General features: G+C 38.8%; 83 protein-coding genes and 1 tRNA gene (1 of these 84 running past the window's edge). 41 read left to right on the forward strand and 43 right to left on the reverse strand.

Features of this window, described 5'->3' with window-relative positions; genetic code table 11:
- From Q0N70_RS01080 to ispE, 6 genes are all read right to left on the reverse strand, one after another.
- Nucleotides 1-1,863, reverse strand: the 5' portion of a protein-coding gene (locus Q0N70_RS01080; RefSeq protein ID WP_294012505.1) for a hypothetical protein. It extends 255 nt beyond the left edge of the window; 1,863 of the gene's 2,118 nt are visible here — the first part of the coding sequence; the start codon lies at nt 1,861-1,863; its stop codon lies beyond the left edge, outside the window.
- Nucleotides 1,860-3,224: a tRNA lysidine(34) synthetase TilS gene (gene tilS, locus Q0N70_RS01085; RefSeq protein WP_294012508.1), complete on the reverse strand. Its 1,365-nt coding sequence runs from the start codon at nt 3,222-3,224 to the stop codon at nt 1,860-1,862. Before tilS ends, Q0N70_RS01080 begins: the two co-directional genes overlap by 4 nt.
- 104 nt (nt 3,225-3,328) lie before the next feature.
- The gene (locus Q0N70_RS01090) at nt 3,329-3,883 is read right to left on the reverse strand and encodes a 50S ribosomal protein L25 (protein WP_294012512.1); all 555 of its coding nucleotides are present in this window, start codon (nt 3,881-3,883) and stop codon (nt 3,329-3,331) included.
- 38 nt (nt 3,884-3,921) lie between these two features.
- Nucleotides 3,922-3,994: transfer RNA gene (locus tag Q0N70_RS01095), tRNA-Gln, on the reverse strand.
- Nucleotides 3,995-4,015: 21 nt separating this feature from the next.
- Complete coding sequence (gene spoVG, locus Q0N70_RS01100) at nt 4,016-4,294, reverse strand: septation regulator SpoVG (RefSeq protein ID WP_013701997.1); 279 nt, start codon at nt 4,292-4,294, stop codon at nt 4,016-4,018.
- Between the two features lie 95 nt (nt 4,295-4,389).
- A complete protein-coding gene (ispE, locus tag Q0N70_RS01105; protein WP_294012519.1) occupies nt 4,390-5,277 on the reverse strand; it encodes a 4-(cytidine 5'-diphospho)-2-C-methyl-D-erythritol kinase in 888 nt (295 codons plus the stop codon).
- Nucleotides 5,278-5,444: 167 nt separating this feature from the next.
- Here ispE and Q0N70_RS01110 point away from each other — a divergent pair, with 167 nt between their 5' ends.
- Nucleotides 5,445-5,738 (forward strand): hypothetical protein, encoded by a 294-nt coding sequence (locus Q0N70_RS01110; protein ID WP_013701999.1) that lies wholly within the window; start codon nt 5,445-5,447, stop codon nt 5,736-5,738.
- Nucleotides 5,739-5,826: 88 nt separating this feature from the next.
- On the opposite strand, the gene Q0N70_RS01115 is transcribed toward Q0N70_RS01110, so the two are convergent.
- The 11 genes from Q0N70_RS01115 to Q0N70_RS01165 all read right to left on the reverse strand — a co-directional run bounded on the left by Q0N70_RS01115 (nt 5,827) and on the right by Q0N70_RS01165 (nt 23,082).
- Nucleotides 5,827-7,044: an HD domain-containing protein gene (locus Q0N70_RS01115; protein WP_294012524.1), complete on the reverse strand. Its 1,218-nt coding sequence runs from the start codon at nt 7,042-7,044 to the stop codon at nt 5,827-5,829.
- Complete coding sequence (locus Q0N70_RS01120) at nt 7,044-7,844, reverse strand: hypothetical protein (RefSeq protein WP_294012527.1); 801 nt, start codon at nt 7,842-7,844, stop codon at nt 7,044-7,046. The genes Q0N70_RS01115 and Q0N70_RS01120 overlap by 1 nt, the downstream gene beginning before the upstream one ends.
- Complete coding sequence (gene recN, locus Q0N70_RS01125; protein ID WP_294012530.1) at nt 7,844-9,541, reverse strand: DNA repair protein RecN; 1,698 nt, start codon at nt 9,539-9,541, stop codon at nt 7,844-7,846. Before recN ends, Q0N70_RS01120 begins: the two co-directional genes overlap by 1 nt.
- Entirely contained in the window at nt 9,534-10,388 is an 855-nt protein-coding gene (locus Q0N70_RS01130; protein ID WP_294012534.1) for an NAD(+)/NADH kinase, read from the reverse strand. The genes recN and Q0N70_RS01130 overlap by 8 nt, the downstream gene beginning before the upstream one ends.
- Complete coding sequence (locus Q0N70_RS01135) at nt 10,385-11,461, reverse strand: DegT/DnrJ/EryC1/StrS family aminotransferase (RefSeq protein ID WP_294012537.1); 1,077 nt, start codon at nt 11,459-11,461, stop codon at nt 10,385-10,387. The genes Q0N70_RS01130 and Q0N70_RS01135 overlap by 4 nt, the downstream gene beginning before the upstream one ends.
- A gap of 113 nt (nt 11,462-11,574) precedes the next feature.
- The gene (locus Q0N70_RS01140) at nt 11,575-12,066 is read right to left on the reverse strand and encodes a chemotaxis protein CheW (RefSeq protein ID WP_288506683.1); all 492 of its coding nucleotides are present in this window, start codon (nt 12,064-12,066) and stop codon (nt 11,575-11,577) included.
- Nucleotides 12,067-12,135: 69 nt separating this feature from the next.
- Nucleotides 12,136-12,897, reverse strand: a complete 762-nt coding sequence (locus Q0N70_RS01145) for a hypothetical protein (RefSeq protein ID WP_294012546.1) — start codon at nt 12,895-12,897, stop codon at nt 12,136-12,138.
- A gap of 51 nt (nt 12,898-12,948) precedes the next feature.
- A complete protein-coding gene (mutS, locus tag Q0N70_RS01150; protein ID WP_294012549.1) occupies nt 12,949-15,540 on the reverse strand; it encodes a DNA mismatch repair protein MutS in 2,592 nt (863 codons plus the stop codon).
- Between the two features lie 67 nt (nt 15,541-15,607).
- Nucleotides 15,608-16,141 carry an OmpH family outer membrane protein gene (locus Q0N70_RS01155; RefSeq protein ID WP_294012552.1) on the reverse strand — a complete coding sequence of 178 codons (534 nt, stop codon included), beginning with the start codon at nt 16,139-16,141 and terminating at the stop codon, nt 15,608-15,610.
- A 38-nt stretch (nt 16,142-16,179) separates the two neighbouring features.
- Nucleotides 16,180-18,657, reverse strand: a complete 2,478-nt coding sequence (gene bamA, locus Q0N70_RS01160; protein ID WP_294012555.1) for an outer membrane protein assembly factor BamA — start codon at nt 18,655-18,657, stop codon at nt 16,180-16,182.
- 21 nt (nt 18,658-18,678) lie between these two features.
- The gene (locus Q0N70_RS01165) at nt 18,679-23,082 is read right to left on the reverse strand and encodes a hypothetical protein (protein ID WP_294012558.1); all 4,404 of its coding nucleotides are present in this window, start codon (nt 23,080-23,082) and stop codon (nt 18,679-18,681) included.
- A 75-nt stretch (nt 23,083-23,157) separates the two neighbouring features.
- Here Q0N70_RS01165 and tmk point away from each other — a divergent pair, with 75 nt between their 5' ends.
- The 6 genes from tmk (at nt 23,158) to Q0N70_RS01195 (ending at nt 30,388) form a co-directional block, all read left to right on the forward strand.
- On the forward strand, nt 23,158-23,802 hold the full coding sequence (gene tmk / locus Q0N70_RS01170) for a dTMP kinase (protein ID WP_294012561.1): 645 nt from the start codon (nt 23,158-23,160) through the stop codon (nt 23,800-23,802).
- Nucleotides 23,803-23,864: 62 nt separating this feature from the next.
- Complete coding sequence (locus Q0N70_RS01175) at nt 23,865-24,464, forward strand: hypothetical protein (RefSeq protein WP_041612368.1); 600 nt, start codon at nt 23,865-23,867, stop codon at nt 24,462-24,464.
- Nucleotides 24,465-24,515: 51 nt separating this feature from the next.
- Entirely contained in the window at nt 24,516-25,964 is a 1,449-nt protein-coding gene (locus Q0N70_RS01180) for an NFACT RNA binding domain-containing protein (RefSeq protein ID WP_294012565.1), read from the forward strand.
- Nucleotides 25,965-25,985: 21 nt separating this feature from the next.
- Nucleotides 25,986-26,858, forward strand: coding sequence for a methylenetetrahydrofolate reductase [NAD(P)H] (gene metF, locus Q0N70_RS01185; RefSeq protein ID WP_294012567.1), 873 nt, complete (start codon nt 25,986-25,988; stop codon nt 26,856-26,858).
- A 15-nt stretch (nt 26,859-26,873) separates the two neighbouring features.
- Nucleotides 26,874-29,447 carry a homocysteine S-methyltransferase family protein gene (locus Q0N70_RS01190; RefSeq protein ID WP_294012570.1) on the forward strand — a complete coding sequence of 858 codons (2,574 nt, stop codon included), beginning with the start codon at nt 26,874-26,876 and terminating at the stop codon, nt 29,445-29,447.
- Nucleotides 29,444-30,388 carry a hypothetical protein gene (locus Q0N70_RS01195; protein WP_294012573.1) on the forward strand — a complete coding sequence of 315 codons (945 nt, stop codon included), beginning with the start codon at nt 29,444-29,446 and terminating at the stop codon, nt 30,386-30,388. The genes Q0N70_RS01190 and Q0N70_RS01195 overlap by 4 nt, the downstream gene beginning before the upstream one ends.
- A 5-nt stretch (nt 30,389-30,393) precedes the next feature.
- On the opposite strand, the gene Q0N70_RS01200 is transcribed toward Q0N70_RS01195, so the two are convergent.
- From Q0N70_RS01200 to Q0N70_RS01215, 4 genes are all read right to left on the reverse strand, one after another.
- On the reverse strand, nt 30,394-31,185 hold the full coding sequence (locus Q0N70_RS01200) for a type I phosphomannose isomerase catalytic subunit (RefSeq protein WP_294012576.1): 792 nt from the start codon (nt 31,183-31,185) through the stop codon (nt 30,394-30,396).
- Nucleotides 31,186-32,094, reverse strand: coding sequence for a hypothetical protein (locus tag Q0N70_RS01205; RefSeq protein WP_294012579.1), 909 nt, complete (start codon nt 32,092-32,094; stop codon nt 31,186-31,188). It lies immediately after the preceding gene.
- Nucleotides 32,095-32,162: 68 nt separating this feature from the next.
- Nucleotides 32,163-32,864 (reverse strand): purine-nucleoside phosphorylase, encoded by a 702-nt coding sequence (deoD, locus tag Q0N70_RS01210; RefSeq protein ID WP_294012581.1) that lies wholly within the window; start codon nt 32,862-32,864, stop codon nt 32,163-32,165.
- Between the two features lie 66 nt (nt 32,865-32,930).
- The gene (locus Q0N70_RS01215; protein ID WP_294012584.1) at nt 32,931-33,467 is read right to left on the reverse strand and encodes an adenine phosphoribosyltransferase; all 537 of its coding nucleotides are present in this window, start codon (nt 33,465-33,467) and stop codon (nt 32,931-32,933) included.
- 289 nt (nt 33,468-33,756) lie between these two features.
- Between Q0N70_RS01215 and Q0N70_RS01220 the strand changes: the two genes are divergently transcribed.
- From Q0N70_RS01220 to Q0N70_RS01230, 3 genes are read left to right on the forward strand one after another with little or no spacing between them, the layout of a single operon-like run.
- The gene (locus Q0N70_RS01220; protein ID WP_294012587.1) at nt 33,757-34,233 is read left to right on the forward strand and encodes an SH3 domain-containing protein; all 477 of its coding nucleotides are present in this window, start codon (nt 33,757-33,759) and stop codon (nt 34,231-34,233) included.
- Entirely contained in the window at nt 34,233-35,174 is a 942-nt protein-coding gene (locus Q0N70_RS01225; RefSeq protein WP_294012590.1) for a M48 family metalloprotease, read from the forward strand. Before Q0N70_RS01220 ends, Q0N70_RS01225 begins: the two co-directional genes overlap by 1 nt.
- The gene (locus tag Q0N70_RS01230) at nt 35,174-37,315 is read left to right on the forward strand and encodes an adenylate/guanylate cyclase domain-containing protein (protein ID WP_294012593.1); all 2,142 of its coding nucleotides are present in this window, start codon (nt 35,174-35,176) and stop codon (nt 37,313-37,315) included. The genes Q0N70_RS01225 and Q0N70_RS01230 overlap by 1 nt, the downstream gene beginning before the upstream one ends.
- A 29-nt stretch (nt 37,316-37,344) precedes the next feature.
- Here the strand turns inward: Q0N70_RS01230 and Q0N70_RS01235 are convergent, their stop codons facing one another.
- The 7 genes from Q0N70_RS01235 to Q0N70_RS01265 all read right to left on the reverse strand — a co-directional run bounded on the left by Q0N70_RS01235 (nt 37,345) and on the right by Q0N70_RS01265 (nt 45,076).
- A complete protein-coding gene (locus Q0N70_RS01235) occupies nt 37,345-38,238 on the reverse strand; it encodes a prephenate dehydrogenase (protein ID WP_013702024.1) in 894 nt (297 codons plus the stop codon).
- Nucleotides 38,239-38,301: 63 nt separating this feature from the next.
- Nucleotides 38,302-39,336, reverse strand: coding sequence for a 3-deoxy-7-phosphoheptulonate synthase (gene aroF, locus Q0N70_RS01240; protein ID WP_013702025.1), 1,035 nt, complete (start codon nt 39,334-39,336; stop codon nt 38,302-38,304).
- 267 nt (nt 39,337-39,603) lie between these two features.
- Complete coding sequence (locus tag Q0N70_RS01245; RefSeq protein WP_013702026.1) at nt 39,604-39,831, reverse strand: tautomerase family protein; 228 nt, start codon at nt 39,829-39,831, stop codon at nt 39,604-39,606.
- A gap of 1 nt (nt 39,832) precedes the next feature.
- Complete coding sequence (locus tag Q0N70_RS01250) at nt 39,833-41,119, reverse strand: O-acetylhomoserine aminocarboxypropyltransferase/cysteine synthase family protein (RefSeq protein WP_294012599.1); 1,287 nt, start codon at nt 41,117-41,119, stop codon at nt 39,833-39,835.
- A 34-nt stretch (nt 41,120-41,153) separates the two neighbouring features.
- A complete protein-coding gene (locus Q0N70_RS01255; RefSeq protein WP_294012602.1) occupies nt 41,154-43,097 on the reverse strand; it encodes an RNB domain-containing ribonuclease in 1,944 nt (647 codons plus the stop codon).
- 151 nt (nt 43,098-43,248) lie between these two features.
- Nucleotides 43,249-44,454, reverse strand: coding sequence for an ABC transporter ATP-binding protein (locus tag Q0N70_RS01260; RefSeq protein ID WP_288566939.1), 1,206 nt, complete (start codon nt 44,452-44,454; stop codon nt 43,249-43,251).
- Nucleotides 44,455-44,545: 91 nt separating this feature from the next.
- Nucleotides 44,546-45,076: a hypothetical protein gene (locus Q0N70_RS01265; RefSeq protein ID WP_294012608.1), complete on the reverse strand. Its 531-nt coding sequence runs from the start codon at nt 45,074-45,076 to the stop codon at nt 44,546-44,548.
- 185 nt (nt 45,077-45,261) lie between these two features.
- Here Q0N70_RS01265 and Q0N70_RS01270 point away from each other — a divergent pair, with 185 nt between their 5' ends.
- The 5 genes from Q0N70_RS01270 (at nt 45,262) to Q0N70_RS01290 (ending at nt 51,211) form a co-directional block, all read left to right on the forward strand.
- On the forward strand, nt 45,262-47,355 hold the full coding sequence (locus tag Q0N70_RS01270; protein ID WP_294012610.1) for a methyl-accepting chemotaxis protein: 2,094 nt from the start codon (nt 45,262-45,264) through the stop codon (nt 47,353-47,355).
- A gap of 68 nt (nt 47,356-47,423) precedes the next feature.
- Nucleotides 47,424-48,212, forward strand: a complete 789-nt coding sequence (locus tag Q0N70_RS01275) for an META domain-containing protein (RefSeq protein WP_294012613.1) — start codon at nt 47,424-47,426, stop codon at nt 48,210-48,212.
- Between the two features lie 131 nt (nt 48,213-48,343).
- Nucleotides 48,344-49,492, forward strand: a complete 1,149-nt coding sequence (locus tag Q0N70_RS01280) for a 3-dehydroquinate synthase family protein (protein WP_294012615.1) — start codon at nt 48,344-48,346, stop codon at nt 49,490-49,492.
- Nucleotides 49,489-50,667, forward strand: coding sequence for a cysteine desulfurase family protein (locus Q0N70_RS01285; RefSeq protein ID WP_294012618.1), 1,179 nt, complete (start codon nt 49,489-49,491; stop codon nt 50,665-50,667). The genes Q0N70_RS01280 and Q0N70_RS01285 overlap by 4 nt, the downstream gene beginning before the upstream one ends.
- A gap of 103 nt (nt 50,668-50,770) precedes the next feature.
- On the forward strand, nt 50,771-51,211 hold the full coding sequence (locus tag Q0N70_RS01290; protein ID WP_294012621.1) for a DUF3276 family protein: 441 nt from the start codon (nt 50,771-50,773) through the stop codon (nt 51,209-51,211).
- On the opposite strand, the gene Q0N70_RS01295 is transcribed toward Q0N70_RS01290, so the two are convergent.
- From Q0N70_RS01295 to rpe, 7 genes are all read right to left on the reverse strand, one after another.
- A complete protein-coding gene (locus tag Q0N70_RS01295) occupies nt 51,208-51,807 on the reverse strand; it encodes a ribonuclease HII (protein ID WP_294012624.1) in 600 nt (199 codons plus the stop codon). The two genes, Q0N70_RS01290 and Q0N70_RS01295, sit on opposite strands and share 4 nt — an antisense overlap.
- A 5-nt stretch (nt 51,808-51,812) precedes the next feature.
- Entirely contained in the window at nt 51,813-53,888 is a 2,076-nt protein-coding gene (locus Q0N70_RS01300; protein WP_294012627.1) for an FN3 associated domain-containing protein, read from the reverse strand.
- A gap of 5 nt (nt 53,889-53,893) precedes the next feature.
- A complete protein-coding gene (locus tag Q0N70_RS01305; protein WP_013702037.1) occupies nt 53,894-54,502 on the reverse strand; it encodes a phosphoribosyltransferase in 609 nt (202 codons plus the stop codon).
- Between the two features lie 80 nt (nt 54,503-54,582).
- On the reverse strand, nt 54,583-55,707 hold the full coding sequence (locus Q0N70_RS01310) for a hypothetical protein (protein ID WP_294012632.1): 1,125 nt from the start codon (nt 55,705-55,707) through the stop codon (nt 54,583-54,585).
- Nucleotides 55,708-56,925 (reverse strand): hypothetical protein, encoded by a 1,218-nt coding sequence (locus tag Q0N70_RS01315; RefSeq protein ID WP_294012635.1) that lies wholly within the window; start codon nt 56,923-56,925, stop codon nt 55,708-55,710.
- Entirely contained in the window at nt 56,925-57,824 is a 900-nt protein-coding gene (locus Q0N70_RS01320) for a tetratricopeptide repeat protein (RefSeq protein WP_294012638.1), read from the reverse strand. Before Q0N70_RS01320 ends, Q0N70_RS01315 begins: the two co-directional genes overlap by 1 nt.
- A complete protein-coding gene (gene rpe / locus Q0N70_RS01325) occupies nt 57,815-58,450 on the reverse strand; it encodes a ribulose-phosphate 3-epimerase (protein WP_294012641.1) in 636 nt (211 codons plus the stop codon). The genes Q0N70_RS01320 and rpe overlap by 10 nt, the downstream gene beginning before the upstream one ends.
- 203 nt (nt 58,451-58,653) lie before the next feature.
- On the opposite strand from rpe, the gene Q0N70_RS01330 reads away from it, so the two are divergent.
- Genes Q0N70_RS01330 through deoC form a run of 4 tightly spaced genes read left to right on the forward strand, consistent with a single transcriptional unit; the run spans nt 58,654 to nt 64,042 of the window.
- Nucleotides 58,654-59,592 carry a hypothetical protein gene (locus Q0N70_RS01330; protein ID WP_294012644.1) on the forward strand — a complete coding sequence of 313 codons (939 nt, stop codon included), beginning with the start codon at nt 58,654-58,656 and terminating at the stop codon, nt 59,590-59,592.
- Nucleotides 59,593-59,631: 39 nt separating this feature from the next.
- Entirely contained in the window at nt 59,632-62,376 is a 2,745-nt protein-coding gene (greA, locus tag Q0N70_RS01335) for a transcription elongation factor GreA (protein WP_294012647.1), read from the forward strand.
- Between the two features lie 23 nt (nt 62,377-62,399).
- Nucleotides 62,400-63,335, forward strand: a complete 936-nt coding sequence (locus Q0N70_RS01340) for an MBL fold metallo-hydrolase (protein ID WP_294012649.1) — start codon at nt 62,400-62,402, stop codon at nt 63,333-63,335.
- The gene (gene deoC, locus Q0N70_RS01345; RefSeq protein WP_294012652.1) at nt 63,332-64,042 is read left to right on the forward strand and encodes a deoxyribose-phosphate aldolase; all 711 of its coding nucleotides are present in this window, start codon (nt 63,332-63,334) and stop codon (nt 64,040-64,042) included. Before Q0N70_RS01340 ends, deoC begins: the two co-directional genes overlap by 4 nt.
- Nucleotides 64,043-64,044: 2 nt before the next feature.
- On the opposite strand, the gene Q0N70_RS01350 is transcribed toward deoC, so the two are convergent.
- Nucleotides 64,045-64,395, reverse strand: a complete 351-nt coding sequence (locus Q0N70_RS01350) for a metalloregulator ArsR/SmtB family transcription factor (protein WP_294012655.1) — start codon at nt 64,393-64,395, stop codon at nt 64,045-64,047.
- A gap of 189 nt (nt 64,396-64,584) precedes the next feature.
- Between Q0N70_RS01350 and Q0N70_RS01355 the strand changes: the two genes are divergently transcribed.
- The 3 genes from Q0N70_RS01355 to Q0N70_RS01365 all read left to right on the forward strand — a co-directional run bounded on the left by Q0N70_RS01355 (nt 64,585) and on the right by Q0N70_RS01365 (nt 69,877).
- The gene (locus Q0N70_RS01355) at nt 64,585-67,536 is read left to right on the forward strand and encodes an MMPL family transporter (RefSeq protein WP_294012658.1); all 2,952 of its coding nucleotides are present in this window, start codon (nt 64,585-64,587) and stop codon (nt 67,534-67,536) included.
- Nucleotides 67,537-67,614: 78 nt separating this feature from the next.
- Nucleotides 67,615-68,394: an outer membrane lipoprotein-sorting protein gene (locus Q0N70_RS01360; protein ID WP_294012661.1), complete on the forward strand. Its 780-nt coding sequence runs from the start codon at nt 67,615-67,617 to the stop codon at nt 68,392-68,394.
- 25 nt (nt 68,395-68,419) lie between these two features.
- The gene (locus Q0N70_RS01365) at nt 68,420-69,877 is read left to right on the forward strand and encodes a hypothetical protein (RefSeq protein WP_294012664.1); all 1,458 of its coding nucleotides are present in this window, start codon (nt 68,420-68,422) and stop codon (nt 69,875-69,877) included.
- A 46-nt stretch (nt 69,878-69,923) separates the two neighbouring features.
- Here Q0N70_RS01365 and mtaB read toward each other — a convergent pair whose 3' ends face one another.
- The 4 genes from mtaB to Q0N70_RS01385 form a co-directional block, all read right to left on the reverse strand.
- Nucleotides 69,924-71,372, reverse strand: a complete 1,449-nt coding sequence (gene mtaB / locus Q0N70_RS01370; protein ID WP_294012667.1) for a tRNA (N(6)-L-threonylcarbamoyladenosine(37)-C(2))-methylthiotransferase MtaB — start codon at nt 71,370-71,372, stop codon at nt 69,924-69,926.
- Nucleotides 71,373-71,382: 10 nt separating this feature from the next.
- Nucleotides 71,383-72,012: a tetratricopeptide repeat protein gene (locus tag Q0N70_RS01375; protein ID WP_294012670.1), complete on the reverse strand. Its 630-nt coding sequence runs from the start codon at nt 72,010-72,012 to the stop codon at nt 71,383-71,385.
- Between the two features lie 30 nt (nt 72,013-72,042).
- Nucleotides 72,043-72,405 carry a polymer-forming cytoskeletal protein gene (locus Q0N70_RS01380; RefSeq protein ID WP_294012673.1) on the reverse strand — a complete coding sequence of 121 codons (363 nt, stop codon included), beginning with the start codon at nt 72,403-72,405 and terminating at the stop codon, nt 72,043-72,045.
- Nucleotides 72,406-72,500: 95 nt separating this feature from the next.
- Complete coding sequence (locus tag Q0N70_RS01385; RefSeq protein WP_294012676.1) at nt 72,501-74,606, reverse strand: DEAD/DEAH box helicase; 2,106 nt, start codon at nt 74,604-74,606, stop codon at nt 72,501-72,503.
- A gap of 384 nt (nt 74,607-74,990) precedes the next feature.
- On the opposite strand from Q0N70_RS01385, the gene Q0N70_RS01390 reads away from it, so the two are divergent.
- The 3 genes from Q0N70_RS01390 (at nt 74,991) to Q0N70_RS01400 (ending at nt 79,488) form a co-directional block, all read left to right on the forward strand.
- Nucleotides 74,991-76,367: a hypothetical protein gene (locus tag Q0N70_RS01390; protein ID WP_294012679.1), complete on the forward strand. Its 1,377-nt coding sequence runs from the start codon at nt 74,991-74,993 to the stop codon at nt 76,365-76,367.
- 139 nt (nt 76,368-76,506) lie between these two features.
- Nucleotides 76,507-78,603, forward strand: a complete 2,097-nt coding sequence (fusA, locus tag Q0N70_RS01395; protein WP_288757353.1) for an elongation factor G — start codon at nt 76,507-76,509, stop codon at nt 78,601-78,603.
- 201 nt (nt 78,604-78,804) lie between these two features.
- The gene (locus Q0N70_RS01400) at nt 78,805-79,488 is read left to right on the forward strand and encodes an ATPase domain-containing protein (RefSeq protein ID WP_013702056.1); all 684 of its coding nucleotides are present in this window, start codon (nt 78,805-78,807) and stop codon (nt 79,486-79,488) included.
- Nucleotides 79,489-79,768: 280 nt separating this feature from the next.
- On the opposite strand, the gene Q0N70_RS01405 is transcribed toward Q0N70_RS01400, so the two are convergent.
- Genes Q0N70_RS01405 through Q0N70_RS01415 form a run of 3 tightly spaced genes read right to left on the reverse strand, consistent with a single transcriptional unit; the run spans nt 79,769 to nt 82,546 of the window.
- Nucleotides 79,769-81,436, reverse strand: a complete 1,668-nt coding sequence (locus Q0N70_RS01405; RefSeq protein WP_294012689.1) for a DUF2326 domain-containing protein — start codon at nt 81,434-81,436, stop codon at nt 79,769-79,771.
- Nucleotides 81,427-81,636 carry an ABC-three component system middle component 7 gene (locus Q0N70_RS01410; RefSeq protein WP_294012692.1) on the reverse strand — a complete coding sequence of 70 codons (210 nt, stop codon included), beginning with the start codon at nt 81,634-81,636 and terminating at the stop codon, nt 81,427-81,429. The genes Q0N70_RS01405 and Q0N70_RS01410 overlap by 10 nt, the downstream gene beginning before the upstream one ends.
- 1 nt (nt 81,637) lies before the next feature.
- Nucleotides 81,638-82,546 (reverse strand): ABC-three component system protein, encoded by a 909-nt coding sequence (locus Q0N70_RS01415; protein ID WP_294012696.1) that lies wholly within the window; start codon nt 82,544-82,546, stop codon nt 81,638-81,640.
- A 266-nt stretch (nt 82,547-82,812) separates the two neighbouring features.
- On the opposite strand from Q0N70_RS01415, the gene Q0N70_RS01420 reads away from it, so the two are divergent.
- The 16 genes from Q0N70_RS01420 to Q0N70_RS01495 form a co-directional block, all read left to right on the forward strand.
- Nucleotides 82,813-83,580: a DUF4469 domain-containing protein gene (locus Q0N70_RS01420; RefSeq protein ID WP_294012699.1), complete on the forward strand. Its 768-nt coding sequence runs from the start codon at nt 82,813-82,815 to the stop codon at nt 83,578-83,580.
- Between the two features lie 158 nt (nt 83,581-83,738).
- Nucleotides 83,739-84,164, forward strand: a complete 426-nt coding sequence (locus Q0N70_RS01425) for an A24 family peptidase (protein ID WP_294012702.1) — start codon at nt 83,739-83,741, stop codon at nt 84,162-84,164.
- Nucleotides 84,161-86,344: a secretin N-terminal domain-containing protein gene (locus Q0N70_RS01430; RefSeq protein WP_294012705.1), complete on the forward strand. Its 2,184-nt coding sequence runs from the start codon at nt 84,161-84,163 to the stop codon at nt 86,342-86,344. Before Q0N70_RS01425 ends, Q0N70_RS01430 begins: the two co-directional genes overlap by 4 nt.
- Nucleotides 86,341-87,765 carry a GspE/PulE family protein gene (locus Q0N70_RS01435; protein WP_294012708.1) on the forward strand — a complete coding sequence of 475 codons (1,425 nt, stop codon included), beginning with the start codon at nt 86,341-86,343 and terminating at the stop codon, nt 87,763-87,765. The genes Q0N70_RS01430 and Q0N70_RS01435 overlap by 4 nt, the downstream gene beginning before the upstream one ends.
- Nucleotides 87,762-88,784 carry a type II secretion system F family protein gene (locus Q0N70_RS01440; protein WP_294012711.1) on the forward strand — a complete coding sequence of 341 codons (1,023 nt, stop codon included), beginning with the start codon at nt 87,762-87,764 and terminating at the stop codon, nt 88,782-88,784. Before Q0N70_RS01435 ends, Q0N70_RS01440 begins: the two co-directional genes overlap by 4 nt.
- Nucleotides 88,781-89,236: a type II secretion system major pseudopilin GspG gene (gspG, locus tag Q0N70_RS01445; RefSeq protein WP_294012713.1), complete on the forward strand. Its 456-nt coding sequence runs from the start codon at nt 88,781-88,783 to the stop codon at nt 89,234-89,236. The genes Q0N70_RS01440 and gspG overlap by 4 nt, the downstream gene beginning before the upstream one ends.
- Before the next feature lie 3 nt (nt 89,237-89,239).
- Nucleotides 89,240-89,383, forward strand: a complete 144-nt coding sequence (locus Q0N70_RS01450; protein WP_276751759.1) for a hypothetical protein — start codon at nt 89,240-89,242, stop codon at nt 89,381-89,383.
- Nucleotides 89,370-89,762 carry a hypothetical protein gene (locus Q0N70_RS01455; RefSeq protein WP_294012721.1) on the forward strand — a complete coding sequence of 131 codons (393 nt, stop codon included), beginning with the start codon at nt 89,370-89,372 and terminating at the stop codon, nt 89,760-89,762. Before Q0N70_RS01450 ends, Q0N70_RS01455 begins: the two co-directional genes overlap by 14 nt.
- The gene (locus Q0N70_RS01460) at nt 89,749-90,567 is read left to right on the forward strand and encodes a hypothetical protein (RefSeq protein WP_294012724.1); all 819 of its coding nucleotides are present in this window, start codon (nt 89,749-89,751) and stop codon (nt 90,565-90,567) included. Before Q0N70_RS01455 ends, Q0N70_RS01460 begins: the two co-directional genes overlap by 14 nt.
- On the forward strand, nt 90,564-91,958 hold the full coding sequence (locus Q0N70_RS01465) for a hypothetical protein (RefSeq protein ID WP_294012727.1): 1,395 nt from the start codon (nt 90,564-90,566) through the stop codon (nt 91,956-91,958). The genes Q0N70_RS01460 and Q0N70_RS01465 overlap by 4 nt, the downstream gene beginning before the upstream one ends.
- Nucleotides 91,955-92,428: a hypothetical protein gene (locus Q0N70_RS01470; protein ID WP_294012730.1), complete on the forward strand. Its 474-nt coding sequence runs from the start codon at nt 91,955-91,957 to the stop codon at nt 92,426-92,428. The genes Q0N70_RS01465 and Q0N70_RS01470 overlap by 4 nt, the downstream gene beginning before the upstream one ends.
- Nucleotides 92,429-92,513: 85 nt before the next feature.
- Entirely contained in the window at nt 92,514-93,047 is a 534-nt protein-coding gene (locus tag Q0N70_RS01475) for a hypothetical protein (protein WP_294012733.1), read from the forward strand.
- Entirely contained in the window at nt 93,040-94,059 is a 1,020-nt protein-coding gene (locus Q0N70_RS01480) for a hypothetical protein (RefSeq protein WP_294012736.1), read from the forward strand. Before Q0N70_RS01475 ends, Q0N70_RS01480 begins: the two co-directional genes overlap by 8 nt.
- The gene (locus Q0N70_RS01485) at nt 94,056-94,844 is read left to right on the forward strand and encodes a hypothetical protein (RefSeq protein ID WP_294012739.1); all 789 of its coding nucleotides are present in this window, start codon (nt 94,056-94,058) and stop codon (nt 94,842-94,844) included. The genes Q0N70_RS01480 and Q0N70_RS01485 overlap by 4 nt, the downstream gene beginning before the upstream one ends.
- Nucleotides 94,845-95,010: 166 nt before the next feature.
- Nucleotides 95,011-95,673: a hypothetical protein gene (locus Q0N70_RS01490; protein WP_294012742.1), complete on the forward strand. Its 663-nt coding sequence runs from the start codon at nt 95,011-95,013 to the stop codon at nt 95,671-95,673.
- 514 nt (nt 95,674-96,187) lie between these two features.
- Nucleotides 96,188-102,881: toxin TcdB middle/N-terminal domain-containing protein (locus Q0N70_RS01495; RefSeq protein WP_294012745.1), on the forward strand; the 6,694-nt coding region annotated here is incomplete at its 3' end.

The raw sequence follows: 102,881 nt of genomic DNA on the forward strand, positions 1-102,881 counted from the left end.
TTGCGGAACATTATTTTCAAATCTTACAACAACAAGATTTTTTTCTGGAACTGTATAGAACATCGACTCTTCTGAAATTCCGTCTGGATAAACAACATGGCGGACATTCCATTTGCCATCTCCGTCTGTGTCCCAAGAAGAAATTTTTCCGTTGTTCTCCAAATATTCTTCAGTAAAATCAGGAACCGTGTCTTTATCTCTATCAATCTGAATCATCTTAAGATAAAATTCCGCATTTTCAGCTGGAAGCCCAAAAAGATTTTTTACAATCTGCCTCTCATCTTCAAGCGAATGAAAATTCATTTTTTTATCTGAATCAACTGAATAAAATTCTGTGGCTTCAAAAATTCCGTCTTTATCAAAATCAACAGTTCTTAAAACCGGAATATTATTTTCAAAATGCGCCTGAGCATAAAGCGTGCCGTCAGCTGAATAATACAACGCCTGCTGAATATTTCCATTTAAAAGAACAAAACGAATTTTTTCATTTGAAGAAGTTGTAATTTCAAAGTCAGAAGCAGAATCAAGAAGCTTGGCAACATTTAATTTTTGCTCATCATTTTTTACAATTGGGATAAAAAAGTCAAAATTAAACTTTTCTGAAATTTCAGAATCGCGCTCAATCAAAACTGGAGACCACTTCAATGTTTCTGGAACAAAATTAAATTTTTCAACAGGAATTTTTTCTTGAAGAAACTCTGCATAATTTAAATACGGAAAATTTGCCCAGGAAAAATTCATTTTCATTTCTCTGCAATATCCAGAAATTGGCGTTCCAAAATCGCACAAAACATTCCATTCAAGCTCGCCGTCCTGATTTTTATCAAATGAAATTTCATGAGGACGTCCACGTGAAAAGTTTACAATTAAATTTTCAATTCCGTCTTTGTCAGTGTCAAAAGAAAATGAACCAGAAAAAGCTTCAAGCCGTTTCTTCACATTATCGCAAGAATCATTTTCAGAAAGCTGCAAAATAAAATCTTTAAAAATCTCGTAGTCAATTTTTTCATCTGCGAATTCAAAAATGTAATCAACTGCTTCCTGCTCGCTGATAAGATTTTCATTTAAAGCTTCCTTGGCATAAAGCGGATGTTTAAATCCTTTTGCATTGAAAGACTTTAAAATTCTATTTTTATTTTCGCCGGAAGAAAACAAAGCGGAATAAATTTCAAGTTCTGAATTTTCAGGCTCACGCTGCAAATAAAAATCCAGCTGCGAAACAAAAAACGAAGCAAGTCTTTTTACGGTCGCATCAGAATCATTTGGATTTTCATTTTTAAAAAACACAAGCGGAAACCTTGTGTCAGAAGGATAAATTCTTCTTGCGCCGTCAATTTTATTTCGAGCCTTAGAAACAGAAGCAGAATCGCTCAATCTGTAAAGACATTTTATTCTAATCAACTCTGAATCGGAAGAATACAAAAACGGCTGGCTATCCAAAATATTTAACGCCTCGGACATTTTTCCAGTATCACAAAGAATATCCGCATACAAAAGGCGCGCATTGTCGCGGTTGTAATTTGACCAGCTGTCATTTTTTATTGCATTTTCAATCAACGGAAGAACCGCGGATTTTGTTTTTCCCAAAGCATTTTCAGAAACAGCATACAAATACCACAAGTCCGAAATTGAATCATCGTATGCAATTCCAAAGCAAGCCTGGCTTTTTGCAGCTTCCCAGTTTTTTTCAAAAATATAATTTGAAGCGGTTTCCAGACAGCGCAAGGCAGTTTTCTTATTTGCAAGTTTAGAATTTTCATTTTCAGCAAAAGAAAAATTTATAAAATTCAAAAAGGCAAAAACAAATAAAATTCTTTTCAAAACATGCAGCGACTTCAATTTTTTATCCTGTTGCATTTTCATTTTACAATCCAGTCTTTAAAACCAAAAAGACTTCCCCACACACAGCAAATTTCCTGAGCGGAATTATTTTTTTCCGGGCAAACATTTTGAATCAGCGGAATCGAATCTCTCATCTTTCCAGTTTTCCAGTCATCTAAAATTTTTGAAATCTGCCTAAAAGAACCGTCCGCATTTTTCACAAAGTCATCCGGCTGCCTGCTTCTAAAAACAAACGGAAATTTTAAATTTTTCAAGCAAATCTCAGACAAGTCAGTTCTTAAAAAAATTTTATCATCATGCGAAAAAACTTCAAAAGAAATTTGTCCAGCCTGATAAATTCCATTTTTTTCTATTATAACAAAAAAACCGCTTTCTGTCGCTACTTTTCTTTTCTTTTGAATTAAAAACCTTCCACAGCAAAATGAAAATTCAAGTCCGCCGCATTCTGAACGGCCGGCATTTTCAAAACATCCAGAAGCCAAGTTGGATACAAAGGCATAAGGAATTCTTTCGGAAGCTTTTACAAAATCGATTCCTTTAAAAATTATTCTGATTTTTATTGAAAGCGGAAGTGAAGAAAATTTTTCAGCATCAAATGAGAATTTTTCATTTTCAAACTTGCAGTCAATCTTTAAAAGCTCCTGTTCAGTAAAAAAAGAAAGAGCCTCATTTTCCGCGCGGCTTTTTTCAGCCAAAGAAAAAACTGCATTTTGCCAGCCTGAAAATTCATTGTCTAAAAAAGGAACAAGCTTATTTCGGATTCTGTTTCTAAAAATTTGGTTGTCAAAATTCGTGCGATCAGTTCTAAAATTTATATTTTGCAAATGAAGATATTTTTCAATTTCACTTCTGGAAATATTCAAAAGCGGGCGAATAAATTTTTCCCGCGTCATAGGAATTCCACAAAGATTCGGAGAGCCTTGCAAAAAGCGCATAGCAAGAGTTTCGATCTGATCGTTTTTATTGTGAGCAAGGCACAAAAAAGAAATTTTTTCAGTTTCTATGAAATCTGAAAATTTTTCGTAGCGAATTTTTCTAGCGGCATCTTCAACGGAAGTCTTAAGATTTTTTGCAAGAGAAAAAATTTCGCCTGGAGCAATATTATAACGAACGCATTTTACGCCAAGAGAACGGCAGACGGATTCAACATAATCGGCATCAGCGGAACTTTCCTCGCCGCTCCTGATGTTGTGATTCACAGTAACAGCCTTCACTTGAATATTTAAAATTTTTTTCAACGCAACAAGAAGCGAAATTGAATCAGCTCCGCCAGAAACCGCAACTCCGGCGCAACTGCAAGATTCAAGATTTGTCTTTAACTCGGCAAGGCACAAGTTTAAGTTTTCCAAAACCTTAGCCTGAAAATCCAAAATAAATTCCATACTCGTCAGACTTAAAAAAAACACAACAAAAAATCCCCCTGCAGAACACAGAGGGATTTTATTCAGAAATTAAAAAATCTCATAATATGATTTTTAAAAACTGATTATTTTTTTGGAGGTGCAATCGAAACAACAAGAGCTGCAGGATCAGAAAGAACTTCGATTTTATCACCAAGGTTAAAATCAGCAATTGTAAATTTCTGTCCAATATCAAGCTTTGAAACATCAGCTGAAATAAATTCAGGCAAATCCTGTGGAAGAGCCTTTATTTTAATTTCAGGAACGTGCTTAACCATGAATCCGCCTTTAAGAACTCCAGCAGCAGTTCCAGAATAACGAATCTTGTAAACATAAGCAAATTTCTTCTGGCCGCTTACAATGTGGAAATCAGCATGAAGAGATTTGTCAGTCTTAATATCGTATTCTGTATCTTTTATAAATGCCTTGTTTTCAACACCGTCAATTTTCAAAACAACAAGTGTAGTCTTTGTAATTGATCTCCATGCTTTTGAAAATTCATTGGCATCAATTTCAAGCATAAAGGATTCACCTTTTTCATTGTATGCAACTGCCGGCATTTTTCCCTGTGCACGAAGTTTTTTTGCATATTTTTTTCCTGATTCCGTGCGTGTTGTTGCATTAATAACAAACTGTTCCATTTTTAGAACTCCTTACAAATTTTAAAATATGTATAAAACTGGGACGGCTGGACTCGAACCAGCGGAATGATGGCACCAAAAGCCATTGTCTTACCACTTGACGACGTCCCAAAATATATGTGGACTAAAAACTTATTCTTCAGAAGAACCAGTTTCTATATGTCCCGCATTATATTCTTCAAGAATTTTGGACTGAATCGCATTGCGAAAGTCCGGGCTGATTGGATGAGCAACATCCTTGTACTCACCATTTGCAGTCTTACGGCTTGGCATTGCAATAAAAAGCCCAGAAGATCCTTCGATAATTTTTACATTATGAACAACAAAGCAGTCGTCAAATGTAACAGTAACATAAGCCTTTAGCTTTCCTTCGCCTTCAACTTTGCGGATCCGAACATCTGTAATCTGCATAACAATCTTCCCTCTTTATAATAAAAATCTATAAAACCTCAAGCAAACGCCTTTGATTTTCATTTATCAAGCCATCAAGCTTGCATTTTATTATATCAGCCGCCTAAACAAAGCGCAAGATTGAATTCTTTTTCAAGAAGAACTTTCGCTTTTAAAGCCGTTTCTTTTTTTTCAAAAATGCCGAACACAGTCGAACCAGAACCGCTCATGTCAGCAAAATCTGCGCCACAAGACTTGATCTTAACCAAAGCTTCAGCAATTCCTGCGTATTTTTTTGAAACAGGAACTGTAAAATCATTTTTAAAGCTCCAGCTTTTTACAGGCAGATTGTAAATTTCTTCAAGTGAAATTTTATTCCGCTTATTTTCCAAATCAAGAGTTTCATCTACAAGAGCATAAGCATCTTTTGTAGGAACGCTGACATTTGGAAAAACCAAAAGCACAGAAAAATCACTTCTATGCTGTATCTGCCTAACTTTTTCTCCTCGGCCTTCAACAACAGCCGCAAAAGGCTCAAACTTGCTGAACCGTTTTCCGTCCTGCGCCGAAAGTGCATAAGTAAAGAAAAAAACATCGCTTCCGACTTTTCCTGCAATTGCAGAAAGTGAATCAATGCCAAGACCAGCTTTAAATAGATTGTTTACGGATTGAATAAAAGAAGAAGCATCACTTGAGCCGCCCCCCAATCCACCGCCGGCAGGAATCCTTTTCTTAATTGAAACATGGACGCCTGAATCTATGCCAGTCAGCACGCAGAAAGCTTTGTACGCCGCAGTTATTGTATTCTGTTCTGGAAGCTCCATTCCAAAAGACTCAACTATGCAAGTATTTTTTTTATCAGTTTTAGAAACACAAATTTCATCAAACAAACCGACTGTTGTAAAAATACTATGCAACTCGTGATAACCGTCTGCACGCTTCGGAAAAATTTCAAGTCCAAGATTTATTTTCGCAGGCGCTAAAACAGTTATACTGTCAGACATACGCAAATATTATAGTGTTTAATTTTATTCCTTGTCAATAAGAAGAATCGAATTATGTATGTTTCTTTGTAAAAAAATAAAATTCAATTGACAAAAACATAACAGTATTTTACTCTTTGTGTGAGGCTTTGTCAGCGGCAAACTAAATTACAAAAAGGAATATAGCAATGCTCAATGACGACGATGTTGAATTTTCATCAATGACTGGGTTTTCTTATGAAGACGATGATTTTTCAGAAGAAATGTCTGATGACAATTTTGACGATGATTTCGAAGATGACGAATATGAAGATGATTTCGAGGATGATTTCCTAGAAGAGTCTGACAATTACGATGAGCCTTATGATGATCAAGAGCCGGAAGACGGATACGACAACAGAATCCACGGATTTGACGATGGATTTTATAATGATGAAGAAGAAATAGAAGAGGATTCAGATCCTGCTGACATGAAAGGTTAAATTTACAAAAGCATTGGTTAGATTTCAATTATCTTGCCAATGCTTTTTTTATATATACAGTTTTTTTATTTCAACAACAAAATTTTTTTCAGTCTATAAATTCATGGAATAGTTTTTTTGCATCGATTCCGTTGATAATTTTTCCATCGTCATAAACTTTCAAAAGATTTGCCTTTCCATCCGTAAGCTGCTGGCTCGTTATTCCGTAGCGAATAGAAAGTCCGGCTTCAAGCAACGCAGAATAATGGTCGGCGACACGAACCAACCTGCCGTCCACTGGATTATATTTGTCTTCATTGAATGCGGAATTCAGCTCTTCAAAACTTACAGGAAGCACGCAGCCGTCAAAAACACACCTGTTCATAAATTCATCGCTAGTAAAATAAAGTATTTCATCGCAATAAAATTTTTCCATAAGCGGAACAAGTTCTTTGGAAACAATTTTATCTTCAATGTCTTTTACAATCGCAGGAAGTCCGTCGGTCGCTCTTTTTACAGGCGAAATTATATCGCGCGTAACACTTTCAGGCAAATCATGAAAAAGCCCGGAAAAAAAGTTGTTGTAAAGACGTTTTGAGCACATTTTCACACCAGAATCCCGGCACAAAAGCAAAGTCAAAATCGCAACAAAAAAGCAATGTCCAAGAACTGAAGTCCGCGGCACTCTTGGAGTTTGATTCCATCTTGTCTGAAAACGAAGCTGCTCAATGCGCATCAAAAATTCAAACGGCTTTTGCTTTGTAATTAAAAGCTGAAGTCCGCGCAAATCAAGGTATTTCTGCAAGTCGGCATTGAGTTCTTTTCGGATTGAATCAAGACGCTCAGTTTCATTCACTAGAGAAATCATTTCAAGTTCACGCAAAGTTGAATATTTATGCGCCGCCCGGAAAATTTTCACAGTAAGAGGAAGCTCTTTTTTTTCAGCGGAAAAACTGCTTAAATCCTTCAAATAGAATTCAAATTTTTTATAAAGCTCCTTATCGTCAATTAAATCTTTGTAACGTTCCAAAACCCAGTCGTTAAGGCGCGCGTATTCTTCTGGATATTCATTTTTTATAAGAGTCTGAACCGGGCTTTTTATATCGCAAAGCTGAATTTTTCTGAGCAAATCAAAAAGGCTCGCATAAATCAGCCATTCCCAGTCAATTTTTGCGCCAAGATTTTCTTCGTATTTTGCAATTATGTACGCAACGACTGTTTTTTCAGCGTGCTTGTCCATTTCGATTATTTCAAAAGGACGAACCAAATCGTTCCAGCGTTCAATAGAAAATGCTTCGAAAATTTTCAGCGTAAATTCTTTTTTCATTATTTTGAGCTTCCGGCTTTTACGTCGGCTTCCATTTTAGTTTTCCAAACAAGAGCTTTTTTTCTTATGTTTTCGGATTCTGTGTTGTCGCCAAGAGCCATTGCAATTCTTCTGTTTGCAATAAGAAGATTTATCGCCATCCGCATATCGTCAAGCCGCCGGGAAGCAAGTTCGTAACGGTCTCGGTATTCCATCGCGCATTTGTCCAAAAGGCTGCGCAAAAGTCTGATGTAAGTTACAGTTGTTTCGTAAACTGGAGAATTGTGGTCAAAATAATCTTTGCAAGCCTGCTTCATGTCTATAAAATTTTTTGCAACAACAGCATGACGGCCACGCATTTCAACAAAGGACTCTTTCCATTTTGAATTTTCACCGAAAGCCTCAACAAGAAGGTCAATTGCAAGTCCGATTTTTTTTACAATGTCAAGTTTTCTTCCGACTGGAACAAAAGCAACAGAAGCCAAACGGCTTTCCAAATCAGAAAACGGGCAGTCAACAATATTTGTAACAAGCTCTTCAAGATAAATTATAGACTTATAAATTGACTTTCTGGCATCGTTAAGAGTGTCGTTATTTTTTGTCTCAAGCATTTCAAGCGATATGCTGTTTATGCTCATCTGCAAAGTCGCCGTGTAAATCATTTCCTCGCAAAGAAAAATTTTCTTTTCTTCAATTCCTTCCTTCGCGCTTCTAAGGGCAAAAGATTCATCCTTTTCTTTTTTCAGGCAATCGTTGATTTTTTCTTTTATAGGGCGGACTCTTTCATTAAATTCTTTTCGCAACTCATCTGATATAGCCATTACCTTCCTCCGAATTTTTGCAGCATGGCAGCTGCGTGTTCAAGCGACTGTGAAGAATCTGAATCCCCAGACAACATTCTCGCAATTTCTTTTACGCGTTCTTCTCCAGAAACTGCAAAAATATTTGAAGCTGTTGTATTTCCTTCCACGCCTTTTTGAATCTTAATTTGATTATCGGCATAAACGGCAATGCTCGCAAGATGTGTTATGCAAAGAATCTGCTTTTTTTCCGCAAGCTTTTTCATGTGGCTTCCAACTGAAACCGCAACTTCTCCGCCGATTCCAGTATCAATTTCATCAAAAACAAGAGTTCCCGCCAAATCTCCATCTGAAAGAATTGTCTTTAAGGCAAGCATTACACGGCTAAGCTCACCGCCAGATGCGATTTTTGCAAGCGGATTCAAAGGAGAGCCTGGATTTGCGCTGATTAAAAATTCGATATTGTCCATTCCGTAAGGACCGCATTTTTGCTCAACCGCATTTCCTTCTTTTTCTGTAAGCCCAACACGGAATTTTGTGTCTTTCATTCCAAGGCTGCAAAGAATTTTTTCCACATCAAGCGACATTTTTTCCGCAGCGGATTTTCTTTTTTCACTAAGCGATTTTGCAAGAATATAAACTTTTTTTTCAAGCTCCGAAATTTCTTTTTCCAATGCCGATTTATCCAAAGCTGAGCCGCCAAGCTCTTCAAGCTGCCTAGAAGCATTTTCAGCATAAGAGAGAAGATCGGCGACAGATGAATTCCGTCCCGTATACTTTTGCTTCAATTTAAAAATAAGCTCAAGACGTTCCTGAACTTGCTCAAGACGCTCCGGATCAAAAACAAGCGAATTTGAATATCGTCTAAATTCGCCTGCAATGTCGTCAATTTCGTAAAACGCAGACTGAAGCCGGCTTTCAAGAGATTCAAGGGATTTGTCAGAATCCAAGGCTTTTGACGCAGTTCCGCAAATTTTTTTCAGCAGGGAAATAATTCCATTTTCACCTTCGCCTTCAAAAGCGGAATTTATTTCTTCAATATCAGCGTAAAGTTTTTCAAATGATGACAATCTGTTTTCTTCTGCTTCAAGCTCCTCGTCTTCTCCAGCTTTTAAATTCGCATCAGAAATTTCAGAAACCGCAAAATTCAGCATATCAATTTTTGCATTTCGCTCAGATTCATTGCTGTTTAGATTTTCAAGAATTTTTCTTTTTTCAACAAGCTGATTATAAATTGAAGTAAATGATGAAACTTCGCCGACAATTCCAGCGTAAATATCAAGATAACGGCGATGCTCGGAAACTTTCATAAGCGACTGCTGCTCATGCTGCCCGTGAATGTCAACAAGAAATGCAGAAAATTCAGAAAGAACTGCTCTTGTTACAGGAGTTCCGCCAATCCATGCTGAAGATTTTCCATTATCGCGGATAACCCGCCGGATTATTATGCGGTTTTCTTCGGATTCAATTCCGTGCTCGTCAAGCCAAGAAAAAGTCTCTTTGTTTTCAAGGAAAAATACGCCGGAAACTTGGGCTTCATGGCAGCCTGCGCGAATTTGTTCTGTGCCGGATTTTCCGCCGAGCAAAAAGGCAAGGCTTCCAATGAGGATTGATTTTCCAGCTCCAGTTTCACCGCTTAAAACAGTAAAGCCTTTTTCAAATTCGATATGCGCGCTTTCAATAAGAGCAAAATTTTTTATATCGAGTTCTTCAAGCACGTGGACCTCCTGACCAGTTTAATTTGCTCTGCAATGCTGAAAAAAATTTTTCCTGCGTAGAACAAATAAGCTTTGCCCGAAATTCTGGTATTTTCAAAATCAAAACATCGCCTTCTTTCAACTCGAAATCAATCTGACCATCGCAAGTCAAAGAAGCGTCTGAACGGCTGCTCATCAAAGTTATTACAATTTCGCCCTTTTCTCCAAAAACCAACGGTCTTGCAGACAAACTAAAAGAACTCACAGGCGTCAAAACCAAAGCTGAAAGTTCTGGCTCCACAATCGGTCCGCCAGCAGCAGCAGAATAAGCAGTAGAACCAGTTGGAGTTGAAACAATTATTCCGTTCGTTTTAAAAGGCCCTAAAAGAGCATGGTTGTAAGCCACATTTAAATTTACAAGATGCGAAGAAGGACAGCTTGAAATAACGCAGTCATTCATTCCGCAGCATCTGAAAACTGTTTTTCCATTTCTCAAAACTTCACATTGAACAAGAGAACGGCTGCTTACGTAGCATTTTTCTTTTAAGAAAAGTTCCAGTTCTTTTTTCCAGTTGTCTTTCGGAACTGCGGCAATAAAACCAAACTCTCCTAAATTTATTGGAAAAACAGGAATTCCCAAAGGAGCGCATCCACGGCAGGCAAATAAAACAGTTCCGTCGCCTCCCAAAGTTACAACAAAATCATAGCCTGAAAAATCAATGTCAAGAATTTTTGAGCGGACTTCTTTTCCGTCATATAGAAAAAGCGAATTTTCAATATTTTCTTTTTTCAAAAACGCTGAAATTTCATTTCCCAAAAGCCCGGCGTTTTCTTTAAAAGAATTAGCTATGATAAGACATTTTTTCATGGCAAAGAAGACAATACCTTTACAATCTGAGCCGCATCTTTTTGGCCCAGCCGAGGATACAATGGAAACAATGCGCAACGCAGCAAAAGTGAATTCGCGCAAATACATTCAGAAGAAAGCTCTTCCTGCTTAAGAGCAATTATAGAATTTTCAAAAGCCTGGCGAATTTCAATATTTTTTTTCTGAGCATAAGATTTTACATCTTTAAATCCAGAATTCAAAACTAAAGGAAATGAATAAATTGTAGAGCCGTCTTCCGCCGCACGCACAAAAGTTTTATGCCGGCCAGACATCACAGCCCTTGAAAATAAGGCAAACAGTTCTCGTCTTGTTTTTTCATTTCGTGAAAATTCCTTTAATTCAACAAGCGCCAAAGCCGCATTCATGTCAGGCAAAATATCTGTAGAAGGAGATTCATCCGCAATGTGCTTTAAAACTGTCCACTCACGGCGATTTGGAGCTATAAGCAATGCGCCTCCGCCAGAAGTTACAATGTCTCGGTCTTCCATTCCAAGAATAGCGTAAAGACCGTACATTCCGGCTTTTTTTCCTACAGAAACTTTCTGTTCTTCGCCTTCTTTTTTTTCAGGCTGTTCTTCAGCAGGATATGTTGCAAAAACCGACTGAGAAATATCTTCAACTATAGGAATTCCAAGCTCTAAAAATGATTTTATTTCAGGAAGAATTCCCATTGTTTCATTTAAAATCAAAAGCCTGCCGCCATTTTTTATGCATTTTTCAACAGACTCAACTGTTACAAGTCCTGTTTCCTCACAAACATCAGCAGCAAGAACTTTATAGCCCAATTTTTCCGCAGTAAGAAGCTGATAAGACGGAGCAAGCGCGCTTACAATAACTCCGCTTTCTTTAGGCAGATCCAAGGCTTTAAAAATGTATTCCAATGCAATTGCAGGACTTCTTAAGGCAACCGCTCCATCAAATCCAATCAGTTCTTTTGCAGTCTGGACAAGCCTTGTGTTCATTTCGCCAGGTCCGATTTTCTCATCAACCATGCAAGTAAGAACAGCTTCCATTTCTTTGCGGCGGATTGTAGAACTATAAGTATGAATCATTTTAAATTCCTTAAAATAAAATATTCACAGAAACAATAATCCTATTTCCGCACAAAAGCAAATCAAGCGGACAAAAGAGAAAGTGTTCTGAGAAAAACAAGCATGAACAGAAATCAGACTGCTTCCGGCTCAAGAATTTTCTGAAGTTCCTTTGCGCTGAACAATCTGCGTGTATCAAGAATAATAAGATAATTATTTTCCTGACGAACTACACCATGAATATATTCAGTTCCAATTCCGCTGAGCATCTGTGGCGGCGGTTTGATTTCATCGCCCTGAACAGGAACAACACGCGCAATTCTATCTATAATAATTCCGATTTTATTTCCTTCAATATCAAGAATAATAAATCCGCCTTCATCCTCACCGATTTCGTCATCTGAAGCCTTCGCCATTTTCTTGATATAAAATCTTTTATGCAAATTTATTATGGGAATGACTTCTCCGCGCAAATTTATAATACCTTCAACATAAAAAGGAGCATTCGGAATAGGACGCACATTTTGAATCTTAACGATTTCCTTGACATCCATAATGTCCACACCATAAAGCTCATCTCCAAGCTGAAAAGTTACAAGCTGCAACAATGTATCTTCATCTGCCATAGATTTCTCCCATGAATCCATAAAGATTTTAAAGCTAATGCTTCTATTATTTTAATTCATAAAACAATTCTAGTCTACTACAAATAAAGACAAAACGTCTACTTTTGAAATTCCGGCGTTTTTCAAAATTTCACAGCAGCTTTCAACTGTAACGCCAGTCGTCAAAACGTCATCAATTAAAAGTACTTGTTCAGGCAAAGAATTTTCAGAGCAAAGCCGCTTCAAAAGTTTTGACTCTGTATAAATTTTTCCTTTAGAAGACAAACGTTTTTTTCTGTCCAGTTTTTTCTGCTGAATTTTTTCAGTGCGCTCCAAAAGCTTTAGAACTTTATAGCCAAATTTCACTTTAAGAATTTCAGAAAGCTCTTCAATTTGATCCCAGCCTCTCGACTTTATTTTTCCAGGGCGAGGCGGAACAGGAACAATGAAAATATTTTCTGAAATTCTTTTTTTAATTACTGAATTGCAAATTTCAGCAAAGAAAAGCGAAAGGCTTCTTTGGTTCTGCATTTTCCATTCAAACAAAAGAGTTTTTGCCCAAAGTCTGTAAGGAAAAACAGGAACAACTTTATCTGAATTTTTCAGAATGCGCTCCTCACGGCAAGACATACAGATTTCATCTTCGCTGATTAAAGATTTTCCGCAGATACGGCATTTTTCGCAATGAGAATTTTCCGCTTCATAATAAAGTTTTTTAGAACACGAAATGCAAATTTTTCCATTGAAAGTGGAATTTCCGCAGACACAGCATTTTCCATTTCCAAACATGAAGTTTAAAACAAGCATTGCAAAACGCTTAAAATCATAAATTGTAAATTTTCTAAAAGACATCAATATATGATTACGCAGAAAATTAAAAAAATGCAGTTTTCACAAAAAAAATTATTTCTCAGCCAGACTTTTTTTCCATCGTAAAATATTTTGCAGTGCCGCCATGGGAGTCATGTTGTCAATGTCGCAAGAAAGAATTTCGTCAAGCACAAGTTCCTCTTCTGAAAACAACGAGCCTGAAAAAATTTCAACTTTAGTTTTTGAAACTTCTTCTGTTTCAGTTTCTGGAATTATAACGGACGCATCGCCTTGAATTTTTTCCAAGATTTTTCCTGCGCGCTCAATAACTGACTCTGGAATTCCTGCAAGGCGGGCAACATGAATTCCGTAGCTGTTTTCGCTTGAACCTTCAACAACTTTTCTAAGGAAAACAATATCGCTGCCGTTTTCCGCAACTGCCATGCAAAGTCTTTTTAATGATTTATGTTCCAGCCTTGTAAGCTCGTGATAATGCGTTGCAAAAAAAGTCTTGCACTTCAAAGTATTTAAAAGATATTCGCTTACGGCCCAGGCAATTGAAAGTCCGTCTTCAGTGCTGGTTCCACGTCCCACTTCATCCATTATAACAAGAGAATTTTTTGTTGCGGAACGAAGTATTCTTGCGGTTTCCGTCATTTCAACAAGAAAAGTCGATTCACCGCGCGCAAGATTATCGCTAGCTCCAACACGGCAAAAAATCCTGTCAACAATTCCAATCTTCGCTTCATCAGCCGGAACAAAACTTCCAGTCTGGGCAAGAAGCGCAATGAGAGCATTCTGACGTAAAAACGTGCTTTTTCCCGCCATGTTCGGACCGGTAATCAAAGCAAACGACGCAGAATTTTCAGGCTCAGGACCGCAAAGAGAAACATCATTCGGAACAAATTCTCCCGCAGGAAGATGACGTTCAACAACAGGATGCCTTCCGTTTTTCACAGAAAATTCCAAGCTGTCTGACAAAATTTGCGGGCGGTTCCAATTGTAAAGAATTGCTGATTCCGCAAAAGAACATACAACGTCAACGTAAGCGATTTTTTTTGCAGCCTGCTGAAGATACGGAATATATTTTTTCAGTTCATTTCTAACTTCAATAAAAAGGTCATGCTCAAGCTCAAGAATTTTTGCGCCGGATTCATTTAAAGAATTTTCAAGCTCTTGAAGTTTTTCAGTTGTATAACGCTCAGCATTTAAAAGTGTTCTGCGCATAATAAAGTGCGGCGGAATTTTATCAAGCTTGCCTTTTGTAACTTCTATAAAATATCCAAGGTTGCCGGTGCTTTTTATTTTTAAATTCTGAATTCCAGTTTTTTCTTTTTCTGATTCAATATATTCTTCAAGAATTCCATTAAAATCATTTCGCACTTTTTTCCAGTAGTCAAGTTCTTCTGACCAGCCGTCTTTTATAATCCGGCCTTCCGTAAAAACTGTGGCTGGATCTTCCGCAATTGAATTTTCTATAAGATCAATAATTTTTTGCGCGGAATCTTTTTCGGGCATGGAAAAATCATAGCGTTCCAAAACAGCCTGCGACTTCAGCCAAAATTTTAAACTTGCCTTTAACGCCTGCAAATCTTTCGCATGAGCTCTGTCCATTGCAATTCTTCCAGCCAGCCGCTCAACGTCAAGAATTCCATCAAGATTTTCCCGCACGCAATGAAGCAAGTTTCTGTCTTTTACAAAAAGCTCAACATGGTTCTGTCTTGAATTTATTTCATTTTCATTTGTAAGCGGAAAGGAAAGCCAGGAGCGCAAAAGGCGGCTTCCCATTGCAGTTTTTGTATTGCTCACAGATTCAAGCAAAGTATAACTAGAAGTTCCGTCTCGCAAATTAAAAGTGATTTCAAGATTCCGGCGTGAAGAATCATCAATTATCACAAACTGAGAATCCTGATAAACTGAAATTCCTGAAATATGCGAAACAGGAGCATTTGTAGTTTTTTCTATATAATCGAGAAGAAATCCCGCTGGAGGAACTTCCGGACTTTCTTTTGTAAGTGAAAACGAATTCAGATTTGCAACTTTAAATTGCTTTACAAGATGCTCATAATTTTTTTCAGCATTGAAATGCCAGTCAGGATACCAGGAAACGGATGCAACAGAAATTATTTCAAGGATAGTTTGAATTTCCTTGTTGCTTTTTAAACTTTCAGGAAGAATTATTTCTTTTGGATTGCATCTTCCAAGTTCCTTAGAAACATTTTCTGCAAATTTAGATTCAGGAAATTTTGTAGCCCGGAATTCTCCAGTCGTTACATCAATGTAAGCAAGACCTGCAAATCCGCCGGAAATAAAAATGGAAGCAAGAAAATTATTTGAGCCGCCATCAAGATATTCACTTTCAACAGCAGTTCCCGGGGTTACAACTTCAACAACTTTGCGCTCTGTAAGTCCGCGTTTTGCAACTTCGCCAACCTGCTCAGCAACCGCAACTTTTTTTCCCATTCGAAGCAACCGCGCGATATAACCTTTTGCAGAATGATACGGAATGCCGCACATAGGATTGTCGCCCTTATGTGTCAATGTAAGATTCAAAAGCCGCGAAACTTCAACGGCATCTTCATTGAACATTTCATAAAAATCCCCTAGCCTGAAAAACAAAACATCATTCGGATGCTGCTTTTTTATTCCAAGATACTGTGTAATAACCGGGGTTTCTTCTGCCATTTTTTGCTCCAAATTTCAGTCCATTGCCTGAATGAAAATTCAAAGGCAGGTTTTTATTTTTATAAAATTACATAAGTCCAAGCTGCGAAATAACTTGATCTGTAATATCAACAGAAGAACTGTACCACAAAATTGCGTTTGACTCCTGAAGATTTAAAATCATGCTGTAGCCGCCAGTTTCCGCAACACGAGCAAGCGTATCATAAAGCTTTTTGTAGAAACTGTTATTTTCCTGAAGCGATTTCTTCAAAGACTCAAGCTCTATGTTTTTTGCATTTGTATATTCGTTTATAAAATCTGATTTTTTTGTAATCTGCGCTTCAATTTTCATAGCTTCTGTGTCATTGCCTTTGCGCTCAAATTCTATTTTCTGATCATTTAAACGCTGAAGTTCTGCAACAAGACGATCGATTTCTCTTTTAAATTCTTCTTTTTTATTTTCGTAATTTCTTACAGGAGCTGAATTTCTAAAATACGCCTGATAAACTTTTGCAGTATCTACAACAGCGAATTTTGTAATCTGCTGCGCAAATGAAAACGCCGCTGAAAAAATTCCAAGCAAAGCAAAAACAGCAATTCTTTTTGTAAAAAAAACTTTCATAAAAACTCCAATTAATTTTAAATTTCCGGCGAAAAAAACTAGCGGTTTGTCATGCTGAAGGAAAGAACGAAATTCCAGTTTTTTCTCCAGTTGTAATCTCCGTCTCCGTCCTGATCAGTGAACACAGGAGAACCGTCTTTGATTTTAAATGTGTTTGCAAACAACAGACGCAAAGGAAACTGCTGAATAGAAAATCTAAAGCTCGGACCAAAACTAAAGTACCAGTCATCTTCTTTTAAATTAAAGAACTGATAAGGCTCATCTGTAATTGCAACTGCATCGCCCCAAAGGTCAAGCGAGAAAATTCCCGGAATCACAGGCATTCTAAGTTCAAGTGAATTGCACCACAAAGCTTTTCCGCGGCCTTTGTCTGAATTGTAAATTGTCCATCCGCGTCCATTGAACATTCCGTCTATATAAAGCTGGTTGTTCTTTTTTATTGTTGAATCCAAAGCCGAGAACTGGAACGAAAGTCCAGAATATCCCATAAGAACAAGCTTCAATGCCCAGCTGTCTGTTATAGGTTTATTTACAAGAGTGAAATATTTTTCAGCCTTTGTATCTGTGCGCAAATAAAATTCTGTTTCTCCCCAGTCAGGAGCAAAAGGTAAAAATCCTTCATGAACAAGTCCGTACCAAGAAAGACGCTGGCTTGCAAACCATCCGCTTGAAGGATCCCACGAAATGTTTCTTCCGTCCATAGAAAATGAAGTCCAGATAGAATTGCGAGGCTCCCAGTTATCCGAATACTGGCTTATTGAAGTATCATAAGGAATCCAAAGCGAATCATCGTAAAGGTTGTTAATAAGGCTACTCGTAACGCCGCCAGAAAGTGTAAGAATCGCAAAGTTCGGAGTCCAGCGATGACCTAAAGAAAGTCCAAGGCTAAACTGATTCTGCTCATACTGCATATAATAATAGTCATTGTCAATGTCGCCGCTCGGAAGAATCTTATCCCTTAAAGCGTAATTGTTTGAATGAGAATAACTAAGAGAAATATTTGTGCTTATAGGTTTGTTGAAAAGCCAGCTCTGTCCATAACTTAAAGAAACAGACTGCTCATTTGTGGAAAGTGTTGTTCCAATAGAAGCAAGTTTTCCTTCGCCAAAAATATTTGAATCCTGAATTCTTGCAGTAAGCGCAATCGGAATTTCTCCAGGATCTGAAACTCCGCTAAACGTAAATCCAAAGTCAAGAGAAGTCGTGCTCTGCTCTTCCACAGTGAAAACAATATCAACAAGATTTTCTTCTGAGCCTTGAAGAACTTCCGGGGAAACAGCAGAAAAATACTGAAGGTTGTAAAGATTTCTCATTCCGTTTGAAATTTTTGCATTTGAAAAAATATCGCCTTCTTCAATCGGAATTTCACGGCGGATAACAAAATCCTTTGTTTTTTCATTTCCTTTTATAAGAATATTTTCAATATGGCTTCTAGGATTTTCTTGGATTCTGATTGTATATGAAATAACCTTGGATTCTGCATCTTTATTTATATCAGTTGCAAACCTGTTTGATGTATAGCCGTTTTCATAGTACAAGTTCTGAATATTCATTCTTGTTTCTTGAAATTTTGTTTCGTTGTAAACCGCGCCAGTTTTCAGGGTAACGAGATTTTCAAGTTCTTCTGTTGTAAAAACATGGTTTCCGTCAAAAGTAATTCCGCCGAAGTTATACTGAATTCCTTCCTGAATTTCAAAAGTTATTTCAATTTCCTCGCGGTTCTTTTTTTCATTGTACGAAGTTTGTTGATCAATATTTACAACTTTTGCATCTGCATATCCGCGGTTCTGATAATAAGCAACAATTGCTCTGGAATCCGCAGACAAAGATGATTCTTGAAACGAGCCTTTCTTAAAAAGTCCAGCTTCTTTTAATGAGATTTTTCCTTTGAGAGTTTTTGAAGAAACAACTTGATTTCCTGCAAAGCCAATGCTCTTTACAACTGTCTGCCGGCCTTCCCTGATTTTGAAAGTAACATAAGCTCCGTCGTCTCGCATTTCAAAAGAAGATTCCACGGAGATTTTTGTATAGCCTTTTTCAATGTAATAATTTCTGATGGCTCTTTCATCTTCAAGAACTTTGCTTTCTACAAAAATGTCTTTTGCCTTTAAGGAAATTTTTGACTTTAAATCAGCGTCATGAATGTATCTGTTCCCGTCAAAATTCAGTTTCATAACGACAGGACGTTCAACAACACTCAATATAAGATTTACAGTTTTTCCATTGTCGGCATTTTTTGCAGCCTTGATTTCAACATCATCAAAATATTCAAGTGAAAAAACTCTGTCATAAAGCTCGCTGATTAAATCATCAGAAAAAGGCTTGCTTATAAAACTGCTTGTAACGCCGTCCAAGTCGCCTTGCTTTACATTTTTCAGATTGTCAAAAACTATATTTTTTATAGGCTTTCCGTAAAACCAGTCTTCCGAATCTGTCTGAGAAAAAACAGGAGCAGCAGAAAAAATCGCCGCAACACAAAAAACAGCAAACACAAAAAAAGTGTTCTTAACGCGCATAAAATAAAGTCCTCTATATCGTTAGAATGATACACGCCATGACAGTGTAATAGAAGTTGCCTGTGTCCACGATTGCTGGAGCTCGCCCAAGTCAGGAGCAAAATTCCATCTTATGTTGGCAAAAGGCGCTTCAAATTCCAAACCGATTTCCGGCTGAAAAACAAGACCGCTGCCAGAAACTCCGCCAGAATCAACTTTAGTCTTGTCATAAGTCCAATGCAGCAAAGCATCAGCATAAATGTCATTGCCGAAGTATTTACCAATATAAACAGTCGAATTGTCAAATAAGTTACCAATTATAGAATTATTATCAGAAGCTCTGTTCATATTGAGTCCCTGCATAATTGAATTCTGCAGGATAGTGGTTCTGACAGAAAATATATCAAAATTACTCAAATCACGCAATGCACTTTCAATTTTTCTAAGAAGCGTAACCTGAACTCCATAATCGCCTGCCGCAACAAGAAAGTTTCCAACAGAAGACGCATCGCCTGAAGCAATCTGCCCCAAAATTTCCATAATTTCATTTTCAGATTTTGCAGGACTAGAAGAAAGAACCGCATTGAATCTTGAAATATTCTGAGAAATTGCGGAAAGCGTGATTGTAACAGGATCACCGTTTGTATCGTGCTCACGAGTTTCCGCGCGTACAGTTATAACAGGATCAAATTTATTCTGGGTTTCATCCAAAATCAGCTGGCCTTGCTTAAGATAAAAGTTCCGGCTTAAATATGAAACTTCTCCTCCGCGCAAAACAATGTCGCCTTTTATTCCCCAAAGTCCAGTCGCGGTATCAGCATTTACAGAAATCGGAGTTGATGGAGCAACAAGGCTTCTAACCAGCGGATTTATTGCAATCTGAACTTTTCTTCCAATCATCAAATCCAAGTTTATGGAAAAGTCAATGTCATTTGACGCGGCAGGCTTTTTCTTCTGATTAAAATCAGATGCATTCATAGAAACTGAAAGTTCAGCATTTCGCAAGCCAACAGAACCGTTCAAACTTACAGAACGATCTTCCATAATAAGAGAAGCGTCTACAGAAGTGTAGCCTTTTATTCTAAAGTACGAAACTTTTGAGTCAATCGGAATATCCTCGTCTTCCAAAGTCGCAAGGTTCAGTTCAAGAGTTCCAAGCGACCATCTGTCCAAAGAAACAACCGCATTCGCCGCAAGAATTCCGTCCTTGATTTTAAAGTTTGTTTCTGGAATTGAAATTTCTTCCTGAGAAAAATCCACATTCATTTCGGCACTTGTAAAATGATCTGGAACAAACTGCGGAAGATTAAAATCAACATCAGAAACAACAAACCGTCCGTCCAGATCAGGATCTGTTATTACTCCAGACAAATTTAAATTTCCTTCAACAATTGCAGAATATATAGAAAAAAGTTTTGTATTAAAAATGCGGGCGCATCTTGAAACGTCCCAGAATATGTTTTCAAAATCAAGATCAACAATTTGTTTTTTTACGCTTCCGTTCAAATCAAAATGAAGAGGCTTGTCTTTTCCAACAGAAAAACTGATTTTTCCATCATCAAGAATTTCTCCAAACGCGCCAAGATTTTCGTCAGTAATAATATCAAATCTTCCAGGAGAGCGGATTACAGAAAATTTAAATGGAACAAAATCTGTAATAAGCTCGCTTTCAACAGAAGCAAAAGTTGTTTCAACTGAATATGCTTCCGGAAAAAAGCCTTCTGGATTTTCAGAAAGATTTGAAAGCGCAAGTTCAATTCCTGTTTCAATCTTCTTTTCTCCAACATGAGCCCTTGCTTTTAACGAAGCTGTTCCATCAAAAGTTTCAAAGTCAACATTTGAAGAAACTGAATCTATCTGAAAATTTTTCCATGAAATGTCCGCGCTTGAAATTGTAAAAATATTTTCTATTAAAGAAGCCTCTGCCGATGCCGTTAAATTTGAACCGCCAAGCAAGACAGAAGAATCTATTAATTTTGCAGACAAATATGGATTTTCAAAAGTTCCGCTTGCAGACAATTCCGCATTTAAAACATTATTTTCATTTTGCCTCAAAAGAAAACGGCTAAAAGGAAACGACTCGATTTTTGCTCCTGCTGAAAAATAAAAGTCACGTTTTAAATTGTCTGCTGAAAAAATTTCTCTCATAGGATTTGTAAGCTCAACCTGAAAAGAAATTTTTTCAGAACTTTTTGAATCTTTCAGCTGAACAGACAAAGTTGAGCTGTCAAAAATTTTTTCATTTATATTCCAAAAAGCATAGCCTTCGCCTTCCAATTGCGCAAAAGAATCTTTGTAAACAACGCTAGAAGCAAGGAAACTTTTTTCATTTACCTCGCCTTTTATGGCAAGTTCCGGCTTCAAACGGAATTTTCCAGAAAGTTCAGAAGCGGAAAAATTTTCAATAAAAAAGTTCCAGTCATCTTTTGACAAAACTGAAAAATTGGAATCCAAAGAAAATGCAACCGTAAAATCATTTACAGAAACAGGCAAGTCTTTAAAACGCAAAGAGCCGTCTATAAAGTTTTTAAAGTCAACAGCGACATCAAGACCGTAGTCTCCAGAAATATTTAGCCAGTCTCCAAAAACAAAAAGTCCATTAAATGCATAAGGAATTGAATTGAAACTAAAATCAGAAGAAAATGTCATCTGGCTTTTTGGAAATTCCACGTCAAGACCGCCAGATGCGCTCAATGAATTTTTTCCATAAATCAAATCAGCCTTGCTTACTTGAACAGAAGTTCCTGATTTTCCGCCTGCGCCATCAACAGACAAAAGCAAAACTTCTCTGTCTTTTTTTGTGTTGGCAAAAATCGCAAGCGGAGAATTGTAATTGTAGTCTTTAAAATCTGTGGCAAAATAAGCTTCAATATTTGAAATATAAGGCTCTGAAATTTCAACAACTTTGTTTAAAACATTTTTTCCATTTTTTTCCGTAAAAAAAGCGCCAGTCTTAACTCCTGTTTCAACAAAGAAATTTTTCAATTCAGCAGAAGCCTGAAGATACATATTTTTTCCAAGCTGAAGACTTCCGCTCGCATTTACTCTGCCTGGTTCGCCGTATTCAAGATGAGAATAATCGCTAGCTTCAAACACAAGCTCAATAGACATTCCAAGCGCTGAATATCCTTGAAAAGCTGTAAAGCAACTGTAATCTCCAAAATACAATTGCGGAATAAAAAAATCAAACCCCTTGTCTTTTCGCGGTTCAAAAAAAATTTCACCGGAAATTTTATTTCCATTAAAAAAAGCATAATGCTCAAGATTCAAATATCCAGAAGGCTGAAGTTTTGGAATATAAAAAGAACCCTCAAAAGTTCCCTGAACAACTCCGCCAGACGCAGAAATTTTTTTTACATTTATATCAGTATTATTTCCAGAAGCTTCAACATTTAAAGTCTGCGTGTTTTTTGAAAATCGCTTAGGCAAGGAAAAAAAAGTTTTTGACTGCCAATTATATTTTAACGATTTTAAATCAAATGAAAATTCTGAATCAGTTGAAAAAATAGTTCCTCTAAAAAAATTCGCAACAGGATGAAGTTTTTGAGTTCTAACAACTTTTAGCGGATCAAAAGAATTTGACTTTAACTTTGCTAAAATTTTTTTTGAGCTGACATCAAAAGAAATCATCGTGGAAAAAGGAAAAACTTCACGAACAGAAAATATTTCAATCTTAGGACTTTTATAAGCCGCAAGAAATTCAAGTTTCCGAAGAGAAACATCAGCCTTAGAATAATTATCAAGTTTTACAGTGCATGAACTTCCAGAAACAGAATTTAAAATCCTCCCGTTCAAAACAAAAGTCGTTCCAAAACTTCTTTTGCCAAAATGAAACAAGAAATTTCCTTCTGACTTTAACCATGCATCAATAGAATTTTCGTTTTTTCCAAAGTAAAAATTCTTTAATGACAAAGAAAAACTTTTATTTTCCGCAGTAAAATTTAATTTAAGATTTTTTATCTGAACATCAAGAGGAAGAATAAAGGCAATTTTTTTTAGCAAGGATTCAACTTTCTCAAAAGAAATTTCAGTTGAATTATTTTTTTCTTCCGAAACATTTTTTGCAGGATTTTTTTTGTTTTCAATATTTACAAAAGCATCTTTTAGCAAAAGTTTTTCAAACGCATTTTCAAAATCGCCTTTTAGAATTTTTGGCAAACTGAAATAAACATAAATTTTATTTACAAAAATAATTTGCTGCCCATTTTTTGAGTCCGAAGCCTCTATACCTTTTATGCAGATTTTTGATAGAATGGACGGTGATAAAGATTTGTATGAAATCTTCATGCCAGTATTTTTTTCAAGCTCCAGCACAATTTTTTTCTCATAGCTTCTGATTGCTCCGTCAACTTTGCTATAAACAGGTTTCATCGCAGCAACAAAAGACGCAGCTATCAAGAGAAAAATAAGAATGCCAATGCTTGTCTTTAACACTTTGGATTTCATAAAAAATCTCGCTTATATTTTAACAGAAAACATTATTTGAGGAAATGCCCGACTTTAGGCAACGGAGCTGATTATATGGTTTTAGAAAATTTTATTGTGTTCGAAGGAATTGACGGAGCAGGAACAACAACTCAGCTAGAAGTTTTAAAATCGAAAGCTCCACAATTTTTATTTACAGCAGAACCAACATCTTCAGAAACTGGAAAATTTCTTCGCAAAATGCTCAAAGGCGAAATTCAGGTTACAAACGAAACCGCCGCCTATATTTTTGCCGCAGACAGAAATGAACATATAAATGGAAACTATATAATAGAAGAAAACAAACTAATTACAGGAATAAAATCCGCCTGTGAAAAAGGAAAAATCGTTGTGAGCGACCGCTATCTATTTTCAAGCCTCGCATACCAAAGCATAGATTGCTCACCAGAAATTCCTCGGACACTGAATAAATTTTTTCCATTGCCGCGGCTTCTATTCTTTTTCGACATCGAGCCGGAAATTTCACTAAAAAGAATTTCATCAAGAGGACAAAAAGAAATTTATGAAAAAATAGATTTCTTAAAAAGAACAAAAGAAGAATACGAAAAAGTTCTTGCGGAATACAACGGAACAGAAATCAGCAAAGAAATGAAAATAGTCCGCATAGACGCAACAGCTGACAAGGAAAAAATCAGCCGGAAAATTGAAGAAGAAATAAATTCAATTTACAAAATATTCTAAAAACAACAGGCATTTTCTCCGATATTCAAAAGGTGGAAAAGTCTTTTTTTAAAGCAACCAAAATTTTATTTTTGCTTCTCATCGCGCTTCTTTTTTCAGCAGAAAAAAGCAATGCTTATATGGTTAAATATAAAGAAGATTTTTACAAGCTTTATCACGTTCATTATCAGCAGCAACCAGATGACTGCATAGAAAATATTTACTGGCTGGAAAAAGCAGTTAAAGCAGATTTTTGCAATCCTCTGTACGCATACACAAAAATTGAAAATGAACTTCAATGGGAAAAATACCGTTATCTTTTTCAAATGCACTTGAATTTAAAATTAATAGAACAGCACTTGCGGCTTGGACGAATTTACGATAAAAACGCCGCGTATTTTTACGACGCTCCCTGGAAAGATGAATATCTTCGCAATCTTGAAAAAGCAAAAACTTGTTATGAAGCAGGATACATTTACTGGCAGGAAGCTTCGCTTTGGGCTGAAAAAGCAAACATCGGGAAATTCAAATTCTTATTTTTGACAGGAATTCAAAACTGGGAAGATGAACGTGAACGGATAAATTCAGGCTCTTTAGATTACAAAAAAACTTTAGACCGGGAACTAAAAAGACTTAACAAAGTTATAGACGATTTAAAATCAATGGAAACGAAAAGATACTAACTTTTTAAATACCAATTCACTATCCATTTTAAATCTGATATACTTTGAAAAATGTCCTTAAACTGCAATGAAATAAATTTAATATTGAGCGAACTCAACATTGAAGGTTCCTTTATACAAGAAATAATCCAACCGGGCTACGATACGGTTTCATTTAAAATTGTCGGAAAAGCAGAACCTTGCAATATTGTAATTTGCACATCGCCTCAATCATGCAGAATAAACAAAACAAATTTAAAATCTCCTAAAAATGAAAAGCCGTTAAGATTCAATGAGTTTTTAAAATCACGTGTTCAGGGAATGAGAATCAACTCATGCAAGCAGCTAGGACTTGACAGAATTGTAAAATTCGATGTTTCAACATGGAAAGACAGACTTTTTATTTATGCCCGGCTTTGGTCAAATGCGGCAAATATTATTGTAACAGATGAAAATGGAAAAATTCTTGACTGCTTGTACCGCCGGCCTACAAAAGGCGAAGTTACAGGCGGATTTTTTATTCCGCAAGAGAAAATCCCAACAGAAGAAGAAAAAGAACTTTCACTTCAAAAGTTTCCTATAAGAACATTTGACAATGAAGAGTTTTTCAAAGGCAAAGAAACACTTTCCTTCAATGAAAAAATCAATTTGTATTACACAGAATGCGCCGGAAAACTTTCAAGAGAAAGCCTCCTTGTTCAAGCCGAAAAATGGTACAATGTAAAACGAAGCAAAATGGAAAATGCGCTTCAGCATCTTATAGAAAAAAAATCAGAATTTGAAAACGCAGGAAAGCTAAAACACACTGGAGACTTGATTCTTTCATTCGCAACCCAAATCAAAGGCTCTTACTTAGATTGCACGGACTACAACACAGGCGAGCAACTTCACATCAGGTTGAATGAAAAACTGACTCCGCAGGAAAACGCCGCATCTTACTATGAGCAATACAAAAAAGCCGTATCTGGAATAGAGTCTCTTGAACACGACATTGAACTTGCAAAAAAAGCAATCGCTTCTCTTGATGAAGAATACAATCGGATAATTTCAGAAAAAAACACTCTAAAGATCGAACAGCTTCTTCGGCATGACACAAAACCAAAACAGCAAATTCAAAAAAAACATCCTGGACTTCATTATGAAATTAACGGCTGGACAATAATCGTTGGAAGAAACTCTTCTGAAAATGACGAGCTTCTAAGACATACTGTAAAAGGCCATGATATGTGGCTTCACACAAGAGATTACGCCGGCGGATATGTTTTTATAAAGGCACAAAAAAACAAAACCATTCCTCTTGAGATTCTTCTTTACGCAGGAAACCTTGCAGTCTATCATTCAAAAGCAAGAAAAAATAAACAGGCAGATTTATACTATACGCAGGTAAAATTTTTGCGCCGAGCAAAAAACGGTCCAAAAGGCCTTGTGCTTCCAACTCAGGAAAAAAACTTATTTATAAAAATCGATGATGAAAAATTAAAACGCCTTGATGAAATTGAAAAGGCAAGCGCAATTCTATAGAATAGAAAACCGAGGAATCAAATGACAATATCTAAAATTCTTGAACAAAAAAAGACGCTTCTATCATTTGAAGTTTTTCCGCCAAAGCAGCAGGCAAATTTTGAAAATACAGTTAGTGCGGCAAAGGAGCTTTGCAATCTGAATCCTGACTTTATAAGCGTAACTTATGGAGCCGGAGGAACAACCAGGGAAAACACAGTTGAAATAGCCTCCAAGATTTTATCATTTGGAATACCAGCCCTCGCGCATCTTACTTGCGTTGGAAACACAATTGACGAAGCTAAAAATATAATTTCTCAAATGAAGAAAAATGGAATTGAAAATGTCCTTGCATTGAGAGGAGACATTCCACAGGGAATTTCAAACCCATTAAGCAAAGAACTTGAGCACGCGAATGTCCTTGCAAAAATCTTAAAGGATGAAGGCTTTTGCGTTGGAGGAGCCTGCTATCCAGAAGGACACCCGGAAAGCCATAACAGACAAGAAGACATAGACAATCTAAAATACAAAATAGATGCTGGCGTTGACTTTCTTACAACACAAATGTTTTTTGACAACAATATGCTCTATAGCTATCTCTACCAAATTCAGTCAAAGGGAATTCGTGTTCCGGTTTTTGCAGGAATCATGCCGATTACAAACAGCAATCAAGTTTCAAAAATGGTGAAACTTTCATCTGCATATATTCCGGCAAAACTTCTTTCTATTTGCGACCGTTTTTCTGAAAGTCCAGAGGCAATGCGCCAGGCAGGAATTGCTTATGCAACAGACCAAATTATAGATCTTATTTCAAACGGAGTAAGAGGCATTCATATTTACACAATGAACAAGCCTTCTGTTGCTCAAGAAATTTATAGAAACGTTGACAAAATTATTTCCGCAACAAACAGCTAGCAAAAGGAGATTCTCTTGAGCGAATTTAAGAATTTTCTATTTAATAAAATACAAAAACGAGAGCCTGTTTTTTTTGACGGCGGAATGGGAACAATGATTCAAAAAATTCCAGGTCTTTCCTACTCTATTCCAGAAGACCTGAATTTTTACAATCCAGAAGCAATAAAAGAAATCCATAAAAAATATATACTCGCAGGAAGCAACATTTGCACCACAAACACATTCGGAGCAAATCCTATAAAACTTGAAAACGCATCTCATTCAGCACAAGAATTTATTGAAAAAGGAATTACTCTAGTAAAAGAAGCAATTGCTGAATGCAAAAAACAAAACAAAAATATAATCTGCTTTACCGCATGGGATTCAGGGCAAATTGGAAAACTGCTTGAGCCAAACGGACCTCTTACATTTGACGAAGCATATAACTCATACAAAGCAGCCGCCATTGCCGCAGAAAAATCAGGCGCAGATCTTGCAATAATTGAAACAATGAGCGACCTTTATGAAGTAAAAGCCGCAGTCCTTGCAATCAAAGAAAATACAAATCTTCCTGTCATAACAACAATGACATTCCAGCCAAACTTTAGAACTTTAACAGGAGCAGACGTTCTTACTTGCATAACTTACCTTGAATCTCTGCACGTTGATGTTCTTGGTTTTAATTGCGGCGGAAGCCTTGAAGAAGACATAGAACTTGCCAACCAATTCTGCAAATATTCACACATTCCAATTCTTTCCCAGCCAAACGCAGGGCTTCCAGAAGTTATAAACGGAAAAGATGTGTTCAAGGTAACTCCAGAAGAATTCACAAATGCACAGAAAAAAATCCTTGAATCTGGAGTTTCAATTTTTGGAGGATGCTGCGGAACAACTCCAGATCATATAAAAACAATGACAGAAAAACTTTCTGAAAAAAAATTGAAGGAAAACAAGGGAAAGTTCAAGTCATTTGTCTGTTCCTATAACAAAACTGTTCAGGCTGGAGGAGTTGCAGGACCTGTAATCATCGGCGAGCGCATAAATCCAACTGGAAAAAAGAAATGCAAGGAAGCGCTCCAGAACAACGATATGCAGTTCGTTATTGACGAAGCAGACAGCCAGATAAATTCAGGTGCGCATATTCTTGATGTAAACGTCGGACTTCCTGGAATAAATGAAAAAGAAATGATGCTTCAAGCGGTGAAGTCAGTACAGAAAATTTTCAATACACCGCTGCAAATTGACTCAAGCGAAAGCGATGTTTTGGAATATGCGTTAAGATATTACAATGGAAAAGCTCTTGTAAACAGCGTCAATGGAAAGCAAGAAGTCATGGACAAAGTTTTTCCGCTAATAAAGCATTATGGCGGTGCTGTTGTTGCGCTATGCATAGACGAAGACGGAATTTCCCCGACTGCGGAAGGAAGAGTAAAAGTCGCTGAAAAAATAATTCAGGAAGCCGCTAAATATGGAATACCTGTAAGAGACATTTTTATTGACACACTCACGTTGACTGTAAGCTCAGAACAAAAAGCATCGCTTGAAACTGTAAAAGCAATCAGAATCTTAAAAGAAAAATTCGGAAAAGAAGGAATCCAGTTCGTTCTGGGAGTTTCAAACATTTCATTTGGTCTTCCAAGAAGAGATATTATAAACTCAAGATTTTTTATGCTTGCACTTGAAGCAGGGCTTAGCGCGGCAATTATAAACCCGGCAAGCGTTCCGATGATGGACACCTATAGAGCTTACAGAGCTCTTGGATGCTTTGATGAAAACTGCCTTGACTACATTCAAACTTACACAGGAACTCTTGATCCTACAACTGAAAAATCTCGCCAGAAGATTCTTTCGGATGCAGTCAATGATGGAACTATTTCAATTCAAATAAACGGAACGCCTATCGCATCTCCTAAAAAAGAAGCAGAAAAAAAAAACACCTTAACTGAAAGTAATTATTCAGAAAAAAATGCGGAAGAAAAGGAACTTATACAGATAATAGAAAAAGGCTTCAAGGACAAGGCATCAGATGTAACAGCCAGGCTTCTTGAAAAAAATGATCCTGTAAAAATAATTGACAACTGCATAGTTCCAGCTCTTGACAATGTAGGAAAAGATTTTGAAACCGGGAAAAAATTCCTTCCGCAGCTTTTGCTTAGCGCAGAAACAGTGGGCAATTCATTTCTTAAAATAAAAGAAACACTTGCAGCATCAGGAAAAGAGCAGGAAGAAAAAGGAACTATAGCAATTGCAACTGTCTTTGGTGATATTCATGATATTGGAAAAAACATCGTCAAGGCAATGCTTGAAAACTATGGCTACAAAGTAATCGACCTTGGAAAAAATGTTCCGGCAGAAACAGTTGTAAAAACAGTTATAGAAAATAAAATCCAACTTGTAGGCTTAAGCGCGCTAATGACTACAACGGTCGCTAATATGGAAGAAACTATAAATCAGCTTCATAAAGCGTTAAAAGAAAATAATTTGGAATGTAAAATTGTAGTAGGCGGCGCAGTTTTAACACCAGACTATGCAAAAAAAATCGGAGCTGACTTCTATGCAAAGGACGCAATGGAAACAGTATCAGTAGCAAAGGAAGTTTTTGGAAAATGAAAGAAGAGAACCTAAAATACAAGTTCAAAATTAAAAATGCAAAGAAGCCAACTCAAAAGAAAATCAAAAAGACTATAGGAAGAACATTAAAAAGCTTTAATGTTCTATATGCCTATGCAATGTTCATTTTTCACTGGACAGGTTTAAAATATTTTGCAATTTTTATTTTAAATGTAATACAAAAATTCTTTATAGTTCAGTATCTTGAAAAATTCCACATAATACACATTCCAGTAAAAAGAGTAGACCACAAGCTGGATTCAAAAATTCCATTCAAGCCGGAATTCGCGCAATGCTATCTTGACTTTGTAAACTACTGGATTCGTCCTATGTGCATGACGATGAAACGCTACGGAAGTTTTGAAGGAATCAAGCTCAGCGCGGAATACGTTCGCTACATGATTATGCTTTACAAGGAGGCTTATAAAATTTACTCGCATTGTCTTACAACAACAGCACGCCCAAAGCCAACAACAAAAGCATCAAAAGGCATTCAGTTTTGGGATCCGCATTATCTTTGCGTGCCAAGCCTGCACATTGCGATTGTTGTTCTTACAATCGGATTTTATAAAATGCTTTTTGAACGTGAAGAATTTACAGAACCAGAAAAAGAACAATGGAACAGCGAGCTTTACACTCACGGAATCGAAATTGCAGAATCAGTTTTATACATGAAGCAGCATAGCGTAAACTGCATTTCTGCGGCAATATACATGGTAACAAAAACCGCGCCTGAACTTTTAACAGAAGAAATGTCCATTGAATTTATTGACTCAATGTTTAAAGATTCCATTTATGTTGAAAAATCTGACTCAAAAGAAATTACAAGCTACATAAAGGAAATGTACAAAAATTTAATGGAGCAAAGCAAAAACTTCGATGACTGGACAGTTCCGCTTAAAGAGTGGCTAAAAAATTATCAAAGCCAAACGCAAAATTAAAAAAGCTATTTTGCTGAAATTTTCATAAGCTTCAAGCTGCCTTTTATTTCAACAGACTCTCCAGGCTCAAATGCAAAAATATCTTCCGCATTTGCAGTAAGTCCGTTTACAGTTCCGCTTCCCTCAATCACAAAGCCAAGAACTACATCACGGGGATTTTTATTGCCGAGAGCATTTTCTATTTTTGAAGAATAAAAATCTTCAACATTGATTTCTTCAAGTGAAAAGTACGGACAAGAAAACGCCCCAGGGAAAGGCATGATTTTTCTTACGCTGCTGTCTTTTATACAGGCAATTCCTTTTTCTACATGGCACTCTCTTCCGCGACCCCAGTCGTACAATCTGTAAGTAATATCACTTGACTGCTGAACTTCCAAAAGACGCAAGCCGCCGCAGATTGCATGGACAGTTCCAGCCGGAATATAAATAAAATCTCCAGCCTTGACTTTTTCATAGCGCAGGCAATCCTGCAAAGAATTCGCTTCAATAGCTTTTCTAAGCTCGCTCGCGCTATAAACTCCGTTCAATCCGTAGACAAGTTCCGTGCCTTCTTTTGCAGAAAGAACATACCAGCATTCAGTTTTTCCGCGGCAGCGCTCATAAAGAGCAGCTTTTTCATCATCAGGATGAACCTGAACGCTCAAAGTTTTGTCGGCTTGAATAACTTTTACCAAAAGAGGATAATCACCGCCGCACAACTCAAAGAAATCCTTTTGAAATCCATTTTTATGCGTGGAAGCGATCCAGTTTTCATAGCCCCAAATTTTTTCAGACTTTATAGCGTTCAGTTTTTTCATTTAATGCTCCCAAAGCTTTGCAGGATAATATCCGTCTTCAATCTTCTTTGCAATTTCTTGCTTTACAATCTCGCGGTCCTCTGGATAAGTCATTCCAAACCACTTTTCAGAAGAAGTAAAGAATTTTATGCTGCCTTCGCCGTTCTTTACAATGTCGCTAGCTGCAACTGGCAGTAATGCTTCCGCTTTTAGCTCGCCAATTGAAGAAGCTTTAAAATTGTCCCAATATTTATGGAAACGCTCAAATGCCTTCAAGCTGAATCCAAAGAAATTCATGCTTACCCATTCTTTTCCTGTAAACGGAATTTCCTTGCCGTCAAGCTCGCTTATAATTCCATCGCCTTTGTAGCTGATTTTTGTATTTTCAACAATCGACTCAAGATAGCCGTCTTTTACAGAACAAACTCCGCGGCTAACAGAACCGCTTTTGCTCATGGTGTTTCCAAGAACGTAACCGACCATTGCATGCTCAGGAGAATCAGGGCTTATAGACGAAAGGTATTTTCCCAAAGTTGCAAATGCTTCTCTGCCATAATAGTCATCGCTATTTATTACAGCAAACGGAGCGTTTATCTTTTCTTCAGCGCAAAGAACAGCGTGAATTGTTCCCCAAGGCTTTGTGCGCGCAGAAGATTTTTCTGCCTCGCCAGCAGTCAAAAGAGAATCATGTGTCTGAAAAACATATTCCGCATCAAAGTTTCGGGCAACTCTGTCAAAAAGCCGCTCCCTAAAGTCTTTTTCAATGTCAGGACGAATTACAAATACAACTTTTCCAAATCCGCTTTTTTTAGCATCGAAAGTCGCAAAGTCCAAAAGACACTCGCCATGCTGACCTACAGAATCAATCTGCTTAACTCCACCGTAACGGCTTCCCATTCCAGCTGCAAGAACCAACAATACAGGTTTCATTTCTCATTCTCCCGTTAATTTAAATTTTTATACTTAAAGATACTTTATAAATTTTTAGCTGTAAAAAACTATGCAGTAACAGCCTCAAGCGCAATTTTCATCATGTTTGTAAAAGTAACCTGACGCTCTTCTGCGGAAGTTTCGCCGCCCAAAAGAATATGGTCGCTAACAGTAAGAACTGCCAAAGCCTTTCTCTTGAATTTTGCAGCAAGCGTATAAAGCTCTGCGGCTTCCATTTCCACGCCCATAACTCCATACTCTGCCCAAAGCTTCCAGTTTTCCTTTGGATCGTAAAACATATCGCTTGAAACACAAAGCCCTACATTCGGCTTTATGCCGATTTTTTCAGCAGCAGAATAAGCCTTTGTAAGAAGCTCAAAGTCCGCAACCGGAGCAAAATGGAGTCCGTTGAACCTCATAGTATTCAGCCCGGAATCCGAACACGCGCCTTCCGCAAGAATAACATCTCTAAGCGCAATATTTTTTTGCACAGCCCCGCAAGTTCCAACACGCACAGCTTTCTGCACATTGTAAAACTGAAAAAGCTCATTTACATAAATAGAAAGCGAAGGCTGCCCCATTCCAGTTCCCTGAACAGAAACTCTTTTTCCATTATAAAGCCCTGTAAATCCATACATTCCGCGGACTTCATTATAGCACTTGGCATCCTGCAAGAAATTTTCAGCAATAAACTTAGCTCTAAGAGGATCACCAGGAAGCAAAACTGCCTCTGCAATGTCTCCTTCTTTTGCATTAATATGTGTACTCATACTTAGAATTATAACATAAATTTTTATAAAACGATACAAAAATTACATAATCGGAATAATAAAGGCTTACTCAGACTGATAATTTACAAGAGTTGTAACGTTAAGATCTTCAAGCTTTTTCTGATAATTCAAGAAAGGAAGTCCTATAACGCCAAAGACATCCGTTGCCTTAGCTCCGCCCTGCTCTATCAAATTTGCAGCCGCCTTTAAAGTTCCGCCGGTTGCAATAAGGTCATCAACCAAAAGAATATTCTGGCCTTTTGAAATGTCGGCAGTGTGGACTTCAATTTCAGCAGTGCCGTACTCAAGCTCATATTTACAAGTATATGTTTTTCCGGGAAGTTTTCCTTTTTTACGAATCAAAATAAGAGGAATTCCCATTGCCTGGGCAAAAGGAGCAGCAAATACAAATCCGCGCGACTCAATTCCAGCTACAGCATCAATCTTTTTATCCTTGTAGAGTTCAACCATGCGCTCAATTGTATAGCGGAATGCTTCCGGGTGGCGAAGAACTCCTGTTATATCATAAAACAAAACGCCTTTTTTAGGAAAATCAGGCACGCGGCCAATTACTTTATCAAGAACCTCAAAATCTTTATTCATATTTACTCCAGAGTTTTTTATTATAAACTGAATACAGGCAAAATGCAAATATGAGTTTACTGACAGACTATGCAAAAATATTAAATACAGACAATCAACAGACATAAGTACTGACAGTCGGGTAGTAGTGCCGACTGCCTATACGTAACACAGTGGACTGTCAGTACCACTATGCCGGTACTGTAAATATATGTTTCTTTCCATATTATATATAATTCTAAAATTTGCATACAATGAAATCTCATTTTTACTATTTAACACAAACTGTTACAATGCTATACTTTGAGGCATGAGTAAAATCAAAATTATTTTTTTATCAGTTATGGCGCTGAATATTTCTTCTGCATTCGCCGCAGAACCAAAGCCACAATATGTTCAAGTGGATTCAGCAATTGTCAGAGCAAAGGCGTCCCAGTTTGCATCTAGCACAGGAACTTTAAAGCTTGGCGACAAAGTCAAAGTTACTTCAAAAGGAAAATCCTGGTCTTGCATTTTATCTGAAGATGGAAAAATTGAAGGCTGGCTTCCAAATTCGTCTTTAACAGCAAAAAAGCTGATTGTAAATGTAAGCGGAAAAACTTCCGCAAACGCAAAAGAACTTGGACTTGCAGGAAAAGGAATGGACAAGGCATTTGAAAAAGTTTACAGCCAGGCAAGTGAAATTTCGTTTGCACAAGTTGATAAAATTGAAGCAAATGCTTGTTCAGAAAAAGACGCAATTGCCTTTATAAAAGAAGGTCAGCTCAAGGCAGGAGGTGAAGAATAATGAAAAAGTTATTTAAGAAAATTCTTTGCGTTTGTATTCTTTCATCAATTTCTTTAGCAGCATTTTCCGCTGATATTTTTGGCGCATTAAATAAAGTCAACTCCGCTGTTCAAAAAAGCCAAGATGTAAAGAAAACTCTTGAGCAAGCCACCACTACAGTTGAATCAATTGACAGAGCTGCAGAACCTATTACAACGCAGGACTCATATTTTATCGGAAGAGCTGTCGCATCGAATGTGCTGACTGAATACAAACTTTACACGGCATCTCCAAAAGCAACAGCTTATGTTAATAAAATTTGCAAAGCAATCACAATGAATTCCGACACTCCAAAAATCTACAAGGATTATTGCGTTGCGATTATTGATTCAGATGAAATCAATGCGCTGTCTACAAGCGGCGGGCACATTTTTATTACAACAGGAATTTTGAAATGCTGCAATTCAGAAGATGAGCTAGCTGCAATCATCGCGCATGAAATTGCCCACATTCAGCTTAAGCATGCAACCACAGCAATCAAGACTGTAAGAACAACAGAAGCAATTTCAAATTCCGCAACAATGGCAAAAAACTACACAAAGCAGTTTTCAAATCTTAATCAAGAGGAAAAACAGTCTGCAGATTTTCTTACCAGTTCCAGCATTTCCATGATGAATATCATTACAGAAACTGGATATACAAAAGGCCAGGAATTCAAAGCTGATGAGAAAGCTGTTTCGCTTATGGCAGATGCAGGCTATGATCCAAATGCCTTGACTGATGTCTTGAAAATGCTCAAGACAAAAACCAGCGGCGAAGATTCAGGCTGGGGAAAAACTCATCCAAAGCCAGAGTCCAGAATCAGCAGTGTGCAAAAAGCTCTTAAAAACTTTACTTTTACAGGCATCTCAAGAGATGTCCGCCAGTCAAGATTTGAAAACGCTTTAGCAGGAATAAAATAATGAAACAAAAACATAAGCTTTGGACAAGAGCCATAATCATTGCATCTTCAAGCATTCTGATAACTTTAGTTTTTCACTTTTTAGGATTATTCAATGCTTTTGAAAACAAATCCTATGATCTTCGCATGATAAACGCGGCAAAATACAAGCAACCTTGTGAAGAAATATGTTTAATTATTGTTGATCAGGAAAGCATTGACTGGGCAAAAGAAAAATACAACTGGTCATGGCCTTGGCCTAGAGAAGCTTATGGAAAAATGATTGATTTTATTTCAGTTGGAAATCCTAAGGCAATTGCATTTGATATTCTTTACACAGAGCCTTCTGTATATGGAGAAGAAGATGATATTGCTTTAGGTATGGCGGAAGCAAGAAGCAAAAAAGTTATCCAGACATTTTTTTATTCCGCAGACGACTACGGAAAAACTTTAATGCCTGTAAAGCCAATCAATGACAATGCCGCTCTTTTAGGAAACATTACAAGCGCAAAAGACAACGATGACATTATCCGCCGCACTCGCCTTTTTGACACATTCAATGAAACTGAATATCCCACTCTTGGACTTGCTCCTCTTTTTCTAAGTGAAGAAGTTCCAGACTTTTCTTCTATTCCTGTACTGGACAACAACACTGCGCTTTTACGATTTACAAAATCCATCGACGACTATTTTCCATACAGTGCAAAAGATATTCTTGAAAGCCATGAGCTTTGGCTGCAAGGAAAAGAAAGTGTTTTATCTCCAGAGGATTTCAATGACCTTTATATTTTCTGCGCATATTATGCTCCGGGACTTTTTGACATCTGTTCAACGCCAGTCTCTCAAGTTTATCCGGGAGTTGGAATTCATATTACAACTTTGGACAATTACCTTACAGGCAGTTTTATAAAAAAAGTTCCATTCTGCATTTCTCTTTTGTGGCTGATTGCGCTTGCATTCTTTGCATCTTTGTTTGCTGTCATAAGTGAAAAAATTTCTCCACGGTTTTCTGCGGTTTTTATTTCAGCGGGAATCTTTGCAGGAATCGCAGTTTCAATTTTTGTGCCTGTAATTTTGTTCAACAACGGAATTTGGATTTTAATGATCTCACCTTTGTTTGCTTTTCTTATCTCGGAAATGGCAAGCGTTGTTGTAAGTTTGTCTGTAGAAGGAAAGCAAAAACGATTTATCCGTTCTGCATTTAGCCAGTGTCTTTCAAAAGATGTTGTTAATCAAATTATAAATGACGCTTCTTCATTTACCTTGGGAGGAAAGGAATTTGAAATGTCGGCGATTTTTACAGACATTCAAAAGTTTTCTTCCTTTAGTGAACTGCTCACAGCAAAAGAACTTGGATGCCTTCTAAACTTTTATCTTACAAAAATGTCCGACATCATAATTGATGAAAAAGGAACTGTTGACAAATACGAGGGAGATGCGATTGTTGCTCTTGTAGGCGCGCCAGTTGCAATGCCAGATCATGCAGTTCACGCTTGTGCCGCCGCAATAAAAATGAAAAAAGCAGAGCAAGTAATGAATCAAGATATTGTTCGCTATTCCAAAAATCCTAAGCCTTCATGGATGGAAGAAGCTTTGTATTCTGCATTTAAAACTCTTGTTACAAACAATAAGACAATTTTTACTAGAATCGGAATTAATTCAGGTGAAATGATTGCAGGCTATTTTGGTTCGGAAAAGAAAAAGAATTACACAATGATGGGCAACAATGTAAACCTTGCGTCCCGTCTTGAAGGTGTAAACAAGCAGTATCACACAAATGGAATTCTTATTAGCCAAAGCACAAAAGAATTGATTGGAGACAGATTCGTTGTGCGTTCTCTTGACCGTGTTCGGGTTGTAAACATCAACACACCGATTGGACTTTATGAACTTATTGAAGAAAAATCTCTTGCATCTCCAGAACTTCTTGATTATATGCAGAACTGGGAAAGCGCAATGGCTGAATTCAGCAACAAAAATTACACAAAAGCTAAAGAACTATTGTCTTCCCTTGCGAAAAAAAACAGCAATGACAACGTTGCAAAATATTACATTCATCTTCTTGACGACTATTTTCTTAAAGGAACTTTTCCAAAAGAAGCTGACGGTGAAGGAGTTGAATTCAATCCAGACGACGGAGTTTTCAAACTGCTTCAAAAGTAAAGAAACTGAATCAACCTTGCTTTTGAACCCTACACTTTTACTTCTATGCGACTCATGGAAATGCGTTTTTCTCGGACATTTTCAAGATAAGACTTCAGGGAAGAAGCGTTGTTTTTTTCTATAAATCCTTTTAGCTCATTAAGAGATTTTTCAAAATTTTCAATGTGAAGCAGAAGCTCTTTTTTATTTGCAAGGAAAAGTTCTGTCCACAAAGGAGCATTAATCATGGCGATTCTAGTCAAGTCCTCAAAGCTTCCGCCGCCAAAAGCCGTTATCTTGGAATCTTCCGCACTATCAACAAGCGCGCTCGCAATGACATGGCAAAGCTGGGAAGTAAAAGCAATTTTATGGTCGTGAACAAAAGCATCAGTTTCTACAATCCTGGTAAATCCCATAAGCGAAACAAGCTGCTTAAAGAGTTCCAGATTTTCGATTTTATTCTGTTTTAGCGGCATTAAAATGTAGTTATGATTCTTAAAAATTGAACCACATGAATTTGCATAGCCTTCCTTTTCGCTACCAGCCATCGGATGCCCCGGAATAAAATCAAACCCACCGGAAAGAATTTCATTCAGGCGAGAAAATATTTCAGACTTGACTCCGCTTATGTCCGTTACGATTGAACCGGGCTTAAAATTATTTTTGTGCTGAATTAAAAATTCCAAAGTCGCATGAGGATAAAGGCACACAAAAACAAAGTCGCACTGGCAAAGCATAGAGTCAACTTTGCTGATAAGAAAAGTTTCATCCGCAATGTGCTGTTCTCTCGCCAAGGAAAGGGATGCTTCATTTATGTCCGCAGCAAGAATCTTTCCGCTGGCAGAAGAAACTGAAAGCACATTTTCCCTGATTGCCTTTCCAAGAGAGCCGCCCATAAGACCGAATCCAACAATTCCATAAGTCAAGTCTGATAAATTTTTCAATTTGAAATCCTTCTATTGTTGAGCTGCCGGAACTTTTTTTCTTATTAAAAATCCGGCATTTTTTTACATAGTTTTTCCTTCAACAGCCGCATATTTTCCAAGCTTAATCATGAGTTCTTCAAACTGACTAGGTGGAAGCTGCTGGCTTGCATCGCTCCAAGCCTTTTCAGGGCAGCAGTGAACTTCAATTTCAAGTCCGTCAGCACCGGCGGCAACAGCAGACTGGGCAAGAGTTCCTACCATCCATCTGATTCCGCAGGCATGGCTTGGGTCAATCACAACCGGTAAGTGTGAAACTTTATGAAGATAAGGAACTGCGCTTACATCAAGGCAGTTGCGTGTATATCCGTCATAAGTTCTAATTCCGCGCTCGCAAAGAATGACATTTTCGTTTCCGTTGGCCATTATATATTCCGCGCTCATCAAAAGCTCGTTGATTGTTCCAGAAAGACCGCGCTTAAGCAGAACCGGCTTATTAAATTTTCCAAGTTCCTTCAGAAGGTCAAAGTTCTGAAAATTTCTTGCTCCAACTTGAATCAAGTCAACATTTTCAAAATTCTTAAGTTCGCTGATTGCCATAAGCTCCGTGCAGATTGGAAGCCCTGTTTCTTTCTTTGCTTTTTCAAGAAGCTTTATACCTTCCTTTCCAAGCCCTTGAAAACTATAAGGTGAAGTTCTTGGCTTGTATGCGCCGCCACGTAAAATTCTTGCTCCGGCTTTTTTTACAGCAAATGCCGCATTCATAATCTGGTCTTCAGTTTCAACAGCGCAAGGACCTGCGATTACAGGAACAGTTTTTCCGTCTCCAATTTTACATTCAATAACGCCGCTCTGCCCTGTTCCGATGCAGACAACTGTATTTTCCGGATGGAATGAACGGCTTGCCATTTTATACGGTGCGCTGACACGCTCCGCAGTTTCAACTATATCATTTGCAAGGAAATCCTCTGGAACAAGTTTTGAAGTATCGCCTAGAAGACCAATAATAGTCTTGTCTACTCCAGTCGAAATATGAACGCCAAGACCTTTCTGCTTAACCTCTTCAACAAATTCATTGATTGCCGGCTCTGTCGCGCCTTTCTTTAAAATCACTATCATACAAAAACCTCCGAAATTTAAACCGTCTGGCAAAAAAAAGAGCCTTCCACTGCGGAAGGCTCCATTATTTTACCAGTTATACGGCAAACACAATGCTCGCTATTATCTAGCGAAACTTCCGCAAGGCACGAGAAAACCAATAAAAGCTAAAGTAAAGGTAAGCCAACGATGAGATATTGATAATTACTGCCCAATGGGTTGTGTTTTTCATAGTAAAAAATATATCATGCAAAACTGATACTGTCAACAAAAACATTTTTGTATTTGCTACATTGTATAGCCAGGCTTTACAAAAATATTTTTATTATCCGGGTCTACAATCTTGTTAAAAACACGCTCTTTCCATTCGTCCTGCGGAATATCTTCTACAGAAACAGAAAAATGCTCGATTCCCCTGCCAAGCTCCTCGCTCGCTACTTTTGCAAGTTTTTCTGCAAGATTTTTCTTGATTTCGTCATTTCTTCCGGGAAACATTTGAACTGTAATATGCGGCATCTTAAACCTCCAGTGCCTGAGTTAAATCAGCAATTATATCATTTACATTTTCAACACCAACAGAAAGTCTTACCATGTCCGGCAAAACACCTGCAGCCTTTAGCTCTTCATCGGACATCTGCCTGTGTGTAGAACTTGCAGGGTGAAGAACACAAGTTCTGCTGTCCGCAACGTGTGTTGCAATCATCGCAAGCTTAAGGTTAGACATGAATTTTTCAGCAGCTTGCCTTCCGCCTTTTACTCCAAAAGAAATAACTCCGCAAGTTCCGTTCGGCATATATTTTTTTGCAAGCTCGTAATATTTGTTTCCTTTTAGTCCGGGATAATTCACCCAGGAAACACTTTTATGCGACTGAAGGAATTCTGCAATCTTCAAGGCGTTTTCACAGTGGCGGGCAACACGAAGCGACAAAGATTCAAGGCCAAGATTTAAAAAGTAAGCATTCATTGGGGACTGTACAGAGCCAAAGTCTCTCATAAGCTGAACAGTTGCCTTTGTGATAAAAGCTCCTTCCTTTCCAAATTTCTTTGCATAAACCACGCCATGATAGCTTTCATCTGGAGTGCAGAGTCCCGGGAACTTCTGGGCATTTGCAAGCCAGTCAAATTTTCCAGAATCAACAATCGCGCCGCCAATAGTCGCATCGTGTCCGTCCATATATTTTGTTGTGGAATGGGTTACAATGTCTGCACCCCATTCAAACGGACGGCAATTCACTGGAGTTGCAAAAGTATTGTCTACGATAAGCGGAACTCCATGGCTGTGCGCCGCTTTTGCAAAACGCTCAATGTCAAAAACAATCAAAGCTGGATTCGCAATAGTTTCGCCAAAAACTGCTTTTGTGTTTGGTTTAAAAGCCGCATTAAGTTCCTCATCTGAACATTCGGGATCTACAAATGTAAAATCAATTCCCATCTTGCGCATTGTAACATTGAACAAGTTGAAAGTTCCGCCGTAAATTGTAGAAGAAACAACGACATGGTCGCCTGCGCTCGCAATATTGAAAACCGCAAAAAAGTTTGCAGCCTGGCCGGAAGAAGTAAGCATAGCGGCAGTTCCACCTTCAAGAGCGGCAATTTTCGCAGCCACATAATCGTTTGTAGGATTCTGAAGCCTGCTGTAAAAATAACCTGAAGCCTCAAGGTCAAAAAGTTTTCCCATTGCTTCACTTGTGTCATACTTAAAGGTTGTGCTTTGAACAATAGGAATCATCCTAGGCTCGCCGTTTTTTGGCTCATAGCCTGAGTGAATGCATTTAGTTTCAATTCCATTCTGAAAATCTTTCATTTAATATATACCTCAATATTTTTGTGCAAAAAAATTAGTTTATAATTTCAAATTCAACCTGCTGCTCTGTAAGCTCAATTTTCCTTACTTTTATTTTCACCACGTCATTAAGCTCTGTTTTTTCAGGGCACGGCATAAAGGTTTCAATTGCAAGAGAAGGAATTGAAAAAAGAGGAAGCTTCATTCCTTTGTCAACGCATACAGCCTCACCTGTCCATCCGGGATTCTGCAAAAGATAAACAAGCGTCCAGTGCATATTGCTTTTTCGTTCAGCTTTGTGCGCCGCCTGAGCACCGGCATCACCTTCTGAAATTCGCATAAGCATAGTGTCCTTGTCCAAGAGTTTCCTCTTATCCAGAAAAGCTCTCAACTGAATATGCGCAATCAAGTCTCCGTAGCGACGCAAAGGACTTGTAACCTGGCTGTACATATTAAGTCCCAAAGCGCAGTGCATTCCAGGAGTTACACCAACTGACCTTTTTCTCATGCATCTTCTAAGCCTGAACTGACCTGCAAGACCTTCAGGAATATCATCTGGAATTACAGGAGCTTCTTGGCTTATAAACGGAAACGGAATCTGATTTTTGAAAGCGAATTTTGCGGCTCCTTCTCCAGCCAAAAGCATCATCTCACGGATCATTTCTGAGCTTTTAGGATGAACAAGCGGCTCTATTGAAACTTTTTTTGTTTCAGGCTCAACTGAAATGTGGACTTCCGGCATTGAAATCTGAACAGCCCCGGACTTTTTGCGGCGTTCCACATTTTTCCATGCTATAGAAAAAAGAGGCTTTAATTCTTCACTTTCCATAAGCTCATCAGCCTGCTCATAAGAAAGACGTTTTACTTTTATAAGCGTTTTAAAAACAGAACAGTCTTCAATCGCGCCGTTTTCATCAAGAAGAATTCTAAAAGACAACGCGCGGCTTTTTTCCTTTAGTCCAAGCGCATAATCTTCAAGGCAGCTTTCACACAGCATTCTGGCAGCTCCTTCTGGAATATAAAGAGTCGCCCCTCTTGCGCGCGCATTTTTATCAATAGGAGAATCAGGCTGAACTGTAGACGCAGGATCTGCAATATGAACCCAAAGATATTTTCCGTCAAAGGCAACAGCATCATCCGGGTCAGTTGACCAGGCATTATCGATTGCATAAGAAACACAGTCAAGTTCAAGCCTTTCTTCTTCTGGCGGAGAATCAAGTGAATCTGACGCTGATTTTGTGGAAAGTCCCCAGCGCAAAGGATACGGATTGCGTGTAATGTCCCAAAGTCCTGTATCAAGCAAAAGTTTGTGCGCACGTTCTGGAGTTTCCTTTAAGCCGGCATCATGCATTGTACGGCTTTTGTCTGTTTTTCCAAGCGCAAGAGCTTCCACATCGCCCATAAAAACAGAATCCTCCGGCAAAAGTTTTCCAGTTTTTAAACGCTGAATAAATTCAGACCGCAACTCAGCTTCTTTTTCCTTTTCACCGGCTTTTTTTACAAGGGAATCAATTTCTTGCTGAGGGCGGACAGTAAATGCAATTTTTCCGTCTAGCTGCTCCTTTAAAATCTGGCTAAAATAAACAGTATTCTTTAAAGCGCAGTAAAGTCCCCAAGCTTCGTCAGCTTTTACTTCGCCTCTAAAAAGCGAAACCAGCTCATTAAAAGGATAAACCTCCCCAGAAGATTCGCCTGACAAAAGCTCATAGCAGTCTTTTATCTGAAGAAAAATTTCATTTGTCTGTTCAAGATTGTAAATATCAGCCGCTGAAGGACATTTTTCCGCAGCAAATTTCAATACACATTCAAGAGAAGAAACCGGACCTTCATTCAGCAAGAGAATATCCTTTGCGCGGACATTCTGAGTGTCATAAACAGCGGGTTTTGTGGCAGTGGCGGGCACAGACTGGAATTTTATAGAAAACTTATTATTTTCAGCAACAGAAAGGACAACAGCAGCAGTATTTTTATATATAACAAGTGAATTAGCTTTTATCATGCTGAAAGTTTACAATAAAAAAAAAGCAATTACAATAAAGATTGTTGTGGCTGATTCTATAATGGCATAAAAAAACACCGCCAGAATTACTCTAGCGGTGTCCAAGGATACAAGTTTTCAAGCCAGATTATGCAAGCTTGAAGAACGTGGCTTATTTTCTGATTTCAGAACCGATTGCTACTTTATAGCCAACTTCGCCTGTGATAGCGTTCTTGAGCCATGGAGCAGAAATTTTGTCTGCTTCACAGATGTTGATTTCCTTGCTCTGATCTTCTGGATTCTTAGCAAAGAATTTACATCTTTCCATAGCTGGCTTAAAGTTTACAGTTTCACCAATCTTGAAGTCTCCCTTAGAAGATGCCTGTACACGTGCAACAATGCTCTGTGTCTTTGTAGAAAGGAAGAGATGTGTTTCTGCACCAAGAGGCTCTTTGTTAGAAACTTTCATCTGCATATTGTTTTCTGCAGCTGGAGCTTCTGAATAAACAAGGTCTTCTGGACGTACACCGAAGTAAACTTCTTTTCCTACATAGTCTTTAAGAGAAGCCTGCTGTTCTGCTGTTGGAACAACTGTGAATGTGCCTTCGTCAGCAACAATCTTGTCGCCTTCTTTCTTAATTGTAACAGAAAGGAAGTTCATTGGAGGAGTTCCAATAAATCCTGCAACAAATTTATTGATTGGGTGGTTGTACAAATAGAGAGGCTCACCAATCTGCTGTACGTGGCCGTCTTTCATAACAACGATTTTTGTACCCATTGTCATAGCTTCAATCTGGTCATGAGTAACATAAATCATTGTAGCATTAAGTCTCTGGTGCAAACCTGCGATTTCTCCACGCATTGTAACACGGAGCTTTGCATCAAGGTTAGAAAGAGGCTCGTCAAACAAGAATACTTTAGGGTTACGAACAATTGCGCGTCCTACTGCAACACGCTGTCTCTGTCCACCAGAAAGAGCCTTTGGCTTGCGGTCCAAGTACTGTGTAAGACCAAGAATATTTGCAGCTTCATCAACACGGCGTTTAATTTCACCTTTGTCCATCTTGCGGATCTTAAGTCCGAAAGCCATGTTGTCATATACTGTCATGTGAGGATAAAGAGCATAGTTCTGGAAAACCATCGCAATGTTTCTGTCTTTTGGCGGAACATCGTTCATAAGTTCGCCATCAATAAGAAGCTCGCCTTCAGAAATTTCTTCCAAACCTGCAACCATGCGGAGAGTTGTTGATTTTCCACATCCAGATGGACCTACGAATACACAGAAGTCGCGGTCTTCAATAACAATGTTGGCGTTTTCTACAGCCTGAACATTTCCGTCGTAAATCTTACCGATTCCTTTTAATTCTACCTTTGCCACTTTTGGCCTCCTAAGGGTTTATGTTATGCAACAATTATAAATTCAAAAAGTATAGAAGTCAAATAAATTCTTTAAAGAAATTCAGTTTTTTTCAGCCTACAGAGCCGTTTTTGTAAACTTTGGCTTCAACAAACTTTCCATCCGCGCCGATTTTCTTTCCGTCGATTTCAACAAATCCGTCTTTTGTATAAAGCTTGAACGAAAAGAATTTATCCGGCTTTACATAGCAATATTTTTCAGCAGGAGCTTCAAATCCTTCCGGCTCAAGAATAGTTCCTGGCTCAAACTGAGGCGCAAAAAGAACTTCGCAAGTTTCATGGTCCGTAACATTCGGATCTGATGCCGCAAGCAACATTCCGTTGCTTCTGACTCCGCGGAAATTTGCAGGCTTTAAATTGTAAACAATAACAATTGTTTTTCCCAAAAGCTCTTCCGGCTTATAAAAAGGCACAATAGAACTTACAATTTGTCTAGGCTCTTCGTCTCCGTCGTTCAATGTAAGTATATATAGAAGACTTCCACCTGGATGCTGCTCAACTTTTTCTATGCGCGCCACCTTTAGAATAACGCGGTTTCTGAACTGCTCTGCTTCTGAAAGCACAGTTTCTTCATTTTCTTCCATAATATGATACCTCGCTTAATGTTTTTATATAGAATACAGATTAAATTCAAAAGATTATCAGGTCAAGCCCGTTAATGGCAGCAAAATATAAAACTAGAATTTTCAGGCTAAATAAACAAAAAAAAGATTTTTAAGTTGAAATAAAAAAATTCTAATGTATAATTTATAATAAATTGGAGGCCACCATGTCTTTAATGAAAAAAACTCTTCTATTCTCTTCTATCTTCTTTCTTTTTATTTGTTTTATTTCGCTTTTTACTTACGGCATTGCAAAGAACAAAATCGGGCGGAAGAATATTTCGCAGAGCATCAGGACGGAGCTTAGCACTGACCAGCTTATGCTTGAGTCTTCGGTGAACAAGGACATTACTCTTGCCCTTCAGATGGCGCGCTCGCCTGTAATTTCAAACTATTTCCGAAACGTTTCGGACGAAAGGCTCAAAAAACCTGCCTTTGACGAGATGGCGGCATACGGAAAGGCTTTTTCTTCCGGCATAAATTTCTGGGTAAACGACACTGACCACTTTTTCTACTTCGGAGACGAATATTCCTACACTCTTGACCCGGACAAGCCTGAAAGCTACTGGTACAACATGACTCTTTACGAGACTGAAACTTACAACTTCAACATAAACTACAATCCGGACGTAAACGAAACCTGCCTTTGGGTGAACGCACCTGTTTTTTCCGCGGACAAAAAGCCTGTGGGAGTTGTGGGAACAGGAATCATTTTGGACTCGTTCCTTGACTCTGTTTACAAGACTGTGAGCGGCGGAGGAAACGGACAGCTTTTCTTCTTCAACAGCCTAGGAGAAATTACCGGCGCGGAAGACAAGTCGCTTGTAAGCCAAAAGGCACTTGTAAAAGACCAGCTCGGCGGACTTTACGAGAAAATCGAAGGCTCGCTTGAGGACTACAAGAACGGACAAATTTACACTTTCAGCTCAGGAGGCTCGGAGTACGGACTTTGCTACGTAAGCGTTCTTGACTGGTATCTTGTTCGCCGCATGGACGTTTCTTCGGGAATCGCAACGGAAAGCTCGCTTGTTGTAATGCTTTCAATGTTCATAATCGGAATGCTAGTCGTTTCCTGCCTGTACACGCTCTTCATCTCGCTGATTCTAAAGCCGCTTTCAATGCTCCGCGAATCCATGAACAAAATTGCGGACGGAGACTTCACAGAAAAATTCAGCTACAAAAAGAAAGATGAAATCGGAAGCCTTGCAGGAAGCCTCTCGCGCATAACGGCAACCGTGAATTCTCTCATAAACGGAATAACGGAAAAGGCAGACTACGTTCACGACACGAACAACCTTCAGCAGAAAAATTTCGACTCAGGAAAGGAAAAGGCCGCGGCAATTGTCTCGGAGCTTGACGGAATGAAGACTTCGGTTTCGGAGCAGCAGGAAATGATTCAGAGCGCGTCCGACACGATTGAAAAGACGGCTGAAAGGCTCAAGGGATTTGGAAGCATAATCAGGACGCAGATTTCTGACATCGAGGAATCCGGCGAGCAGATAAGGCAGCTTTTGGATTCGGTTGAGTCGGTTGACAAAATCAGGAAGTTCACGATTGAGAACATGGGGCTTCTTTCTTCCGCTTCAGAAAAGGGAAACTTGCACATCAAGCAGGTTTCGGAAACTGTCCAGCAGATTTCGAACGACACGGAAAAGCTTCTTGAGACGAACAAGATTATCTCTTCAATTTCAGACCAGACGAACCTTCTTGCCATGAACGCGGCGATTGAGGCGGCTCATGCGGGAAAAGCGGGCGATGGTTTTGCTGTCGTTGCCCAGGAAATCAGGAAGCTTTCTGAAAAAACACACGCGCAGTCGGAGAACGTTGCGAAGGTTATCGGCGGAATCATCGACTCGGTTCAGCGTGTCGTGGAAGTTTCAGCTGTAACAAGCCAAATTTTCTCGGACATCGTGAAGCAGGTTTCCGCAGTTGACTCAGACTTCAAGGAAATGTCGGGCATAATTGAAAATGAAAATGCGCTGAACATTTCGGTTGCGGAAAAACTCAAGGCTCTGTCTTCTGGCTCGGCTTCTGTTTCCGGCGGATTTTCGGACATGGAAAAAGACACTTCGAACATCGCCTCCGCAATGGAAAAAGTTACGCAGCGCACGACGGAACTTGTAATGAGCGTAGAAGCAATTTCAGAAAGCGCGCTTGCCATAAACACGCAGCTCAAGGAAGTTTCAAGCCTCGCGAACAAATCCGTGGAGCAGATTCAGACTCTTGCCGATTCGCTTGAAATATATAAAATAGAGAAATGAATATAAGACAAAACACACAAAATAATGCCTGTTTTATCTACATTAACTTTTTATGGAGTAAAATAAAAATGAAAAAACTTAAACTTTTTACGGCAGTTCTGTCATTTGCAACACTGGCTTTTTTTGGCTGCAAATCAAAGGATGCAAAGCAAATTGAAGGCGACTGGAATCTTGTTCAGTACAAAATCGGAGAAAAGCAAGCGGACTTTTCATGCGCTACAATTTCCCTTTTGCAAGATGAAAACTTGAACATTAAAGTGTCAGGATTTTCCGGCGTAAATTCTTTCTCTGGCCTTTACAAATCAAGTGGAAAAAAGCTCCGTGCAGAACCTGGATTTATTTCTACAAAAATGATGGGCAGCAAAGAGGACATGGAATTTGAAAGACTCTTTTTAAATTCCGCAGTAGGAGCTGACAGTTGGAAAACAAAAACGCAGGACGGAAAAATTCTTTTGTGCATTTATAATTCAATGGAAAATTCCGAACTTGTTTTTGCGAAGGCTTCTATAAAAGATGCAAACTGGACGTTGGCAGCAATTCTAAAAAACGGCGGAGTTCAAAGCATAGACGCAGACAAATCAGAACTGCCTACGCTCTCTTTCAATGAAGAAAACAAAGCTTCTGGTTTTTCAGGCGTAAATTATTACACAATGGATTACGCTCTTGACGAGACTGCAAAAAAACTTTCGTTCACGCTTGGAGCTTCAACATTAATGGCTTCGGGAAGCAAAGAAGCGCAGGAACTTGAGCAGCAGTTTTATATCAACATAGATCAGACTGCAACTTATTCTCTCTTTGGAAACACACTTACGCTCCGCTCAAAAGACGGAAAAACTCTTTTGGAATTCGTAAAGTAATTTTTTCAACTATTTAATTATCATTCCTGTGCAATTCAACTGAATAACATGGGAATGACTTTTCAACAAAAATCGTTTTCAAAATTCCAATGGGGTTTGCTTCCATTTACAAAATGCAGTAAACTATAGCAATGGATATTTCACCAATAGATAGTTTTGAACTTTTGTTTCCTGAAAATTCAGGCTTTGATAAAACTGACATTCTTTTTTACAGCGGAAAAAGCGACCTATGCAGACTTTACCTTTCCGCAGAAAACAAGCGCAACAGACTTTTTGTCACTGACACAAACATCGCGCCTTTATGCGCAGATTTTATTTCACATTTTACCGATGAAAATGCAAACAACATAAAAGCTCCTTCTGTTTTCAAAAAAGAAAATGATATACTTTGCATTATTGGCGCAGGAGAAAAATTCAAGACAATAGAAAATGTCCTCGAAATTGTAAGAGCAGCTTTAAACTCCAACTTCAACAGGAACTGCCTTTTTGTTGCAATCGGAGGTGGAGTTTTAAGCGACATGACAGGCTTTGCTGCTTCGATGTTCAAACGCGGAGTTGACGTTGAGTTTGTTCCGACAACTTTGCTTTCTGATGTTGATGCTTCTATCGGCGGAAAAACTGGATGCGACTTTGACAGTTACAAAAACATGATTGGAGCTTTTTATCCTGCAAAAAAAATTCATATATGGAGTTCATTTATACAAAGCCTTCCGCAGAATGAATTTCTTTCAGGGCTTGGCGAAGTTGTAAAAACAGCTTTTCTTTTTTCTCCAGAATTGACAGAAATTTTAAAGACACAAAAAGCGCAAGTTATGAGCCGAAATGAAGAAGTTCTACAAAAAATAATTTCAATCTGCGCAAAGGCAAAAGCAAAAACAGTGCATGAAGATTTTAAAGAAAAAGGAATCCGAGCATATTTAAATTACGGACATACTTTTGGACACGCGCTTGAAACTGTGGCAGGACTTGGAAAAATAAGCCACGGCGAAGCTGTTGCCTGGGGAATTGGAAGAGCGCTGGATCTTTCTTTAAGCAAAAAACTTTGCACTGCTGAATTTGCAAAAGATTGCAAGAAAATTCTTTTTGACTACGGATTCTGCACAGAGCCGATTCCGCAGATTATAAAAGATATTCCAGATGCAACGCTTGCTTTAGTTTCTGCAATGCACAAAGACAAAAAAAATTCTGGAAGCTGCGTAAAAGTCATTCTTCAAAAAGCTGGGCAATCCACATTGATAACAGAAGTTCAAGACAAAGAAATTCTTGAGGTTTTAAAATGATTTCATCAAAACATTATTTTGACTGGGCAGCAACCGCTCCAAACGATGAAGAAATTTTAACTAAAGCGCTAAAATATTCTATGGATCATTGGGGAAATCCTTCAAGCATTCATAAAGCCGGAACAGATGCAAAAGCCGCATTGGAAAACGCAAGAAAAAGAGCCGCCCAAGCTTTAGGTGTAAATGCGGAAAATATTTTTTTTACTTCAGGCGGAACAGAAGGAGATCATCTTGCGCTTCTTTCTGTTTTAAGCCGGCCTCAAAAAGGAAGCGTTGTATTAAGTTCCATTGAGCATCCGGCTCTGCGTGAAATGGCAAAGTCAATGCAAAACTGCGGCTGGAAAGTTATAAATGTAAATCCAGATAAAAATGGAATTGTTTCTGCTCAAAGCATTTCTGATGCGCTTCAAGAAGACACGGCATTTGTTTCAGTAATGGCGGTAAATAATGAAACTGGAGCAATTCAGCCTATTTATGAAATTGCAAAAATTATTGAAGAAAAAACAAAAGGAAAGCGAAAGCCATTTTTTCACGTTGACTGTGTTCAGGCAGCAGGAAAAATTCCGCTGAACTTAAAGGCAAGCGGAATTGATTCAGCTTCATTCAGCGCGCATAAAATCGGCGGATCAAGAGGAATTGGAATCCTTTATCTTGCAAAAGAATTTAATTCATTTTTAAAAGGCGGCGGACAGGAAAAAACTGTAAGAAGCGGAACTGAAAACCTTTTTGGCGCAGAGGCATTTTCTCTTTGCCTTGAAAAATATTTTATTTCAGAAAGAAACGCTTCGGCTGAAAAAAGATTCGAACAGCAAAAAATTCTTACAGCAAATTTCATAAAAAAACTAAAGAAAATAAAAGGCTGCGTGATAATTCCGCATTGCCGTGAAGATGAAAAATTTGAAGCAAACTTTTCTCCTTGGGTTGTTCAAGCTGCATTCCCAGGAATTCCAGGACAAGTCATGGAGCGCGCATTAAGTGAAAAAGGATTTTTCATTTCAACAGGAAGCGCATGTTCATCTTCGCATAAAGGCCGGCCGGTTCTTGACACAATGCAGTTAAGCCCAAAGGAAAAAGAAAGCGCGGTAAGATTCAGTTTTGGATTTTCAACTGAAGAAGAAAGCATGAACGAGCTAATCGAAGAACTGAAAAATATTTGCAGACAGTTTTTGCAATGAAGATGCTTGCAATAAATTTTAAAATGCTGTAAAGTGCAAGGAGTCATATCCTGCATCTTTTTTGGTGCAAAAAAATCAAACTAAATTTTCAGGGAAGGACATTATGGGAATTCGTGGAGAACTTTTTACAAATCAGGTAAACTTGGACAAACGTTCGTATTATTTCAACGTAAAAGAAAATCGCAATGGAGATGTTTTTCTTCAGATTGTTGAAAGCAAAATAAAAGACGGACAAGATGAAAGACGCGACATTGTTGTTTTTGCAGATGATATGAAAAGCTTTTTGGGCGGAATGGACGAATCTTTAAGAGCTGTTGAAAAAATCCAGAAAGAACGCGCAAAGCTCCGTGCAGAAAAAAAAGCCGCAAAAGAAGCAAAATATGCAGCAGGCGGAATGTCAGAAGAAAAGCCAGCAAAAAAAGTTTACCGCAGAAAAGGAGAAAGCCGCTTAGTTTCAGAAAGAAAAGCAGAGCGCAAGGAAATTTCAGGCAGACTTCATGTTGTTTCAAAAAGACAGCCTGACGCTGAAAAAACAGAATACTAATATTTGAACGAAAGCCGCTGAATGGGAGACGGTCCTAAACGGCGGCAAATTTCTTTGTGAGCAGGAGTTGGGTAGCCTTTATGCTTTGCATACCCATACTCAGGATAGAGTTTATCGTAATCAAGCATAATTTTATCACGCTGAACTTTTGCCAGAATGCTTGCAGCCATAACACAAGGAAATTTTGAATCAGCTTTTACAACTGCTTTTATATCAAGATTTTCATCAGAAAAAGGCAGAGCATTTCCATCTACAATCACTTGCATGGAATTTTTACATTGCTCAAAATCAAGTCCATTTTTTTTGCACCAAGCAGGAAGTTTCATTCTCATCATATCAAAAGCAATTTTCATTGCCCTAAAATCAGCTTGAAGGATATTTATTTCATCGATTATTTTTTCACTGACAATTCCAATTCCCCAGCAAGATTTTTCTCTTATAACATCAAATGCAGCTTCACGTTTTTTTTCAGAAAGCTTTTTGCTATCGTTTAAAATTTCCACAGGAAAATCAGAAGGCAAGAGAACACATCCAGCTGTAACAGGACCAGCCAAAGGACCTCTTCCCGCTTCATCGATTCCAACAAGAAAATCCATAAAGCTTAAAATCCTTTTTGAATATTTTTTTCTGACACAACAGAATTTACATTGCTCCAAATTGGAGAACTTTTTTTAGTTGAATCGGAAAGCCTTGCGTTAAATTCATTTTGAATAACTGAAGCATTTGCATTAAGAATTTGAATTCCGCGTCCCAATGTTCCAATCAAAGAAAAAGATGAATCAGAGAAAGAACAAGTTCCGCCTGAAACTTTCACATTAAAACAAGATTCTGCAACTGATGTGAATCTTGAATTTTTACAGTTAACATTTGAGTTTTCAGAAGAAATTCCGCAAGCATAAGAATCAGCTTGAACCGTAAATCCAGAATTTTCAATCTGTGCTTTTGAATTTTCTAAATCAAGCAAACTGCCTTTTTTCAAGAACAGTGCGGAAAACTCGCAGTTAGAAATTCCGACATAAGAATTCTTTGCAAAAACAAGCGGAGAATTCTCAGCTTGTGATTTTTTTTCAATAATCAGATTTTCAAATTCGACATTTGCATTTGAAATTTTTATAACAGAATTTTCCTTAAAACTTAAACTGGAATCATGTCCTATAAAAGTGCAATCTTTGGAAATTAAAAATTCATTGTCAGGAATTTCAATATTTCCATAAATATGAAATCTAAGTTTTTTATTTGAAGACTTCAAAACAGAAATGAGCTGTTCAAAAGATTTAAACGGATTATCATAAGAACCGTCTTGGATTTCATTTTGTGAATTTGCAAAAAGATAATAATTTGTTTCATCAATAATTATTTTTTGCTCAGAAATTTCACTTTTATTTCCAGACGCATCAACAGAATATGCGCAGACTTTATAAAACACTGCATTTTTATCTGAAGACTTTAGAAAAATTTCATTGCCATTATACAAAGAAAAATTTTCAGGTTTTATATTTTCAAATTCAGCCTGCACACTTTCTACAAATCCGTCCGGTATTTCAAAAGGCTTGCTCAAAGCATAAAAAATTTTAGCACCTGGCTCACTTGAAATTCTGAAAAAAGATTTTTTTCTTGTAAGTTTTCCTACAGATGATGAAAAGATTTCTGGAGGTTCTGGCGGAAGCCTGTCTATAGAAAAATCAGCCTCTATTGTTCCCTGATAATTTCCATTGTAAAAAATTTTAAAGCAAGCAGAACTTTTTACATCTTCATTTTCAAACGCATCGGCATAAGCAAAAGATGAATTTTTTTCAAATGTAAAATTTTCATTTCCATCTATAAAAAACTCAACAACGCCATTTTTATTTTTTCTGGAAAGGACAGAAGGCTTTGCAGGAAGCTCATATTCAAAAATTTTATTTTCTGGATAAAATTCAACTGGCTGCCATGAAATTTTATGAGCATAATTTCTGTCAATAAAACTTGACTCCGATGGCGATTTCCAGTTTTCATCATCAATTCTGTAAATAAAATTTTTATCTTTAAAAGAAAAATTGTTCCACTCTGAAATTTCAAACGGAACATTGTCAACTTTTGAATCGGTAGTTTTTTTAGCAGGAAGAACTTGAATTACAAAATGAAAAAAATTATTTCCTGTAAAATCAACAGCAAAGCAAGAAACAAAACGCTCCACAGAATTTTTACCTGAAAGAAAAAGCTTTGACTTTAAATATGGAGCTTTGGAATTTTCAAGAGAATACAAAAATTCAGACGGAATAAAAAAATCAGTTCCAGAAATATAAAGGACAGTAGGATTTTGATTTATTGAATTTATAAATTCTTTTGACTGAATGCTATATTCAACTTCTGAATTCTCTTCGACATTGTACTCAATTGTAAAATCTTTTCTTTCGCCGCTTTGTGCAATCGATGTAATCTTCACAGTTATATCTCCAGTCTGATCAATGAGAACAGGAGAATCATAAGAAAATCCAGAAACATAAGGATCGCTGCCTGTAAAAGAATAATAAACGTCCGTGCCTTTTTCCAAATTTAAAACAAGAGCCTGTTTATTTTTCCAAACTCCAGAAATAGGACTCAAAATATTTTTTTCTTCAAAAGCAAAAAGCTTGCTAAAAGTAAAAAGCAAAAGAATACTTATAATTTTTTTTATAGACAATCGCATTTCATTCATGGAATTTATTCATCCTTAAAAATCGGTTCTAAAACCTCACGCAAATCAGGGTAAGGCTTATAAAAATTTTCCTCAAGCTCTTCATGTGTAAGCCCGACAAGTTCGTGGCTGTTATAGTTAATCCAATTGTTTTCTTCTGGATTTGAAATTTCAAATTTTCTGCACCAATAGTCAGGCTGAATAGGAAGCTGCTCCTTCCATTTGTACACTTTATAATCATGCACAACAATTTTTATATTTTCACGCGGAACTCCTCTTTCCAAAAGAATTCCAACCAGATAATTCAAAGTTCTTCCTGAATCAAAAATATCATCCACGAGCATAATTTTATCGCCGGCACGAAGATAATCCGGGGAATAAGTCCAGCCGTCAATTCTAACCGCAGAATGCTGGGAAACATCGGTATAGCTTCTTGCAACAACAGCGGCATACAAAACAGGCTTGTGATTTTTTAAAGCGACTTTGTAATACTCACTGATTACGTTCGCCATGTATGCGCCGCCACGCAGAGAAGTATAAATAACATCAGGAACAAATTTGTCCTGCTGATAAATCTTATGAGCGAGCTTCAATGCATCGATTCTAACACTGTCATAGGGTAAAAATTCTTTCATATAAATTCCTTAACAAAAATTATCCGCAGCAACGGATGAATAAAAGTCTGCAACGCAAACTAATTTTTTTCAGCTGAAATTTAAGACTCTCCTAGAGTTCTGCCTTTTAACTGCTGAAAAATTCCGCAGCCCAAAAGATAAAGTTCTCCATTTTCAATTTTTATTTTAGCAAGAAACCGGACAGGCTTTTCCATATCAACTGGAGGCGTTGGAGTTTTTTCAAAAACAACTTTCACAGTTCCACTTGACGAGCGTTTTTCTTCCGTCGGAATATAATCCACCAAAAGCATACAGCCCCAGGAACCGTCGCTTTTTTGATATTCATTTATAGCAGTGCCATCCCAAATCACATAGCAGTTCTGATAAAGCAGCGGATTTTCTTTTACTTCAAGATAAGAATATTTGTCTTTTAAAGAACTGAATGTAGGCTCTTTAAAAAGCTCCGCCATCTCCAAGGATTTTTGCTTTATTGAAGAAGCCGCATTGCTATTTAAAATTTTATTAAGCTCAACTTGCGCTGCATTGTCCCGGCCTTCACCAAAATATTTTTTTGCAGAATTAAAAACAGAAGCAACCTGATTTTTTTCAAGCCTCACAGTAAAATCTTTTTCAGAAATATTTATCTGAAGAGGATTTTTTATTTCTTCTGTAGAAAGAGAAAACTTTGAATCAAACTCGGTGAGCGGCTTGTTAAATTTTTTCCAAGGCTCATAAACCACAAGCATTGAACAAACAATTCCTGTCAAAAGCCCCGCAAGAATGCAGTTTCTTATAATGTCCGGATTCATTCCAAGCGGCGGATAGAATTTTTTTATGTCGCCGGAATCAACCCATTTGCAGATTGTTGTGTAATCTCCGTAAAGCCTGATAAATTCCATTGCCGAACGCGCAATCGAATTTCTTGGATCAATATCAAGAACTTCAAGATAATATTCAAGAGCTCTGTCAGTTTCTCCGTGCCTAAGAAAAATAACCGCCTGCCCCAAAAGAAGCTGTGTGTTTTTTATTTTTATTTCACGCGCGCTTCTAAAATTCTGGGAAGCTTTTCCTGGAACATCAGCATACAAATAAGCAATTCCCAACGCTAGGTAATATTCAAAATCACCTTCATAAATATCCTCGTAAGATTCAAGAATATTTATTGCAAGATCAAATTTGCGGCGCTTTATGAGATGTTTTGCTATGTCCAGGTTGGAACGTCCCATTTATCTTTCAACTCCAAGTTTTGCAAGAATTGAATCAAGTTCTGAATTAAGCCGGGCAAGTTCTTCCTTGTCAACGTCACTTGAAAGAGAAGCTATGTGGTCAAGCAAATTTTGAATGTATTCAGGATCAAGCTGCTCTTCTGTAACTTCAACAAAAGGCGTTCCATTTTTTGTATAGTCGTGAATTTCTTTTTCTGAAAGTCCGGCTTCCTGAGGAGTAAGAGGAGTCGGAGCTGGCGCAACGTCTGTTGTAGGAACTGCAACTTTTGAATAAATTCCAAGCATTGTTTTTCCGTTCGCCAAGTCTGAAAGAAATTTTTTTCCAGCAGGAAGCTCTCCGTCTGTAGCGACTGAAATAAAAAATCCCACAGCAGAAGTTTTCAGCGGATCAAGATATGCAGTGTCCCAGTTTATGCAAAGCGCGGAATTATTGTACGACAAAACAGAAGTAAAACTTTTTCCATGCTGAACTGAAGGAATCCAGCCAGAAGAATTTACAAGATTTTCTTTATTCGCAAGCATAACATTGCAAGGCCTGCTTATTCCGGCTCCTTCAAGAAGAAACTGAACTGCCGCTTTTGCATTGCTAGAACGAATCCATAAATCATCAGACATATCTGTAAACTGAGTTTCAGAATTGACTTTGCTTCTAGCCGCCGTAGAAAAATGCGCTGAAGTATTTTCACCAAGAACAGTGTCAAACACGCCTTTTAACGCAAAGGACTGAATATTTTTTCCAAGGTTGATTGTATAAACTGTAACACGCAGCATATCGGTTCTTGTGGAATTAGGAATCGACGGAAGAAAACTAAAGTCAACAACAACCTGAGCAACATTCGGAATCAAATAAGCCATCTGCGCCCCCAAAGGCGTTCTGCGGCATTCAGTTTTTATTCCAGTTCCGCGGGCAAGCTTGTATTCTTTTCTTCCGGCTTTAAGAGCAAAAAAAGATGCCGAGCCTGAATCGTAGCTTGAAAGAAGCGCAATTTCACGGCCTTTTTCAGGAAGCGCGTAAAGAGAAAAAGCTCCAGTCGTGCTGTCAAGCGCAAGCCGGATTTCGTCCTTGTCAATTACAATATTTTTTTCCACAGAATATGAAGGTATTTCTTTTTTCTCCGAAGAATCTTTTTGCATTACAAAAGAAAGATCTTCATTCTGAGCGTTCAAAGTAAAAACAGAAGCGGCAAAAAAAGCAAAAGCAAATAAATTTTTTTTCATTACTTTCCCCCATATTTTTCATCAAGAAGTTTCTGAATCAAAGCGGCTTTTTCTTTAAGAGAATACATTTCCTCATCTTCAACTCCGCCAGAAGAAACTGGAATTTCTTCATTCGAATTTTCCGCGCGGACATTTGAAGCAGAAGGCAATCCTGCTGAAGCATTTTCTTCAAGTTCCCTGATTCTGCTGTTTGCAATTCTAAGCTGTTTTTTTAGCTCGGCAATATCTTCCGACTGCATAGTTCTAAGCTCGCGCTCATAGTTTTCCTTGCTGCTAAGATATTCTTCGCCAGTCATTTTTAAAAGATAAAGAAGTTTCTGCTCACGGTCACGCTGAGTTATAAGGTAAAGCTTGAATTCAGCATCGCTATATTTCGCGCTGTCTGGATATTCTGAAACAATTCTTTCATAAAAAGAGCGGGATGTCTCGTAATCGTAATCCTCATAAAAACATTCGGCAATCCAGTACAATGCGGAAGAATACATTTTGCTTTCTGGATATTCATTGCAGAAGCTTCCAAGAGCCATTACCGCGCTGTCATTTTGACCGATGCTATGCAACGCTCTTCCACGCTGATATTCAACCGCAGGAAGCAAAGAGCTTTCTGGAAAAGCGGAAATAAAATAATCGCAGGCATTCACAGCAGAAGAAAAATCTTCAGAATAAACAAGGCTCATAATAACCATAAACCAAGTTGAATCCGTTGAATACTCCTCTGAATCCGCAGCCTGCCTCAAAAATACAGAAGCGTCAGTCCAAGCTTTGTCTTTATAGCAAATAAGCCCTTGCACAAAAGAATCCGCCGCGCTTTCACCTAATGGACTTTTCTGGCTAAATGCAAACGGAAGCGCAAAAGTCAAAACAAGAAAAGCCAGTACAAAGCGTTTTTTTATTTCCATTCTAAATTCCCCCTGAAAAATGACGAGCCGGAAACAACAATATCTGTTCCCGCTTCAAGGACATCCTCCAAGGTTTCTTGATTTATGCCGCCATCTACAGAAATAAGATATTTAAAGTTTTTCTCTCTCTGTATATCGGCAAGTTTTCTGATTTTTTCAATAGTATATGGAATAAGTTTTTGTCCGCCCCACCCCGGATTTACAGACATAACAAGAACAAGGTCAACAAAAGGCAAAAGCTCTTCAACCGCGCTCAAAGGAGTTGCCGGGCACAATGCGATTCCGGCTTTTTTTCCGGCGTTATGAACAAGCTGAACACATCGGTCTGCGTGGCAAGTTGCTTCTATATGAAAAGTAACAATGTCCGCGCCAGATTCTATATAGGAAACAATTGAATTTTCAGGACGCTCAATCATAAGATGAACGTCAAACGGAAGCTTTGTGCATTTTCGGATTGAACTGATTACAGGCTGACCATAAGAAACCTGCGGAACAAAATGCCCGTCCATAACATCAACATGAACAAAGGAACTGCCCTTTTCTTCTATAAATTTAAATGCGGAATTCAAATCTGAAAAATCCGCGGAAAGGAGCGACGGCGAAAGAAATCGGCTGTTTTTTTTCATAGAGCCATGATAAATAAATTCCAATTATTTATCAATTGAAATTTTCAAGAACAAAAATCCAGGCAAAACAAAAAAAATTCAAAACTTTCAGGCTATAAGGCACGGAACTATTGACAAACACATTGAAAAACCATTATAAATATTACCCCCTTTTGCAGAAAATCACATTGACTAAATCTTTCAAATATATATAATTGAATCTTATGGGTATTCAGTCGGAAAACGCGCTCTGCAATGCGTTCAAACTTATTGAAATTTGCAATATTTCAGAAGCTTCGGAACTGCTCAAGGACGCGCTCACAATCGATCTGGACGACGAAGGCATTGTTTTTGCAATAAAATGCTGCGGATTCTGGATTGACACGCTGAACTCAATTCCCAGCCTTTCCAGTTTTGAACAGGGCGAAACTCTTCTGAACCAATGGAAGCAGTTTGTCTTTATAACCGGAAAAAAAAGCGAAAAGTACGAAAGAACAATTTATTCCTTTAAAAAAGGAATTTTTTCGCTCGCACTGGAATGCTACAGCAAGGCGGCGGACGAAAAAGACAACAGGCTCAAGTCTGAAATTTTAAGAAAAACCGGGCTTTGCTATAAAAAACTGGGTTCCTATGAAGTTGCACTTAACTTTTTAAAGGAAGCGAATGGAACTCTTTCCGGGCAGGCGGCCATTGTTGCTGAAGTTGCAGACTGCTACGCGCTTTGCGGGGAAACAAAAAATGCAAAAATGCTTTTTAGGGAAGCTTTTTACATAGATGCAAAAAAAATAGACTTCTTTTTTCTGGATTCGCCAATGATAAAGGCTCTTATAAACAAAGTTGAAGAGATTGGCTATACAGGCGAAGCGTTGCAGGAATGGGTTGCAGTTTACGGAGTTATACTTGAAGTTTTTACCGTAAAAAGGCTTTTAAGAGCGCAGGAAGTAATTCATCTTCGGCAGGAGATTTTTGCAAGAGAAAGCGAGATGAAAGATCCCGGAAGCAACAAGGAAGTTATAAAACCAAGGCTCTTGAACCTTTATTTTTGGCTTATAGATTACTATATTTCGTCAAAAGAAAAGTCAAGCAGTATTTCGGAAGTCATGCTCAAGATGAAAATTCTTGATCCTGAGATTCACAATTTATACAGATTCGGAAACCTCTGAAAAAGCAGAGAAGTTTATAAAAAACTAGGAGCAAACATTATGTCTGAAGAACTTGAAAATTCTGTCCGCGAAATGCTGAAGGCAGAAACATGGACACGAGCGGGAATTACAAACTTCACCAAGAACAACATCGAAGAACTTGAAAAAATTCTTGACGAATGTAGAAACCAGAACTGTGAGTATGCCATCAAGGATATCTGCGATGAACAGCTTGCGCACACAAAAGACAGCATTGTAGCCCTTTATCTTTCCGGCATGATTGCAATGCGCACAGGTTCCGTAGACACAAGCTCCCTTTACGCGCTCTTTGATATTTTTGAAAAGAACCACAAGGAATCTCTTGTTGAATATCTTTGCAATTCAATTCTTGAAGACGATCCGCAGAACAAGCTTGCTCTAAGAAAACTCGCGGATTATTACAAGGCTTCAAATGACGACAGGCTCTGGGAACTTTATGAGAAAATTGTAAAGCTTGACTTTGAAGAAGCTGAAATGGCGCGCATTCTTGCTGAACGCTATGATTCTCAGGGAAACAAGGAAGCCGCAATAAACTACTATAAAAAAGCATTGCTCCGCTTTGTTGCCGCAAAAAACATCGGCTCAGCAAAAGCTATATGGTCAATTCTTGTTTCTTACATTCCAGAAGAACTTGATTTCTTTATGCTGGTTCAGCGCAAAATTGCGAAGACAATCAGCGAAGACAAGTCAGCAATTCTTATGCAGGAACTTTACGCATATTACAAGGACACAGCAAAATGGGACACTGCAATCAGCATTCTAAAGCTTATTCTTGAAATTGACAGCAAAGATTCCTGGGCGCGCAAAGAAATCACAGAATGTTTCCGCGGAAAATACGCAGACCACTCGCATCTTGAAGACTACATAAAATCTTCAAATTTGAACCAGTCGTTCCGCAATGTTTTTGAAGCAATCAACGACTTTGAAAAACACATTGCATTCGACGCAAAAAATTACGTTTACCACAGAACTTGGGGCGTTGGAATTATTTCAAAAGTTGAAGGAGACATTCTTACAATCAACTTTGGAAAGAAAACCGGCGTTCACACAATGTCTTTGAAAATGGCAGTCAGCGCGCTTCAGCCTCTTGCAAAAGACCACATCAAAGTCTACAAGAAAACTGTAAAGCATGAAGAGCTTGTAAAAAAAGTAAAGTCTGATATTCCGTGGACTTTAAAGACAATAATCAAAAGCTACAATAATAACTGCGATGAAAAGCATATCAAGGCGGAACTTGTTCCTTCAATTTTGAAAGACGCAGCTAAAGATAAAGACGGAAAAACAAAAGGCTCAAGCGAATGGACAAGCTGGCACGCAAAGGCTCAGAAAATTCTTGCGGAAGCTCCGTTCTGTGTAAATCCAAATGACGCAAATTTCTATACAGTCCGCGACAGAGAACTTAGCAAGTCAGAACGTCTTGCAAACGAATTCAAGGCGAACAAGGAATTCTTCCCAAGAATCGACATAATGGCACGTTATCTTGAAACAATTGAAGATCCTTCTGACGACCAATTCTCTGAAATGTTCAGCTACTTTGCAAACTACCTCAAGGCATTCACTTCAGTAGACGAGCATATTGTGGCTTCTTATCTTGTTGTTCAGGAAATTGTAAAAAGAATTTCCGCGCTTGAAAATCCTGCAAAGTTCACATTCGCCGAGCTTTATTCAGAAATTGAAAATCCGCGCGAAATGTACACAAAGCTCAAGGACACAAAAAATACTCATCTCAAGAAAATGTTCCTTGCAAATATCAAGATGCTTCCGGACTGGGATGCTCAGTACACTTTCTTGTTCCCGACTGTGCTTGACAAAAATCTTATTGCGGAAATTATTTCAGCTGGAAAAGAAGAAAAAGCAGTACGCCTTGTTCAGGATATTTTCAACGACTACAGAAGCAACAGAAATGCTGTAAACTACTTTATTTCTAAATGCAAAACTGAAGAATGGTTTGTTGAAGCAAAAATTTCAGAAGAAAAGCAGCTTGTAACTTTGGTCAACATAATTTCAGTCTGCAACCGTGAAAAAAACAATCACGTAAACACAGTTGAAAACACAAAGACAATAAAGGAAGCCACAGCCCTTCTCTTTGGAAACAAGCTGAACGAAGACAAGAATCCAATGCTTGAGTATATGCTTGCAAATTCAACTGACGTAATTACAAGAATGTACACAATGGTCAGCGACCTTTCTGACCTTGAATTGCAATACAAAGCCGCTTTAAGAAACGGAATCTTGAAAAAATATCCAGACTTTAAATTCCAGGAAGCAGAAATCAAGCAGGAAGCTCCAAAAGGACTTCTGGTTACTGCAAAAATGCTCGAAGTCAAACGCTCTCTTGCAGAAGACATCGAAAAAGTTCAGCTTCCAAAAGTTGCTGCTGAAATCGGCGAGGCAAAAGAAAAAGGCGACCTTAAGGAAAATGCTGAATACATAGCAGCAAAAGAAGCTCAGCATCGCCTGAACGTTCAGCTTTCAAAACTCAAGGAAGAACTTTCGCGCGCAGTTGTATTCGATCCTACAACAGCGACGACATCGCTTGTTTCATTCGGAACAAAAGTTACATTGCATAACAATCTTGAAAACAATGAAGTTGTTTATACAATTCTTGGTCCGTGGGAATCAAATGTTGATGAAGGAATAATTTCTTATCTTTCACCGCTCGGAAACAATCTTCTTGATATGAAAAACGGAGAACAAAGAGCGTTTACAATCAACGACCACAAATACGATTACACTGTAAAATCTATTGAGGCCGCTGAAGTTTAACAAAAAGTGGAGCTGGCAAAACAATGGCTATAAATGAAAAATCATTTGTAAAACTTTCAGCTAACGTTGGAATGTTCTGCCACTCCACAAACATTGGAGTTGTTTTCAGCAATGACGAAATTTTTCTTATTGACTCAGGGCAGTCAGAAGAAGACGGAAAACTCATTGCTGAAACACTTTCATCTCTCTTTCCTGAAAAAAAAATCAAAGCTATAATCCAGACACATTCACACGCTGACCACTGCGGCGGCTCTTTGTATCTGAAAAAAAATTTTGAAACCCAAATTTGGGCTTCAGCTGAATCCGCAAGAATAATGGAAGTTCCAGCGATAATCGGAGCGATTTACTGCGGCGGAGTTTCTATAAAAGAATTTGATATTCCGCAGTTCACGCCGCCAGAACCAATTTTTACTGACAGAATTTTAACTGAAGAAAAAATCGAGCTTGACGATGTTTTTATTTCATTTTATTTTCTTCCAGGACACTTTTTTGATCAGATTGGAATTTTAGTTCAAGACAAATCAGACGGAATAAAAAGTTTTTTTCTTGGCGACAGTTTTTTTGGAATCGAGCTTTTAAAAAAAACATGGATTCCGTTTTTATGCAACCAAAAAGATTTCAGAAAATCAGTAAGAAAAATCGCATCAATAAATTCTGATTTTTATATTCCCGGCCACGGCTCAAAATGCACGTTCGCGACAATAAATGCGTTTGCAGAAATAAACATAATGGTTACTTACGAATTTGAATCTCTCATTTTAAAAAAAATCAATGAAGGATTCAAAACAACGGAAGAGCTTTTAAAAGCAATCGCCGACTATTCGTCAATAAAAATGAAAGTTGTTCCGTTTTACTTAATCGGCACAACGTTGCGTTCATATCTTTCCTGCCTTGAGCATGAAGGGCAAATCGCCTGCGAAATTATAGACAACAAACTTATTTGGAGGACTTTAAAATGACAAAACAAGAACTTGCAAAATTTATAGATCAGACTCTTCTTTCTCCAGAAGCAACAGAAGAACAAGTTGAAAAATTTTGCCAGCAAGCAAAAGAATACGGATTTGCAAGCGTTTGCATAAATCCAGTTTTTGTTTCAACTGCGGCAAAAATTCTTTCAGGCTCGCAAACAAAAGTCTGCACTGTAATAGATTTTCCGCTTGGAGCCGGAGGAACAGAATCAAAAATGTCGCAGGCAGACATTGCAATTACAAACGGAGCGGACGAGCTTGACTTTGTAATCGACTTGAATCTTGTAAAAAGCAAAAAATGGAACGAGCTTACACAGCAGCTTTCGTTTTTAACAAAGAGCGTTCAGGAAGCTTCGATGTTTGCAGAAAAAGACGGAATTCCACGCAAAGGAAAAGTTTTAACAAAGCTGATTTTGGAAACAACGCTTTTAGATGATGATGAAATAATTCAGTCTTGCATCTGCGCAAAAAACGCAGGATTTGATTTTGTCAAAACTTCCACTGGATTTTCAATGAAAAAACCGAACGGAGCAACAATCCATGCTGTTGAATTAATGAGGAAAACTGTGGGAAATGAAATGGGCGTAAAATCCAGCGGCGGAATTCATTCTACACAAGAAGCGCTTGATTTTATTTCAGCTGGAGCAAACCGAATTGGCGCAAGCTCAGGAATTCAAATTGTGGACGGACTAAACTGAAATTATTCAGACTGTTCTTTTCTTACTTTTTCTATTATCCTGAGACTTTCATTTACAAGCTTGTCAATTTCTGCAAAATTTTCTGAAATGGAAATTTTGTAGAAAACCCAAGTTCCGCGTTTTATTGTTTTTACAAATCCAGAATCCTTTAAAATTTTCAGATGATGCGAAATTGCAGGACGCGAAAGATTTGACTTGGAAGTTAAATCCATAACGCTTATTCCTTCTTCACCGGCATCTGCTATGTCAAGAATAAGTTTTTGCCGGACTTCATCACCAAGGGCTATAAAAAGAGGTCCGCATTTATTGAGCATTTCATGTATTTTTTTTAACTCGGATTTGCTTATTCCCATTTTGCAGAACCTCACGTTTTAAAGGATTATTAAATAATATAGTTTAAATTCCAAAAATGTCAATAAGTTTAAGTAATTAAACTTTTTAACATTTTTTTCACAAAACCTATTGAATTTTATAAAAAAAACATTATATTTATATATCAATAGGTTTAATCTTTTGAACATTATTCAGGAAAGGATTATTTTATGAAAAGGAAATTTCTAAAAACTTTTTTTAAGCATCCTTGGGCAATAATAGTAGCCACGCTGCTGCTCACAGGATTCTTCGGATTCTTTTTAAAGAATTTGGCTCTTGAAAATTCGCTTCGTTCATTCTTCCCGCAAAAAGACGCATCTTATGACCTGCTTACAAAAACTGAAGATGAATTTGGAAGCATGCTTTCTATTGGAATCACATTAGAAACAAAAAGCGGAACAACCATACTTACTCCAGAATACATCGATGTTGTAAGAAAAATTACTGACAGAACTCTTGAACTGCCAGAAGTTGAAGACATAGATTCTGTCACTCACATCGATTATGTTTGCGATGAAAACGGCTCAATATCAGCAACACAGCTTATCCCAGACACGTACACAGGAACTGATGAAGATATTTTCCAGCTGAAATCACGGCTTGCTGAATGGCACGATATGTACAACCGCGTAATTGTGAACGATGACAACACTGGATTTCAAATGCAAATTTCGCTCCGTCCAAAAAGCGATGAAACTCTTTCACTGGAAGAAAATCAGGCTCGCCTTGCAGAACTTACAGAGCAGGCAAAAACTGCGGATGACAAAACAGAAATCAATGCAGAAATTGCCCAGACAAAATCGAACATAAAAGAAATAAAAGCGCAAGTAAGAAAGCTCGGCACTGACATTATGAGGCAGCAGAAAGTTCTTGCAAAAGTAAAACAGATTGTAAACGAAGAAACAGACGGACATCATCTCAATGTAAAATTTGTAGGTGAACCTGTTCTTTCAGAAGAATCAAAGCAGTTTATGATTTCGGACTTGCTGGTTTTGATTCCGCTTGTAATTGTTGTTGTTCTTCTTTCTCTTTACATGAGCTTTAAAACTGTAACTGGAATGCTTCTTCCTTTGTGCACGGTTTTGCTTTCAACAATAATTTCCGTTGGAATGATGGGATTCTTTGGAATAACATTCACTTTGATTTCAAGCGTAATTCCAGTTTCGTTAATTGCAGTCGGCTCTGCATACGGAATCCATGTTCTTTCGCATTACTACATTGCAATCAACAGTGTTGAAGGTGAAATGACAAGAGAAAAATATGAAGAATGTGTTTTCTCTGGCTTGAATGAAGTTATTGTTGCTGTCTTGCTTGCTGGAGTTACAACAATTGTCGGATTCATTTCGCTTATAACAAGCCCGCTCGGACCCTTGCATAGCTTTGCAGTATTCACAGCGGTTGGAGTTTCACTTTCGCTTCTTCTTTCTATAACATTTATTCCTGCAGTTCTTCTTTTGAAGGATTACAGAAAAGCTGTAAAAAGAGAACGCAACATTGACAAGCTCACTGCAAAAGTAAAAGCAAAAATGGAAAAAGCAAAACGGCGTTTGGAGCTTGCAAGAATTCAGCGCGGCGGAAAAACAGAAGCAGAAGCTAGCGGCGACACACTTTATTCAATCTACAAATTTTTCTGCGGCTCTGTTCCACGTCTTGTGCTTACTTCAATTGTTATAATCGTTCTCTCGTTTACTGGACTCAGAGTTCTAAAAATTGATACAGCGTTAATCAACTACTTCCCAAAGAACTGCGACTTCAGAAAAGATGTTGACCACATTGACCAGCAATATGCCGGCTCAAACTGCCTCTTCTTTGTAATTCAAGGACAGGAAAAAGGCGACATTTCAAATCCGGAACTTTTGCAGGCTGTAGACAACATGGAGCATTATCTTGCTGCAAACCATGAGAATATCGGAAAAATCGTTTCCTTTACAACATTCATAAAACGCATAAACCAAGTCTGGCACGTTCCAGGAGCACAGCCAGTTTCATCCAGTGAATCATCAGACTCTTCTGCTTCAAGCGGATTTTCTGACGGATGGGACGACTGGGGCTCTGACTTTGGAACAGACACTTCATCTTCAACTTCTGATGACTGGTCAGACTGGGGAACAGATGACTCAAGCACACAAGCTTCTCCTGCGCAGGATTTTGTAGATCCAAACATTGCTTACAGCGAACAGCTTGAAACTTCAATGACAACAAAACAAGTTCTTGAACTTTTGAACAAAGCTTATGTTGAAGCAGGCGGACAGTACGCTTCTGTAGAAGATATTGTTAACCAGCTTATGAAGCAGGTTAACTACAATGGAACTGCATACTATGAAATTCCTTACGACACTTCAAAGTATCCTGTTGCGACACGTGAAGAACTGAAAAATGTTGTTGAAAACTATCTCACACTTTTAAGCGGCTCACTTGACAGATTTATTGATGACGACATGAATCCAAAGGAAATGCGCATAACTTGCCAGCTTAGAAGCCACTCATCAGAGGAAAGCGGAATCATAATTGCAGATGCCAAAAGTTACGCTGCAGAACATTTCCCTGAAGGATACACTCTTGAAGCAACTGGTTCAGCGCAGATGGAACACAGAATGACAAGCATGATTGTTTCAAGCCAGATAACAAGCCTTGCGCTTTCACTGTTCTCTGTTTTCCTGATTATCGCGATTTCATTTAAATCTTGCTGGGCAGGACTTTTGGGAGCAATTCCGCTTGCATTCAGTATTCTTCTTAACTACATGACAATGGGATTCTGCGAAATCAATCTTGACTTCATTACAAGCATTATCGCTTCGGTTGCAGTCGGAGTTGGTATTGACTACACAATCCACTTTATGACAACCTATAAAGAAGAAAGGGCGAAAACAGAAAATGTTGTTGAAGTTCTAAAGGAAACTTTCAGAAAGAGCGGACGCGGAATTCTTACAAATGCACTTGCTGTAGGACTTGGATTCCTTGTTCTTACACTTTCGAAGTTTATAGTTTTGCGCTACATCGGAATTCTTGTTGCAATCGTAATGTTTACATCAAGCTTCCTTGCAATGACAATTATTCCAGGAGTTTTGAATCTAACAGATCCAAAATTTATGCGTCCAAAAGAAAAAACTGAAAACAAATAAAAAACTTCTTGGTCAAAAGCCGAGAAACAACAATAAAAAATCCCGGATTTTTTTCCGGGAAAAACATGGAGGATAAAAATGAAACTTACATTTAAAACACTGACATTAGCAGCGGCGCTTGCAGCAGGAACTTTCGCAGCATTTGCAGATGCTCGCGGAGATGAAATCATGCAGAGAACACACGATGTTGCAAAGCCTGACTACAGCCGCTCTCAAGTTGTAATGCTTTTAACAGACAAAAACGGAACAACAGAACAGCGCAATGTTCTTCAGTACGGACGCAACAAAAATGACATAACAAGCGCAGTTATGGATTTCAAATCGCCAGCAAATATAAAGGACACAAGATTTCTTCAGATTGAAAACAAAGGCGCGCCAGATGACAAATGGATTTACCTTCCAGCATTGAAAAACACAAGACGTGTAAACTCAAGCGAAGGCTCAAAATCTTTCATGGGAACTGACGCAACTTACGACGATCTTTCTACACGCGAAATGGAAGAAGACACTCACGAGTTTGTAAAGGAAGACACCAAGAACGGTTTCAATTGCGAAGTTGTAAAAAACACACCGATTGATCCAAAGTCAAGCCAGTACAGCTACAGAATGGTTTGGGTAGATAAAGCAACAGACTATCCTGTTTACACAGAGCTTTTTGACAAAAACGGAAAACTCATAAAAACTCTTACTGTTTTCAAAATTGAAAATATTGACGGCTTCAATATTCCAATGGAAAACAAAATGGAAAATGTTCAGACAAAACATTCGACTTCTATAAAAGTTATTAAAGTTGATGTAAAGACAGTTCTTCCAGATAAAATCTTTACACAAGATTTCTTGAACACAGGAAAGTTCTAAAATTAAAAGCAAGGAGTTTCTTTATATGAAAAACAAAATTTTTGCGCTTGCAATGATTTTCTGTTCATTTGCATTTGCACAGGATTTTGATGACTGGGGAAGTTTCTCTGACGACACTGATGGTTTTGGAGGAGGCTCAAGTCCTTCAATTACATTCAGCGGCGAAGGAGAACTTCAGGGCAGAATGTATCTTGACAAGCCAGAATATGAAGGCCAGAAAGATTCAGATTACGACTCGGTTTCAGATTTTCCTGTTACCGCAACTCCATCTGCAAAACTCGGAATTAATTTTTCAGGCTCAAATGTTGATGCGGATGTTCAGTTGAAATTTGATGAAAGCGCAATTAAAGATTATCCACAGGATGTAATAGACGAGCTTACAATCCGCGGTTATTTTGGAAAGCTGAAACTTGAAGCGGGAAAAATGAAAGTTATCTGGGGAAAAGGCGACAAGCTTCATGTTCTGGATAATTTCAACGCAGATGATTACACTGACTTCATTGTTCCAGAATACATCGACCGCAGGCTCAGCACGCCAATGTTCCGCGCATTATATTCTTTTGAAAAAAATGATTTGCGCTTGGAAGGAATCTGGACTCCGTACATGGAAAAAGACAGATTCGCAACAGACGGAATTTGGACACCGGCTTCGTATACTGAATTGAAAAATTCAATAACTGAAATAGCCTCAAGCTGGGCAGCCAGTGGAACAGCAGGTCTTATGGCAGCCGCGCAATTTGACCAAGACGACTTGTACCCAGACACGCAAAAATTAAAATACACGCAAGCAGGTCTTAGGCTTACAGGCACATTCGGCTCGTTTGACTGGGGCGCAAGCTATTACTACGGACACTACAAGCAGCCATCCGCAGATTTGAGCGCGACAATTTTAAGCGGAAAAACAGCAATGCCTTCGCTTGACTACGACTGGAAACAAACCTTCGGACTTGAAGCGGCAACTGTGCTTGGAAGATTCAACTTGCGTGGCGAGTTTGCCTACAATTTGACTGACGACGTTGCAGGCGACAATCCTTGGGTTCATAACAACAGCATTGCTTGGCTTGCAGGTTTTGATGTGGATATTCCGGTCAACAATATAAACATAAACATTCAAGAAACCGGAACTTACATTTTCAAAGGCGACAAAATTGATGACGCAGAAGGATTTTCTAGTTACGGTGTAATGAAATCAGCATTGAAATCCTACGATGTTGACTACGACAAAACTGGATACACAAACAACAAGCTGGTTGTAAACATTACAGATTCTTGGATGAATGATAAAATCGCACCAGAAGTTACAGCTCTTTGGGGAATCGAACGCGGCGACCTTGTAGTTCAGCCAAAAATCGCATACAAGCCAAACGGAAATTTAACACTGACTTTAAGCGGAATGTACATCCATTGCAAAGATGAAGACAGTGAATTCTACGAATGGAAAGACAACAGCTTTATAAATGTTGGTGTCAACTGCAAATTCTAAAATTTAAAAACAACGGACGCTTTGGTAAAATCCATTGCGTCCATTTTTATTTTAAAAGTTCCGCGGAACACTCTTCTTCTTTTCCGCATTTTATGCTGTCTTCAAGAACGGAAATTATTTTCAGCATGACAACGCTTCCGGCTTCTAATTTTTTTTCGGATTCAAATTCTGCATGAAGAAAATTTTCTGTAACGGCATGAAAAATATTTTTTCCATCTGATTTCTGCAAAACTTTTTTTTCAACAGTCGCTTCAACAGCTTTTTCTTTAAAAGAATTTATATAAGAAATTTTTCCAGAAACCGCAATTTCAGTAAGCCACTTTACGCGCACATTTTTTATTCGCTCAGGAATTTTTGGAGTCATAGAAAACGCCAGTGTTCCAGGTCTTGCAGAAAAAGGAAAAGCATGAATCCAAGCGAAATTCATTTTCTTGCACAAAGATTTAGTCTGCTCAAAATCATCTTCCGTTTCTCCGGGAAATCCTGCGATTATATCACAAGAAATAAACGGATTCATTTTGCATTCTCTAAGAAGCTGAACCGCATTTTCAACTTGCTCCCGCTTATAAGGCCGGCGCATAGAATTCAAAATGGAATCGCTTCCAGACTGAATGCTCAAATGGAAAAACGGCTGAACTCTTTTATCAGACAAAACTGCACAAAGTTCTTTTGTTATATGCTGCGGATAAAAAGAAGAAATTCTAAACTTGACTTTTTTTGTGTTAGAAAGCAAAAACGAAAGCAAGTCTTTAAAGTCAAAAATTGCATCGTCTTTTAATTTTCCTGCATACTGGCTCAAGTTAACGCCTGTAAGCACAATTTCAGAAGAACCAAGACTTTCAATTTCTTTTGCACGCTCAAGAATTTTTTCAGGCTCAAGAGAAACAGAAGTTCCGCGGGCAAAATGAATTCTGCAGAATGAGCACGAATTATTGCATCCATCTTGAATCTTTAAAGTCGCCCGGCTATGCTTTTCAAAAACCGGCGTATACAAAGCAAACGGATTCACCGCCATTGGAATTTTTTTTGCAGAATCAATTTTTTCAAATGAAAATATTTTTTTGCTAACAAAGGACTTCAGATTTTCAAAATTGAATTTTCCGTTTTTAAAATCAAGTTCACCGCCATTCATCGCAGCGGCAATTTCCTTTAAAACAAATTTTTTTGTGCCGGGAACAATTACAATTCTATTTTTGGAAATCGAAGTTATTTCAGAATCAGCAAGCTCCGCATAGCAGCCGGTAACAATCAAAGGCGCATCAAAAAATTTTTCAAGAAGCAGTCTGATTATGCGCCGGGCTTTTTGTTCAGCTTTGCCTGTAACCGTGCATGTATTTATTACGCTTAAAATTACATCTTGAGAAGGATTTGTTGCAGACGAAACAGAATTCAATTCACAGGCAAAACCAGCATCAGAAAAAGAACGGGCAGCACCTTCTGTTTCATCCTGATTAAGCCTGCAGCCTAGAGTTTCAAAATGAATAATATTTTTCATCAACTAAAAACTAAAGACGCTCCTGGCATCTTTTTTTTCCGCGGACAGCATCGTAATTTTGGGAATTCAAGCCAAGTGCTCTGTCATAAGCTGTAATGGCATTTTTAAAGTCGCTGCACATTTCACGTGCATAGCCTAGCCTTGTCCACCAATGCGCGCTATAAGTCGGCTCATATTTTACAGCCGCGCTAAAAGAAATGTCCGCATGTTCATATTTTGTCTGGCGTACATAAATTTCGCCCATATAATAATATGCAGTTCCAAGCCGCGCCGCAGTTTCCGAAGAATTTGCAACATAACGCTGAAACATATCGAGGGCTTCATTGTTTTTTCCAAGATAAAATTTAGCCTCGCCAAGAACTTCCATTAAACGAATATCATAGGAATTTATTTTGCGCGCTTCTGTAGCTCTAAGCTCAGCTTCCTTGTACTGCTTGTTTCCGACCAAAGACCAGCACAAAACCGCATAAGAATCCATATTATTCGGATTGTTGGAAATTTCAACTTCGCAAACTGCAACCGCATCCTTGTACTTTCCTTCACGGTAAAGTTTAAGAGCATCAGGACGAGAGGCTTGCGAAAAAACTGCGGAAACAAAAACAAAAAATATAATAAATGCAAAACAATTTTTCTTATTCATATCAGCACCTTGAGAATTCAGCTTGAAAAATTACATTCCAGACATTGAGCATTTTCCAGAAAAAACAGAACCCGGCTCAAGCACAACCTGAGCAGAAGAAATGTCGCCAATTACAGAACCAGTCGAAGCAACATAAACAAGTTTTTTTCCATTTATATTTCCTACAACTTTTCCGCGGACAAGAACACGCTCTGTTGAAATGTCAGCGTTGACTTCCGCATTTGTATCAATAAGCAAATCGCTTGAAGCTTCGATTGTTCCGTTCATTTTTCCTTTTATCATAAACGGCTTTGAAAAACGTATATTTCCTGTAAATGAAATGTCGCTAGCCATTACCGTGTCAAAATCTTCTTCATCAGTATCAAACGGCTTTGAATCTTTTATTTCGTACATTTCTTTATTTTATTGATGAATAGCATTGAAGTCAATGCAAGTAGAATAAAAAAACGCCGCCATTTCTAGCAGCGCTTTTTATCTAAACTTAAAAATTAATATTCCTGAGCGTCAGATCTCTTGAAGAATGAAGATGAACCGCTTCTCTGTGTAGCAGTGTGAACTCCGGCTCTTGCATGAGAACCTCCGCGGAATCCTCTGTCTCTATCGCGTTCGCGGCGTCCGCCAAAGTCTCTGTCGCGTCCAAATCCATGGTCGCGTTCACGTCCTCTGTCGCGTCCGCCTCTTCTTGAACCACGGTCGCGTCCAAATGAATCGCGCTCGCCAAGTCCGCCGCCAGTAACTTTTGTGTCAAGGTGCATGTGCGGCAAAGAACGGTCGCGCTCAGAAAGCTCAATGGCTCTTCTTCCGTCGTCAGCTGGCAAAGTAAGAAGACAGAATTTGTCCGCCATATCAATAGCATCAACTTTGCGCCCCGGAACACCAAGCAAGTCATGGAAGAAATCCGCAATCTTTCTTGGATTGTATCCGTCGTCCCAGCCCATCTGAACATAAAGTCTAAGCTGATCGTCGCCAACAAAAACGTCTCCGCCTCTTCTTGAGCCACGGTCGCGTTCACGGCGTCCACCACGGTCTCTGTCGCGTCCCTTTGATTCAACAGAATAAGTATTGATTTTTCCGTAGCGGTTTTTGTTCAGCATTCCGCCGTAAGAAACCGCAAGCAACGAAGCTACAACTTCCTCTGGATTCTGACCGTTGCAAAGTTCTTCTGCAAGCTTGTCAAAAATAGGATCGCCTTTTCTTAAGTGAGGAACTTTTGGCTCTGAAGAAACATTGATTTCAGCATTTTCATCCGCGGAATCAGAATCAGTTTCGCTTTCAGCCTGAGATTCAGTTTTTTCCTGATTAAGACCAAGCTTGTTTTTAATATCAGAAAACAGGCGGCTCTTTTTTGCTTCAAGAACTTCTTCTATTGAAGGAACTTTGTCTTCAACAATTTCGCCCTTGGAACTTTTCTTTACAGTGTTGATAAGATAATTAAGACGTCTGCGTGTTTCTTCCGGCTTTACAAAAGTAACCGCCATTCCAGCAGCTCCGGCGCGTCCAGTACGGCCAATGCGGTGAACATAAGTCGGACCGTCAAATGGAAGCTCGTAGTTTACAACGTGAGTTACGCCTTCAATATCAATTCCACGCGCAGCAACATCGGTCGCAACAAGAATTCTTGTTTTCTTTGAACGGAATCTTGCAAGGATTTTTTCACGCTGTCCCTGAGGAATATCTCCGTGCAATGCGGCAGCTTCGTATCCGCGCTCATCAAGCGACTTTGAAACATAGTCAGCATCAGATTTTCTCTGAACAAAAACAAGTCCGAAGAAATCTGGCGAAATATCAATAAGACGAACCAAAGCCTCGACTTTTTCACTTTCGCGCACAACCCAATATTTCTGCTCAATCAAAAGAGGCTCTTCTTCAAAGCCTTCTTCTTCAACGATTTCGTACTCGCCCATAAAACGCTGGGCAATTTTCAAAATTTCTTTTGGAACTGTCGCGCTGAACAAAAGAACACGGCAATCCTGATTTGCGCATTCAAAAATATTTTCAATATCCTCGATGAATCCCATGTCAAGCATTTCATCGCCTTCATCAAGAATAAAATAATCGATTTTGCTGATGTCAAGAACACCGCGGTCAATCAAGTCCTGAACACGGCCTGGAGTTCCAACAACAATTTCAACTCCGCGGCGCAAAGCTCTCATCTGCTCGCCCATCGAAGCTCCGCCGTAAACAACAGCAGTGCGCGGATATTTTCCAGTTGCAAATGAAGCCATTTCAGTGGCAGTCTGCATGGCAAGCTCGCGTGTAGGCTCAAGAATTATTGCGCGGACATGGTCGCTTTCTTCACGCAAATCCTGAACAAGAGGAAGTCCAAAAGCGGCAGTTTTTCCAGTTCCAGTGCGGGCCTTTGCAATAACGTTTGCATCTCCATTCAAAAGGCGCGGAATTGCAAGAACCTGAATTGGAGACGGAACTTTAAATCCTTTTTTCTCAATAGCGGCAAGAGTGATTTCATCAAGTCCCAAGTCTGCAAATGAAATTGTCTCAGGCTCATTTGATGATTCATTTGAATTTTCCACAGAAACCTGTGAATCCTCTGCGGGCATAGTAATCCCGTCAACTTTGTTTTCTAAATCTTCCATAAACGATTCCCTTTTCCTTACATGAAAGACCGGAACCGCTTGAAAATATCTTTTTTTACTTGATTTTCCTTTTTACCTGGCAAAGCCTAAGAAGCGGCTGCAATCTGACATGCTGATGATATAAAATATAGCGTAAAGTATACAAGATTTTTCAAAGTTATTCAAGCCAAAAAGTACAAAAACGCAAAAAATGTCATAATTTTCTATAAAAATTCCATGTTTATCGTCATGGGGATGCCCCGTAATTATCTTTTATGTCATTATCGGGCTTGACCCGGTAATCTATTGAAATTTTATAGCTGATTCCCATGTCAAGCATGGGAATGACAGTTAATTTTCATAAAAATCATGCAGAAAATTATTTTTTTCAGAAATAAATATGTGATGAAAAACAAAATTACTTTTATAACAATTATTTTGTCGGCGAGCATCTGCCATGCGCAAATTGAATTTTATTCCGGGAACAATTTTAAATTTCCTGTAAAAGAAGGAAAAGAAAATTTCTCGCTCAAATACGATTCCGGCGCAAAATTAAAATTCCGCGGACTAACCTCCATTTGGATTGCAGGAATCGGAACAGAAACTTTTCACGATATTGCAAGCTCTTCATTTTCTGAATTTGAGGCAATGCAAAAATACCGCTACGGAATAAAATATTCAGCGGCAACAAAATTTGCGGCCACAGAATTTCTTGCAGGAACCTTGCGTTTTTCACAAGGAATTTCAAGGCTAAAGCATCCAAGTTTTTATGTTCCGGGCGCGCTAAAAAAGCCATCGCTTTTAACACCGGGAATTTCCCCTGCCCTGCCTTCTTGGACTTCTGCAAAAACTCCGTTGGCTACGGCAATTTCAATTTCTCCTGGAAACAAAAATTCTATTTTGCCGACATTTCAGTTTTCCATTCTTGAAACAAAAGAATTTTACGCGTCTGCCTTCAAAAGATTTTCAGCGCCGTTCATTCCAAACGCAAGCATTTCATTTTCAGGCGGACTTTTTGAATACGGAAGAGAAAACACTTCGGCTTGGTTTCAAAAGCAAAAATATTTTTCCAAGGAAAAACGAGGCGCGGCGGAAACTGAACTGAATTTTGTTTTTCCGCATTTTAGAATTTCAGGAGCGGCAGGAATATACGAAAGTCCGTTCGGCGGAAATTTTCTTTGGGCAAGGCTTCAAAATTTCATTCTTTTAGGCGACTTTTTGCTGCATTCTTTCTATTATATTGCAGACGAATCCTTAATAACCGCTGACAAATCTGAAAACAGAATAAAAACGCAAGCAGGCATAAATCCGCAGTACACATTTTGGATTGGAAAAACTTCAGCAAGCGCAGGAATTCTTTTTTACTCCGCGGAAAGGCAGACAATCGAAAGGCTTCCTTCTGACTTCAACGAATACTGCGCAAAAACAGCACTAAACATTTCAAGCGGAAAAAGCAAAATTTCATCAAACGCATCTTTTATTTATTCCACGGAAAAAAATGAAAAAGAATATTCCGCGCAAATAAAAGCCTCAAGAAATTTCAAAAGCTCCTCGGCAAACGCAAGTTTTTCCTACAAAAAAGAAGACTCGGGGAAAAACACATTTTCATTCACAAGCACAATTTATCCTAAAAAAATAATGCTGCATCAAGCCGGAATCGGATTTTCAATTTCTGAAAATGAAGGAGAGTTCAAATGCAGTCCTTCAGCAACTACGGTTTTTAAAAGCGGAAACAGAAAAATCAAATGGAACATAAAAACTGCATTCCTATTAAATTTTTAAACTTTCTTCAAAACAGCCCAAGACCTATTGAATTTACCGCTATTTTTTAATAAAATTGCTTGAATTAATTGCATTATGCGGAAATCTTTGCTTTTCGTATTCTGCCGACTCACGAATTTTTTTTTGAGAGGTATACACTATGGGTTTTGATATTACAAAAGTACGTAATATCGGTATCAGTGCGCACATTGACTCTGGTAAAACAACAACATCAGAACGTATCTTGTTCTACTGCAACAAGATTCACCAGATCCATGAAGTTCATGGCAAAGACGGTGTAGGCGCTGTAATGGATTCTATGGATTTGGAGCGCGAGCGTGGAATCACAATCCAGTCAGCAGCGACTCAGGTAAACTGGAAAGGAACAACAATCAACCTTATCGACACTCCAGGCCACGTTGACTTCACAGTTGAAGTTGAACGCTCACTCCGTGTTCTTGACGGAGCAATCCTTGTTCTTTGCGCTGTTGCAGGTGTTCAGTCTCAGTCAATCACAGTTGACCGCCAGCTCAAACGCTACCATGTTCCACGCATAGCTTTCGTAAACAAATGCGACCGTCAGGGTGCAAATCCGCTTCGTGTATGCGCACAGCTCCGCGACAAGCTCGGACTCAATGCATATATGGTAGAGCTTCCAATCGGTCTTGAAGACAAACTTCAGGGTGTTGTAGACCTTATCGCAATGAAGGCTTACTATTTTGAAGGACACGACGGTGAAGAAATCCGCGTTGCAGAAATTCCTGCTGAACTTGTAGAACAGGCAAAAGAAAAGAGAGCAGAACTTCTTGAAGCAGCCGCAATGTTTGACGACTCGCTCATGGAAGATCTTATGGAAGAAAAAGAAGACATTCCAGAAGAAAAGATTATCGCTGCAATCCGCAAGGGAACTCTTGAAGAAAACTTCGTAGCAGTATTCTGCGGTTCTGCGCACATGAACAAAGGAATTCAGCCAGTTCTTGACGGCGTTGTACGCTATCTTCCTAACCCGACTGAAGTTCACAACTACGGACTTGACCTTGACAAGAATGAAGAGCAGATTGAGCTTTTCAATGTTGAAAACAAGCCTTGTGTTGCACTCGCATTCAAGCTTGATGACGGTCAGTACGGTCAGCTTACTTATGTCCGCATTTATCAGGGAAAAATCACAAAAGGCGATGAGCTTTACAATACACGCGCAAAGAAAAAGTTCAAGGTTGGACGCATTGTCCGCATGAACGCAGCTGCAATGGAAGACATCAACGAAGGTCAGCCAGGCGACATCATCGCATTGTTCGGTGTTGACTGCGCATCTGGAGACACATTCTGCGGCGGCGGACTCAACATTGCGATGACTTCTATGTTCGTTCCAGAGCCTGTTATTTCAGAAGCAATCACTCCTGTAAACAAGCAGGACGCAGCAAATATGTCAAAGGCTCTCAACCGCTTTACAAAAGAAGACCCGACATTCCAGACTTACGTTGACCCTGAATCAAATCAGACAATCATCAAGGGAATGGGCGAGCTTCACCTTGCAGTTTACGTTGAGCGCATGAAACGTGAATACAAATGCGAAGTTACAGTTTCTCAGCCGGAAGTTGCATACCGCGAGTCTATTACACAGCGCGCTGACTTCAACTACACTCACAAAAAGCAGACTGGTGGTTCAGGACAGTACGGACGTGTTGCAGGATTCATGGAGCCAATTACAGAAAAAGACTACGAGTTTGTTGACTCAATCAAAGGTGGAGCAATTCCAAACGAATACATTCCTTCTTGCGACAAAGGTTTCAAGAAAGCAATGGAAAAAGGCTCTCTTATTGGAGCACCAGTTGTTGGCGTAAGATGCACAATCAACGATGGTCAGTACCACCCAGTTGACTCTTCAGACATCGCATTCCAGACTGCTGCTATCGGCGCATTCCGCGAAGGCTATGCAAAGGCAAAACCAGCAATCCTTGAGCCAATCATGAAAGTTCAGATTGCAGGACCTACAGAATTCCAGGGAAATATGTTCGGACTTATCAACCAGAGACGCGGTGTTATCATCGATTCTTCTGATGAAAACGGAAACTCAACTGTAAACGCAGAAGTTCCTCTTTCTGAAATGTTCGGATTCTCAACAATTCTCCGCTCTTCTACACAGGGAAAAGCAGAATTCACAATGGAATTTGAAAAATACAGCAAAGTTCCAAATGCAGTTGCCGACGAGCTTATCAAGGCTTATGCAGAAAAGAAAAAGGCTGGACAGGCAAAATAAAATTATTAAAAGCCTAGTTTGACCACAGAATCTCCAGTGAAAGAATTTTCTTTTGCTGGAGATTTTTTTATTGTAAAATAAAATTTATGTGCTATACTTATTCAAACGGACACAGAACTTTTTGCAAAGCAAAATATTTTGAAGCGCAAAACTTTCTGCAAAAGTTAAAAAAATCAAGCTAAAAATTCAGGAGGCAGCATTATGGCAAAGCAGGAATTATATGAAAGAAGCCCGATCCGCATTTTTGACGAAGCGGCAAACGGAGGACTCAAGGCTGGCGAGCTAGGACTTGTTACAGCAAAAAAAGGACTTGGAAAAACTTCTGTGCTTGTTCAGTTCGGAATGGACACACTTCTTAACGGAAAGCAGCTTGTTCACGTTTCGTTCAATCAGCACAGCGAAAATGTAATTTCTTGGTATGATGGAATCTACAACGAAATTTCAAAGAAAAAGGCAATCGCAAACGCCGCTGATGTAAAGGAGCAGATTCTCCGCAACAGAACAATTTTGAATTTCAATCAGGACAACATCAGCCTGGAAAAAGTTGTTAACACATTGAACGCTCTCAAGGCTGGCGGAACAGCAGTTGCAGGAGTTGTTATCGATGACGTTGACTTTTCAAAAGTAAAAGAAGCAGACTTGCAGACAGTCGCAAGCTACGCAAAAGCAACAAAGACAAAAATCTGGTTCAGCTCAACTTCAGCCGGCGACAAACTTGAAGATTCAGCACCAAAGGCACTGCTTCCATACTTCTCTGCTGTAATCCACCTTTCATCAAAGAATTCTGTAACACAGCTAAGCATTCTAAAAATGGGCAAGAACACAGATATTGAAACAACACTTAAGCTGGACTCAAAGACACTGCTCATTACAAACAACAAGTAATTTTGGAGTGCCTCTGAAAACAAAAGCTTTTAGAGGCAACTTTGAAAAACGAGGCTAAAATAAAACGGCTGCCCTTTAGAAATAGAGGGCAGTTTTTTTGTTTATGAAACACTATTGAAAGAAATTTGGACTAAATAAAAGAATTTTCCTTGAGTAAATACGTTATTTTCCATTGGCAAACAGCTTATTTACCTTAGTAAAATAGTCTATTTACCACAGGTAAATATATTATTTACCCATGGTAAATAGATTATTTTACTATAAAAAATGTTTTTTTAATTTATTTTTTTACCCACTTGCTGGTTCCGTAGAGCTCTCCGCCATTTGTAGACAACTTTAACACACGGCTGTCTTCAATGATTGCCTGAACTTCAGGACTGTAATTATAAATAGAACGGAACGCTGTAAAGATTTGTTTTTCTTTTTCCGTTGCATACAGCTTGATGCAGTCTTCTTTTCTTTCTGCGTCCAATTCGTTGCGGACAAAAAGGTCGTGCGCTATTGCAGGAAGCTTTGTCTGTTTCAAAATGGACAAATCAAACATCACAATATTTGCGCTTTCTGTTCCGTCTCCCTTATCTGTTCCAGAAATTATTGAATACCGGCTTACACCTTTTGCATTGCTTGTTTTTGGCTCAAAAAATTTAAGGGTTGGATTTTTCCATTTGCCATTATGTATATGTCCATTCAAAGCCGCCATATTAAGATTCACTTGGCTTGCAATTTCATCCAAAACATTGATTTCTTTCTTGTTCAATTCCTTTTTTGCCGCGGAATCTTTCAACGCAATGAGCTTACCTTTTTTATAGTTTTCAATGCAGTCGTAAAGCCGCTGAAGCTCAAGATATTTCTTTCCATAGACATCAAACGCCGCCTTTGAAAGTGTTCCATCAGGAAGGACTTTTTCATATTCAGACTTTATTGCCTCAAAGTCCAAATTGGTCTGGTTAAGATTCATTTTTAAATACTGAATCTCATCATTTATTTGAAGCTTTAAAACTTCTGTAAGAGACTCATGGAATTTTTCAACCGCATAAACTTTTTTTACATTCAGCTCCGGGAAAAAGGACTGGAGAACAGAAAGTTCTTCTCTTGTAGGAGAAGACAACCCTTCAATAGAATGCTCGGCAACAGCAATCTTGTTTTCAAGCCTTGTTTTCTTAACGCTTATACTTTTATATTTTTTCTCAAGAGCCTGAAGTTTTTCCGCATTATTAGAATCTATAGCAAGGATTTCTTTATCGTTCGTCCTGCTCAACTCAGAGAGTTCTTCTTTCAGCTGGTTTATATTTTCATATACATCTGCTAAATCAGAATCCGTTTTTATAGAAGTCGGTATAAAATTTCTTTTTACTGCGTCATTAAAAGTTTCTTTTGCTTTTGCAGCATCATCGGCGTTATTTTTTTCTGCAGAAATCTCTTCGTATCGGTCAAACAATTTTTCAAAATTAACAACGCAATCGCGGGCATTTTCCATTGAATTTCCTTTTAAAAATTCCTCAAGGTTCTTTGAGCTTTTGTGGGATATTCTAAAATACGGACTTACTGCTCCTCTGAATGTAAGGGATTCATTTTCAAAACCGTAATTTTCTGCAAGCCTTTTTTGAAATTCCTTAAGGGAAATTTTATCAATAGCAGAATAGCTTTTATCACACACGCTGACATTATTCAAATCTTCCGTAGAGCGGCTGTAGTAAAATTTTTCTTCTTTAAACTCAAATGTAAAGTTGACTACATGATGCCCGACATTTTCAATGATTTTTCCGCCGCCTGTAACATAGGTGTTTCCACCGAAAGCAAAATCAATAGCAAGAAGAAAACTGGATTTTCCTGTGGAATTGTTTGTGGATTCGTTTGCGACAATTGTATTCAGGCCTTTGCGAAATGGTATTTTTCCGTTCTGAATATATTTGCCTTTAAAAACACTGCTTTGGATTTCTACAAGCATATTATTTCCCCTGTAACATTGTCTATATCAATTTTTCCAAGCGCATACAAAGCGTCCAAAGTCTGTATAAATTCAGAAAGAGATGAAAAATGGCTTTTTACATTTTTATAAAGCTGCTCTGGAAAAATTCTTTCATTTAAAGTCATAGCCTGCAAAACAGGAACAAATTTTGAAATTACGGATTCGTTATATCTTATCATTTTATCTGGCAGGAGCATCAAAAACCTCGCATAACTGAATAAAATATGAAACTATAATTCTTGCTTCTGGAGAATTTGGCTGAATCAATGCAATTGGAGCAAAATAATTTTGCATATTGTCCACGATTTCTTTTTCAGTAAAATACTTTTCTTTTAACCGTAAATATTGATTATGAATGCATTGGCATATAAAGGCAGGCGGCTTTCCTCCGTTTTCTGCGGCAGACACAAAAGCCTTGTTCACTATATCAAAATAAATCAAGTCATTTTCTATGCACCGCATAAGATGATTGTCGTTTTTGATTTTTTCTTTTATGCAATAAGTTATATTCGGAGGTTCAGGCAAATTTTCCGCCTTTATTCTTTTAGAAATCAAATTACCAGCGGCGGTAATTTTATCTTCAAGTATTTCCATCGAGCTTGCGCTTGTGTCTTTTGGATAATGAATTTTCTTTTTTCTGCCGGACTGCTTTTTAGGCTCTTTTGCGCCTTTTTGAATCATATTTACAAACAATTCTGCATATTTTTCTGGATAGTTTTCGTCTGAAACATCTGGAGAAAATTCCTTTATTGATTCTACCAAGTCGCCGTCCATTTCCGGCGTTGGATTAGAAGGTTTTTCCATAAAAGAAACAAAATTGTCTGTGTTCAGATATTTCAGCATCTGGCTGTATGTGTCGGGAGAAATTCTGTTTCCTTTATAATATCTTGATATTGTGTCAGACTGAAACTTGTCATAGTTTTTTAGTGGATTATATGAACGGAATTTTATATGCGCTGGAGAATTGCCTTTTGCATTTTCGTTGTATATATCCAGAATGTTGTCAAATAATAAAACAACGAATTCATCTTGACTGCGGTTTTCTCCGTAATAAGGACGAAGCGTTTTTGCAAATTGCTGAAAAGTCATAAACTCCAAAATACCATCCGATTCAAATCCGTTAAAAAAAGCGAACTGATTTCTTCTATATATTATAAGCCTTTAACGATAATATTGCATTAAAAATCTCATGTTTTTGAATCCGTTTTTTCTTCTGCGAAAGTGCTATCTTCCTTATCAACAAAGCAAATACAGAGTTTCTGCGAATTGCCTTGTACATTTTTATTATACCATGATTTCTGGCATTTTGTTATGCGCGCGGCAGAATGTCCGGTTCATGGTAAAGGAAATTAAACATGCAATCTAACAATGCATTTATCAAACTTCAGGAATCGGCTAACGGAAGAGTGTCCGTTAAGTTACAGAAAAATCAGTTTGCGAAAGACGGAGCTGAAAGTTTTTACGGACGTGTGGAACGCTACACATACAGCACCCAAAACATTCTTGATGCCATGGCAGAGGCAATTCCGCTTGTAGACTTGGGAACTGTCGCAAGCATCTTGAATGCCTATGCAAATACTGTTCTTAAAGTTCTTTCTGCGGGCAATGCTGTAAAATTCGGTGAGCTAGGAATTTTCTACATTGCAGGAAAAGGCAGCGTTGACAACGAAAACGGAAAGCCCAAGCTAACAGTAAAGTTTTCCGCAACGCAGGCATTAAAAGAGGCTGTTCAGAATGTTGAAATAGCAAGCTCTGAATATGTTGCTCCAAGCGGAGTTATTACAAGCGTTACGGATATAGCAACTGGCAAAAGCGACGGAAATCTTTCTGCAAGCAGTTCTGTCTTGGTTGAAGGCTCAAGCTTAAAAATCGGCGGAGAAAATTCTGGAATTTGGTTTGCGCCAGTTGCAGACAGCGGAATTGTTTCTGGCGATGAAAGCAAATGGACAAAAATTGAAACAGCCTTGATTTACAACTTGCCTTCCAAGCTTTTGTTTGCCCTTCCTCAGGAACTTGAAAGCGGAAAATACAAAATTGTTGTCCGCACCCGCTACGCCGGAAAAACTGGCTACGAGCGGAAGTATCTTGTAGAGGCAATTTCTGAAACTGTAACAGTCGCATAGCAATAAATTCATGCGGTTTGTCCTAATTTTGGGCAAGCTGCATGAATTGCAAACCGAGACTTCTTTTGCAAAAAAACAAAAAATTATTTAAAAAGCACTTGACAAAACTATTTTTTTTTTTTCTATATTTTTTAGATATAAAGGAGCAACGGCTGCAAATGGACACAAGACAAACCTGCCTTTTATATCTAGCCACCATCTCATTTTTCGACTTGCGTGAACGGCGGATTCCAAATTCAATAACATTTGGATTCTTCTCGCTGATGATTCTAAAAGAAATTTTCACAGCTCCATCAAAAATTTCAGCTAGCCTTGCCTGCTCTGTTTTCTTTTCTGCCGTGTTCCTTGCAGCCGCGGCAGCCACAAAAGGCATGGGGATGGGAGACATAAAACTCGCCGCGGCAATTGGCTACTGCTCAGGATTTTTCAAGACACTATGCTCCTTTATTTTTGCAAGCCTCGGCGGAATTATTTTTTTCATGGCGATGCGCCTTTTCAACAAGGGAACAAGCAAAATTCCATTTGCGCCTTTCGTAGCGGCTGGATACCTATTGTCAGAGCTAGTCCGCGGAGAAGCCGCATGAAAAGACTTACCGCAAAACAGATCCGGCGCATTTTCCTTCTTCTTATCCAGATTCCTCTTTGCGCGCAGGAAACAGGCTCCTCCATATACATGGACTTTAGAAACCAGAAAATTTCCGACATCATCTACGCAGTTGCGGATGTCTGCGGAGAGTCCGTCATCATAGACGAGACAGTTTCTGGAAACGCAACGTTCCGCTTTGAAGACAAGGACTTTGAGAGCGCGTTGGACAGGTTCGCAAGGCACTGCCAGCTTTATGTGGAAAAAGACAGCGGCGTATACTCGATTACAAAAGTGCGAATTGGCACAAGCGGCGGCGGAAGGCTCTCGGTGAACACAGAGAATGTCCAGATAGAGCCTTTCATCAATGCGCTTTCACGGTATGCGAACAAGACAATAGTCTTTGACAGCCTGCCGGACACGACTGTTACAATAAGAACGAATGACGCAAGCCTTGAGGACGTGCTGAACCTTGCGATTGTAAAGCTTCCGGGATTCGGCCTTGAGAGAATCGCGGAAGGATTTTACATAACAAAAAGCTCAGGGGCAATAAGCAAACGCAATATCGACATTTTCACAATTTCCGAGGCAAACGGAAAATTCTCATGCAATATCCAGAAAGCCTCGTTCGCAAACGCAATAGGAACTCTGTTCAAAAAAGGCGGCAAGGAATATTCGCTTCTTTCAAAGCCGAACATAACGCTTGAAAACATGGCGTACACAGACAAAAGCTTTGACGAGCTTCTTTCCTTGATTCTTAGCCAGTGCAACTGCGATTTTTCTGCAGAGAACGGAATATACCGCATTTATGAAATTCAAAAGAAGGACATCATAAAAAAATTCAAGGAGACAAGAATAGTCAGGGTAAAGAGCATGAGCATAGAAACCCTTGCCTCGATTCTTCCAAACGAGCTGAACGCGCAGGGATTCATAAAGCAGGACAAAAACTCCAACTCGCTTATCCTTACAGGAAGCCCCTCAGAAATAAATCCCATAGAAGAATTCATACGAAAAATCGATTTTCCGCCTGACGACAGAAAATACAGGAGCTTTTACTTTGAAAATGCAAACGCCAAGGACGCTGTTTCTCTTATTCCAAAAGAACTGCTTTTGTCTGATATAATAATGCTTCCTTCTGGCAACGGATTTGCAACCCAGACAACACAGGAAAGCGAGAAAAGGCTTTCTGAATTCATAGCAATGCTCGATAGCAAAAAACAGGGCAAGGCTGTAAGGCTAAAGTACATAAAGAGCGACGAGCTTATGAAATCGCTTCCAGCGTTTGCAGGCAAGGAAAGAATAACAGAAACAAGCGAGCCGACCCTGGTTTTCTTTAGCGGAACAGAAAAACAGTTTGAGGATTTTTCAAGAAGCCTTGAGGAAATCGACATTCCAAAGCAGCAGATAAAATACCAGCTGCTTGTGGTTCAAAGGCAGAAAACAAGCGGTCTGAACCGTGGCGCGTCATTAAGCGTCGGCAACACTGACGGTGAGTCAGGCTATTCCTGGAGCGGAACGGTCTCGAGCATTTTCAACATCAACTTTGACATAATCTCAAAGTTCGGAGTACAGTTCGCAGGAAGCCTGAACGCGGAGCTTTCGGAGGGAAAATCCCATGTGCTTGCGGACACAACGCTGAACGGCATAAGCGGAGAGTCCCTGAGCTTTTCAAACACAAACACAACGCGCTACCGCGACATAATCGTAGACACAAAAGGCGACCTGTACACAAGCACCACAAGGGAAATCTCAAGCGGACTTACGCTTTCTATAAATGGCTGGGCAAGCGGAGACGAAATAGTAACAGTAAAAATTGACGCGCAGGTTTCAAAGCAGGGAAGCTCAGAATCCTCATCCGCCAATAGCAACGGAACAGACACTGCTCCGCCGCCATCAACGTCTGAAAAGAAAGTAAGCACCAACGTAAGGACAAAAAGCGGCGAGCCTGTAGCCATAGGCGGGCTTTTCCAGCAGGAAGAAGAAATATCTGAAAAACGCGTGCCGTGGCTTGGAAAAATACCTCTTTTAGGCTGGCTTTTTAAGAAGAAAGTCGTGTCGATGGTTGAGACAGAATTTTCAATATACCTTGTTCCTTTTGTTGAAAAGCCAGATGTCCAAGCTCCAGGCGAAGAAGCAAACCTTGAGCGGCTTAAGAAAAAATACGGCGGGGCTGCAGCATGAAAAATTTAAAGACAGCAAAGCCCATATCATCCGGTTTTAGCATAATAGAATTTTCCCAGTACAAAAATGTTGAATGCCAGTACACCCGCCAGTTCATAAAAAATTCGCGCTGCGTAAAAATACGCGAGTCTGAAAATGAAGTTACCGTGGCGGTCGCAAAAAGCAGGCTGGACACAATAAAGCTCCTTGCCCAGGTGCATGAGCCAAAGCAGGTAAGCCATGTAACTGTAAAAGACTCAGACTTCGCCGAGTTTATTGGCAATTTTGTGGACAATAAGGCAGAAGGTTTTTCCTGCAGAAAAGAAGCGGGCAGCGAGTACCGTCTTGAGGACATCAGCGGAGATGCCCCTGCTGTAAACACAATAAACGCAATATGCCTTGAAGCCATAAGAAGGGGCGCAAGCGACATCCATATACAGGGAACAAAGGACTCTGTAAACGTCCGCCTAAGAATTGACGGCGTGCTCCAGACAGTGCGCGCACTTGACAAAGGCATTCTTGACACTCTTGCAAGCCGCATAAAAATCATGTCCGGGCTTAACGTAATGGAAAACAGGCTCTGCCAGGACGGAAGAATGGGAGTTCAGGCAGGCGGAAAAAACCTTGACTTCCGTGTTTCAATAGTTCCATCAGTTGCAGGGCAGAACATAGTCCTCCGTCTTTTCAACAGCGAGAATGAAGACCTGTCTCTTGAGGATCTTGGATTTTCCAAGGAAAACCTTGGCAAGATAAAACCAGTTTTAAAAAGTCCGCACGGAATGATTCTTGCGACAGGACCTACAGGAAGCGGAAAGACCACAACCCTTCATGCGCTTCTTAAGGAAATGGATGGCGAGCATTTAAAGATTGTGGCAATAGAAGATCCTGTTGAAAAAATCATTGACGGCATTGAGCAAATACAGGTGAACGAGGAAATCGGCCTTACCTTTGAAAGCGTGCTCCGCCGAATATTGCGCCATGACCCGGACGTAATCATGGTGGGAGAAATCCGCGACAGGGAGACAGCGCAGCTTGCGGTGCGGGCAGCACTTACAGGCCATCTTATTCTTTCAACACTGCACACAAACGACAGTGTTTCCGCAGTATCAAGGCTGCGCAACCTTGGAATAGAGCCGTACCTTATCGCAGGAACTTTAAGAACTGTAATTGCCCAGAGGCTTGTCAGAAAAACCTGCGTCCCGTGCAAAGGCAAAGGATGCGAAGAATGCGGCTTCACAGGCTACAGGGGAAGAACCGCCGCAAGCGAGGTGTTTTCTTTAGATGAGGACAGCCGTGCAATGATAGAAAAAAGCAAGGCAGAAACTGAGCTAAAAAAATACCTTGTAAAACAGGGATTTAAAACGTTAAAAGAAGACGCGGCTCTCAAGGTAAAAAGCGGAATCTCAACAAAAGAAGAAATGATGCGGGAAGGAATTCTATGAAAGCGGACATTCTTCTTTTTACACAGACCATGCATTCTCTTCTTTCATCTTTCCTGCCGTTGCAAAGCGCACTTGCAGTATGCAGGAAAATTCTTGCAGGAAAAGCCGAGAAGAAATTCACGGATAAAATCCTGAGGAAAGTAAACGAGGGCAAAAAGCTTTCCGACGCGCTTTCAGAAGAAAAGCTGTTTCCGCCGCTTTATGTGCACCTTGTTTCAATTGGAGAGGAAAGCGGCACGCTCCCGCAGGTATTCGGACATCTTGCCGCATATTTGAACGGAAAAAGAAACATGAAGCGTAAGATAATCCAGGCTCTTCTTTATCCTGCGCTTGTTCTTGCGACAGCGGCTGCCGTTGTGCTTATTTTGACTGCTTTTGTTCTGCCAAGACTTGAAGGAATATTCGAGGCTTTTACAAATTCCTCCGAAAACATTGAAGCGCAATTAAACAGAATCAAGACCGGCTCTTTTGCGTCCACAATAATTTTATTTGGCTTAACAGCAATTCTGGCAGCCTGCCTTGCGGCGCGCAGATTAAACGCAAAAGCGGCCCTTGCAATCGACAGTGCTATTCTAAAACTTCCGCTCATAAAGGATTTTGCGATGGCAATGCAGATGCATGATTTTTCTTTTGCAATGAAGCTTCTCACACAAACGCATTTTCCTCTGCTCCAAAGCCTTGCCTATGCAAAAAACGTACTTAGCAACATCCGCATTCAAAAAGCTGTTGAGTCCGCATGCAAAAGCATAGCCTGTGGCAAAGGCATCGGCAAAGCTTTTGAAGATGAAAAAGTGTTCCCGCAATATCTTACGGCATGGGTAAAAATCGCGGAAGAAAACGGAGAAGCGGCAGAGGCATTCAGCCAGATTTTTAATTATTACCAGAACGAAAGCGAGAGCCTGCTAGCCGGCATTACACAGGCAGCAGAGCCTGTTTTTATTCTGATAACAGGAGCGGTAATCATTGCAGTTATCGCCCGGTTTGTAATTCCTGTATTCAATCTTCTGGGAGCGTTATGAAAAAACTAAAAAAGAAAATTCTTGAAGGCATTAAAAATGAAGACGGCTGGACTTTCATGGAAACTCTGATAGTCATCGCAATAATACTGGTTCTTTCGGCAACAGCAGGCTTTGCCGCAATAAGCAGCCTTGAAAAATCCCGCATTGCCGCAGCTAAAACGCAGATAGAAAGCCTTGCTACAGCCCTTGAAGCCTACTACATAGACTGCGGAAACTATCCGGCGGCAGAACAGGGACTTGCGGCCTTAAGAAAAAAGCCTGAAGCATCGCCAAGCTCCGACAGCTGGGGAGGGCCGTATCTTTACAAGAACGCTCCAAAAGACCCCTGGGGCTATGAGTACGAATACACCTGCCCTGCGCCCGACGGCTCGCCTTACGGAATCAGAAGCTTTGGAGCAGACGGAATGGAAGGCGGCGAAGGCAAAAACGCAGACATAAAAAGCTGGGAGTAAAAAATGCTTCGTGAAATTGTTGCGGCGGCTGCATTTTTACTTGCACTCTCAGGCATAATAGCCGGCATTGCTATTGTCCAAAAGACGGCTTCAAGGCAAATGGCGTCAGCGGAAAGAATTATTGAGGATGCAAATGAAATTGACTGAGCTTTTAGTTTCCATCGCAATTTTTCTCATGGCTTCGGCAGTGTTTGCCTCAAGCCTTGTCAATGCAAGGAGCACCATTGCCAAAACAGAAGCCGCCTCAAAAAAAGCTGTCCCAACGCTTGAAGCAGACGCGCTTTTGAGAAAAGAAATAAGAAGCTTTGACGTTCCCTACTGGAAAAATTTTAGCACGGAATTTGAAGCCATAAAAAGGACGATTTTTCTTTTCTGCGCGGAAAAGGGAATAGAAGCCGTTTCCGTGTCTTCTGTCTATAACGCAAGGAACAGGATGGAAGGAATAAAAATTGAATGGAAGCTCAACGGCAAAAACTATGCAAGCCAGGAATTCATAAAACAGAGGATTGCCTATGAAAAACTATGACAGCGGCTTTTCAACTCCGCTTGCAATGGCAGCGATATTCTCTCTTTGCATTCTGGCTTTGCCATTTTGCCTAGCTACAGCCGCAAACGAAAAGCGAGCGGACTCCTACAGAAAAATTATAGAAGAGAGAAAGAAAATTGACTCTGTAATTTTTGACATGGAAAAAAGAATCCAGCCGCTAAAAGACTCGCCGTCGGATTCTGACGGGCATGAGATTCTGCAGTTGCTTTCTTCCACCTGTGATTTTGAGCTATCAGTTTCTGATGCCTCTACAGGAATAAATAAAAATTTTACATCAAAAGCAATTCTAAAAAGCAAAGCAATAAGCGGCTGCATTGAAACAAACGGCGAAGACATCTTTGCAGAGTACGGCTGGATTAATCCGAAGTTTTCTGACAAGGCCATTATTGAGCAGACCGAAAAAGACTTTGAAGGAAAAGGCACGTTTCCTCTTATAAACACATTCCCGCCTCTGAATATTTTCAATATGAACGGCGATTTTATAAAGGCAGTCCTTGAGCTTTGCAGAATAAAAGACACGGAAAATAAAACGCAACTTATAAAGAACAGCCTAAATCCAGATACAACAATAAAAGAACTCGCTGAAATTCTAGGAGCTGGAGAAAACCATCCTGTCTTTGACTTGCTCGGAACAAAGACCGCATTCTGGAAAATTGGCTTTGAGACAGAAAAAGCAAGAGCCTGCGCTGTGTTCGCCGCTGTTCCTGAAAAAGAAAACCAGAGAAAAATAGAAAAATATATCCTCGCTGAAAAGAAAATATCCTTTAAAGGGGGCGCGCTATGACATCGCAGTCCACGCCTCAAAACTGCCCCAAGTTCACTCTTTACTTAAAATCCCATACAAGCCGAAAAAGAACTTCCGAGGCGAAAAGCGCGCTTGCAGGCCTCTACCCTTTTGAAATAAATGAAAAGAAGCTTCTTATATTAAAGGCGGACATAAAGGGTCAGTATGATGTTTACCTATTAAAGGAAGAAATAAAACGTGAGCCAAACATTAAAAAGCTTTGCCTTGCAATCCTGCCCGGCGTTCTTATTCTGGCAGTCTTGATTCTTGCAACCCGGCATGCCGCCCTTAAAAACACAGAATCCTTAAAAGCCCAGAAAGAACTAGAAAAACAGAAGCTGGAAAAGGAAAGACTCTGTAAAGAAAACGAAGAAAAACTTGCACAGCTGAAAAAGACATACAGCGAAAAGAAGCATCTTGAATATGAAAAAATCTATCCGTGCATTGAGCGCATCTGTTCCGCGATGGCAGAAAAAACAGCGGCAATAGAAAATATTTCAATCCAAAGAAATTCTTTTGCAGTTGAAGCCACCACAAAGGACGCCACAAGCATTCTTTCAAACTTCGAAAAAAGCCGCGCGTTCGCCTCTGTAAAGATGAACAGAACCACCGTAAAAAACGGAGCTGAAACCGTTTCCTATAACGGAGAGTTTTCAAGGTCTTGGAAAGAGGCAGATGAAAAATCCTCGCTCGATAAGAAGATTGAATTTTATGAAACGGAACTTTTAAGAATGCGGTCGCGGGCAGAAGAAAAGCAAGGCATAACGGTTTCTGAGTACATAAAAAACATCCGCAGCATAATGCATAAAAATTCCTGTAGTGTGCAATACATACAGCTTAGGGGAAAAAGCGGCAATGCAGAGATAGAATTTTTTGTTCTTTCCAGCAGCAAGGATATTTTAAATTTCATCAGGGAAATTCAGGAAGGGGAAGAAAATCTTATAGACATTAAAAGCTTTGCGCTGCGAAACAGCGAAGACCGAGGCAGAATACAGACAACAGTCTGCTTTGACACAGGAATAGAATTTAAGCAGAACGACGCTCCGCTTTCTGAATACGCCGGCAAAAAAATCGACCTGTCTGAAATTGACAGAATTTTTTATAAGCCGCCAACTATAAAAACTGCCGCAAGCAAAACTGTGCCTGCAAAAAAAAAGGAAGCCGCGGCAAAGGCAAATGAGCAGACCGCCCTGTCCAAGATAAAAAAGCTTACATACATAGGACGGACAAAAGTCAACGGCAGCGACTTTGTGATTGCAAAAGACGACATCATGGGAAGCCTTTACAAGCTCGCACTTGCAAAAACAGAAGCAGCTGGAGACTTTTGCGTTCAGACTGACGGCGGCTACAGGGCAAAAATCCGCGGAGAATACTACGAGGTAAAAAAATGAAGCGGCGCAGAATCTTTTTAAAAATCTTAACAGCCTTGTTTTCCTTATGCCTGCTTTCATGCGCAAGCACGCCGGAAAAGAAAACAGACTCCATGTATGTGATGGTCTATGACTATGGCAGCACCGAGCTTATGAACGCCTCAATTTTTATGGACGGAAAAGAAATCGGAAAAACTGATATTTACGGAAGGCTTATGTATCCGTGCGACAAAGAAAAGGAAGCCACAATCTGCGTGAAAAAGGACGGATATGAAACCGTGGAAACACAAGCCGCCATAAAGCCGGGAACAGTTCTGTATTTCAAGACAGGAAGCGGCTCATACTATGCGGAGCGGGCAGAAAAATTTTTAGATGAAAACGACCTGCCGGGCGCGCTTAAGATGATAGAAAAAGCACTGCGAATTGAAGAGAGAAAAGACTGGCGTTATTTACAGGAAATAATTAGCAGGGAAAGAAAAAATGATGAGTAAAAAAATCGGTGCAATATTTTTAATAGTTATGTCCTCATCACTGCTTTCAGTTTCTCACATATTATTAATAAACAGAATTCAAAAATTGAGCAAAGAAATTTCTGACCTTGATAAAGCTGTGAAAGCTGTTGAATTAAAAACTGATTGTTTTGAAAAAAATCTTGCAGTCAGCATAGAGAACTCAGGCGTACAGTTTCAAAAAGTCAATGAGTCCGTTCAAGCCTTAAATCAAAAATCCGATGCACAGTTTTCGAAGACTGTAGGAATGGGAAGGACTTATGATGCAATTCTTGAAGAACAGAAGAAGAAAACAGTCGATACGGCAGGAAAAGACAAATCAAATATTGAAGCAAAGAAGAATGCCGTCGCCTTATATAAAAAAGGAATTTTTTCAGCTTCTTACGATGAGTTCAGAAAGCTGACGCAGGCCTTTACGGATGATATGGAATGCCGCCTGTACAAAGCAAAAAGTCTTTACTACAAGAACCGCGCCGACAGTTCCTCTTATGCAGAAATCTTAGCGGATATAAGAACGCTCAAGCAAAATGGGGTTTCTGATGCCGAGCTGCTTGAAATAGAAAAATCAATCCTTGCTGAAAAGGGGGGATTTGATGAATAAAAGAGCCATTTGTTTTACAGCCCTGCTGTTTTCACTAGTCATAGCCTCCGCTTCTGAAATAAAAATTGCTCCTCTTGCAGTCTATGACGGCGATGGAAACAAAACAGAAGCTCCTTACAATCCATCAAAGGCAATCCATGATGAACTTGAAAAGCGCTGGTTCGGCGGCCTAATAAATTTCTCTCACATTTCGGAAAGCAAATACGGAATTCCCGTCACCATAATTGACGCGCATAAAATCTGCACATCGGAAAGCGCTGATTATCTGATATACGGATATCTAAAGAAAAATGAATCAAGCTGGCTTTGTGAGGTAAAGCTTTATGATGCAAGCGGAAAGAAGATTATAAAAGAATTTTTTGCAGGAGACAGCATAGACCATTACGACAGGCTTATTAATGTCCTGTGTCAGAATATCCTTTTTGGAATTGAGGAAATTACAGGCCTCAATAAGGATGAACTTAGGCAGAAAAAAACACGTCCTATGGAATTAAGAATTCCGGTTTCTCTTTTTTACTGGAGTCCTGTTGATAGTGACTGGGGAGATAAGATTTTAGGAATTGCGGGTGTCAATGCAGGCCTTGAGTTTTATCCCCCTCAGCCTGTGATTGTGTCAAACGGAAAGCTTATAGATTTTTCCGCGAGGTTCAACCTTTCATGGAACATCGGAATAAACAAGAAAAACACCTACCCTCTTGTAATCAACACCATGGCAATAAGTCTGCCAGTCTTGCTGCATGTTCATTTTAACGAAAGGCATTCTCTATACGGCGGATTCGGTCTTGCATACAACATCGAGCTTATGAGCATAAAGCCAAAGTATGAAAACGAAAAATTTCTATATCAGAATGTCTTTTCCTTTGAAACAATTGCAGGTTATGAGTTTGAAATCAATGACAAGGCTCATCTTTTTGCAGAAATGGCTTTTGACTTTCACCTTCTGGGAGACGGTTTTGTTTCTGTAAAGCCGTGCCTTGGAGCGTCATTCAATATTTTTAAGGAGCGAGGATGAAAGGAATTATAAAAGTTATGTTTTTGATTTTTACATCATTGTCTTTTTCCTCATGCTACAACAGCGCGCTTGATGAAATTCTATTCAGGACGACAGCCGATCCGTTTGATGATGTTCCGGCAACTGATTCCCTTACGACAGAACACACGGTATATCTTTCCTGGAAAAAGGATGACGCGGCAGACAGTTTCTGCCTCATGAGGTCATTTGACACATCTCCTTTAGACTGGTCGCTCATTTATGAAGGAACTGCAACAAGTTATACGGACACAGATTTTAGTGACAACGAAAAGTATATTTACCGGCTTGATAAAACACGCGGCTCAAAATACTTTGAGGGGAAAAAACATGCATACGGATGGTCATCAGGAACCATAAGAGACAGCTGCGAGCCTAATGATGTGCCGGAAAAAGCCGCATTCTTAGAATATGACAGGATATGCAATCTGCCATGCGTTGGCTTTGTAACAGACAATAAGGAAATTATTGACGAAGACTGGTTTTATGTGACAGTTCCCCCAATGCGTCAGGCAGACATAATAGTAGGACAGCATAACCTTACGAACACAACCCTAGGAGCGGAGACAAACCTCAGGATACAGCTTTCAGGACTTGAAAGCCAGAGCGTGAGGCATCAGGTGGCTTACCAGATTCAGAACACCACTTATGAAACAAAAAACTTTTATTTTAAGGTTTTTCCGGAACGGACGTCGCTGTCCTCGGGAAACAGTTTCTGCACGGTCATAGAATATACAGTTTCTTTGAACCAGATAATCAAATATTAGTAAGGAGGTGTAATATAAAACCGCTAAAATAGCGCGGCTTTATCTTACCTAAAGTTTGCGTTGCAAACTTTTTTATCAACTGCACATTCTCATTTCATTGCGAATGTGCTTAAAAAGTCAAATCGAAAATTGATATTTCCTCCTTGACTTTTTATGGGAGAATACAATGAAACATGAAAATCTATTAATCGTTTTTGCCTCGCTCGTCCTGTTTTCATCCTGCGAGATTGCGCCCTTTGAGGAAGGAGAAAACCTTGTAAATCCTGGGCAGACAAATCTACAGGAAGAAAGCTCTATGTTTGAAAAAGACGAGCAGAATAAAACATTCACATTTGAAACAAACGACACAAAGTATCTGGGCGCAAAGGGTTGGACGCTTTGGACTGTACCTAGTGTAAATGCAAGTGAAAGTTTTAATCCTGTCGCTGTTGAAGTGATCAAGGAAAGCGGACGGACGGAAGCCGGATTCGGACTTGTCTTCTGCGAGCAGGAAATTGAAGGAAAGCCGTTCATGCTTGCAGTCCTCATAAATGCAAACGGATATTATACGGTGGGCAAGGTTTCTGACGGTGTTTTCTGCCATATCAATGACGGCTGGAAAAACTCAAACTTCATAAACAAAGGATATGGAATTAAAAATACCATCTCTGTCGCCTATGACACCGGCACCAGGAATTTTATTTTAAAAATCAACGGCTACGAAATAACGTCATTTACAGTGTCAGAGCAGATTTCATTTAAAAACAGCAGATCAGGGTTTGCTGTTGTCATTGCACACAATGAAAACTTTCCAAGTAAGCCGGTAAGAATTACTTTTGAGAATAAATAAAAAGGAGAGAAAGACCATGCGTAGAATTTCAGAAAAAACAATGGAAGTAAGTTTTTGTAAAAGAATTGTAGCCATAGTAATGATGGTTTCATACATTTCTGTTATGAGCCCGTTGCCACTTTTTGCTGAATCTGCAACGAGCGATACAGAAGCAAAAAGAACGGTTTCTGTAAGAGAAGAAAAATCGGAAGTCCTGATTTCTGCAGAGGAAGGCGGAACTGTAACTTTAGGCGAGGCTTCCATAGAAATTCCAGAAGGGGCTTTAAGGAAAGACACCAGGATAAGCATTACCCGCCTTTTAAAAGTAGAAGATACAGGAGAGTCTCTTTGCAACGCAATTCCACATTCCGGCGGTTACAGATTCCTGCCTGCCGGAACTAAGTTTAAGAAGGACGTAACAATTACACTGCCTTACAGCTCGGAACTCAATGCAAAACCGCAAAGTCTTGATGAGCTTTATACATATTTTTATGACACACAGAAGAAAAGCTGGATAAAACTTGAGCGTCTTGAAGTGGACAAGAAAAATCACAAAGTCCGCTCGCTTTCAACCCACTTTACGGACATGATAAACGCAACCCTCACAATGCCGGAAAGCGCAAGTCCTGTGGATGTGAACTTAAATTCAATAAAGAATCTCGAAGCCGCAAAACCGGATTCTCATCTTATAAAGTTTAATCCTCCAAAAGCAAGCAACATGGGAGACGCTTCTTTCAGCTTTGAGCTTGCAGTTCCAGCAGGACGCAAAGGCATGCAGCCGCAGATTTCAGTAAGCTACTCCTCTGGTGGCGGCAACGGAATCATGGGAAAGGGCTTTGACGTGAGCTATGGAAGCTCAATTACTACGGATATAAGGTTTGGTCTCCCGAACTATGACACCCGCGACACATACATGCTTGACGGGATTCTTCTTGCGGAGGAAAGCAGGCAGGGAACTAAAATTACATACAAGCCGCAAAAAGAATCCGCTTTTTCCCGTATAATTCGTTACGGAGCGGGAACGAACAATGACCACTGGGAAGTTACGGACAAGAATGGAACAAAAAGAATTTACGCTAATACTTCTGAATCTTGCACCGGCAGTGGAAACGAAGTATTTACATGGAATCTCACTAAAATTGAAGATGTAAACAATAATACAGTTGTTTTTGAATACAACAAATTTAATGAGATACAGAATAAAAATACATATAATTATGTTTATCCGACAGCCATATATTATACAGGCTATAAAAATGAAAAGGGAAACTATAACATCAAGTTTCACTACGATAATGACGGAGCAGAATCAAGACAGGATGTAAGGATTGATGCACGTTCAAAACAGATTGTAGCTTGCAAGAAACTTTTAACAGGCATTACCACGCATTATGGCAGCGATACTGCTGCAATCCGTACCTATGCGTTTACATACAAAGACGGGCTTGCAAAAGAGAAGATGCTTACGGCGCTTACAGTGAGCAACAATGCAGATGAAAGTTATGCTTACACATTTGAGTATAACGAACCTGAATATGAAAACGGAAAGGTAAAGTATTTCGCCAACGCAGAAGTATGGCATAACGGAACGGCTATAAAAACCGGTAAATCAACCAGCGGCGGCGGAAGTTTTAATACAAGCGCAGGTGTCGGAGTTGGTGAACTCAGCGGAACAGTAGATGCTAGGCTTACCGGCGGAGCGCAGGGCAGCTTTTCAAATTCAAACAGTGAAACTGAGAGCATGCTTTCAGATATAGACGGAGACGGAAGCCCTGATTATATAAGGGTTAAGGGCGGAACATTATACTACAGACTAAATCAAAAGAATGGATTTTCTGAAGAAGAAAAAAGCATTCCTTTGGAAAAAATAAAATTAGATGACGAAAATTCACAGAATCTTTCTATAGGCTGGAATATTTATGGTGGTGGTGGATTAAAAAAATCTTTCGTATCTGGACTTGGAGCAACATATTCTGACGTAAGTCAAACAACAACTTCAAATTCTACCGTTGCGCTAAATGACGTGAATGGCGACAGGAAAACGGACATCATACTTTCCGGGAAAAATTATTACCTCAAAAATACTTCTAAAAATGGAAATGTCAGTTTTATACAGGAATTATATGATAGTAAGAACAGCATAGTAGTTGAGGACAACATAAAAAAACTTACAGCAGATGAAGTAAAGGCGTATAAGGAACAATACAAGAATCAGACACCATTCAGGCAATGGAAATCGCAATATGACGGCATGGTAAGCATTACGCAAGATTTTTCAGCTGCAGGAAGTTTTGATTTAGCAAATTCTGTCAAAGCTCATGTCTATAAAGGAAACTCGGAAACTTCTGTCAGTTCGTTGGAAAGCATTGTGTCGGGGACAAAATCTTCTGAAAAAATAAATGCCTCGCTTAGTGTAATAAAAGATGAAAATCTGTATTTTATCACAGAAACAGATGAACCATTAAATTCTGATGTAAACTATAATATTAAGATTGATTATACTGATATAAAATCATATAAAACACCTTTAAAAGTTCCTATTTTTTTCCCTGAACAAAGGATAGCCAATCAGATATTGCCGGAAGCATTAAGCCCAATATACAATACAACTACAGAAACCCAATCAGGTGTAAATGGGAATAATATATATTGCCCTGTTTATGTACTAAAGGAAACATGGCAAAATTCAACAGATAAAGAAACATATTCTCAGTTGGTTAGCCAGGGAAGATTTTTGCCCGGAGCTTTTACAGAGAATCAGTTTGATAAAATACTTGAAAGTTTTTCTTCTAAAACAAATACAATAATCAACAAAAGATTTTTTACGGATGATGCTAACGAAGAATTAACTGAGAAAATAATATATGAGCGTTTTGCTGCCTGCTTTATCCATGATCTGACGAATAAAATTTATATCATTCGTGATAACAATGACATTAAGCTTTTTGACTTGCTTTATAATACTTTGGGACAAAAAGAAGTTTTGATTGACTCCTGGAATAATTACAGACTTTTTGATATTGATGCAGTATACGATAAAAATGGAATCATCTATGAACAGAAATCTGAAGTAACTTCAATAGATGCCAGAAGAGGTTCAGATATAACTGGAACCCAGTTAGAAAACGGAAATGTAATTATCCTTGGCGACTATGATGGCAAACTTCTGACTGCATCTATAAAAAATGGAAAAGTTTTCTTTGACAATATCGAACAACAGGATTTTACAGCGCAATTTGAAAAGCAAGATGGTGAAAACAAAGGAGAGACAGTTTTTATTGTCACTCTTGTGCATACATCAGATAATGAAAAAATAATCTATAATCTTACGGATTTTAAGCCGAAAGCCTTGAACCTTTCAAAGGAAGAATTACAGTTAATTGTTGACGAATATACTATTCTCTATGAATCGATTAATGATAGTTACTGGAACTGGAATGAAAAGCTTGAAGATGATGCCTATGAATGCCTAGAAGCTTTTGGAATGAATACAAACCAGCAGAAAAGATTTCTTGAACTTGTTTATGATAAGACAGTAAAAGAAATTATAGAAGAGGAAGAGAAAAAGCAAATTACTGTATATACAAAAAAACAGAACCTGGTCGGTCAGAATCTTATAGATGCTTCTGGTATTCTTGCTGATGTAAAGTTTAATACAATAATAAAAAATGAGTTTTCATATTATGAAAAATCAGATAATGATGAATACAATCTAAAAGATTTATATATAGCGGACATAACAGATGATGACACGCCAACAAGAAAAGATGATGAAAGTAAAATTATTGAAAAATGTAACAATCATGGATTTGGGAAATATTGTTTAGTACAAGTTTTCATAAGACATGATGAAAGTGGATTATACAAACTTGATGATAATTCAAAATTTAGCAGCCGAAGAATTGTATCAGGCGCAATTTCAATTACAGAAGAAAAATATTCTCCAGGGCAAACATCTTGGGATTCTTCAAGTGCTTGGAGCGGAATAGTCCATGCGGAAGAAAAAGTTTTGTATGAAGAAAAGAATCAAGATGAAGATGCTGTTATACAGGTCGAGCGTCAGGAAAAACTTTTTGCAGGAAATTCAAACTGGTTCTTTGGTATATGGATAAACGGAAAAACTGCTTTTAATGGAAAAAGCATAGAATCAATTTTTGCTGCAAAAGATCATACAAAATATGATTATGACAAAGAAAAATTAAAAGACATGAGCAAAGAAGAAGCTGCCTTAAAAAAAGGAACAAATGAGGAGCAGCCTTTCTACCTACCTGTCTTTAACACAGTAATTTCTGATTCTGAGATTTATCCTGTTAAGAAAGAATATGCTGCAAATAAAAATGATGTAGAGAATGCTCTTATTGGTCAAGTAAGCATGAGCAGTCTGAGGGAAGAAGATGAAGAAGGTAACTATATAATGGTTATCCAATATTATTTCCCGTTCATACAGGGTGATTACATACATGCAGGCAGAGTTGGCGGAAATACATTTTATAATATAGAAGGCATTAAGGGTTCTGATTCAAAATCTTCCAGCTTTGTCTTTCCTAATGTACGCATGTCAAGGAACGAAGGAAATGACACTACTTTTGGAGCTAACGCAGAGCTGTCAATACCAAAGATTTCTATACTTGAAAATGGGGATGAATTACTAGGAAAACTTCAAGAAATAAATCAGCAGCATTTGGGCGGCATCAGTGGCAATACGGGCACCAACACAAGCAACGGTAAACTTACCCAGACTGTTATGGATATAAACGGCGATTCAATCCCGGACATAATTCAGGAAACAGGCTCTGGAATAAAGGTTATTCCCGGCCAAAAGACTAGCGATGGTATTGGTTATGGAAGCAGTTACACCATTTCGGGCATGCATATAAACTCCACTTGCTCTAAGACAGATGTAAAAGGAGCTTCTATTTCTCCAAATGGTTCAGTGTCATTGACAATATCAAAAAATGGAAAAGTAATTGGAGCTACCCCATCACCATCTGTAAGCGGAGGTGCTGGCTGTACTGTTGTAACTGGAAGCTCTTCTGTAGGCAGCGGCTTTATGGATATAAATGGTGACGGTCTGCCAGATTATTTTAATGGTTCATCTGTATCATTGAATCAGGGAAAGAAATTTTCTACCTCAAGTTTAGTTACTGTAAATGCCGGCAGCATGAATACATCTTCTTTAAGCAGTGCTGCCGTAAATGCCAACATAAGAAAATCTTCATCAAGAGGTGAATCGCTGAAAACTGGCGTAAGTCTGGGTACAGGATTAAGCTACAGCGTTTCATCAAACACTTCAGAAACTATGTATCTGGATATTAACGGCGATGGACTTGCCGACAAACTTGTACAAAGGAGTGGCTCAATTGCTGTATTTTATAATACAGGAAATTCGTTTGTACAGGCAGATGATATTTTACTGCCATCATGGAATGTAAATAGTACAGAACAATCGTATCTTCAAACAGGAAAAGATGCAAACTTTGACCTTGGACTTTTTGGTAACCAGCCGCTTATAGGTCCATTAACGGAAGGACTTGTAAATGCGTTGCCTGTCTGCAATCCTTTTGCGATTGATGACATTGATAACATGGAGTTTTCTTCTACTGTTTCTCTGTCCATGAGTGATAATGTTGGAGTGAGCTTTACATTCCCTATAAAAATTCCTATAGCTGGTATTTCCATTAATATGACTTGTTCAGGCGGAAACGGACTTTCTGGCTCCTCATCGATAAACTGCGTAAATGTTTCTATGATGGACTTGGACGGCGACGGTCTTGCAGACCATGTTCTTCGCATTCCTGGCTATTGTACATACTGGAAACGCAATATTAGCGGTCGGTATGGGCAGCTTACAGGAATTAATCTGCCTCAAGGAGGAAATGTCCGGCTGGAATATGCAGAGCAATATGGAACAACAAAGAATCCAAACTTTAAATATGTTCTAAGCAAAGTTACAATGAATGATGGTTGTAACGAAACTGTTCCTGAGATAAAACACGGAAATCATTCTGTAACTACTGTTTATGAATATGAAGACGGCTATTATGACAGACAGAAAAAAGAATTCTACGGATTTAGAACTGTAAAAACAACTTTTGCAGACGGCAACTGTCAGGAAGATGTTTATTACAACCATGAGTATTATTCCAAAGGCTGTGTAAACTCAAGTGCGGTAAAGACTGCTGACGGCGCATTGCTTTCAGAAAGTATTACAACATTGGAAGATGCTCCTTATGCAATACCTAAGTTAGAAGAAACAAAAACTTATGAAAAATCATCAGGAGATGGAAATTATATATACTCTGCAACAAAATATTCTTATGATTTAGTCTACGGAAACTGTACAAAGGTAATACAGGATTTTGGAGATTCTGAAAGTTTAACCGGAGAAATAATATACAAAAATATTGATACAAATAGTCAATATATCACTGGGTTACCTATTAAAATCATTGTTTATGGCAAAAACGGAGAAACCAATCCTCTTCGTCTTCGTACAGGTAACTATAATGAAAAAGGACAGCTTACAGAACTTAGCCAGTATTGGGCAAATAATGAATCATGCCGTTCAACAAACAAGCTTACCTATGACGATTACGGAAATATACAAACTGTCTCTGACAGTCGTGGCGCAACATTGAGTTATATTTATGATGGTGTTGAACACATGTTTGTCAAAGAAATTACTCAAAGAGGAAATGACACAGATACTTATACAAGCTTTATTGAGTATGATGAGGTGACACAGACAAAAAAATCTGAGGCCGACTGCAACGGAAACAAACTAAGCTATGAATATGACGACTGGCAACGAATTGTAAGTATATGGACTGCTTACAACACGGGTACAACTCCTGCGGTAAGTTATGAATACAATACACCGAACAATGATTCTTCTGGAAAGTATGAATTATGGTATGCCGTAACAAACAATAAAGTAACATTTGACGCGGATGATGACAGCATAATTCAGACTGTACTTCAAATTGATGGTCTTGGTCGAGCCGTCCGAACTGCAAAGACCGGCTTTGTCAACGGAGTAGAAGGCTGGAATGCAAGTGGAGCCGTGGAATATGATGAAAAAGGAAGAACCGTAAAGGAAGGTATGACGGAATTTATACAAGGAGACATTCAGCCGCTTCTTGAATCCGTGCCAAAAATGACAGCTCTATATACAGCTTACGAATACGACGAGAAGGACAGGCAAATAAAAACTATACTTCCAGACGGCT

The sequence above is a fragment of the uncultured Treponema sp. genome, from assembly GCF_945873775.1.
In the GTDB taxonomy this organism is placed as follows: domain Bacteria; phylum Spirochaetota; class Spirochaetia; order Treponematales; family Treponemataceae; genus Treponema_D.

Bases quoted from the DNA above. Each gene is read 5' to 3' on its own strand.
- tilS (WP_294012508.1), bottom strand. From the start codon at position 3,224: ATGGAATTTATTTTGGATTTTCAGGCTAAGGTTTTGGAAAACTTAAAC.
- Q0N70_RS01090 (WP_294012512.1), bottom strand. From the start codon at position 3,883: ATGGAACAGTTTGTTATTAATGCAACAACACGCACGGAATCAGGAAAA.
- spoVG (WP_013701997.1), bottom strand. From the start codon at position 4,294: ATGCAGATTACAGATGTTCGGATCCGCAAAGTTGAAGGCGAAGGAAAG.
- ispE (WP_294012519.1), bottom strand. From the start codon at position 5,277: ATGTCTGACAGTATAACTGTTTTAGCGCCTGCGAAAATAAATCTTGGA.
- Q0N70_RS01110 (WP_013701999.1), top strand. From the start codon at position 5,445: ATGCTCAATGACGACGATGTTGAATTTTCATCAATGACTGGGTTTTCT.
- Q0N70_RS01115 (WP_294012524.1), bottom strand. From the start codon at position 7,044: ATGAAAAAAGAATTTACGCTGAAAATTTTCGAAGCATTTTCTATTGAA.
- Q0N70_RS01120 (WP_294012527.1), bottom strand. From the start codon at position 7,844: ATGGCTATATCAGATGAGTTGCGAAAAGAATTTAATGAAAGAGTCCGC.
- Q0N70_RS01130 (WP_294012534.1), bottom strand. From the start codon at position 10,388: ATGAAAAAATGTCTTATCATAGCTAATTCTTTTAAAGAAAACGCCGGG.
- Q0N70_RS01135 (WP_294012537.1), bottom strand. From the start codon at position 11,461: ATGATTCATACTTATAGTTCTACAATCCGCCGCAAAGAAATGGAAGCT.
- Q0N70_RS01140 (WP_288506683.1), bottom strand. From the start codon at position 12,066: ATGGCAGATGAAGATACATTGTTGCAGCTTGTAACTTTTCAGCTTGGA.
- Q0N70_RS01145 (WP_294012546.1), bottom strand. From the start codon at position 12,897: ATGTCTTTTAGAAAATTTACAATTTATGATTTTAAGCGTTTTGCAATG.
- mutS (WP_294012549.1), bottom strand. From the start codon at position 15,540: ATGGCAGAAGAAACCCCGGTTATTACACAGTATCTTGGAATAAAAAAG.
- Q0N70_RS01155 (WP_294012552.1), bottom strand. From the start codon at position 16,141: ATGAAAGTTTTTTTTACAAAAAGAATTGCTGTTTTTGCTTTGCTTGGA.
- bamA (WP_294012555.1), bottom strand. From the start codon at position 18,657: ATGCGCGTTAAGAACACTTTTTTTGTGTTTGCTGTTTTTTGTGTTGCG.
- Q0N70_RS01165 (WP_294012558.1), bottom strand. From the start codon at position 23,082: ATGAAATCCAAAGTGTTAAAGACAAGCATTGGCATTCTTATTTTTCTC.
- tmk (WP_294012561.1), top strand. From the start codon at position 23,158: ATGGTTTTAGAAAATTTTATTGTGTTCGAAGGAATTGACGGAGCAGGA.
- Q0N70_RS01180 (WP_294012565.1), top strand. From the start codon at position 24,516: ATGTCCTTAAACTGCAATGAAATAAATTTAATATTGAGCGAACTCAAC.
- metF (WP_294012567.1), top strand. From the start codon at position 25,986: ATGACAATATCTAAAATTCTTGAACAAAAAAAGACGCTTCTATCATTT.
- Q0N70_RS01195 (WP_294012573.1), top strand. From the start codon at position 29,444: ATGAAAGAAGAGAACCTAAAATACAAGTTCAAAATTAAAAATGCAAAG.
- Q0N70_RS01200 (WP_294012576.1), bottom strand. From the start codon at position 31,185: ATGAAAAAACTGAACGCTATAAAGTCTGAAAAAATTTGGGGCTATGAA.
- Q0N70_RS01205 (WP_294012579.1), bottom strand. From the start codon at position 32,094: ATGAAACCTGTATTGTTGGTTCTTGCAGCTGGAATGGGAAGCCGTTAC.
- deoD (WP_294012581.1), bottom strand. From the start codon at position 32,864: ATGAGTACACATATTAATGCAAAAGAAGGAGACATTGCAGAGGCAGTT.
- Q0N70_RS01215 (WP_294012584.1), bottom strand. From the start codon at position 33,467: ATGAATAAAGATTTTGAGGTTCTTGATAAAGTAATTGGCCGCGTGCCT.
- Q0N70_RS01220 (WP_294012587.1), top strand. From the start codon at position 33,757: ATGAGTAAAATCAAAATTATTTTTTTATCAGTTATGGCGCTGAATATT.
- Q0N70_RS01225 (WP_294012590.1), top strand. From the start codon at position 34,233: ATGAAAAAGTTATTTAAGAAAATTCTTTGCGTTTGTATTCTTTCATCA.
- Q0N70_RS01230 (WP_294012593.1), top strand. From the start codon at position 35,174: ATGAAACAAAAACATAAGCTTTGGACAAGAGCCATAATCATTGCATCT.
- aroF (WP_013702025.1), bottom strand. From the start codon at position 39,336: ATGATAGTGATTTTAAAGAAAGGCGCGACAGAGCCGGCAATCAATGAA.
- Q0N70_RS01245 (WP_013702026.1), bottom strand. From the start codon at position 39,831: ATGCCGCATATTACAGTTCAAATGTTTCCCGGAAGAAATGACGAAATC.
- Q0N70_RS01250 (WP_294012599.1), bottom strand. From the start codon at position 41,119: ATGAAAGATTTTCAGAATGGAATTGAAACTAAATGCATTCACTCAGGC.
- Q0N70_RS01255 (WP_294012602.1), bottom strand. From the start codon at position 43,097: ATGATAAAAGCTAATTCACTTGTTATATATAAAAATACTGCTGCTGTT.
- Q0N70_RS01265 (WP_294012608.1), bottom strand. From the start codon at position 45,076: ATGGAAGAAAATGAAGAAACTGTGCTTTCAGAAGCAGAGCAGTTCAGA.
- Q0N70_RS01270 (WP_294012610.1), top strand. From the start codon at position 45,262: ATGTCTTTAATGAAAAAAACTCTTCTATTCTCTTCTATCTTCTTTCTT.
- Q0N70_RS01275 (WP_294012613.1), top strand. From the start codon at position 47,424: ATGAAAAAACTTAAACTTTTTACGGCAGTTCTGTCATTTGCAACACTG.
- Q0N70_RS01280 (WP_294012615.1), top strand. From the start codon at position 48,344: ATGGATATTTCACCAATAGATAGTTTTGAACTTTTGTTTCCTGAAAAT.
- Q0N70_RS01285 (WP_294012618.1), top strand. From the start codon at position 49,489: ATGATTTCATCAAAACATTATTTTGACTGGGCAGCAACCGCTCCAAAC.
- Q0N70_RS01290 (WP_294012621.1), top strand. From the start codon at position 50,771: ATGGGAATTCGTGGAGAACTTTTTACAAATCAGGTAAACTTGGACAAA.
- Q0N70_RS01295 (WP_294012624.1), bottom strand. From the start codon at position 51,807: ATGGATTTTCTTGTTGGAATCGATGAAGCGGGAAGAGGTCCTTTGGCT.
- Q0N70_RS01300 (WP_294012627.1), bottom strand. From the start codon at position 53,888: ATGAATGAAATGCGATTGTCTATAAAAAAAATTATAAGTATTCTTTTG.
- Q0N70_RS01305 (WP_013702037.1), bottom strand. From the start codon at position 54,502: ATGAAAGAATTTTTACCCTATGACAGTGTTAGAATCGATGCATTGAAG.
- Q0N70_RS01310 (WP_294012632.1), bottom strand. From the start codon at position 55,707: ATGGGACGTTCCAACCTGGACATAGCAAAACATCTCATAAAGCGCCGC.
- Q0N70_RS01315 (WP_294012635.1), bottom strand. From the start codon at position 56,925: ATGAAAAAAAATTTATTTGCTTTTGCTTTTTTTGCCGCTTCTGTTTTT.
- Q0N70_RS01320 (WP_294012638.1), bottom strand. From the start codon at position 57,824: ATGGAAATAAAAAAACGCTTTGTACTGGCTTTTCTTGTTTTGACTTTT.
- rpe (WP_294012641.1), bottom strand. From the start codon at position 58,450: ATGAAAAAAAACAGCCGATTTCTTTCGCCGTCGCTCCTTTCCGCGGAT.
- Q0N70_RS01330 (WP_294012644.1), top strand. From the start codon at position 58,654: ATGGGTATTCAGTCGGAAAACGCGCTCTGCAATGCGTTCAAACTTATT.
- greA (WP_294012647.1), top strand. From the start codon at position 59,632: ATGTCTGAAGAACTTGAAAATTCTGTCCGCGAAATGCTGAAGGCAGAA.
- Q0N70_RS01340 (WP_294012649.1), top strand. From the start codon at position 62,400: ATGGCTATAAATGAAAAATCATTTGTAAAACTTTCAGCTAACGTTGGA.
- deoC (WP_294012652.1), top strand. From the start codon at position 63,332: ATGACAAAACAAGAACTTGCAAAATTTATAGATCAGACTCTTCTTTCT.
- Q0N70_RS01350 (WP_294012655.1), bottom strand. From the start codon at position 64,395: ATGGGAATAAGCAAATCCGAGTTAAAAAAAATACATGAAATGCTCAAT.
- Q0N70_RS01355 (WP_294012658.1), top strand. From the start codon at position 64,585: ATGAAAAGGAAATTTCTAAAAACTTTTTTTAAGCATCCTTGGGCAATA.
- Q0N70_RS01360 (WP_294012661.1), top strand. From the start codon at position 67,615: ATGAAACTTACATTTAAAACACTGACATTAGCAGCGGCGCTTGCAGCA.
- Q0N70_RS01365 (WP_294012664.1), top strand. From the start codon at position 68,420: ATGAAAAACAAAATTTTTGCGCTTGCAATGATTTTCTGTTCATTTGCA.
- mtaB (WP_294012667.1), bottom strand. From the start codon at position 71,372: ATGAAAAATATTATTCATTTTGAAACTCTAGGCTGCAGGCTTAATCAG.
- Q0N70_RS01375 (WP_294012670.1), bottom strand. From the start codon at position 72,012: ATGAATAAGAAAAATTGTTTTGCATTTATTATATTTTTTGTTTTTGTT.
- Q0N70_RS01380 (WP_294012673.1), bottom strand. From the start codon at position 72,405: ATGTACGAAATAAAAGATTCAAAGCCGTTTGATACTGATGAAGAAGAT.
- Q0N70_RS01385 (WP_294012676.1), bottom strand. From the start codon at position 74,606: ATGGAAGATTTAGAAAACAAAGTTGACGGGATTACTATGCCCGCAGAG.
- Q0N70_RS01390 (WP_294012679.1), top strand. From the start codon at position 74,991: ATGAAAAACAAAATTACTTTTATAACAATTATTTTGTCGGCGAGCATC.
- fusA (WP_288757353.1), top strand. From the start codon at position 76,507: ATGGGTTTTGATATTACAAAAGTACGTAATATCGGTATCAGTGCGCAC.
- Q0N70_RS01400 (WP_013702056.1), top strand. From the start codon at position 78,805: ATGGCAAAGCAGGAATTATATGAAAGAAGCCCGATCCGCATTTTTGAC.
- Q0N70_RS01405 (WP_294012689.1), bottom strand. From the start codon at position 81,436: ATGCTTGTAGAAATCCAAAGCAGTGTTTTTAAAGGCAAATATATTCAG.
- Q0N70_RS01410 (WP_294012692.1), bottom strand. From the start codon at position 81,636: ATGATAAGATATAACGAATCCGTAATTTCAAAATTTGTTCCTGTTTTG.
- Q0N70_RS01415 (WP_294012696.1), bottom strand. From the start codon at position 82,546: ATGACTTTTCAGCAATTTGCAAAAACGCTTCGTCCTTATTACGGAGAA.
- Q0N70_RS01420 (WP_294012699.1), top strand. From the start codon at position 82,813: ATGCAATCTAACAATGCATTTATCAAACTTCAGGAATCGGCTAACGGA.
- Q0N70_RS01425 (WP_294012702.1), top strand. From the start codon at position 83,739: ATGGACACAAGACAAACCTGCCTTTTATATCTAGCCACCATCTCATTT.
- Q0N70_RS01430 (WP_294012705.1), top strand. From the start codon at position 84,161: ATGAAAAGACTTACCGCAAAACAGATCCGGCGCATTTTCCTTCTTCTT.
- Q0N70_RS01435 (WP_294012708.1), top strand. From the start codon at position 86,341: ATGAAAAATTTAAAGACAGCAAAGCCCATATCATCCGGTTTTAGCATA.
- Q0N70_RS01440 (WP_294012711.1), top strand. From the start codon at position 87,762: ATGAAAGCGGACATTCTTCTTTTTACACAGACCATGCATTCTCTTCTT.
- gspG (WP_294012713.1), top strand. From the start codon at position 88,781: ATGAAAAAACTAAAAAAGAAAATTCTTGAAGGCATTAAAAATGAAGAC.
- Q0N70_RS01450 (WP_276751759.1), top strand. From the start codon at position 89,240: ATGCTTCGTGAAATTGTTGCGGCGGCTGCATTTTTACTTGCACTCTCA.
- Q0N70_RS01455 (WP_294012721.1), top strand. From the start codon at position 89,370: ATGAAATTGACTGAGCTTTTAGTTTCCATCGCAATTTTTCTCATGGCT.
- Q0N70_RS01460 (WP_294012724.1), top strand. From the start codon at position 89,749: ATGAAAAACTATGACAGCGGCTTTTCAACTCCGCTTGCAATGGCAGCG.
- Q0N70_RS01465 (WP_294012727.1), top strand. From the start codon at position 90,564: ATGACATCGCAGTCCACGCCTCAAAACTGCCCCAAGTTCACTCTTTAC.
- Q0N70_RS01470 (WP_294012730.1), top strand. From the start codon at position 91,955: ATGAAGCGGCGCAGAATCTTTTTAAAAATCTTAACAGCCTTGTTTTCC.
- Q0N70_RS01480 (WP_294012736.1), top strand. From the start codon at position 93,040: ATGAATAAAAGAGCCATTTGTTTTACAGCCCTGCTGTTTTCACTAGTC.
- Q0N70_RS01485 (WP_294012739.1), top strand. From the start codon at position 94,056: ATGAAAGGAATTATAAAAGTTATGTTTTTGATTTTTACATCATTGTCT.
- Q0N70_RS01490 (WP_294012742.1), top strand. From the start codon at position 95,011: ATGAAACATGAAAATCTATTAATCGTTTTTGCCTCGCTCGTCCTGTTT.